The 115,063-nt window shown below is 42.6% G+C and carries 123 protein-coding genes, 1 pseudogene and 3 riboswitches (2 of these 127 running past the window's edge); of the genes and pseudogenes, 96 read left to right on the top strand and 28 right to left on the bottom strand.

The window, feature by feature from the left end:
• The 3 genes from HUS26_RS09255 to HUS26_RS09245 form a co-directional block, all read left to right on the top strand.
• Positions 1-1,311 carry the 3' portion of a heavy metal translocating P-type ATPase gene (locus HUS26_RS09255; protein WP_173916889.1) on the top strand. The gene continues 1,089 nt to the left of window position 1, outside the view, so the window shows 1,311 of its 2,400 coding nt (coding positions 1,090-2,400); the start codon falls outside the window, past its left edge; it ends in the stop codon at positions 1,309-1,311.
• A gap of 21 nt (positions 1,312-1,332) precedes the next feature.
• Positions 1,333-1,536, top strand: a complete 204-nt coding sequence (locus HUS26_RS09250; protein WP_173916888.1) for a copper ion binding protein — start codon at positions 1,333-1,335, stop codon at positions 1,534-1,536.
• Positions 1,537-1,739: 203 nt separating this feature from the next.
• On the top strand, positions 1,740-2,867 hold the full coding sequence (locus HUS26_RS09245; protein WP_173916887.1) for a D-alanyl-D-alanine carboxypeptidase family protein: 1,128 nt from the start codon (positions 1,740-1,742) through the stop codon (positions 2,865-2,867).
• A 60-nt stretch (positions 2,868-2,927) separates the two neighbouring features.
• Here HUS26_RS09245 and HUS26_RS09240 read toward each other — a convergent pair whose 3' ends face one another.
• Positions 2,928-3,791, bottom strand: coding sequence for an SDR family oxidoreductase (locus tag HUS26_RS09240; RefSeq protein WP_173916886.1), 864 nt, complete (start codon positions 3,789-3,791; stop codon positions 2,928-2,930).
• A gap of 362 nt (positions 3,792-4,153) precedes the next feature.
• On the opposite strand from HUS26_RS09240, the gene HUS26_RS09235 reads away from it, so the two are divergent.
• From HUS26_RS09235 to HUS26_RS09190, 10 genes are all read left to right on the top strand, one after another.
• Positions 4,154-5,458 carry a hemolysin family protein gene (locus HUS26_RS09235; protein WP_173916885.1) on the top strand — a complete coding sequence of 435 codons (1,305 nt, stop codon included), beginning with the start codon at positions 4,154-4,156 and terminating at the stop codon, positions 5,456-5,458.
• Between the two features lie 294 nt (positions 5,459-5,752).
• On the top strand, positions 5,753-6,343 hold the full coding sequence (locus HUS26_RS09230) for a YitT family protein (protein ID WP_254434162.1): 591 nt from the start codon (positions 5,753-5,755) through the stop codon (positions 6,341-6,343).
• A gap of 119 nt (positions 6,344-6,462) precedes the next feature.
• On the top strand, positions 6,463-6,963 hold the full coding sequence (locus tag HUS26_RS09225; protein WP_173916884.1) for a hypothetical protein: 501 nt from the start codon (positions 6,463-6,465) through the stop codon (positions 6,961-6,963).
• Between the two features lie 178 nt (positions 6,964-7,141).
• Positions 7,142-8,134 carry an ATP-binding cassette domain-containing protein gene (locus tag HUS26_RS09220; protein WP_254434161.1) on the top strand — a complete coding sequence of 331 codons (993 nt, stop codon included), beginning with the start codon at positions 7,142-7,144 and terminating at the stop codon, positions 8,132-8,134.
• Positions 8,124-8,903, top strand: a complete 780-nt coding sequence (locus tag HUS26_RS09215; protein ID WP_173916883.1) for an ABC transporter permease — start codon at positions 8,124-8,126, stop codon at positions 8,901-8,903. The genes HUS26_RS09220 and HUS26_RS09215 overlap by 11 nt, the downstream gene beginning before the upstream one ends.
• Positions 8,904-9,065: 162 nt before the next feature.
• Entirely contained in the window at positions 9,066-10,223 is a 1,158-nt protein-coding gene (locus tag HUS26_RS09210) for a LysM peptidoglycan-binding domain-containing protein (protein WP_173916882.1), read from the top strand.
• Between the two features lie 180 nt (positions 10,224-10,403).
• Positions 10,404-10,952 (top strand): DinB family protein, encoded by a 549-nt coding sequence (locus HUS26_RS09205; protein ID WP_254434160.1) that lies wholly within the window; start codon positions 10,404-10,406, stop codon positions 10,950-10,952.
• Positions 10,953-11,005: 53 nt separating this feature from the next.
• Positions 11,006-11,236: a DUF3953 domain-containing protein gene (locus HUS26_RS09200; protein WP_173916881.1), complete on the top strand. Its 231-nt coding sequence runs from the start codon at positions 11,006-11,008 to the stop codon at positions 11,234-11,236.
• Between the two features lie 286 nt (positions 11,237-11,522).
• Positions 11,523-11,921 (top strand): HIT family protein, encoded by a 399-nt coding sequence (locus HUS26_RS09195; protein WP_173916880.1) that lies wholly within the window; start codon positions 11,523-11,525, stop codon positions 11,919-11,921.
• 30 nt (positions 11,922-11,951) lie between these two features.
• Positions 11,952-12,755 carry a helix-turn-helix transcriptional regulator gene (locus HUS26_RS09190; RefSeq protein ID WP_173916879.1) on the top strand — a complete coding sequence of 268 codons (804 nt, stop codon included), beginning with the start codon at positions 11,952-11,954 and terminating at the stop codon, positions 12,753-12,755.
• Here HUS26_RS09190 and HUS26_RS09185 read toward each other — a convergent pair.
• Positions 12,699-13,928 (bottom strand): MFS transporter, encoded by a 1,230-nt coding sequence (locus HUS26_RS09185; protein ID WP_254434159.1) that lies wholly within the window; start codon positions 13,926-13,928, stop codon positions 12,699-12,701. The genes HUS26_RS09190 and HUS26_RS09185 overlap by 57 nt on opposite strands.
• A 96-nt stretch (positions 13,929-14,024) precedes the next feature.
• Here HUS26_RS09185 and HUS26_RS09180 point away from each other — a divergent pair, with 96 nt between their 5' ends.
• The 4 genes from HUS26_RS09180 (at position 14,025) to HUS26_RS09165 (ending at position 17,837) form a co-directional block, all read left to right on the top strand.
• Positions 14,025-14,552 carry a GrpB family protein gene (locus HUS26_RS09180; RefSeq protein WP_173916877.1) on the top strand — a complete coding sequence of 176 codons (528 nt, stop codon included), beginning with the start codon at positions 14,025-14,027 and terminating at the stop codon, positions 14,550-14,552.
• Between the two features lie 273 nt (positions 14,553-14,825).
• Positions 14,826-15,188 (top strand): metalloregulator ArsR/SmtB family transcription factor, encoded by a 363-nt coding sequence (locus HUS26_RS09175; protein ID WP_173916876.1) that lies wholly within the window; start codon positions 14,826-14,828, stop codon positions 15,186-15,188.
• 18 nt (positions 15,189-15,206) lie between these two features.
• Complete coding sequence (locus HUS26_RS09170) at positions 15,207-17,414, top strand: cation-translocating P-type ATPase (RefSeq protein ID WP_173916875.1); 2,208 nt, start codon at positions 15,207-15,209, stop codon at positions 17,412-17,414.
• Between the two features lie 102 nt (positions 17,415-17,516).
• A complete protein-coding gene (locus HUS26_RS09165; protein WP_254434158.1) occupies positions 17,517-17,837 on the top strand; it encodes a YnfA family protein in 321 nt (106 codons plus the stop codon).
• 295 nt (positions 17,838-18,132) lie between these two features.
• On the opposite strand, the gene HUS26_RS09160 is transcribed toward HUS26_RS09165, so the two are convergent.
• Together HUS26_RS09160 and HUS26_RS09155 are read right to left on the bottom strand one after the other, a co-directional pair.
• Entirely contained in the window at positions 18,133-18,288 is a 156-nt protein-coding gene (locus tag HUS26_RS09160) for a hypothetical protein (protein WP_173916873.1), read from the bottom strand.
• Positions 18,289-18,485: 197 nt separating this feature from the next.
• Positions 18,486-18,686 carry a hypothetical protein gene (locus tag HUS26_RS09155; RefSeq protein WP_173916872.1) on the bottom strand — a complete coding sequence of 67 codons (201 nt, stop codon included), beginning with the start codon at positions 18,684-18,686 and terminating at the stop codon, positions 18,486-18,488.
• A gap of 222 nt (positions 18,687-18,908) precedes the next feature.
• Between HUS26_RS09155 and HUS26_RS09150 the strand changes: the two genes are divergently transcribed.
• Positions 18,909-20,186, top strand: a complete 1,278-nt coding sequence (locus HUS26_RS09150) for a hypothetical protein (protein WP_173916871.1) — start codon at positions 18,909-18,911, stop codon at positions 20,184-20,186.
• A 153-nt stretch (positions 20,187-20,339) separates the two neighbouring features.
• Here HUS26_RS09150 and HUS26_RS09145 read toward each other — a convergent pair whose 3' ends face one another.
• Positions 20,340-21,293, bottom strand: coding sequence for a ribose-phosphate diphosphokinase (locus tag HUS26_RS09145; RefSeq protein WP_173916870.1), 954 nt, complete (start codon positions 21,291-21,293; stop codon positions 20,340-20,342).
• A gap of 164 nt (positions 21,294-21,457) precedes the next feature.
• Here HUS26_RS09145 and HUS26_RS09140 point away from each other — a divergent pair, with 164 nt between their 5' ends.
• From HUS26_RS09140 to HUS26_RS09130, 3 genes are all read left to right on the top strand, one after another.
• Positions 21,458-21,817, top strand: coding sequence for a hypothetical protein (locus HUS26_RS09140; protein WP_173916869.1), 360 nt, complete (start codon positions 21,458-21,460; stop codon positions 21,815-21,817).
• A 334-nt stretch (positions 21,818-22,151) separates the two neighbouring features.
• The gene (locus tag HUS26_RS09135; RefSeq protein WP_173916868.1) at positions 22,152-22,949 is read left to right on the top strand and encodes a helix-turn-helix domain-containing protein; all 798 of its coding nucleotides are present in this window, start codon (positions 22,152-22,154) and stop codon (positions 22,947-22,949) included.
• A gap of 216 nt (positions 22,950-23,165) precedes the next feature.
• On the top strand, positions 23,166-23,384 hold the full coding sequence (locus tag HUS26_RS09130) for a hypothetical protein (RefSeq protein ID WP_173916867.1): 219 nt from the start codon (positions 23,166-23,168) through the stop codon (positions 23,382-23,384).
• 153 nt (positions 23,385-23,537) lie between these two features.
• Here the strand turns inward: HUS26_RS09130 and HUS26_RS09125 are convergent, their stop codons facing one another.
• On the bottom strand, positions 23,538-23,987 hold the full coding sequence (locus HUS26_RS09125; RefSeq protein ID WP_173916866.1) for a YusW family protein: 450 nt from the start codon (positions 23,985-23,987) through the stop codon (positions 23,538-23,540).
• A 168-nt stretch (positions 23,988-24,155) separates the two neighbouring features.
• On the opposite strand from HUS26_RS09125, the gene HUS26_RS09120 reads away from it, so the two are divergent.
• The 14 genes from HUS26_RS09120 (at position 24,156) to HUS26_RS09060 (ending at position 38,848) form a co-directional block, all read left to right on the top strand.
• Complete coding sequence (locus HUS26_RS09120) at positions 24,156-24,947, top strand: SDR family oxidoreductase (protein WP_173916865.1); 792 nt, start codon at positions 24,156-24,158, stop codon at positions 24,945-24,947.
• 295 nt (positions 24,948-25,242) lie between these two features.
• Positions 25,243-26,352 (top strand): histidinol-phosphate transaminase, encoded by a 1,110-nt coding sequence (gene hisC / locus HUS26_RS09115; RefSeq protein ID WP_173916864.1) that lies wholly within the window; start codon positions 25,243-25,245, stop codon positions 26,350-26,352.
• A 13-nt stretch (positions 26,353-26,365) separates the two neighbouring features.
• Positions 26,366-27,427 carry a pyruvate dehydrogenase (acetyl-transferring) E1 component subunit alpha gene (gene pdhA, locus HUS26_RS09110; RefSeq protein ID WP_173916863.1) on the top strand — a complete coding sequence of 354 codons (1,062 nt, stop codon included), beginning with the start codon at positions 26,366-26,368 and terminating at the stop codon, positions 27,425-27,427.
• Positions 27,427-28,428, top strand: a complete 1,002-nt coding sequence (locus HUS26_RS09105; protein ID WP_173916862.1) for an alpha-ketoacid dehydrogenase subunit beta — start codon at positions 27,427-27,429, stop codon at positions 28,426-28,428. Before pdhA ends, HUS26_RS09105 begins: the two co-directional genes overlap by 1 nt.
• 17 nt (positions 28,429-28,445) lie before the next feature.
• Positions 28,446-29,657, top strand: a complete 1,212-nt coding sequence (locus HUS26_RS09100; protein WP_173916861.1) for a dihydrolipoamide acetyltransferase family protein — start codon at positions 28,446-28,448, stop codon at positions 29,655-29,657.
• A 13-nt stretch (positions 29,658-29,670) separates the two neighbouring features.
• Positions 29,671-31,089 (top strand): Na+/H+ antiporter NhaC, encoded by a 1,419-nt coding sequence (gene nhaC, locus HUS26_RS09095; protein WP_173916860.1) that lies wholly within the window; start codon positions 29,671-29,673, stop codon positions 31,087-31,089.
• Between the two features lie 15 nt (positions 31,090-31,104).
• On the top strand, positions 31,105-31,956 hold the full coding sequence (locus HUS26_RS09090; protein ID WP_173916859.1) for a PHB depolymerase family esterase: 852 nt from the start codon (positions 31,105-31,107) through the stop codon (positions 31,954-31,956).
• Positions 31,957-32,259: 303 nt separating this feature from the next.
• Positions 32,260-33,021 carry a fumarylacetoacetate hydrolase family protein gene (locus HUS26_RS09085; protein WP_173916858.1) on the top strand — a complete coding sequence of 254 codons (762 nt, stop codon included), beginning with the start codon at positions 32,260-32,262 and terminating at the stop codon, positions 33,019-33,021.
• Complete coding sequence (locus tag HUS26_RS09080; RefSeq protein ID WP_173916857.1) at positions 33,018-33,752, top strand: fumarylacetoacetate hydrolase family protein; 735 nt, start codon at positions 33,018-33,020, stop codon at positions 33,750-33,752. Before HUS26_RS09085 ends, HUS26_RS09080 begins: the two co-directional genes overlap by 4 nt.
• Positions 33,753-33,764: 12 nt before the next feature.
• Positions 33,765-34,145, top strand: a complete 381-nt coding sequence (locus HUS26_RS09075; RefSeq protein ID WP_173916856.1) for a 5-carboxymethyl-2-hydroxymuconate Delta-isomerase — start codon at positions 33,765-33,767, stop codon at positions 34,143-34,145.
• Positions 34,146-34,545: 400 nt separating this feature from the next.
• On the top strand, positions 34,546-34,662 hold the full coding sequence (locus HUS26_RS20210) for a symporter small accessory protein (RefSeq protein WP_371809573.1): 117 nt from the start codon (positions 34,546-34,548) through the stop codon (positions 34,660-34,662).
• A complete protein-coding gene (locus HUS26_RS09070; RefSeq protein ID WP_173916855.1) occupies positions 34,659-36,242 on the top strand; it encodes a sodium:solute symporter family protein in 1,584 nt (527 codons plus the stop codon). Before HUS26_RS20210 ends, HUS26_RS09070 begins: the two co-directional genes overlap by 4 nt.
• Positions 36,243-36,390: 148 nt before the next feature.
• The gene (gene uvsE, locus HUS26_RS09065) at positions 36,391-37,359 is read left to right on the top strand and encodes a UV DNA damage repair endonuclease UvsE (protein ID WP_173916854.1); all 969 of its coding nucleotides are present in this window, start codon (positions 36,391-36,393) and stop codon (positions 37,357-37,359) included.
• Positions 37,360-37,552: 193 nt separating this feature from the next.
• Entirely contained in the window at positions 37,553-38,848 is a 1,296-nt protein-coding gene (locus tag HUS26_RS09060) for a hypothetical protein (protein ID WP_173916853.1), read from the top strand.
• A gap of 37 nt (positions 38,849-38,885) precedes the next feature.
• Here the strand turns inward: HUS26_RS09060 and HUS26_RS09055 are convergent, their stop codons facing one another.
• Positions 38,886-39,785 carry a LysR family transcriptional regulator gene (locus HUS26_RS09055; protein WP_173916852.1) on the bottom strand — a complete coding sequence of 300 codons (900 nt, stop codon included), beginning with the start codon at positions 39,783-39,785 and terminating at the stop codon, positions 38,886-38,888.
• Positions 39,786-39,981: 196 nt separating this feature from the next.
• Between HUS26_RS09055 and hpaE the strand changes: the two genes are divergently transcribed.
• The 7 genes from hpaE to HUS26_RS09020 all read left to right on the top strand — a co-directional run bounded on the left by hpaE (position 39,982) and on the right by HUS26_RS09020 (position 47,310).
• Entirely contained in the window at positions 39,982-41,499 is a 1,518-nt protein-coding gene (gene hpaE, locus HUS26_RS09050) for a 5-carboxymethyl-2-hydroxymuconate semialdehyde dehydrogenase (protein WP_173916851.1), read from the top strand.
• A gap of 14 nt (positions 41,500-41,513) precedes the next feature.
• Positions 41,514-42,989: a 4-hydroxyphenylacetate 3-monooxygenase, oxygenase component gene (hpaB, locus tag HUS26_RS09045; RefSeq protein WP_173916850.1), complete on the top strand. Its 1,476-nt coding sequence runs from the start codon at positions 41,514-41,516 to the stop codon at positions 42,987-42,989.
• An 11-nt stretch (positions 42,990-43,000) separates the two neighbouring features.
• Entirely contained in the window at positions 43,001-43,975 is a 975-nt protein-coding gene (gene hpaD / locus HUS26_RS09040) for a 3,4-dihydroxyphenylacetate 2,3-dioxygenase (RefSeq protein WP_173916849.1), read from the top strand.
• Positions 43,976-43,998: 23 nt separating this feature from the next.
• Positions 43,999-44,457, top strand: coding sequence for a flavin reductase family protein (locus HUS26_RS09035; RefSeq protein ID WP_173916848.1), 459 nt, complete (start codon positions 43,999-44,001; stop codon positions 44,455-44,457).
• A gap of 19 nt (positions 44,458-44,476) precedes the next feature.
• Positions 44,477-45,346 carry an FAD synthetase family protein gene (locus tag HUS26_RS09030; protein ID WP_173916847.1) on the top strand — a complete coding sequence of 290 codons (870 nt, stop codon included), beginning with the start codon at positions 44,477-44,479 and terminating at the stop codon, positions 45,344-45,346.
• A 20-nt stretch (positions 45,347-45,366) separates the two neighbouring features.
• Positions 45,367-46,296 (top strand): 2,4-dihydroxyhept-2-ene-1,7-dioic acid aldolase, encoded by a 930-nt coding sequence (gene hpaI, locus HUS26_RS09025; RefSeq protein WP_173916846.1) that lies wholly within the window; start codon positions 45,367-45,369, stop codon positions 46,294-46,296.
• Positions 46,297-46,485: 189 nt separating this feature from the next.
• On the top strand, positions 46,486-47,310 hold the full coding sequence (locus HUS26_RS09020) for an STAS domain-containing protein (RefSeq protein ID WP_173916845.1): 825 nt from the start codon (positions 46,486-46,488) through the stop codon (positions 47,308-47,310).
• Positions 47,311-47,354: 44 nt separating this feature from the next.
• Here the strand turns inward: HUS26_RS09020 and HUS26_RS09015 are convergent, their stop codons facing one another.
• Entirely contained in the window at positions 47,355-47,540 is a 186-nt protein-coding gene (locus tag HUS26_RS09015; protein ID WP_173916844.1) for a hypothetical protein, read from the bottom strand.
• A 233-nt stretch (positions 47,541-47,773) separates the two neighbouring features.
• Between HUS26_RS09015 and HUS26_RS09010 the strand changes: the two genes are divergently transcribed.
• From HUS26_RS09010 to HUS26_RS08975, 8 genes are all read left to right on the top strand, one after another.
• On the top strand, positions 47,774-47,929 hold the full coding sequence (locus HUS26_RS09010) for a hypothetical protein (protein WP_173916843.1): 156 nt from the start codon (positions 47,774-47,776) through the stop codon (positions 47,927-47,929).
• Between the two features lie 78 nt (positions 47,930-48,007).
• Positions 48,008-48,205, top strand: a complete 198-nt coding sequence (locus HUS26_RS09005; RefSeq protein ID WP_173916842.1) for a hypothetical protein — start codon at positions 48,008-48,010, stop codon at positions 48,203-48,205.
• A gap of 422 nt (positions 48,206-48,627) precedes the next feature.
• Positions 48,628-48,885 (top strand): hypothetical protein, encoded by a 258-nt coding sequence (locus tag HUS26_RS09000; RefSeq protein WP_173916841.1) that lies wholly within the window; start codon positions 48,628-48,630, stop codon positions 48,883-48,885.
• Between the two features lie 133 nt (positions 48,886-49,018).
• A complete protein-coding gene (locus tag HUS26_RS08995; RefSeq protein ID WP_173916840.1) occupies positions 49,019-50,221 on the top strand; it encodes a S8 family peptidase in 1,203 nt (400 codons plus the stop codon).
• Between the two features lie 552 nt (positions 50,222-50,773).
• On the top strand, positions 50,774-51,673 hold the full coding sequence (thpD, locus tag HUS26_RS08990) for an ectoine hydroxylase (RefSeq protein ID WP_173916839.1): 900 nt from the start codon (positions 50,774-50,776) through the stop codon (positions 51,671-51,673).
• 342 nt (positions 51,674-52,015) lie between these two features.
• Complete coding sequence (locus HUS26_RS08985) at positions 52,016-52,231, top strand: hypothetical protein (protein ID WP_173916838.1); 216 nt, start codon at positions 52,016-52,018, stop codon at positions 52,229-52,231.
• A gap of 220 nt (positions 52,232-52,451) precedes the next feature.
• Positions 52,452-53,111: a lysozyme family protein gene (locus HUS26_RS08980; RefSeq protein WP_173916837.1), complete on the top strand. Its 660-nt coding sequence runs from the start codon at positions 52,452-52,454 to the stop codon at positions 53,109-53,111.
• 18 nt (positions 53,112-53,129) lie between these two features.
• Positions 53,130-53,651 carry a DinB family protein gene (locus HUS26_RS08975; RefSeq protein WP_173916836.1) on the top strand — a complete coding sequence of 174 codons (522 nt, stop codon included), beginning with the start codon at positions 53,130-53,132 and terminating at the stop codon, positions 53,649-53,651.
• Positions 53,652-53,907: 256 nt separating this feature from the next.
• On the opposite strand, the gene HUS26_RS08970 is transcribed toward HUS26_RS08975, so the two are convergent.
• Positions 53,908-54,630 (bottom strand): 3-ketoacyl-ACP reductase, encoded by a 723-nt coding sequence (locus HUS26_RS08970; protein ID WP_173916835.1) that lies wholly within the window; start codon positions 54,628-54,630, stop codon positions 53,908-53,910.
• A gap of 197 nt (positions 54,631-54,827) precedes the next feature.
• Here HUS26_RS08970 and HUS26_RS08965 point away from each other — a divergent pair, with 197 nt between their 5' ends.
• The 9 genes and pseudogenes from HUS26_RS08965 to HUS26_RS08925 all read left to right on the top strand — a co-directional run bounded on the left by HUS26_RS08965 (position 54,828) and on the right by HUS26_RS08925 (position 61,224).
• Complete coding sequence (locus tag HUS26_RS08965) at positions 54,828-56,273, top strand: MDR family MFS transporter (protein WP_173916834.1); 1,446 nt, start codon at positions 54,828-54,830, stop codon at positions 56,271-56,273.
• Positions 56,274-56,306: 33 nt separating this feature from the next.
• Positions 56,307-56,765, top strand: a pseudogene (locus HUS26_RS08960) (GyrI-like domain-containing protein); the annotation flags it as partial.
• A gap of 105 nt (positions 56,766-56,870) precedes the next feature.
• Entirely contained in the window at positions 56,871-57,233 is a 363-nt protein-coding gene (locus HUS26_RS08955) for a nuclear transport factor 2 family protein (RefSeq protein ID WP_173916833.1), read from the top strand.
• Positions 57,234-57,480: 247 nt separating this feature from the next.
• Positions 57,481-57,735, top strand: a complete 255-nt coding sequence (locus HUS26_RS08950; protein WP_173916832.1) for a hypothetical protein — start codon at positions 57,481-57,483, stop codon at positions 57,733-57,735.
• A 15-nt stretch (positions 57,736-57,750) separates the two neighbouring features.
• The gene (locus tag HUS26_RS08945) at positions 57,751-58,617 is read left to right on the top strand and encodes an alpha/beta hydrolase (protein ID WP_173916831.1); all 867 of its coding nucleotides are present in this window, start codon (positions 57,751-57,753) and stop codon (positions 58,615-58,617) included.
• A gap of 284 nt (positions 58,618-58,901) precedes the next feature.
• On the top strand, positions 58,902-59,177 hold the full coding sequence (locus HUS26_RS08940) for a hypothetical protein (RefSeq protein ID WP_173916830.1): 276 nt from the start codon (positions 58,902-58,904) through the stop codon (positions 59,175-59,177).
• Between the two features lie 85 nt (positions 59,178-59,262).
• Positions 59,263-59,958: a Na-translocating system protein MpsC family protein gene (locus HUS26_RS08935; RefSeq protein ID WP_173916829.1), complete on the top strand. Its 696-nt coding sequence runs from the start codon at positions 59,263-59,265 to the stop codon at positions 59,956-59,958.
• Between the two features lie 131 nt (positions 59,959-60,089).
• Entirely contained in the window at positions 60,090-60,272 is a 183-nt protein-coding gene (locus HUS26_RS08930) for a hypothetical protein (RefSeq protein ID WP_173916828.1), read from the top strand.
• A 181-nt stretch (positions 60,273-60,453) separates the two neighbouring features.
• Positions 60,454-61,224: a GNAT family N-acetyltransferase gene (locus tag HUS26_RS08925; RefSeq protein WP_173916827.1), complete on the top strand. Its 771-nt coding sequence runs from the start codon at positions 60,454-60,456 to the stop codon at positions 61,222-61,224.
• Between the two features lie 193 nt (positions 61,225-61,417).
• Here HUS26_RS08925 and HUS26_RS08920 read toward each other — a convergent pair whose 3' ends face one another.
• Positions 61,418-62,638, bottom strand: a complete 1,221-nt coding sequence (locus HUS26_RS08920) for a DUF819 domain-containing protein (RefSeq protein WP_173916826.1) — start codon at positions 62,636-62,638, stop codon at positions 61,418-61,420.
• A 180-nt stretch (positions 62,639-62,818) separates the two neighbouring features.
• On the opposite strand from HUS26_RS08920, the gene HUS26_RS08915 reads away from it, so the two are divergent.
• The 9 genes from HUS26_RS08915 (at position 62,819) to purT (ending at position 71,986) form a co-directional block, all read left to right on the top strand.
• Complete coding sequence (locus HUS26_RS08915) at positions 62,819-63,604, top strand: PAS domain S-box protein (RefSeq protein WP_173916825.1); 786 nt, start codon at positions 62,819-62,821, stop codon at positions 63,602-63,604.
• 116 nt (positions 63,605-63,720) lie between these two features.
• Entirely contained in the window at positions 63,721-64,194 is a 474-nt protein-coding gene (locus HUS26_RS08910; protein WP_173916824.1) for a hypothetical protein, read from the top strand.
• 191 nt (positions 64,195-64,385) lie between these two features.
• Positions 64,386-65,216, top strand: coding sequence for a 5'-methylthioadenosine/adenosylhomocysteine nucleosidase (locus tag HUS26_RS08905; RefSeq protein WP_254434157.1), 831 nt, complete (start codon positions 64,386-64,388; stop codon positions 65,214-65,216).
• A gap of 114 nt (positions 65,217-65,330) precedes the next feature.
• A riboswitch (TPP riboswitch) is annotated at positions 65,331-65,436 on the top strand.
• Positions 65,437-65,525: 89 nt separating this feature from the next.
• A complete protein-coding gene (locus HUS26_RS08900) occupies positions 65,526-66,806 on the top strand; it encodes an acetylornithine deacetylase (RefSeq protein ID WP_173916823.1) in 1,281 nt (426 codons plus the stop codon).
• Between the two features lie 6 nt (positions 66,807-66,812).
• Positions 66,813-67,499, top strand: a complete 687-nt coding sequence (gene tenA, locus HUS26_RS08895; protein ID WP_173916822.1) for a thiaminase II — start codon at positions 66,813-66,815, stop codon at positions 67,497-67,499.
• Between the two features lie 47 nt (positions 67,500-67,546).
• A riboswitch (TPP riboswitch) is annotated at positions 67,547-67,695 on the top strand.
• A gap of 105 nt (positions 67,696-67,800) precedes the next feature.
• Positions 67,801-68,379, top strand: a complete 579-nt coding sequence (locus HUS26_RS08890; protein WP_173916821.1) for an ECF transporter S component — start codon at positions 67,801-67,803, stop codon at positions 68,377-68,379.
• A gap of 13 nt (positions 68,380-68,392) precedes the next feature.
• Positions 68,393-69,859, top strand: a complete 1,467-nt coding sequence (locus HUS26_RS08885; RefSeq protein WP_173916820.1) for an ABC transporter ATP-binding protein — start codon at positions 68,393-68,395, stop codon at positions 69,857-69,859.
• A gap of 12 nt (positions 69,860-69,871) precedes the next feature.
• A complete protein-coding gene (locus HUS26_RS08880) occupies positions 69,872-70,678 on the top strand; it encodes an energy-coupling factor transporter transmembrane protein EcfT (RefSeq protein WP_173916819.1) in 807 nt (268 codons plus the stop codon).
• A 132-nt stretch (positions 70,679-70,810) separates the two neighbouring features.
• Entirely contained in the window at positions 70,811-71,986 is a 1,176-nt protein-coding gene (gene purT, locus HUS26_RS08875) for a formate-dependent phosphoribosylglycinamide formyltransferase (RefSeq protein WP_173916818.1), read from the top strand.
• 173 nt (positions 71,987-72,159) lie between these two features.
• Here purT and HUS26_RS08870 read toward each other — a convergent pair whose 3' ends face one another.
• Entirely contained in the window at positions 72,160-72,438 is a 279-nt protein-coding gene (locus tag HUS26_RS08870) for a CD3324 family protein (protein WP_173916817.1), read from the bottom strand.
• Positions 72,439-72,920: 482 nt separating this feature from the next.
• Here HUS26_RS08870 and HUS26_RS08865 point away from each other — a divergent pair, with 482 nt between their 5' ends.
• Positions 72,921-73,079, top strand: coding sequence for a hypothetical protein (locus tag HUS26_RS08865; protein ID WP_173916816.1), 159 nt, complete (start codon positions 72,921-72,923; stop codon positions 73,077-73,079).
• Positions 73,080-73,204: 125 nt separating this feature from the next.
• Here HUS26_RS08865 and HUS26_RS08860 read toward each other — a convergent pair whose 3' ends face one another.
• On the bottom strand, positions 73,205-74,404 hold the full coding sequence (locus HUS26_RS08860) for an iron-containing alcohol dehydrogenase (RefSeq protein ID WP_173916815.1): 1,200 nt from the start codon (positions 74,402-74,404) through the stop codon (positions 73,205-73,207).
• A gap of 158 nt (positions 74,405-74,562) precedes the next feature.
• Here HUS26_RS08860 and HUS26_RS08855 point away from each other — a divergent pair, with 158 nt between their 5' ends.
• The 4 genes from HUS26_RS08855 to HUS26_RS08840 all read left to right on the top strand — a co-directional run bounded on the left by HUS26_RS08855 (position 74,563) and on the right by HUS26_RS08840 (position 78,721).
• Positions 74,563-75,414 (top strand): VOC family protein, encoded by an 852-nt coding sequence (locus HUS26_RS08855; protein ID WP_173916814.1) that lies wholly within the window; start codon positions 74,563-74,565, stop codon positions 75,412-75,414.
• Between the two features lie 92 nt (positions 75,415-75,506).
• The gene (locus HUS26_RS08850; RefSeq protein ID WP_254434156.1) at positions 75,507-76,088 is read left to right on the top strand and encodes a cell wall hydrolase; all 582 of its coding nucleotides are present in this window, start codon (positions 75,507-75,509) and stop codon (positions 76,086-76,088) included.
• A gap of 103 nt (positions 76,089-76,191) precedes the next feature.
• Entirely contained in the window at positions 76,192-77,793 is a 1,602-nt protein-coding gene (locus HUS26_RS08845) for an amidohydrolase (RefSeq protein WP_173916813.1), read from the top strand.
• A gap of 106 nt (positions 77,794-77,899) precedes the next feature.
• Positions 77,900-78,721: a hypothetical protein gene (locus tag HUS26_RS08840; protein WP_173916812.1), complete on the top strand. Its 822-nt coding sequence runs from the start codon at positions 77,900-77,902 to the stop codon at positions 78,719-78,721.
• Between the two features lie 63 nt (positions 78,722-78,784).
• On the opposite strand, the gene HUS26_RS08835 is transcribed toward HUS26_RS08840, so the two are convergent.
• Complete coding sequence (locus HUS26_RS08835) at positions 78,785-78,970, bottom strand: H-type small acid-soluble spore protein (protein ID WP_173916811.1); 186 nt, start codon at positions 78,968-78,970, stop codon at positions 78,785-78,787.
• Positions 78,971-79,115: 145 nt separating this feature from the next.
• Between HUS26_RS08835 and HUS26_RS08830 the strand changes: the two genes are divergently transcribed.
• From HUS26_RS08830 to HUS26_RS08815, 4 genes are all read left to right on the top strand, one after another.
• Positions 79,116-79,364 (top strand): hypothetical protein, encoded by a 249-nt coding sequence (locus HUS26_RS08830; RefSeq protein WP_173916810.1) that lies wholly within the window; start codon positions 79,116-79,118, stop codon positions 79,362-79,364.
• Between the two features lie 50 nt (positions 79,365-79,414).
• A complete protein-coding gene (locus HUS26_RS08825; RefSeq protein ID WP_173916809.1) occupies positions 79,415-79,936 on the top strand; it encodes an RDD family protein in 522 nt (173 codons plus the stop codon).
• A 386-nt stretch (positions 79,937-80,322) separates the two neighbouring features.
• Positions 80,323-82,215, top strand: coding sequence for a Xaa-Pro dipeptidyl-peptidase (locus HUS26_RS08820; RefSeq protein WP_173916808.1), 1,893 nt, complete (start codon positions 80,323-80,325; stop codon positions 82,213-82,215).
• A 320-nt stretch (positions 82,216-82,535) separates the two neighbouring features.
• Positions 82,536-84,182, top strand: coding sequence for a DUF2207 domain-containing protein (locus tag HUS26_RS08815; RefSeq protein ID WP_173916807.1), 1,647 nt, complete (start codon positions 82,536-82,538; stop codon positions 84,180-84,182).
• Positions 84,183-84,378: 196 nt separating this feature from the next.
• Here the strand turns inward: HUS26_RS08815 and HUS26_RS08810 are convergent, their stop codons facing one another.
• Positions 84,379-84,678 carry a hypothetical protein gene (locus tag HUS26_RS08810; protein WP_173916806.1) on the bottom strand — a complete coding sequence of 100 codons (300 nt, stop codon included), beginning with the start codon at positions 84,676-84,678 and terminating at the stop codon, positions 84,379-84,381.
• A gap of 170 nt (positions 84,679-84,848) precedes the next feature.
• A complete protein-coding gene (locus tag HUS26_RS08805; RefSeq protein ID WP_173916805.1) occupies positions 84,849-86,015 on the bottom strand; it encodes a DUF4317 domain-containing protein in 1,167 nt (388 codons plus the stop codon).
• A 213-nt stretch (positions 86,016-86,228) separates the two neighbouring features.
• On the opposite strand from HUS26_RS08805, the gene HUS26_RS08800 reads away from it, so the two are divergent.
• Together HUS26_RS08800 and HUS26_RS08795 are read left to right on the top strand one after the other, a co-directional pair.
• On the top strand, positions 86,229-86,600 hold the full coding sequence (locus tag HUS26_RS08800) for a YbaN family protein (RefSeq protein WP_173916804.1): 372 nt from the start codon (positions 86,229-86,231) through the stop codon (positions 86,598-86,600).
• A gap of 157 nt (positions 86,601-86,757) precedes the next feature.
• Positions 86,758-87,684, top strand: coding sequence for a hypothetical protein (locus HUS26_RS08795; protein ID WP_173916803.1), 927 nt, complete (start codon positions 86,758-86,760; stop codon positions 87,682-87,684).
• A 47-nt stretch (positions 87,685-87,731) separates the two neighbouring features.
• Here HUS26_RS08795 and HUS26_RS08790 read toward each other — a convergent pair whose 3' ends face one another.
• From HUS26_RS08790 to dcuS, 6 genes are all read right to left on the bottom strand, one after another.
• Positions 87,732-89,201: a NarK family nitrate/nitrite MFS transporter gene (locus HUS26_RS08790; RefSeq protein ID WP_173916802.1), complete on the bottom strand. Its 1,470-nt coding sequence runs from the start codon at positions 89,199-89,201 to the stop codon at positions 87,732-87,734.
• A 203-nt stretch (positions 89,202-89,404) separates the two neighbouring features.
• Positions 89,405-90,556 (bottom strand): CaiB/BaiF CoA-transferase family protein, encoded by a 1,152-nt coding sequence (locus HUS26_RS08785; protein WP_173916801.1) that lies wholly within the window; start codon positions 90,554-90,556, stop codon positions 89,405-89,407.
• A 1-nt stretch (position 90,557) separates the two neighbouring features.
• Complete coding sequence (locus HUS26_RS08780; protein WP_173916800.1) at positions 90,558-91,415, bottom strand: CoA ester lyase; 858 nt, start codon at positions 91,413-91,415, stop codon at positions 90,558-90,560.
• Positions 91,416-91,448: 33 nt separating this feature from the next.
• Entirely contained in the window at positions 91,449-92,729 is a 1,281-nt protein-coding gene (locus HUS26_RS08775) for a 2-hydroxycarboxylate transporter family protein (protein WP_371809622.1), read from the bottom strand.
• A 184-nt stretch (positions 92,730-92,913) separates the two neighbouring features.
• Positions 92,914-93,639, bottom strand: coding sequence for a response regulator (locus tag HUS26_RS08770; protein ID WP_371809572.1), 726 nt, complete (start codon positions 93,637-93,639; stop codon positions 92,914-92,916).
• Positions 93,640-93,646: 7 nt separating this feature from the next.
• Positions 93,647-95,233 (bottom strand): DcuS/MalK family sensor histidine kinase, encoded by a 1,587-nt coding sequence (dcuS, locus tag HUS26_RS08765; protein ID WP_173916797.1) that lies wholly within the window; start codon positions 95,231-95,233, stop codon positions 93,647-93,649.
• 147 nt (positions 95,234-95,380) lie between these two features.
• Here dcuS and HUS26_RS08760 point away from each other — a divergent pair, with 147 nt between their 5' ends.
• The 9 genes from HUS26_RS08760 to HUS26_RS08720 all read left to right on the top strand — a co-directional run bounded on the left by HUS26_RS08760 (position 95,381) and on the right by HUS26_RS08720 (position 101,586).
• Entirely contained in the window at positions 95,381-95,710 is a 330-nt protein-coding gene (locus HUS26_RS08760; protein WP_173916796.1) for a helix-turn-helix transcriptional regulator, read from the top strand.
• Positions 95,711-95,746: 36 nt separating this feature from the next.
• Positions 95,747-96,271 (top strand): SRPBCC domain-containing protein, encoded by a 525-nt coding sequence (locus HUS26_RS08755; protein WP_173916795.1) that lies wholly within the window; start codon positions 95,747-95,749, stop codon positions 96,269-96,271.
• Positions 96,272-96,473: 202 nt separating this feature from the next.
• A riboswitch (TPP riboswitch) is annotated at positions 96,474-96,586 on the top strand.
• 92 nt (positions 96,587-96,678) lie between these two features.
• Positions 96,679-97,281, top strand: coding sequence for a thiamine phosphate synthase (locus tag HUS26_RS08750; protein WP_173916794.1), 603 nt, complete (start codon positions 96,679-96,681; stop codon positions 97,279-97,281).
• Positions 97,274-98,395 carry a glycine oxidase ThiO gene (gene thiO / locus HUS26_RS08745; RefSeq protein WP_173916793.1) on the top strand — a complete coding sequence of 374 codons (1,122 nt, stop codon included), beginning with the start codon at positions 97,274-97,276 and terminating at the stop codon, positions 98,393-98,395. Before HUS26_RS08750 ends, thiO begins: the two co-directional genes overlap by 8 nt.
• Entirely contained in the window at positions 98,379-98,582 is a 204-nt protein-coding gene (thiS, locus tag HUS26_RS08740; RefSeq protein ID WP_173916792.1) for a sulfur carrier protein ThiS, read from the top strand. The genes thiO and thiS overlap by 17 nt, the downstream gene beginning before the upstream one ends.
• 3 nt (positions 98,583-98,585) lie before the next feature.
• Complete coding sequence (locus tag HUS26_RS08735; RefSeq protein ID WP_173916791.1) at positions 98,586-99,350, top strand: thiazole synthase; 765 nt, start codon at positions 98,586-98,588, stop codon at positions 99,348-99,350.
• Positions 99,350-100,366: a ThiF family adenylyltransferase gene (locus HUS26_RS08730; RefSeq protein ID WP_173916790.1), complete on the top strand. Its 1,017-nt coding sequence runs from the start codon at positions 99,350-99,352 to the stop codon at positions 100,364-100,366. The genes HUS26_RS08735 and HUS26_RS08730 overlap by 1 nt, the downstream gene beginning before the upstream one ends.
• Positions 100,367-100,507: 141 nt before the next feature.
• On the top strand, positions 100,508-101,038 hold the full coding sequence (locus HUS26_RS08725) for a YcxB family protein (RefSeq protein WP_173916789.1): 531 nt from the start codon (positions 100,508-100,510) through the stop codon (positions 101,036-101,038).
• Between the two features lie 65 nt (positions 101,039-101,103).
• On the top strand, positions 101,104-101,586 hold the full coding sequence (locus tag HUS26_RS08720) for a VOC family protein (protein ID WP_173916788.1): 483 nt from the start codon (positions 101,104-101,106) through the stop codon (positions 101,584-101,586).
• 266 nt (positions 101,587-101,852) lie between these two features.
• Here HUS26_RS08720 and HUS26_RS20135 read toward each other — a convergent pair whose 3' ends face one another.
• Positions 101,853-101,981, bottom strand: coding sequence for a hypothetical protein (locus tag HUS26_RS20135; RefSeq protein ID WP_256371059.1), 129 nt, complete (start codon positions 101,979-101,981; stop codon positions 101,853-101,855).
• Between the two features lie 76 nt (positions 101,982-102,057).
• The gene (locus HUS26_RS08715) at positions 102,058-102,894 is read right to left on the bottom strand and encodes an SDR family NAD(P)-dependent oxidoreductase (RefSeq protein WP_173916787.1); all 837 of its coding nucleotides are present in this window, start codon (positions 102,892-102,894) and stop codon (positions 102,058-102,060) included.
• 109 nt (positions 102,895-103,003) lie between these two features.
• Between HUS26_RS08715 and HUS26_RS08710 the strand changes: the two genes are divergently transcribed.
• Positions 103,004-103,984, top strand: a complete 981-nt coding sequence (locus HUS26_RS08710; RefSeq protein WP_173916786.1) for a YafY family protein — start codon at positions 103,004-103,006, stop codon at positions 103,982-103,984.
• Positions 103,985-104,031: 47 nt separating this feature from the next.
• Here the strand turns inward: HUS26_RS08710 and HUS26_RS08705 are convergent, their stop codons facing one another.
• A complete protein-coding gene (locus tag HUS26_RS08705; protein WP_173916785.1) occupies positions 104,032-104,874 on the bottom strand; it encodes a protein-glutamine gamma-glutamyltransferase in 843 nt (280 codons plus the stop codon).
• A gap of 156 nt (positions 104,875-105,030) precedes the next feature.
• On the opposite strand from HUS26_RS08705, the gene HUS26_RS08700 reads away from it, so the two are divergent.
• The 4 genes from HUS26_RS08700 (at position 105,031) to HUS26_RS08685 (ending at position 108,155) form a co-directional block, all read left to right on the top strand.
• Positions 105,031-106,110, top strand: a complete 1,080-nt coding sequence (locus tag HUS26_RS08700; RefSeq protein WP_173916784.1) for an aromatic acid exporter family protein — start codon at positions 105,031-105,033, stop codon at positions 106,108-106,110.
• A 110-nt stretch (positions 106,111-106,220) separates the two neighbouring features.
• Entirely contained in the window at positions 106,221-106,568 is a 348-nt protein-coding gene (locus HUS26_RS08695) for a DUF4260 domain-containing protein (RefSeq protein ID WP_173916783.1), read from the top strand.
• A 121-nt stretch (positions 106,569-106,689) separates the two neighbouring features.
• Complete coding sequence (locus HUS26_RS08690) at positions 106,690-107,232, top strand: helix-turn-helix domain-containing protein (protein WP_173916782.1); 543 nt, start codon at positions 106,690-106,692, stop codon at positions 107,230-107,232.
• 2 nt (positions 107,233-107,234) lie between these two features.
• Positions 107,235-108,155: an alpha/beta fold hydrolase gene (locus HUS26_RS08685; protein ID WP_173916781.1), complete on the top strand. Its 921-nt coding sequence runs from the start codon at positions 107,235-107,237 to the stop codon at positions 108,153-108,155.
• Between the two features lie 30 nt (positions 108,156-108,185).
• Here HUS26_RS08685 and HUS26_RS08680 read toward each other — a convergent pair whose 3' ends face one another.
• Positions 108,186-108,575, bottom strand: coding sequence for a DUF1259 domain-containing protein (locus HUS26_RS08680; protein WP_173916780.1), 390 nt, complete (start codon positions 108,573-108,575; stop codon positions 108,186-108,188).
• Positions 108,576-108,713: 138 nt separating this feature from the next.
• Between HUS26_RS08680 and HUS26_RS08675 the strand changes: the two genes are divergently transcribed.
• Complete coding sequence (locus tag HUS26_RS08675; RefSeq protein WP_173916779.1) at positions 108,714-109,916, top strand: alpha/beta fold hydrolase; 1,203 nt, start codon at positions 108,714-108,716, stop codon at positions 109,914-109,916.
• A 41-nt stretch (positions 109,917-109,957) separates the two neighbouring features.
• Here the strand turns inward: HUS26_RS08675 and HUS26_RS20165 are convergent, their stop codons facing one another.
• On the bottom strand, positions 109,958-110,728 hold the full coding sequence (locus HUS26_RS20165; protein ID WP_173916778.1) for a C40 family peptidase: 771 nt from the start codon (positions 110,726-110,728) through the stop codon (positions 109,958-109,960).
• 331 nt (positions 110,729-111,059) lie between these two features.
• On the opposite strand from HUS26_RS20165, the gene HUS26_RS08665 reads away from it, so the two are divergent.
• Positions 111,060-111,629 (top strand): hypothetical protein, encoded by a 570-nt coding sequence (locus HUS26_RS08665; RefSeq protein WP_173916777.1) that lies wholly within the window; start codon positions 111,060-111,062, stop codon positions 111,627-111,629.
• A gap of 90 nt (positions 111,630-111,719) precedes the next feature.
• On the opposite strand, the gene HUS26_RS08660 is transcribed toward HUS26_RS08665, so the two are convergent.
• Entirely contained in the window at positions 111,720-112,904 is a 1,185-nt protein-coding gene (locus tag HUS26_RS08660) for an acyl-CoA dehydrogenase family protein (RefSeq protein ID WP_173916776.1), read from the bottom strand.
• Positions 112,905-112,915: 11 nt separating this feature from the next.
• Positions 112,916-114,109 carry a CaiB/BaiF CoA transferase family protein gene (locus HUS26_RS08655; RefSeq protein WP_371809571.1) on the bottom strand — a complete coding sequence of 398 codons (1,194 nt, stop codon included), beginning with the start codon at positions 114,107-114,109 and terminating at the stop codon, positions 112,916-112,918.
• A 230-nt stretch (positions 114,110-114,339) separates the two neighbouring features.
• Between HUS26_RS08655 and HUS26_RS08650 the strand changes: the two genes are divergently transcribed.
• A protein-coding gene (locus tag HUS26_RS08650) for an aminotransferase class I/II-fold pyridoxal phosphate-dependent enzyme (protein ID WP_173916775.1) crosses the window boundary here: on the top strand, positions 114,340-115,063 show its 5' portion. It continues 464 nt past the right edge of the window; the window shows 724 of its 1,188 coding nt (coding positions 1-724); its start codon is at positions 114,340-114,342; its stop codon lies beyond the right edge, outside the window.

The raw sequence follows: 115,063 nt of genomic DNA, 5'->3' as shown, positions 1-115,063 counted from the left end.
ATTGGCTCAACGATTAATAAAAATGGTACAGTCCAAATAAAAGCCGAAAGAGTAGGAAAAGATACAGCTCTATCAGGAATCGTAAAAATCGTGGAAGAAGCCCAAGGGTCAAAAGCACCCATTCAGCGGACCGCCGATGTGATTTCAGGCATTTTTGTTCCGATTGTTGTAGGGATTGCCGTTCTTACTTTTATTATCTGGTTTGCTTTCGTATCTCCAGGCGAGCTTCCTTCAGCACTTGAAGCCGCTATCGCAGTCCTCGTAATTGCGTGTCCTTGTGCGCTTGGACTTGCGACTCCAACGTCTATTATGGTAGGAACAGGGAAAGGCGCAGAGCAGGGTATCCTTTTTAAAGGCGGCGAGTATTTAGAAGGAACGCAAAGCTTAACGACTGTTTTATTAGATAAAACAGGTACGGTTACGAAAGGGAAGCCTGAAGTTACAGACTTCGCTGCATTTGATCATGACGAAGATGAACTGCTTTCGATATTAGTGGCTGCTGAAAAAGCCTCCGAGCACCCGCTGGCAGAAGCAATTGTTTCCTACGGACAGAATATGGAAGTTAAGGAAGCGGAGGACTTTGAAGCGATTCCGGGATACGGCATACAGGCGAAAGTAGATGGCCATCAGGTTTACGTAGGAACGAGAAAGTTGATGAGACGCGAAAACATCTTTTTTGAGCGATATGAAGAGACAATCTCAGATCTCGAAAGCAATGGAAAGACAGCCATGCTTATTGCCATCAACGGAGAAATGAAAGGTTACGTCTCTGTCGCTGATACGGTTAAAGAAACATCCAAGCAGGCGATTGCTGATTTAAAAGCACTTGGACTGAATGTTTACATGGTAACCGGCGATAATGAGCGAACAGCTCAGGCGATTGCCAAGCAGGTGGGAATTGATGGAGTTTTTGCAGAAGTACTGCCTGAAGAAAAAGCTGAAAAAGTAAAAGTGCTCCAGCAGCAAGGAGAGAAAGTCGCGATGGTGGGAGACGGTATCAATGATGCCCCATCACTCGCAACCGCCGATATTGGTATCGCGATTGGCACAGGGTCTGATGTCGCGATTGAGACTGCAGACGTGACGTTGATCGGCGGCGATCTTGAAAACTTAAGCAAAGCCATCATGTTAAGCCGTAAGACGATGAAAAATATCCGGCAGAACCTGTTCTGGGCCCTTGCTTATAACACAGCCGGCATTCCGGTAGCGGCAATTGGATTGTTAGCTCCATGGGTAGCAGGTGCGGCGATGGCCTTTAGTTCAGTAAGTGTTGTTAGTAACTCTCTTCGCTTAAAGAGAGCAAAAATATAAATTTGGAAAGGATGTAATAGTATGCAAACAACGTTAATGGTAGAAGGAATGACTTGTGGACACTGTGAAAAAGCAGTAAAAGGGGCTTTAAAAGAAATCGAAGGTGTTCAGGAAGTAAAAGTTCAATTGGAAACAGGAAAGGTTGAAGTTGAGGCCAGTGATGATGTAAGTAAAGAAGTTATGAAAGATGCGATTGAAGAACAGGGATATGACGTAGTTTCATAAGTAGAGGAGAAGCCCAACAGTATAGTCGGGCTTCTTTTTTTGTGAAATTTTAACGCTTATATATTTCAAATATATTAAAAATTTATTACAAACCGCAAAATTCGACAATTTTCTCATAATATTGTTTATAGGAACTCGAAAGAGGAATATTGTCAGATAAAAATGCGGCTAAGCAAGCCGAGAAGTTTAAGAGGTTGAAGTAAATGTTGAAAAAAATGAGCATTACCCTGATCATAATTATACTTAGCAGTCCGCCGGTCCTATTAGCTGCTGAAAAAAAAGACAAAACTTTGAATTTATTAAGCGAGGCAGCTATCGTGATCGACGAAACATCTGGAACTGTCCTTTATGAAAAAAATGCGGATCAACAGATGTACCCGGCGAGTCTTACTAAAATTGCCACAGCCATCTATGCTATAGAAACTGCCGATTTAGAGGATAAGGTGACTGTCAGCCAAAAAGCCAGAGAAGCAGACGGGACCAGGGTATACTTAGAAGCTGGGGAAGAAGTTACTCTTGATAAATTAGTAAAGGGCTTATTAGTAAACTCCGGGAATGACGCCGGTATTGCTATTGCTGAGCACATAAGCGGAGATGTTGAGCAGTTCTCAAAAGACTTGAATGATTATTTAAGAGAGGAAGTCGGGCTTAAGAATACACACTTTAAAAATCCGCATGGCTTGTATGACCCTGAACACAAAACCACAGCTGAAGACCTCGCCATCCTGACCAGATATGCACTTAAGAATCCGACCTTTTCCGAGTATTTCGGGATGAAAGAGCTCGACTGGAAGGGCAAAGCGTGGGAGACTAAGATTATTTCCCACCATAAGCTTCTCATTGACCCAAATCAGACGGATATTACGGGCGGGAAGACAGGCTATGTTAATCAATCAGGGACAACGCTGTCGACATCAGCAGAGAGAGACAACTTTAAAGTAATTGTCATTACACTAAAAAGCGAGTCACAGAGGATTGCCTATCAAGAAACTCAAAAGTTAATTAAATATGCTTTCGATAACTTTGAACCTTCCTCGATCGCTGGAAATAAAGTATACAAATTCGATGGGAAGGAATATGAAACACCTGAGGAACTTCACTTTGTAAAACCTAAAGAGCACAACATTGAAGAAGAAATAACGAATAATGGTATCCTTGAAATAAACAGTGATACAAGAGAAGATCCTCTTCTAACTTTTCAATTAGAAGAGGTACAATCAAATGGTGCTGATCGTGCTCAAGAGGCTTCTGTACAATCTTCAACATCCACAGCTTCTCCCAATCATTGGATATTCAGGCTGTTTTACTATTGGCAATTGGCTTTACTTTAAGCTCCAAAGCCGCAAATCGTGCTAAAAAGAGAAGCCGGGTACCGAGCTTCTCTTTTTAATTTAGCCGTTTATTATAACTCCACCATTTACGTGGATCATTTGCCCAGTCACGTAGCTTGAATCGTTTGAAGCCAAGTAAACATAGGCAGGCGCCAATTCTTTAGGCTGGCCTGGCCGGCTCATTGGGTTATCAGAACCGAACTCCGCTGTTTTCTTAGCATCAAAGCTGGCTGGAATCAGCGGCGTCCAGATCGGTCCGGGTGCCACGCCGTTAACTCGAATTCCTTTTCCGACAAGCGACTTTGCCAGAGAACGGGTAAACGTTGTTATCGCTCCTTTAGTAGCGGAATAGTCGATCAGCTGTTCATTGCCGCCATAAGCAGTGATGGATGAAGTATTAATAATCGAGCTTCCCTGCTTTAAGTGAGTCAGGACAGCTTTTGCCATATAGAAGTATGAAAAAATGTTGACCCGAAAAGTTTCCTCTAATTGCTCATTTGTAATGTTCAAAAAGTCTTCCTGTGGATACTGAATCGCCGCATTGTTGACTAATATATCAATCTGGGAGAATTCCTGAATGATCTGATTGACAGCATCTTCACAAAATCCGGCATTCCCTACATTGCCGCTGAGAAGCTTGCATTTTCGTCCTTCTTTTTCAACGAGAGATTTTGTGAAATTGGCGTCATCATGTTCATCTAGGTATAGGATGGCCACATCGGCGCCCTCTTTGGCAAAGTATAAGCTGACCGCTCGGCCGATTCCGCTGTCTCCTCCGGTAATAACGGCCACTTTCCCTGATAGTTTGCCGCTTCCCTTATAGTCAGGGTCTTCAAATTGGGGGAGGGGGTTCATTTCGTGTTCAAACCCCGGCTGACGGTCCTGGTGCTGTTTTGGCTGTATTTCTTTCTTTTGATTTGTCATGTATGATCCTCCTTTAGAAAAGTAAGCTAATAATAAGGATGCCCCTCACAGGAAAATTCACTCATAAAGATTGACTACAAGGTCTAGCTGAACAGATAATTTCATATAAAATAGTAAGATTAAAAAAATTCTAAAAATAACAGTGTTTGCTGCTAAATTCTTTATAGTATAATAAAGGAGTGTGTAAGCGCGTGTGCCCTATTTGAAAAGCTCATTTTATGACTTAAACTAAAGCTATTCAAAGGATTTCACAGGCACAGAGGGCTATCATAGGGAAAGTTAGGAATAATAGACAGTAGTCCGTAAAATCATGTAAAATAGTATTGTTATACCATTTGTTAAAAAAGAGGAGATACGCATTCATGGAAACGACGATTAAGCTTGCAGCGGTCGCGCTATTAATTATTTTGACAGCGTTTTTCGTTGCAAGCGAGTTTGCGATTGTAAAAGTAAGGAAGACCAAGATGGAAGCCCGGGCAAATGATGGTGACAAAAGAGCTAAAAGGGCACTCAAGCTTACCAATAATTTAGACTACTATCTTTCAGCATGTCAGTTAGGGATTACCATCACAGCCCTTGGATTGGGGTGGCTGGGTGAGCCGACGCTGGAAGTGTTACTCTATCCGTTGTTGGGAGAGCTGAATTTACCGTCTGGTTTGACCCATACGATTAGCTTCGCAATTGCGTTTTTTGTGATTACATTTTTACATGTAGTTTTAGGAGAGCTTGCTCCTAAAACGATGGCGATACAGAAAGCCGAAGCCATTACCCTGTTATTATCGAGACCTTTAATCATATATAGTAAAATAATGTATCCGTTAATTTGGGTATTAAATGGTTCAGCCAACGTCCTCATCAGGATGCTTGGTTACAAGACGGCCAAGGAATCCGATGAAGTTCATTCAGAGGATGAACTGCGTCATATACTGACGGAAAGTTATCAAAAGGGAGAAATCAACCAGTCAGAATATGAATATGTGGACCGTATTTTTGAATTTGACAACCGAACAGCTAAAGAAATTATGGTCCCCAGGATGGAAATAGCAGTTGTCGATATAAATGACCCTATCGATGAAACGCTGGACTTTTTGAAAAATGAGAGATATACAAGATATCCTGTCATTGACGAAGACAAGGACCATATCATTGGTGTCCTTCATATTAAGCAGCTGTTTAATACGGACTGGGATACGTTAGAAAGCCTTCACCCATTCGTTCACCCTGTCATCAAGGTTTTTGAAAATATCCCGATCCGCGATCTTCTTGTAAAGATGCAGGCCGAAAATACCCACCTTGTTGTTCTCATCGATGAGTATGGCGGGACCTCTGGTATTGTGACAGCGGAAGATATCATTGAAGAGATTGTCGGAGACATCCGTGATGAATTTGACAAAGAAGAAGAGCAGGATGTAGTGGAGAACGAAGATGGAACCTACATTGTCGATGGAAAAGCAGCGATCTCCTATATCAATGAATATTTTGACATAGAACTTGAAAGTGAAGATGTAGATACGATATCCGGCTGGATACTAAATCAGGATATCGATGCGACAGAAGGCACGGTAGCTGCCCATGACAGCTTTAACTTTAAAGTCGTTAAAATTGAAGATGACCATATTCAGAAAGTTAAAGTCTGGGTAGAAGACGAACAAAGCTACATTATTTAATTTCGGGCAACGTGGAATGGCACTTGTTGATTTTATACGGCAAAGCAAGGGGCTCTGTGAGAATCCTGCTTAAAATAAGGGCGGTTGAGACATCGCAGTGCGGTTTTCATGAGGAGGCTTGACCGTTCGTCTGAAGGAAAGTGAGCAGGCGCCCGCTTTTAAGAAAATTAACCTTAATCACTTTAATAAAGCGCAGTTTCCTATAAATAGGAACTGCGCTTTTTTGCTGATTCTTAATATGGACATGTCTTCATATATTTGAAGTAAAACTTGTCTTATATTGAGGGGATGCTCATGAATACTTTATTCAGGAAAGCAGCCGCAATTATTATGGGAAGCATACTTTTAGCGGTAGGAATCAACCTGTTTTTAATCCCGGATCAAGTACTTGACGGGGGGGTGATCGGCTTAGGTCTAATCGCCAATTATGTCTGGCACATTAAGGTCGGGTTTACGATCATCTGCATAAGCTTGCCCATTTTTACGATTGCATGGTTTTATTTCCGGTCTTATTTTTACAATAGCCTGCATGGACTGTTGATGTCTTCATTTCTTATCGACTTCTTTAGCGGAATCCGCGCCTTTCACCTGGATATCCCGCCTGTTTTCTGTTCGATCATTGGCGGGATTCTAGTCGGAAGCGGCATCGGGTATATGCTGCGCCATCAGACGAGCACGGGAGGGACGGATCTTCTCGCACAAATGATCGCTAACATTTTTAAAATAAATGTCGGGTTTGTCATTTTGTTCATTGATTTGGCCGTTATATTGTTAGGGGGTTATTTACTTTCCGCACAGACGTTACTGCTTTCGATTGTAACGATTATCAGCGTCGCTTTGGCAACGATGATGTTTACTGTAAGGTTGTCCTTATCTCCTGCTTAAGAAACCTGGGCGATTGGCTCAGTTTTTTGTGAGGTAAACCTTTATTCATGAGAACAGGTGATTTTGCATAAACATACGAATCAACTCCAGGTGAATCAACTAAACAGGAGGATCCTATTATGGACTGGTACCTAATCGTCATCCCTGTTGTCACGACCTTGTTTACCTACTTTTCCCTTTATTTAAAAGAGGCTTTGCAGCATAAAAAAGAAACCCAAAGGACGATAACAGAAAGTAAGCTGGTCGAGCTGTATAACCAGCTTTTTAGCTATAGCTTGAAATATACAGATCGACTGGATAAGAGCTTTTACACCGTACCTCAGAATTTATTTTATTTAGACGGAGAGTTCACTTCTGACGGGGATGTGCATGTCGTCAACGATCCCGAGTACTGGGACGGTGTGATTGATGAGATCCGCTGCAAAATTCATGAAAAGCTCCACTTATTAGATCATGACGATCTAGAAGTGTGGCACCAGCTTGAATTGTTGGAGCTTGAAGAGAAATGGACAAAAGAGTTGACGCTGAACGTGGAAAAATACAAGCTCCTGCTTGAGTTTTTTAAAATTATCCAGAGAAAATATGAGCGGTTATATAAGGAGTATCACGCTAAGGATTGAAGATTTAGCGCTGTTCGCGGCTAAATCTTTATTTTCGCGGCTAAAATGAAAAAGCCGCGGCGAAATTCTCAATATCACGGGTAAATCTAAAAAACACGGGCGAAACATCATCCGCCGACTAAGAAGTGCTTCTTACAATCACTTCATGTATTCTATAGAAAAGGAATTTCTGACACTAGTGCCGAAAAGAAAGGGGCTGCTTGCCATGCATGGAACGATAGAGGTCAATCATTTAGCTAAAACTTTTAAAAAAGGGAATGTGAAGGCTGTAAAAGATGTCAGCTTCACAGTAAATGAGGGAGAATTCTTCGCTTTTTTAGGCCCTAATGGTGCTGGGAAATCAACCGTTGTACAGATGCTGACTACTTTAATCAACCCAACTGGCGGGGAAGCTTTTGTGGCAGGTTACAATGTCAGCAAAGACCCGGGAAAAGTGAGGCGTCACATTGGAGTAGCCCTTCAGGAAACAGGGGTGGACCCTGACTTAACCGGCCGGGAAATGCTTGAGCTGCAGGCCCATATTTTTGGCTATCAGAAACAAGCGGCCAAACAGAGAGCGGATGAGCTGCTGGAAATTGTTCAGCTTAAAGGGGATGCATCAAGAAGGATCGGCAATTATTCCGGCGGGATGAGACGCAGGCTCGACCTCGCTTTAACGCTCGTGCACGAACCCAAAATCCTGTTTCTAGATGAGCCGACCACCGGTCTTGATCCTACCAATAGGATTGCGATTTGGAAGGAATTAGAGCGTCTCAATAAAGAAATGGGGACAACTATATTTTTAACGACTCAATACTTAGAAGAGGCCGATTCGCTGGCTGATCGAATCAGCATCATCAACCGCGGGCTGATCGTTGCTTCCGGAACACCGAAAGAACTAAAAGCGCAGATCGGGAGTGATCTGATTACGCTCACCTTTAAAAATGAAGCGGACTTACAGAAGTCAGAATCTGTATTGGAAGAAGAACTGGATACGGTTGACCTGATCGTGCGAAATGACAAGCTGAACGTGTATGTAAATGAAGGGAATAAGCAGCTGCTGCAGATTGTGAGGACCCTCGATCAGCACCAATTAGAGTTAGAGACTACCAATCTGTCATCACCAACTTTAGACGATATTTTTCTTAAAATCACGAACGAGCCGGCAGGAGGGGAAGAAGATGGGCAATAGTTTTCTAAAAGATACGTGGCTGATTACAAAAAGAAATATCGTAACAACATTGCGCAACCCATTTTCTTTTATCCCTAACTTAATGATTTCAGCCTTTTTCCTGCTTGTTTATGAAGGCGGGCTTAGCGGGATTTCCCAGCTACCGAACTTTGAAGGCGCAAATTACCTGGCGTTTATCCTGCCTGTGTCGATTGTATCTGCAGCTATTGGCGGAGCAGGGGGAGCCGGACAGGCCATCGTTAAAGATATTGAGAATGGATTTTTCTCAAGACTTCTGCTGACGCCCGCTTCCCGGCTTGCAATCGTACTCGGTCCGATTATCGCCGGCATGCTGCAGTTGTTTGTACAGACGCTGTTTATTTTAGCGATTGCTTATTTGCTGGGGCTTGAATCCGTGACAGGGTTTGGGGGTATTTTATTCGTCATTCTTATAACGATCGGATGGGGACTCGCGTTTGCGGGATATTCCGCCGGGGTTGCACTTCGCACGAAGAACGCTCAAGCCGCTCAAGCCGGAACGTTTATCTTTTTTCCGTTGATTTTCCTTAGTACGACGTTTGTGCCTTATGAACTGATTGAAGCCCAGTGGTTAAAAATTGCAGCGACGATCAATCCTACTACCTATATTTTTGAAAGTATGCGGACCGTGCTTATCGACGGCTGGCATTGGCGGGAGCTGATGCAGGGCGTAATTGCTATTGCCATCGCCTGCACGATCACAATTACGTTTGCTGCTGTTTCCGCTAAAAAAGCTGTATCTCGCGGTTAAAGACTCCCTCTCTGGGGAGTCTTTTTTTTATGGCCTTAAAAAGCTCATAGAGGAGATTATTCGACATAAATATTGTATAATAGACATAAAAAGACAGAATTTTCAGTATTAAAGGAGGGGTATTTTTAGCTTTTTTAAAAAAATGAATAGGGGGTTAATGTTATGAACAAGCTCCTGACTACTGCTCTCATCCTGTTTCTCGCCACTTTCCTTTCTTTCACTCCTCCTGTCGAAGCGGCTTCTTCCCAATTTGTGACCAAAGGAAATACCTCAAGCAAACTCGTTGCTCTGACATTTGATGATGGATCAGATGGTACCAATATCGCTAAAATCTTAAAAACGCTTTCAGATGAACGAGTCACATCGACCTTCTTCCTGACTGGATCGGGTACGAGCAATCACCCTCAGTCTATTAAAAACATTGCAGCCAAAGGCCACGAATTAGCCAACCACTCCTATTCCCACCCTGATTTTACTACATTATCCACTGCTAAAATAAAAAGTGAACTAGATCGGACCGAAGCGATTGTAAAAAGCACGACAGGCCTCTCCACTAAGCCTTTGTTTCGAGCGCCTTTTGGATCGGTGAATTCGCAAGTGCTGGCAGATGTCGGCAATGCCGGCTATAGCCATACGATTCACTGGAATATTGACACACTGGACTGGAAGGGACTTTCGAAAACGGAGGTCTATAATCGTGTCGTAAATAACATCGCTCCTGGTTCAATTGTTTTGATGCACACAGGCGCCGGGGCTTCTGGCACTCCTGGAGCTTTACCTGAAATAATTAGAGAGCTTAAATCCAGAGGCTATCATTTTGTGACTGTGTCTGAGCTTCTTAATCTCAGAGGTTCAATCAGTGGGACAACCTATACCGTGAAAGCAGGCGATACGCTTTATAGCATTGCCAGAAGCCTCGGGGTGACCGTCCAGGAACTCACAGCAGCAAACAACATCACCAACCCGAATTTAATTACAATCGGCCAGGTTTTAAAGATTCCTATAGAGAACCAGCCTCCATCTACCGGGGCCCTCTATACGGTTAAATCTGGTGATACGCTGTACAGTATCTCCAGAAATTTTAACGTAACCGTTAATGATATTGCCAAAGTGAATAACATTACAAATCCATCTTATATTCGAGTCGGGCAGCAGCTCAATATACCAGTGAACGAAATCTACTACACGGTAAAACCTGGTGACACATTGTACAGCATTGCCGTAAGACACGGGACGACTGTTTTGATGATCGCTGCAAACAATAACATTTCAAACCCAAGTTTAATTCATCCGGGTATGGTATTGAAGATACCAAAGTAACTATAAAGCCATCGAGGTACCAGCTCGATGGCTTTATCAGCAGGTATTTAAACCGCTCAGCACAAAAATAAATGGCAGCCTCAACAGCCTTTATAGAAGAACTCCATAGCCGCAAGCCGTAAAAATCACCCCATCATTAGAAAAAATTGGTATACTATCAGTAGAGAAAGGGGAGATTTTATGCAGTCTTTAGATGAAAAAAGATTTATCGTTGAGGAAAAAGAAGGCTATACCCCAGTTGTCGGAAGGCTGCTGTCCATGATGGAGTATGCAAGAAGGACGACTCTAGAGGAAATAGAGGACTTTACTGCAGAGGAACTCGACTATCGGATCGACGGCAAAGGAAATTCCATCGGCTGTCTGCTGTATCATATTGCGTGTGTGGAAGACGTCTATCAAATTATTACTTTCGAAGACAGGGATCCAAATGAAACAGATCTAGCACGGCTGGAAACGGGACTAGCTCTTGGAGAAAAGACCCATCAGGAGATCCATGGAAATGAGCCACCTTTTTACATAGATAAACTGAAGCGGGCTAGAAAGAAAACACTCGAGCTGTTTAAACAAAAAGACGATAGGTGGCTGGATGAAGTTTCTCCTTTTGGACCGGATTATAAGGCCAATCATTATTTTCGCTGGTTTCACGTATTTGAAGATGAGCTCAATCACCGCGGTCAAATCCGTCTCATCCGCCGTCATTTAAAAAGTGAGCAGGAGGAACAGTTTTAGAAGTGGAAGGAGAGTAGGACTTTTGATACGGTATCTGTAGAGGTGAGGCAAACATGCTGTTAAAAGGATTGATCGTTTTTTCGGCTGTTATTGTGGTTTTATTGTCGTTTATAGGTTTATTTACTGATACAGCAGCTTTAATGCCATATTTGATGCTGTCTTTAGGTATACTTATGGTTGTTTCAGGTATCAACGAAATTAAAAATAATAATAGAAAGTTCTATGGTTACTTCTATATGGCTGCTTCTATTATTGTATTTACAGCTTTTATTTATTCTTTTTAAAAAAACAGTAACTGTAAATGTTTCCTATTCTGGGGAAGATGAATTTGAGTAAGTCGGTGGTTTATTGAAGAATTGCTAGCAAAAAAAGGACGGGGGAACGACTCCTAATTATCGTAAAGAGGGCAGTAAAATTGCGAGACTCCTGCGGGAAGAAGAGGCAGGGCGAGATCCCGCAGCAAAGCGAGTGATTTCCTTGCCCTCGATAAAAAGTTTTCGATTAACAAACAGACACGTTTTTCATAGCTTTAGAAAAAATGATAGAAAACAATTAAAGAGGGGGAGAGAAATGTCCAACAAAGAAACATGTCCATTTTGTTATCCTAAGAAAGACCCCGAACAGCAGATTGTTTTTGAAAGTGAAACCTGTTATTTTCTCCAGCACAATAACGAACAAGATGTGTTAGTAGGCGCTGGTGTCATTGTTCCAAAAAAACATCGCATGAATACATTTGAGCTGACAAAAGAAGAGTGGGCCGAAACTTATGATCTGTTACATAAAGCAAAAGAGTATATTAATGATAAACAGTCACCCGACGGTTACACACTGGGATGGAATGTAGGAGAACCTTCCAATCAAACCATACCGCACAGCCACTTTCACGTCATTCCGAGGTATAATGATGAGCCTCTGGCAGGGAAAGGCTTACGCCACTGGCTGAAACAGCCGGAAAATAAACGAAAGTAATTTGAATGAAAAGAGAGGAGTCAGCTGTTTATGATAGTAACCAATGAAAATGGCCTGCTCCTTTTGCGAAATGACTACTTAGGCGAACGAGACTGGAGAAGGGATAACTGCTACAAAATTATATTCTCTCCGATCGGCAGGGGAGAATACCAGATAAGGCAGGGAGATCTCTCTATTGAAAGGGGTTCGTTTTTAGTTATGAACCCGAACGAAGATCATAAGCAGCTTAAAGCTGTTCAGGAAAAGCTCCTTGTTGAACTCCAGCCTTCGATAATACGGCAGGCGGCTGAGCAGCTTGAAATCTCACAGCGTGAGCCCGAGTTTTCCATGATTGCTTATAAACATCCACAAATCCAGCAGTGGATAGGTTTTGTGCGGGAATTTCTCCTGAATCATAAAGACAAGGAAATTAACATGAACTCCTTCTTTTTAGAAAACAGTCTGACCCAGCTTTCTATCCTGCTTTTGCAATATGGCGCAGGTACCCACCTTAACGATTTCCCAGGCCAGAGCTATAAAGGTAATATATCCATGGCTTTGAACGCACTTAAAGAAAGCTATAAGGAAGACTGGACATTGGATGAAATGGCAAAGGCTGCCCGGCTTACTAAGTTTCAGTTTGCCCGCCAATTTAAAGAAGAGCTTGGGCTTTCTCCTTATTCCTGGCTCCAGCTGTACCGGTTGTTCCGAAGCCATGAATCTCTTATTCACTCCAAAGATTCGGTATTAACTATAGCTCTATTTCACGGGTTTAAAAGCGTCAGTTCCTATAATTATTTATTTAAAAAGGTTTACCGGAGAACGCCGACCGAGTTTCGCAGCAGTTACCGATAGAATCACCATCCCTGTCACACTTATTATTACAATCACCAGCCCGCTCCCGATCATTAAATATTGAATAGGAATGAAAACAGCCAAAGTGCCGTAAAAAGCGAGTGATATTGTATTTGAGAAATATAAAAGCAACGCATTTGTACTAAATGCTCTTCCCATTTTAGCTTCCGGAACAAGGGTTTGAAGAAGGTAAACACGGGACAGCCCTGCAATCGGAAGCCCGACCCCCACAATTGAACAGCCGATAAAAAAGTGGGGCAGGTTATAAAGCAGCCCATAATAGGTAATCCCTACACCCCAAATGATTGTCCCCGTTACATACATTTTCAGTGTCATTTTTTTAATGAAATAGGGGAGAATGAGGTTGGTAAGAATGACGACGCCTCCAAACACACTTTGTAAAATACTGTAGATTTCTTCGCTATTCGAGCTCATCTCTGTAAGAGCAAGCAGAAGCCCTACCTCCCATACCCACGTATTAAAGAAGACCGTGAGAAAAGTAAAAAGGAACAATTTTCGAATGACTGACTCCCCTTTTAGCCACCTTAAGAATTCAGCAACCGCTCCAAATACGGCCTTAATGGACCTGCTCGCTGCGGTACGCGATTCATTAATATTCATCCACCAGATGCATAAGGCGCTGATGCCATAAGTTAAAGCGTCCACTGTAAAAAAGTGAATAGCACCGTGTGAGTTTAACAGCCAGACGGTTAAGAAGGGACTTATCACAGTTACCCCTCTAGTTAAACTATCATATAAGCTGTTTATTTTTGTCCGCTCATCCTCATTCGTAATAAGGGGAAGGACAGAGCGGTGAGCAGGGTTGAAAAAACAGCCAATGCTTTGAATGAGGAAGCTTACGATAATTAAATAGACAAATGTGAGGATATCCAAATAGTGAAAAACAACCACTGAAGAAATTAACGGAATTCTAATAATATCTAAGAAGAGGAGCAATTTCTTTTTAGGCAGCCAATCGGCAATCACTCCGCCTATGAGTCCAAAGAAGAGATAAGGCAGGGCTTCTGCCATAGCCATAGCTGTCGTATGAAGGGCAGACTGTGTTAAGTCATACGCCAGAAAGAGAAACGCCATCCCTGATAAAACATCACCCAGCCTGGAAACACTGCCAGCCATCAGGTAATATCGTATATTTACATTCTTCCTGCTCACTTTTATCACCTCTTTTTCTATCATAAGAGGGGGTCGCAGATAATGTCTGTCGGTTTATTGCTGTAAAAAGCGTCAATTTTTAAGGAGGAAAAATGAATGAGAAAAGTAGAAGTCGTGCCATATTCTATGGACTGGCCCATCTTGTTTAAGGAAGAAGCGGCAAAGATCGAGAAGATTTTGGGAAAAGAAATCGCTGACATCCATCATATTGGAAGTACGTCGATTCCTTCCATTTACGCAAAGCCGGTCATAGATATCATGGTTGAAGTTTATGAGATAAATAAAGTGGATCGTTACAACGAAGGCATGGAACAAATAGGTTATGAAGTAAAAGGCGAGCACGGCATCTCTGGGAGAAGGTTTTTTATGAAAGGCGGCGACGAACGCACGCATCATATTCACATCTTTGAAAAGGGGAGCCCCAACGTGGATCGACATTTGGCTTTTAGAGATTACATGATTGCCTATCCGGAAGAAGCGTCTGCCTACAGCCGGCTGAAACGGTCACTTGCAGAGAAGCACCCTTGGGATATGGACAGCTATATAAATGGAAAAGATGACTACATAATAGAAACCGAGCAAAAAGCACTGGAGTGGAAGAAATCTAAGGGGATAGGAGGTTAGTCTTAAAGCTTCTTATGCCCGACAGAAGGTAACAACGATCCTGGTCGTGAAGAAGAGCCGCGAATCCAATCCTTATTAATTTATCTATAAAACATATAGTAAGAAATTAAGAAGTCTGTCCAAAAGTCAGTGAAAGCTGATTGACTGGGCAGCCTTTTTATTTTTCCATAACATTCTAATACCCATTTGAATATAATACTTTGACATAACATGATCAGTGGCATACACTATAAACAAACAATCAAACGAATATTAGAATGAAGGTGAATACATTTGAGCAAAAATCCTGCAAAAGAAGCGCCGAAGTGTGAAACGTTTTGTTATGACGAACAGCTGGTCAATCGCATCCAGCCGCAAATCGAGGAAGTAAGCGGAGTTGAATTAATTTTTAAAGCTTTATCCGATGCCACAAGGCTGAAAATTGCCTACGCCTTAACTCTGGAATCAGAATTGTGTGTCTGCGATGTAGCAAATATTATCGGTTCAACAACCGCTACAGCGTCTCACCATTTAAGGCTTTTACGTAATATGAAGTTAGCTAAATATCGCAAAAAAGGGAAGCTCGTTTTCTATTCACTCGCTGACGATCATGTCCGTCAGCTTGTATCCATTGCCATGATCCATGCTAAAGAGTAATCAAACGGGGGAGTTTACATGAGTCAGTCTAATGAAACGGCAGAGAAAAGCTGCTGTACGAGCGGCACTGAGACAAACGCATGCTGTAACGGGGAGAAAACCCAAATCGCCGCAGGTTTAGAATCAGCAGAGGTTTTAGGACATATGCAGACATACAAAGTGGAAGGAATGGACTGCGGATCTTGTGCAGCCACCATTCAGAAGCATTTATCGAGGAATCCGAAAGTAAAAGAAGTTCGTGTTAATTTTTCTTCAGGAAAGATGCATATTGATCATACAGCGACTTCTGAGGAAATCATTAAAGAAGTGAAAAGGTCCGGATTTCAAGCTTCCTTAGAGACAAGAGGAAAGCAGAATGCGGCCTCCGTAAAAGCTAAAAAGAACTGGACGACTACGATTTCAGGTGTGCTGCTAGCGATCGGATTTTTATTATCTTTTACGAACCTATCGCCTGCTGTCGCAACGGCTTTTTATGCTTCAGTTATCGTTATTGGCGGAACTAAGCCGGCTAAAAGTGCTATTTATGCAATTAAAAGCCGGTCGCTGGATATGAATGTGCTGATGGCATCTGCAGCTATCGGAGCTGCATTAATTGGTGAATGGTTTGAAGGGGCAACAGTAGTCTGGCTGTTTGCACTCGGGAATACGCTGCAAAACCGCTCCATTGAACGAACGAGGGAATCGATTCGCGGCTTAATTAATCTCACTCCATCTGAAGCGGCTGTTAAAGTGCGAGATGAATGGGTTCGAAAGCCTGTCGAAGATCTTCAGGTGAATGATCTAATCTTAATTAAGCCTGGTGAAAAGGTTCCTCTTGATGGAAAAGTCGAAACAGGAATATCAAGCATAAATCAGGCTCCGATTACCGGCGAGTCCATGCCTGTTGATAAAGAACAGGGAGATACCGTCTATGCGGGAACAATTAATGAACAAGGTTCCCTTGAGGTCCGTGTAACCAAGCTGGTCGAGGATACAACAATTGCTAAAATCATTCATCTCGTGGAAGAAGCGCAGGAAAAGAAAGCTCCAACTGAGGCTTTCGTTGACCGTTTTGCCAAAGTATATACACCGATTGTCTTTATTTTAGCTTTATTCGTCATGACTGGTCCGCCTCTTCTTGGGTTTGGCACGTGGAGTGAATGGTTTTATAAAGGTCTGGCGTTACTTGTCGTCGCCTGTCCGTGCGCTTTAGTAATTTCTACGCCGGTAGCAATCGTTTCAGCGATAGGAAACGCAGCTCGAAATGGAATATTAATTAAAGGCGGCACATTTTTAGAAAAAGCCGGAACCATTCAAGCGATGGCTTTTGATAAAACAGGAACGTTGACAGAAGGAAAGCCGAAAGTTTCTCAGGTTATACCGGTAAATGGAGGCATCGATGAAGTGGTAAGGGTGGCAAGAACCATTGAAGAGCATTCCACTCATCCGATCGCACAGGCGATTACGGACTATGCAGAAGAGAGAAACATTCCTTCAGCAGAAGGCTCCCTTTTTAAAGCTATCGCAGGAAAAGGAGCTCAGGCCACGGTTGACGGAGTCGATTATTTTGCAGGGAATCCGAAGTTGTATCGCGATATGAATGTTGATCTATCAAGTATTGAAATCGAACTCGATTCTCTGCAAAAAGACGGTAATACTCTTGTAGTTGTAGGAACACGCAGTGAAATTCTTGGAATTATCGCTGTCGCTGATACCATCCGAGATATTACTGTGAATGCCATCCGGAAGTTGAAAGGGGTCGGCATGGGAGAGATCGTCATGCTGACAGGTGATAATGAAGGAACTGCAAGAAAAATTGCCGGTCAGACCGGTGTTGACCGCTATTTCGCTGAGCTGTTGCCAGAAGATAAAGTGACAGCCGTTAAGAAGCTTCAGGAAGAGGGTAAAAGTGTCGCGATGATCGGTGACGGCATAAATGATGCCCCTGCCCTGGCAACTGCTGATCTTGGAATTGCAATGGGCGGTGCCGGAACTGATACAGCGATGGAAACAGCTGATATCGTGCTGATGGCGGATAACTTGGAAAAACTGCCGCACACGATTAAGCTGAGCCGGAGAGCCCTGGCGATTATTAAACAAAATATATGGTTCTCGATCGTCACTAAATTAGCGGCCTTACTGTTGATCTTCCCAGGATTTTTAACATTATGGATGGCTGTATTAAGTGACACAGGAGCGGCCTTGATTGTTATACTCAATAGTATGAGGCTGTTAAAACAGAAGTAGAGAGAGGGGATGCCCTCTCTTTTTTTTATAATTTTATTGAATGATAGGGAGACCCGCGAAACTCCTGTTTCTTTAACATTACATAAGAAAGGAAGATTACATTTGGCGATCATATTGTTTCTTTTAGCGGGATTAGCTGAAATTGGCGGAGGTTATTTAATATGGCTCTGGCTGCGTGAAGGAAAGCCGTATTACTTGGGGATATCAGGTGCTTTATTCCTGGTGCTGTATGGGGTTATCGCCACTTTTCAGTCGTTTCCGTCGTTTGGAAGAGTCTACGCGGCTTATGGCGGGATTTTTATCATATTGTCGGTCCTCTGGGGGTGGGGCGTTGATAAAAAAGCGCCGGACACCTATGACTGGCTTGGGGCTGTGATTTGTATAGTCGGCGTAAGCGTGATGCTTTGGGGGCCTCGGCAGTAAGACATAGTTATCATCAATTGTGCGTTTCAAGAATGTTCATGGAAAAGCTGCTAGAGAAAAAGCTAATTGCTGACAGCACATCACGGATAAAAAAACGCTTCTCATCATAGAGAAGCGTTTCAGCTTGTGGAGAAACCCTTTGTTTTCCGCAAGCTTTTTTCTTGCCGTGAGGAGCGAAGGACCCTTCCCTTTCCGCGGACGAGTGCCCGAGCTTCCTCGCAAAGCCCACGCTCGACGATCTCGGCTCACTCGTTCTTCCGCAGGAGTGGAAGGGTCCTCGCTCCTTGGAAGTTTCTTAAGATAGAAAAAGCCTCTCCTCCACCCAGCTCACTCTAGATAGATGGGGGGCAATCTTTTTCATGTTCCGGCAGGCAGCCGTCATCAGCGCCTGTTCTTTCACTTTTTCTTTTCCACGCAAGCGACAATTACGCTCTACTTTCTCTTTTCTCATGCGATAAATCCACTTTCCTTCACTGGAAAGTCGGGGGTCCCACGATGAACGACCGTTGTCTTCTAAATAGGGACGGACTTTTATAGGAATAAAGGAGAAGTCTGTGTATCGGTCAATCTTACGAAGTTTAAAATCCAGGAGATAGGTAAAAAAACAGGCTGTCGAGAACTTTCTCGACAGCAAAAAAACGCTTCTCATCATAGAGAAGCGTTTTTTTGCTGTGCAGTTTTAATAAAATACGAGCCGATTCCGCGGGTTGCCGCCCCAATGAATACAGCAATTAAGATGCTCAATATCCCGCTGTTATTTGTAAGAGCAAGGCCGCCTTGAAATCCAAGGAAAATCATTACACCAGTGATGAATCCTAATAGCAGTCTTTTTAAGAATGGATGACTCATTGTGAATTGCTCCTTCATTCGTTTGCTGTTAATATTGACCAGATATCTCATATCTATACAACAGTGACTTCTCTATTAAGTCGTTCTGCTCTTATTTCATTACCTTATTCCCGCAATCACACGACAAACGGACTAATTTTTTTAAAATAATTCAAATTATTTGAAAAAGTTTCTATATTTTCCTTAAAATGAAACCATTCATTTTAAGGAGGAGAGTGAGACATGAGAACAAAGTATATAACAGCATGTATTTTTGCTTTAGCAATTCTGTTAGGAGGAGGACAGATGGTTTTTGCCGACGATTGTTTTAATAAAGAGGTGCCCTTAACTCCGGAAGAGCAGCGGATTGAAGACGGAAAACCAATCCCGCAGCAGATAATGGCCGATGCTGATTTCACACAGTATGCCGATCAGTTCGAAGAGAACTTATGCCAGGCGAAAGATATGAAGCAGGCTGAAAATATTATTAAGAAGCATGGTGAAAAGCTTTGGAAGACTGCGGTACAGAGAGCTCAAGGTGAGCGCTCAGAATTAGGAGAGCTGGATCGTTATGATGACCGTCCTCTGTACTGGACACGATTACATATGACAAGCGCTCTTAGAAAGTGGGAGCCGGAATTTGGACTGTCGGATGCCGACAGGGAGAGTTTAATGAAGAAGCTCGAGTACACTTCCCGTGGTATTACTTCAATCGATTTTCCTAAAGGTAAAGGGGTGAAGCGGATACTAATCAGCGGATTTGATCCTTACCGTCTCGAACAGGAGTTTAGAAGATCGAACCCCTCAGGAGCTGCCGCGTTGCAGCTAGATGGGAAAAAAGTAATGACAGAGGACGGACTCGCTATCATTCAGGCTGCCAATTTTCCTGTAAGGTGGGAAGATTTTGAGGAAGGCATTGTTGAGGATACGTTTGGGCCTTATTTAAAAGAGACGAAAGAACAGGTAGACCTGATGATGACGATTAGTCAAGGCGGCCCGCGAGTAATGGCAATTGAGGGATATGCTGGCCGCTGGCAGACGGGGATAGACAATAAGCTGGAAGAAAGATCAAATGTTATTCCAACGGTCGATCACTGGCCAATGCCTGAGGAACTGCCCGAGTTTATTGAAACTACTCTTCCTGTAAAAGCGATGACCAGTGCCGAAACTGGTCCTTGGCCGGTTGAGAGAAATAACGAAGTATGTGAGTGGCAGGCTCCTGATTATCGGGACGGTGATTATGTCTGCCAGGAAAATGGACCGACGGAGAATTCAAAAGCTCGTTCCGGTGGCGGTGGCAGCTACTTATCTAATGAAAGCCAATACCGATCCAATCGTGTAAGACTTGGGTTAGGCGCCTATGATATCCCGGGCGGACACCTTCATGTTGCTGCACAGGAAAATTATCCGGAAGACTCTGATGTTTATATTACCGAAGATTTCAGGGAATTCCGCCAGACCACTGTCGATCAAACGGTAGAGCTGGTCAAAGCTGCTGCGGGAGCTGTGGATCAGAAATAAGTTTATTAGATTAAAATCTGGACTCTTTAAGGGAGTCCAGATTTTTTAGGGTGAGTTACGGCCGGGTTTGATGGGGTTACCAGCGCTTCGAACGACGTCCCTCCCGCGCGCACCAAAAAAGCAGGACCCAGCCGGATCCTGCTTTCCTTACATTTAATTATCAAACAACGGACTGACTGGTTCTTCATCATGAACGCGTTTAATCGCTTCTCCGATGAGAGGTGCAATCGTCAGCTGTGTGATTTTATCGAGTCTTTTTTCATTTGAGAGTGGAATGCTATTTGTGACGATCAGCTCTTTGACGGGTGATTCTTTTACTTTATCGACAGCCGGACCAGAGAGAACCGGGTGAGTGCTGCAGGCATAGACTTCTTTCGCACCATGATCCAGCAGTGCTTTCGTTCCGCTCGTAATTCGGGTGGCTGTATCAACAATATCGTCCATTAAGATCGTGGTTTTTCCTTTAATGTCCCCTACGACATTCGTTTCTGCGGAAAAATCTGCTCTAGGTCCGCGCTTATCAATAATGGCAATATGGGTTTTTAGATGCTCCGCCATTTGTCGGGCCATTTTTACGCTGCCGTGGTCAGGGGCAACGACCACGACGTTATCGAGGTTCTTTTGAGTAAAGTACTCGGTGAAAATCGGCATGGCGAGCAGCATATCAACTGGAATATTGAAGAAGCCCTGTGCCTGCGGGGCGTGAATGTCAATGGACATTAGTCTTGTAGCTCCCGCTCTTTCGATCAGATCAGCCAGCAGTTTTGCGGTAATCGGTTCGCGCGGCTGCGCTTTTCGGTCTTGGCGCCCATATCCATAATATGGAACGACGACGTTAATGGATTCGGCAGATGCGCGCTTTAAGGCATCAATCATAATCAGCAGCTCCATAATATGCTGGTTCACCGGCTCGCTCGTTGATTGGATGACAAAAACGTCAGCACCGCGGACACTTTCTTCTATATTAATTTGTAATTCTCCATCACTGAACTCCTTAACCGAACAATCTCCTAACGGTATTCCCACATTTTCCGCTATTTCTTCCGCAAGCTCTCGATTAGACCTCAAGGAAAAAATCTTTAAATTAGAATCTGGACCTTTGGACATTTCTGGCTCCTCCTTGTGTATGTACGCTCTTCGTTTACCCTTTACATTATCCCAAAAATTAAAGGGATGCACAAGAAGAGATAAGCAGCTTATAGAATCTCAGACAAACTACGTACCGCATCCTTTTACATATACTAATTTGTATGTAGATGTAGGAGGGAAGTATGATCGTGTATTATGTCTATTACTACCCTAATTATTATTACCCGATGTATTGGCCGGTACGTTATTATCGCCAGGTGGACGCCGAACTGCTTCATGGATCAGCTGTCGAGTCCAAAAAATTGATGAAGGACGCCAGTTTGGTACTTGATATGCTGGCAGACTCAAAGGAGTTTGATGAACAGCTGATGCAGGCTGCCGAGCAGTCCAATGAGCAGGAAGTTAAGCGGCTTATTGATTCTATTGGTGTGAGTTCCAAAGTAGAAGTTCATTATAATCCCGATGGTCTTCGGCTTGAGTTTTCTTCACAGCTTCATGGTGTGGACTGCTGTAAATTACTTATAGCTTTACGCTGGAGATAATTTATTAAAAGCCATGTTAATTATTAATGTAGATTATCACAAAAAGGGGAACCTGCTTGCTTTAAAGCGGCCCCACATGATGTGTGATGTGGGGTGGTTCAATGTTGCCACATGACTTAATCGGACTTGCAACTTTTATAAGAGCCTCCACACTCGTTATCTCATTAAGGGGCCGGCCGTTTATTAAATAGGAGTCACGCAGAACCCTTTGCCTTTTGGGTGACTATCAACAATGTCGTTTAACAGAATAATTTAAAAAAATATATATAAAGAGACACCTGAGTATGCCCTCGTTTCGATTGTAGAAGTAAATAGCCGAAATGAGGGAATTTTAATGAATATTGAACAGATCCGTGAAATGCAGCCTTTTAAAAGTGTAAAAGAAATGGATAAGCATGTGAGGGCATTCTTATTTAGAATGAAACCTGCTTTATCAGAAGGAACCTTAAAGGTATTAAGCTTTATTTGGAGACACTCCGTTAAATACCGGGGTGTTTCCTTTGCGAAGATCGCAACGATTGAAAAAAATACTACGCTCAGCCGCCGAACCGTGATTCGGGCGATTAACCGGCTAGTTGAGGAAAAGCTTTTAAAACGAGTGGAAACAACGAAAGCCAATGGAAAGCGCGGCGTTAATCTTCTTATCATTCTCCAGCAGGAGGATCTTTTTTTACCAGACGATGTCACCCCAAATGACACCCCAAGTGACACGGCATCCATCTCCTTAAATCCCCCTTGTGACAAGCTTCAACAGATCAAAAAGCAGGTCGAAGCTAAGAGAAAGCAATATAAAAACTCTTCTTGTAATCCTGTACTGATCGACCACTCCTTTATTCCGTCTTTTATCCCTAAACCTTTTATAGACACTGCGAAACCTTTCTTAAGTCCGCGGGACGTTCTTGAAGCCTGGCGTACAGTTGAAACGGCCTGTAAAAATGTTACGCTTCGTTATCCCGCTTCTGAATATCTCCCCACTGTACAGGAAGTTTTTAAACAAGCAGTATTTGCCAAAAAGCATAACATGATTCGTACTTCCTTTATGGGTTACTTTTATGGAGGATTAAAAAACAGGCTGACGGAAGTGGTAAGAAAAGAAGTGGTAAATAATCCGACTTCGGTTTATTTTAACTAGCTTGAGGACGAACTTCCCTAAAAAATAGAGCATTTACATTTATATGGTAATAAGATATGGTGAATGTATAGATAATTCTGAAAATATTAACAGGAAGCAGCTCGATTACTAAAAACAAGGGAGCTAAAGAATTTTTACAAAAAGCAGAAGTTCGTAAACCGGTAGGAGGCTGTATTTAAGCAGCTGTAGGAAAGAAACCGCAAAAGGAGATTTTTTATGATTAATGGATTCATAGTTTTGGCAGTCATAATAGGACTGCCCTGGCTGATTGTTTTTATTCGTGACAAGACAGGCTGGAGCAGAAGCAGGTTTTATGGTGATGACATTAATAAAGGGGCAAAACCTTTAAACGAAACGAGAGCACAAAAAGAAGCAAAACGTGCAGTTGACTTAGAGAATACAAGGGGAAACAATTATTTCGGCGGCGGGTGGTAGCTCAAGCCATAGGGGAGGAGTAATTATATGTTATATGAATTTAGCATCCCGGGTATGATATTCTTGTTCATCGTTGTTACTGTCATCATCTTTATGATTACCTTTTTATACAAAAATCCGCAGTAAAAAACATGCGGGTTTAGTCCCCGCATGTTATTTGTATTCTTTATCCGTACCGTCTTCAAACTCAATCTCCAATTCGAATTTCTCGTAATCATCGTTAATCGAGAAAGCCTTCTTCACTTCGGCGATTACATCTTTGTCAAGTGTATTCTGGTCGAAGGTGAAATCTTCAAAAATAGGTGAAAGCTTATCTAAAGCTTCATCACTTTTTAAATCCATGTCCTGCGTTTCATCAAAGTATTTCGCTTCCATACTTTCTTTCTCATTTTCATACTCGACATCGACTAACTTATCATCAGGATATTCTACATCCAGTTCAAAACCTGTAAAATTAAAGCCTGTTTCAGTTTGACCCGCCACTTGTTCCTCATTTTCAGAGGGCGCATTCTCCGGCGGGTTGCTGACTTCTTCATTGGAATCATTGTTGCAGGCAGCCAGAAAAAATAGCGGAATTAGTAAGAAAGCCAAAGATCTTTTCAACTGAGATCATTCCTTTTTACATTTAGTACAGGTAGCATGTGCGTATTAGGGAAAATTATACTTTTTATCCATTTCATTTGGAAAACTTTGCAGGAATCTTCTGCAAAGTTTTTATTTTGTATCTTAGGTATACTGATGGTAATAACTTACTGAAAGAGGAGAGATAGCATGGATTTACATTTAAAAGGAAAATCGGTGATCGTAACCGCGGCAAGTAAAGGATTAGGAAAAGCCTCTGCCCTGGAGTTTGCAAAAGAAGGGGCTCATGTGTTGATATCCAGTCGAAATGAAGAAGACCTAAAAATAACGAAAGAAGAAATTATCGAGATTTCCGGAAATGAAAATGTGAAATACGCCGTCTGTGATGTCACCTCAGCAGATCAGATTAAGGAAATGGCGGCAAGAGCCTTAGAGTGGAACGGAAAAATTGATGTGCTGATTAATAACGCCGGTGGTCCGCCTGCTGGCGACTTTAACGATTTTGCGGATGCAGACTGGCAGTACGCGTTTGAATTAAACCTGCTCAGCTTTATTCGTACGATCCGTGAAGTTCTTCCTTCCATGAGAAAGCAGCAAAGCGGAAGGATTATAAACATTGCATCATCCTCTATTAAGCAGCCGATCGATCATCTCATTTTATCGAATACATTTCGAGCGGGGGTCGCAGGCTTGGCAAAAAGCCTGTCTCAGGAGCTTGCACCGGATAATATTTTGATCAACACGGTCGGGCCGGGCCGAATTGCGACAGGCCGGGTTGCCTCTTTAGATGAAGGGAATGCCAGCCGGCAGGGAAGGTCTGTTGAAGAAGTTAGAAAAGAAAACGAGCAGGCACTCCCGATCAAGCGCTACGGCGAACCAGAAGAATTCGCTAAATCTATCGTTTTTTTAGCGTCCGAAGGAAATACCTATATGACCGGCCAGTCCCTGCTGATTGACGGCGGACTCGTTAAAGCCCTATAGCATACCAGGCCGTTACTAGATAACCAGAGAAAAAAACAACCTCAACTAATGAAAGCTGGACTTCGGTCCGGCTTTTTTTATGCGAAAGGATACTTATTTTGTATTATTTTCATATGCTCCAGCTATAAAAGTATTCTAAAACCTCGCTGAATAGAGGTTCAGGTTCGACAATGACTAATGATTTAGCGCGTGAAAGCAACATCACTTTAAATAACGTTCTTGAGAGAAAATTTAGATAATTCTAAACTAACTTTGATACCTGTTTTTTACAATACTGCCTGAAGGAGGTTTTTGCATGATTTCACCTCGTCCTCAGCTAAATGGAATTTCGATGTATTCACCGGGTAAACCGATTGAGGAATTAAAGCGTGAAAAAGGTCTTACGAAAATATTAAAAATGGCATCCAATGAGAATCCATTTGGTTATTCTTCATTAGTGGACCAAGCTGTTCAGAAGGAAATGACAGAACTTACGAGATATCCTGAGACAACGTCACCGGCTTTAGGTGTAAAACTTGCAAATCGGCTGGATGTAAAGCCTGACCAGCTTATTTTTGGCAATGGGTCGGATGAAATCATTCGGCTGCTTACAAGATCATACATAAATGAAGGGGACGAGGTCGTGATGGCCAGTGTAACGTTTCCCCGCTACAAAACGAATGTGCTAATTGAAGGCGGAGAACCGGTAGAGGTTGAAATGGTGGATGGAACCCATGATCTCACATCCATGTTAAGGGAAATAACTCACAAAACGAAATTGGTATTTGTTTGTAACCCTAACAACCCTACAGGAACAATTGTGAAAGAAGAGCAGCTTGAGCGGTTTATCGAGCAGGTGCCGCCCCATGTACTGCTCGTTATAGATGAAGCGTATTATGAATATGTCGACAGTGACGAATACTTAGAGACGCTGCCCTTGCTTGAGAAATATCCAAACATGATCATCCTGAGAACTTTTTCAAAAATATACGGCCTGGCTGCTTTACGAATTGGTTATGGTTTGATGGCTCCTGAAATCGTTCAGGAACTTCTGAAAGTAAAAGATCCGTTTAACGTCAACCGACTAGCGGCAGCAGCGGCTTCTGCTTCTCTTGATGATGATGAGTTTCTTCATAACACCATTCTCAAAAATCAAGAAGGACGCACCCAGTTAATCAAGGGCTTTAAAGAAATGGGATTATCTTATTTTCCGACACAGACGAATTTTATCATGGTGGACGTCGGACGGCCTGCCGATGAAGTGTTTGAAGGTCTATTAGACAAAGGGGTCATCGTCAGACCGGGTCACTTAATGGGATATCACAGTATGCTTCGGGTGACGATCGGGCTGAAAGAAGAAAATGAAGTATTTCTTGATGGGCTAAAAGCAATTCTTCACCCGCGGGTTTCTCAATCAACCGAGTAAAGGAGTGATGGGGTTGGAAAAGCAATTTCCGATCATCCAGTATGTCAATGAAAATGGAGATCTGATCGAAAATGGAATCGATGTAAGGGAAGAAGAGATTAAAGTGTTTTACCGCCATATGCTTCGCACGCGCATGATGGATAAAAAATGCTTAAATCTTCAGCGCCAGGGGAGAATCGGCACTTACGTACAGTATGAAGGACAGGAAGCCGCTCAGGTCGGCAGTGCATTAGCGGTCGGTGACGGAGACTGGATGTTCCCTACGTATCGTGATCATGCGGCAACGATGACGTTTGGGCACTCTTTAAGAAATCAGTTTCTTTATTGGAAAGGCCGCGTTGAAGGCGGTATTCCGCCAGAAGGTAAAAATATTTTTCCACCGGCTGTTCCCATAGCTTCTCAGCTGCTTCATGCCGTCGGAGCCGCCTGGGCGGAAAAGAAGAAAAAGTCAGATCGTGTATCTATCGTTTATTTCGGGGATGGAGCGACGTCAGAAGGAGATTTTCATGAAGGCTTGAATTTTGCAAGTGTATTCCAGGTGCCAGCTGTATTTTTTAATCAGAATAACGGGTTTGCCATTAGCGTGCCAATGGAAAAACAGATGAATTCTAAAACAATCGCGCAAAAAGGGCTCGCTTATGATATTTTCAGCCTGCGTGTGGATGGCAATGATGTGATAGCCGTCTATCATGAAACGAAAAAAGCTGTGGAACGTGCCCGAAATGGCGGGGGACCGACGTTAATTGAAGCGGTAACGTGGAGGGATGGTGCTCATACAACCGCCGATGATCCTTCCAAATACCGCGATCAGCAGGAGAGCGAACATAGAAGAGCCACAACAGATCCGCTTTTACGAATGGAGAGGCTCCTTAAGAACAAGGGCTGGTGGGATGAACAGTGGAAAGTCAGCCTGGAGGAAGAATTTACTGAGGAGATCAATACAGCGCTTAAAGAAGCGGAAGCCTACAAGCCCGCTCATGTGGATCAGATTTTTGACTATGTGTTTGAAAAGCCAACCTGGACAATTGAAAAACAGCGTGAGAAACATAACCGAGTCATGAAGGAGGTTCGTTGATGACGACTGTAGCGGCAGATGTAAAAAAGTTGACGATGGTGCAGGCGATTACTGACGGAATGCGGACCATGATGAAAGAAGACGACTCTGTCCTTGTGTTAGGAGAAGATGTTGGAGTTAACGGCGGTGTTTTTCGGGCAACGGATGGGCTTTTTCATGAATTTGGAGAAGAGCGGGTGATTGATACTCCGCTTGCTGAATCAGGAATTGTCGGGACATCGATCGGACTTGCGGTTAACGGCTTTAAGCCGATTTGTGAGATGCAGTTTTTCGGCTTTATTTATCCTGCTTTTAATCAGATTATGACCCATGCAGCGAGACTGCGTCAGCGCTCATTAGGCCGATATACGGTGCCGATGGTAATCCGCGCGCCTTATGGGGCTGGGGTAAAAGCTCCGGAAATTCATTCAGACAGTGTGGAAGCACTGTTTACACACATGCCGGGTCTGAAAGTTGTCGTACCTTCGAATAGCTTTGACGCGAAGGGCCTGTTGATTGCGAGTATTGAAGATCCTGATCCTGTTTTATTTTTAGAGCCGATGCGCTGTTATCGAACCGGACGGTTAGAGGTACCTGAACATAAATATACGGTTGAACTTGGAAAGGCAGCGACTGTAAAGGAAGGAAGAGATGTAACGATTTTTACGTGGGGAGCGATGGTGCAGGATACAGTTAAAGCTGTAGAGAAATGGGAAGCAGCTAACCAGCAAACCTGTGAAATTATCGATCTTAGAACCCTTTATCCGCTGGATAAAGAGACGATCAAAGCCTCTGTAGAGAAAACAGGGCGAGTCGTAGTCGTGCAGGAAGCTCCGGAAACCGGCGGGGTTTGCGGTGATATTATTTCAGTGATGAATGACGTCTGCTTTTATTATTTGAAGGCGCCTGTGCAGAAAGTAGCAGGTTTTGATACGCCTGTTCCGGTATATTCATTGGAACAAGAGTACTTGCCGGGCGAGAAGAAAATATTAGCAGGCATTCAGGAAGCAATGCGGGACTAAAGGAGGTTTTTAAGCTTATGGAAGTGAAGTTACATGATATCGGTGAGGGTATGCATGAGGCAGAAATACTGCATTACTTTGTGAAAGCCGGGCAAAGAGTGAAGAACGATGAGCCGCTTGTTGAGATTCAGACAGATAAGATGACGGCTGAGCTCACGGCGCCTTCAGATGGAGTGATTGAGGAAATCTGTGCAAGTATCGGAGACGTCGTGGAAGTCGGATCAACTATTTTATCGATCCGTACGCATGATTACGATGAAACAAAAACGATGCTCATCAGCCGGGATTCGAGGCCGCAGGTGAGTGCATCCAGTAATGACAGCACGAAACCGTATAAAACAGAAAATCCGAACAAGAGGGTCCAGGCCTCTCCGCATACACGGCGTGTGGCAAGGGAAAATGGTGTAAACCTTGAGGAAGTGCAGGGCACAGGGCCGTCGGGGAGAATTAGGGATCATGATATTTTCAATTTCATGAAAGCGCATACACAAATTAAGGGGCAGCAGTTAGAGCCGGCAGTGACAACCGAACCCGCTAAAGAAGAGGACTACGTCCCATTTCGCGGGAGAAGAAAGCAGATTGCTAAGAAAATGACGCAGTCACTTTTTACGGCACCCCATGTGACTCATTTCGACGAAGTGATGATGACGGACCTGCTTGCACTAAAACAAAGCTTAAAGCAGCAGGGGATTTCCATTTCGGTCGCCGCTTTCTTTATTAAAGCCCTGCAGCTTTCGTTAAAAGTCCACCGAATTTTCAATGCCAAGCTTGAGGAAGAGAAGGGGCGGATTAAGCTTGAGTCAGTTTATAACATTGGATTAGCAACTGATACGGAAGAAGGATTAATTGTTCCTGTTATAAAAAATGTGGAGCAAAAGTCCTTAGAAACGATTCAAGCTGAAATGAAAGAGCTGACAAGAAAAGCGAAAGATAACGAGCTCACATCCAAGGACATTACAGGCGGCACGTTTACAATGAGTAACGTAGGTCCGCTTGGCAGCACAGGGGCTACACCGATTTTAAATTACCCTGAAACGGGGCTGATCGCTTTTCACAAAACAAAACGGACACCTTTCGTCATAGATGAGGAAATTGTGATTCGTGATGTTATGAATCTATCCTTTACGTTTGATCACCGCGTGGCAGACGGAGCTCAGGCTGCTGCTTTTGTAAACCGTTTTATCGATTACATTCAGAATCCTAGTCTGATGCTTTTAAAACTCGTATAAAAGGAGGCTAACTGTGGAACAAAGAATTCCGTCCTTTGCCATGTCGCTCGTCATGTTTTCATTTATAGTCGCTATTCTCGGTGTCAGTATTCTTGCTTTTGGGACGGCTCCGCACATCCCTATTGTGATCGCTGCTATCATTGTTGCACTATATGGGTTAAAGCTCGGCTATACATGGAAAGAGTTAGAGAAAGCTGTTACGAAGGGTGTTTCACATGGTGTGCCGGCCATCTTAATCTTGAGTCTGATCGGGATTTTGATTGGTATCTGGGTATTAAATGGCACGGTGCAGACCATTACATTTTACGGTCTTCACATTTTATCTCCGTCTATTTTTCTCGTTTCGGCAGTCATTATTACCGCTGTGATCGCTACAATGACAGGGAGTTCCTGGAGTGCGATCAGCACGATCGGTATCGCATTAATGGGTGTAGCGTATGGAATGGGCATTTCGGCTGCAATGACTGCAGGGGCTATCGTCTGCGGCGCTCTGTTTGGGGATAAAATGTCTCCATTATCGGATACAACGAATCTAGCATCCGCTACGGCTAAGGTTGATATTTTCGATCATATTAAGCACATGCTTTGGACAACAATTCCAAGCCTTGTGATCACCTTAATAATTTTTGGTGTGATCAGCTTTATGACAACACAGGAGTCTGCCAACACGAGTAATGTAGAGGCGATGATAGCAACGCTCGAAAGCGAATTTCCGATTACTCCTGCTACACTGATTTCTCCGCTCCTCATTATTATTCTGGCATTTAAGCGGGTCAGATCGATTCCTGCTTTAGTGATTGGTATCGCTGCTGCAGCAGCAACTGCCTTTTACACAGTTCCTGGTGTAACTCTGCGAGAAATTATGAATACCGCTCATTTCGGTTACACAGCCGAGACGGGGGAGGAAGCGATTGACAGCCTTTTATCGATTGGCGGTTTAGACAGCATGCTGTTTGGAGTTTCCCTTATTTTGATTGCACTTTCGTTTGGCGGTATTATTAAAGAGATCGGCATTGCCTACGCCGCTATTAACGGGATAAGGAATTTCCTGCAAAGCCGGGGCAACGTTGTGCTCGCTACTGTTCTCTCGTGTCTTGGAGTCAACGTTAGTGTGGGAGAGCAGTATTTATCTATTATTCTGCCGGGGCAGATGCTTGAAGACAGCTACAAGAATGCTAATCTGCATCCGAAAAACTTATCCAGGACCCTTGAGGACGCAGGTACAATTATTCACCCGCTGATCCCATGGGGCGTTACCGGTGTGTTCATTATGTCGACACTAAATATTGGCATGGGGTATATTCCTTACGCTTTCCTTTGTTTTATCAGTCCGATTATTGCCATCATTTATGGATACACCGGATTTTCTCTGACTCCATTAAATGAAAAAGTAGTAGACTATGAGGAAAAATTAATTGAAAAAGATGCTTAATAAGAAAGGAACATTATGAAATCACATATTCCAATAACGAAAGAGGTCATTCCGTCTAAGGATGGGGAGAGAGTTTTTTACTATACCCTACCGGAGCAATACGATGAGGCACTGCCCATTGTCTTCAGCTTTCACGGTGCAGGAAGCAGTGCGAAGCATCACATTTCACTTACTACATTTCATGAACGGCCAATGAAGGAAGAAGCCTGCTTTGTTTTCCCTGAAGCATTGATGCTCGATCCTGCAAAACCGATGACCCAGCAGTGGAATGAAGGAAGAAGTAAAAATCTATCGTGCCAGCAGCAAGTGGATGATACGGGATTCGTAATGAACATGCTTGATTATTTCCGTGAAAAGAACATCATTGATGAAGAAAGGATCTATTTGACAGGCTTTTCTAATGGCTCGGCTTTTTCCCTAAAGCTGGCCATCGAATATCCCGAGCTTTTTGCGGGAGTTGGAGGTGTCGGAGGGCCTGTCGTTAAAGAAATTGCAGAAAAAGCAAGCTGGACTCGAGCCATGCCGCTGATTTTTTTTATGGGAGAAAAAGATCCGGTGGTCCCTTATGACGGAAACTATACATCAAATTACATGATCGATCAGCTGCTGTCAGCAAAGGAGACCGTCTACGAATTTGCCAAATCACTGCCTTTCCCTGTGGAAGAACAAATAGATAAGCAGGGGGAAGTTTCTAAATTGACCTATCTGTCCAAGAGTAATAGTGCGCAAGTGGTTCTATATTCCATGAGAGACTCTGGGCACACGTGGCCGGGAGGACCGGCGTTTCAGAAGAAACTAGGAACAGGCAAAGTTTGTGAGCAGCTGGACGCGACGGATATGATCTGGAAGTTTTTAAAAGTTCGATAGAGAAAGACCGTTTAACACGGCTTTCTTTTTTTTGGTGTTATTAAGTTGAGTTTATCCAATCAGGCAAGACTCCTGCTTAAAAAACGGGCGATCCCAGATCCTAAGCGTTGTTAATGCGAGGAGGCTCCCCCCTTTTTAGTGAAAATCAACATTATTGATTAAGATATTTTTTAAGAATACTTTTTTGATATGTAAAACCGATATAATGCATATTTTTAATATAGAAAGACGAATGGTATTTTATAATTATTGAATATTTACAAAATTAAATCTAATCATTTAAAAATAAGGAGACGTGTAAAGATGACGAAAGTAAAAGCGCGAATCAATGGGCGCCAAATCTTAGAAGAGCTGAAGATCACTTCTCAAAATAATCCGCTTCCCCAGTTAGATCATCCCGGCATTAAGTCATGGGCCGCCCCTGTGGATGGAACAGTTTATGGAACGCTGCTTAATGACCAATTGGAAGTAGAAGAAATGAAGGAGAAATTCAAGGAAGCTCCTTATAAACAGCCGCCGAAGGCACCTGTTTTATACATAAAACCTATTAATACCCTAACAGGCCACGAGTCAGAAGTGCCGCTTCCTTATGATACAGAGACACTCCAGATCGGGGCTAGTCTCGGAGTTGTCATCGGAAAACAGGCAGCAAAAATATCTGAAAGTGAAGCATTTAGCTATATCGACGGCTATACAATAATTAACGATGTGAGCATTCCCCTCGATAGTGTGTTCCGTCCCGCGGTAAAAGAGAAAGCCAGAGATGGATTTTGTCCTGTGGGACCATGGATTATTCCTAAAGAAGCGGTCAGCGATCCTCATGACCTGATGATAAAAGTTTTTATCAATAGTGAACTTCAGCAGCAGTTTCATACTGGCCGGCTCGTCAGGAAGATTCCCGAGCTGCTGTGCGATGTGACTGAGTATATGACGCTGAATGAAGGTGATCTTCTTATGGTTGGCACAGGGATCAACCGTCCTTTCGCAAGAGAAGGAGATCGTATAAGAATTGAAGTGGATGAGATCGGTAGTTTGGAAAACACGGTAAGGAGGTCCCAGCAATGAAAATGGCCCGAGTTGCCTATGAAGGAAGGATCTATCAGGCGTTCGATACTGAAGAAGGGATTAAATTTGCAAATGGGCAGATCGTCAGCGAACAAGATGTCGTCTGGCTTCCGCCTGTTGAAGTGAAAACATGCTTTGCTTTAGGACTCAATTACTTTGACCATGCAAGTGAGCTTGACTTTCAGGCCCCAAAAGAGCCGCTCGTCTTTTTAAAAGGACCGAACACGTTTATCGGGCACCGAGGTTTTACCAAGCGGCCGGAAGATGTCACAAATATGCACTATGAATGTGAGCTTGCTGTCGTAATCGGGCGTCAGGCAAAAGAGGTAAGCGAAGCAGATGCCTATGACTATATTTTAGGTTACACGATTGCCAATGACTATGCGTTCCGCGACTATTTGGAGAATTATTACCGGCCGAATCTGCGTGTAAAAAACAGGGATGACAGTACGCCGATTGGTCCGTGGCTGGTAAGTGCCGAAGATATCGAAGACCCGATGAACCTTCCATTAAGGACATATGTGAATGGGGAAAAGGTGCAGGAAGGATCGACTAAGGATATGATCTTCAGCATTCCTAAGCTTATCGAATACTTAAGCAGTTTTATGACGCTTAATCCTGGAGATATGATTTTAACGGGGACTCCAAAAGGGACCGTCGATACGAAAGCAGGGGATGAAGTCATTACAGAGATTGAAGGAATCGGCCGGTTAAAAAATACTGTCTATTAAAGGAGGGAGCCTGTGCCGCACGTTATTTTGGAGTACACGGATAACCTTTCGGAACATGTAGAGATGCAGGGGCTTTTAAAAAGTATTAATGATGTATTAATTGAGCGGAATGATATTTTTCCGACCGGAGGGATTAGAAGCCGGGCCCATGAAGTCAAATACTATCAAGTAGCGGATGGAAAAGAAAATGATGCGTTTATACATGCCGTTTTAAAGATTGGCAAAGGCCGCAGCGAAGAGGAAAAGCAAGCTGTCTGCAATCGTATTTTTTCGGTCATCAAAGACTATTTAGAACCTTATGCCAAGGATCATTACTTAGCTTTATCTTTAGAACTTGTCGAGTTCCAGCATGCTGCCTTAAAAAAGAATAATATTCACCAGAGATTTATATAGAGAAACCAGACTGTCGAGATTTACTTGACAGTTTTTTTTATTAAGTGGATGTGACGGATGAGCTTTAGTTAACAAGAAAGTAAATACCTTGAGAGCTTGTTTGCTCTCTGCCAATGCAAGTATACGAAATTCGTCACTTTAAGCTATTATTTTTATATTTATCAAAAAAATGGTTCAGTGATAATCTAAAGTTGTTTCATATTTCAGAATAATTTTGAAAGCGCTTGCTTAGATAAACTTTGAATCCATACAGGGGGAGGAATGTGTGACAAAAACACGTGCAATAAAAAAGGAGAAGTTTTTTATAAACGGGATGTTTTAGTGCTCTTTTAGGAAGACCGGCTTTCTCTATCGTCATCAATGATGCTACATAAATCCACTAATACAAGGGAGGAATTACATGTTAGGCTTCGATGATTTCTGGATTGGATTTGTTTGGTTTGGAACGATATTAGCTCCCATCGCCTGTGTACTTTACGGCGCCATCATGTGGAATAAAGGAGGAGAAAAGGAATGAATTTATCCATCCTGATTCCACTGTTCATCACCTATATAGCCGTCATGTCATATCTCGCTTATTATGGCTGCAAGAAGACGGTTACGAAAGAAGATTATCTTGTTGGCGGCCGAAACACCAACTCGATTATTATGGCACTTTCTTATGGCGCTACTTTTATCAGCACCTCAGCCATGGTTGGTTTTGGCGGCATATCTTCCGTCTACGGGATGGGACTTTTATGGCTTGCTTTTTTAAACATTGTTTTAGGGATTTTTGTAGCGTTTGCCGTCTTTGGAAAAAGAATTCGCCGGATGTCCCTGAAGATAAAGGCTGCGACATTTCCGACTTTCTTAGGGAAGCACTATGATTCGAAATTTATAACGATCTTTGCCGGTGCGATGATTTTCATCTTTATGCCAGCGTATACGAGTATTGTTCTGATCGGCGGGGGAAGATTCCTGCAGGAGTCACTCGCCATGAATTTTAATGCCGCTCTTGTCCTGCTTGCATTGATCGTAGCGGTTTATGTAGTAACAGGCGGAATCAAAGCAGTAATGTACACAGATGCATTTGGTGCTGTGATCATGCTTGCTGGAATGGCTGTTTTTTTATTCGTCACATATCAAGCAGTCGGCGGACTGTTTAATGGGCACCAGGCATTGAATGCGTTAACGAGCATGGTGCCGGAAGACTTGACAGCTGACGGACACAACGGATGGATGAGCATGCCGGATTTTGGTTCACCGATGTGGTGGACACTTGTCAGTACGATGATATTGGGGGTCGGAATCGGAGTGCTGGCCCAGCCCCAGCTTGCGATGAGAAGCATGACGGTATCGAGTGACCGATCTCTTTACCGTTCAGTAATTGTTGGTGGTATTTTTATCTTCTTCATGGCTGGTGCGTCTTACATTATCGGCCCGTTGAGTAATGTATACTTCATGGAAACTACCGGACAGCTTGCTATTCAAGCCGCAGAAGGAAACACTGATCTCGTTATTCCAAGGTTGATCAGTGACTTAATGCCTGAATGGTTTGTTTACTTATTTACACTGACCCTTATATCAGCGACATTATCCACTGTAAGCTCACTCATTCATGTTCAGGCTTCGGCATTTGGTGAGGATATCCTCAGGACGCTTGGTGTGAAATCAGTGTTTGGAGTCAGCCCAAACCGCCTCGGCGTTATTGTTGGTGTTATTCTCGCTGTAGTTTTGGCTTACTTGCTGCCGGGAGGAATTATCGCCCAGGCGACAGCCTTCTGGTTCGGCATTTGTGCCGCAGGATTTTTGCCGGCATTAACAGGGGCATTATTCTGGAAAGGGGCTACAAAGCAAGGGGCTTCTGCCAGTATAATTACCGGATTTGTCATCAGTGTGTTCGGGTTTTTATTTTTAAAAAGCTCTCAGTCTACGGCATTCGGTCTCTCACAAGCCTTGTTTGGCAGCGACTTTTTACTTCCATATCCGTGGACACATATCGACCCACTGATCTATTCCCTGCCGCTTTCTACAATTGTTTTTGTAGGGATTAGTTTAATGACGCGTGAAAAGCAGAAAACCGAGTGGGAGAAAGAAGAAGTCAACGCTGTTCAATAATTATAATGAAAGCAGTCTAAAACGGACTGCTTTTATTTTTTTGTTATATTAGCCGGAAAGCTTCGGACTCATCATTTAATCTGAAAAAACACGGTTCATAACCCCGCAGAAGAGAATACTAAGATAAAAACGAACGGGGTGATGAAATATGACATTATTCAGGCTTGGCTACGTGGCGATGAGCGTAAATGTGCAAAATGCGTCACCTTCTCAAACGATGACATACCAACGGTTTAAGCTGCTACGGGATCGAGAAGCTGCGATAAGGAAGCTTGAAAGAATTGCTCAGTCCAACATTCAAAATTGTCTGCGGCTGCTAAAACATAATAAAGCCCACGATATAAAGTTCTTCAGGCTGAGTTCAAGGCTTGTTCCGCTTGCGGGGCACGATGAATTAGAAGAGTGGAATTACTTATCGGCTATCAAAGAGGATCTTAGGGAGCTGGGAGCTTTCTCGAACAGTGAGGGGATGCGGCTTGATTTCCACCCTGACCATTTTGTCGTCCTTAACTCAAGTGATAAGAAAATCCTGAAAAACTCTTTAAAAGTATTGAAGTATCATTATTTGCTGCTGCATTATATGGGATTCGATCCGACTCATCGCTGCGTGTTTCACTTAGGAGGCCGCTATAAGGATAAGGAGAAATCGCTGGAACGATTCATTGATAATTGGGGGCTCGTCCCTGAAGGAATACAAAAGATGGTGATGATTGAAAATGACGACACCTCTTATACGCTGAAAGACTGCCTGTACATTTGCGAAAAATTAAGTATTCCTCACGTGTTTGATATTCATCATCATCTGGCGAATCATGATGGGGAGAGGTGGGAGGAGCATTGGGAGCGCGTTGTTAATACTTGGTCTCATTCACCGCTGCCTGTAAAGATGCATATTTCCAGTCCAAAAAGTCAGAAGGAGTTCAAAAGCCATGCTGACTTTGTAGACTTAGGTCTGCTCCTTGAGTTTGTGAGTAAAGCGAACGGGTCCACAGAACAGATTGACTGTATGATTGAAGCGAAGCAAAAAGATAATGCCTTATTTAAGCTAGCAGTCGAATTAAAAGAGCATCCTAATATAGAAATGCTTTCCGACAGCTCTTTTATATGGAAAGATTAATATATTTATTAAAAAACACTTGGATGATTGTTCCAAGTGTTTTTTTGTACCTCATTTAAAGCCCCTGACCTGTTAAGGAACATTATCAAAGAGAAATATAATGGAAAATTATTCTAAATTAGTATAAAATTAAACTTATGTTAGAAAATTCTGTAATTTTTATCGAATCATTTAATAAGAGGAGGGATTAAAGGTGCGCCAACGTTTAGGAGTCTGTTCACTAATCTGCTTATTGGCGGTTTTTTGTATGACTGGTACAGTTTTCGCAGAAATTGAGAAGGATGAGTATTTCGTTGATGAGTCAAAGCTGCCTTTTGAAGCGATCGAGGGAAATGAATCTGAGCGTCTTTGGGGAATACATAATGGAGCCGGGTATCGTATTGAAGTTCCCCAAAACTGGAAAGGCGATCTGGTTCTTTATGCACACGGATATCGAAATGAAGCGGTAAAGGAATTAACGGTTGATAATCCGGCAAACCTCAGGAAATTTCTTCTTGAGAACGGTTATGCCTGGGCGGCTTCCAGCTACAGTAAAAACGGATATGATGTAAAGCAAGGAGTTAAAGATACCCATGCCCTTGAAAACTTTTTTCATGGGAAAGTAGGCAGGCCGGAAAATACTTATGTTGTCGGACACTCGATGGGTGGCCACATCACCGGTGCAATGATAGAACAGTACCAGAATTCTTATGATGGAGCTTTACCAATGTGCGGGGTAATGGGCGATGCTGAGCTATTTGATTTTTTCGCTGATTATAACCTTGCTTCACAGGTGCTTGCGGGAGTAGAGGTTCAGTTCCCTGCTCCTTTGGACTATCAGACGGCTGTAGTGCCTAAGATTAAGGAAGAACTTGGGTTGAACACAGGAATGCTGACGGAGGAAGGAGAAATGCTGAGTAACCTCACCGAGAATCTGTCTGGCGGAGAACGTCCACTGTTTGATGCCGCCTTTAGCCGCTGGAAGGATTTTCTTTTCACGCTTTATCGTGATAACTCTTCTTATGGCACGCCGGGTAACATTATTGATAATACAGATTCGGTCTATCAACTGGATTCTGATCCAGAGCTATCTGAGCTGGAGCGGGAAATTGCTCAATTAATTCCTGACATTTCAGCGGATCCCCAGGGTAGAAATAAGAATGGTTTGTCAAAAATTCCTCATATCTCAGGCCAGTTCGATGTACCTGTTATTACCCTTCATACCCTTGGAGATCTTTTTGTACCATTCTCAATGGAACAAATTTATGCCCAAAGAGCAGCAGTCAATGGAAATTCTGACTTACTGGTCAGCCGTGCTGTAAGAGCAGTGGGGCATTGTGAGTTTACACCTGAAGAGGAAACCAAAGCATTTGCAGACCTTACGGATTGGGCAGAAGGTGGAGAAAAACCAAATGGTGATGATATATTAAATCCAGAGGCAGTCAGAAAAAATGATTTTGGCAGTGAATTCACCTTACCGCTCCGCTCTTATGATCCATTAAGACAATAGAAAAAAAGCTGTCTCCAAAATAAGGAGGCAGCTTTTTTTAATTTCTTACACAGTTCGCCTGGTCTTCGAGCACTTGAATCAGCCGCTGTGAAGCTTTCGTTAAATAGCGTTCTTTGTGCCATATGACTGCAGCCTCTGACTTAATATTCGCTCCCGCCAGCTGATAGCTCTTTACATTATAAAAAGCAAAAGCATTCAGTGTCGATTCAGGCACGATGGTGGCACCGACTCCGTTTGCGACCAGCGACAGCAGCATCGCCGCATCAGGGCATTCACAAATAATGTTCGGTTCTATTCCGTGGGCGCGGCACTCCTCTACGATCAATTCAAATTGACCTTTTCCACTGATCCGATGGAGGAGCATAAGAGGAATATCACGAAGCTCCTCAAAGTCGATGAATTCGTTGTGGCTGGATATATTCCACGTATCGGGGGCTGCAAGTATGTATCGTTCTGAGGGGATGTTAAGAATGTTGAACTCATCGGACTGCATAGGAAGCCGGACAATCGCAAGTTCAATTTCGCGTTTTTTAATACACTCTTCAAGGAAATAAGTATCTCCTTCCCTGAGCTGGTAAGTAATATTGGGGTGCTGCGCTTTAAAAAGCTTAAAGGCGCTGCTCAAATAGGAAAAACACGATTTGGTTGATCCAATATGCATTTTTCCTCGCATGCCTTCGCTAGTTTCCTTTACTTCCACAATCGTTTCACTAAACTCATGAAGGATTTTTCCCGCTTTTTCAAAAAGAATTTCTCCGGCTTTTGTCAGCTCAAGCTTTCTTCCTTGGCGGTCGAACAGCTTTAAATTTAATTCTTCTTCCATTAATTTAATTTGCTGGCTGAGCGGAGGCTGGGCCATATGAAGTCTTTTGGCTGCCTTTGTTACTTGCTGTTCTTCAGCAACAGCCCGGAAATAACGCAATTGTTTTAAGTCCATCATTTAACTCCCTTCGAATGCTTATGAATACTTTTTTAGTATGAAAAGTAGATATTATACATATTTTTAATATACTTTTCGATATGATAACTTGAATATACAAAGTTTATCGAATATTTGCAAATCTTTATTTGTAAGGGTTTGCGATTTTACATGAGTAAAAAGTAAGCGCTGTCAAAAATCGAGGAGGATGGGAATGACCAATAGTCAAACAGCAGCAGAGCTGAAAAGAAAAACAATAGCTGGGGTACAGGACGTGCAGCTCTATATCGATGGACAGTTTGTAGATGCAGCATCACATCAGCAGTTTGATAACATCAGCCCTTTTACAAACGAAAAAATTAATAGTGTCGCTTCCGGAGGGGCAGAAGACATCCATAAAGCAGCATTGGCGGCGAAGAAGGCGTTTAAAGGCGAGTGGGGAAAAATGAAGCAGAGCGACCGCCTCAAATACGTCAATAAAATCGCTGATCTTATTGATGAATACACGGAAGAACTGGCACCGCTCGAGTCTTATGACACAGGTCTTCCGTTAAGCCTTACGAAAAAAATGGTCAGCCGCGCTTCGCATAACTTTCGTTTTTATGCGGAAATGGTCTCAAGCCGGATGGTCGGTGATGCCTATCAGGTCGATGACGAATTTTTAAATTATACAATTCACAAGCCGGTCGGTGTTGCGGGGTTAATTACGCCGTGGAATGCCCCGTTCATGCTGGAAACGTGGAAAATCGCTCCTGCCCTTGCAACAGGTAACACGGTGATTTTAAAACCGGCCGAGTGGTCTCCGCTGACGGCCAACAAATTAGCTGAAATTATTGATCAGGCAGGCTTGCCTGACGGAGTGTTTAATGTCGTTCACGGTTTTGGTGAGACAGCAGGTGCATCTCTTGTCGCACATAAAGATGTCGAGCTGATTTCTTTTACAGGTGAGACGACGACAGGTTCTGAGATTATGAAAAATGGAGCAGATGCATTGAAGCGTTTCTCCATGGAGCTTGGGGGCAAATCACCAATCATCGTTTTTGATGATGCCGACCTGGATCGTGCCCTTGATGCCTGTACATGGGGGATTTTCTCCTTTAACGGCGAGCGCTGTACTGCGAACTCCCGCTTGTATATTCACGAAGATGTGGCCGGACAATTCATTACAGCATTAAAAGAGCGAGTCGATAATATTCGTGTCGGTGACCCGCTTGATGATACGACTCAAGTTGGACCGTTAATCCATAGAAAACATTATAAGAAGGTAGCGTCATATTTGGAACTCGCGAAGGAAGAAGGATGTGAGGTCTACCAGGGAAATGTTCCAGAAGAGTATGAGCTTGGCAATTACATTCCGCCTACCATTTTACTTAATGCAGATAACTCAATGCGCGTCGTTCAGGAAGAGATCTTTGGACCTGTACTAGCCGTAATGACGTTCCGTGATGAGGAAGAAGTGATCGAGCTTGCGAATGACGTCCGTTACGGTTTAGCCGGATATGTCTGGACAAAAGACATCCAGCGCGGTCACAGGGTGGCACAGGCCGTGGATGCCGGAATGCTCTGGATCAACTCGCAGAATGTACGTGATTTAAGAACACCGTTTGGCGGCTCAAAACACAGTGGAATCGGGCGTGAAGGCGGATATTATGCTTTTGAATTTTATACAGAAATGCAAGTGGTCCACGTCGCCCTTGGCGATCACAAAATTCCGCAGTTTGGTAAAAAATAAGGAGGTTGTATACGATGCCAGCGAAAACAGGGGCTCAATATATTGAACGAATCAAGAAGGCGAAAAACAATGTATACATCGGGGGAGAAAGAGTCGAGGATCCAACCACACATCCTGCTTTTAAAAATGTGATCCAATCGATGGCGAAACTTTATGACCTTCAGTATGAAAAGCCGGACAAAATGCTTTATACCTCAAAACAGTCCGGCGATAAAGTAGGAATGACCTTTTACCGTCCGGAAACAATTGAAGACCTCATTAAAAGAAGAGAAGCGATTCAGGAATGGGCACGCTTATCCGGCGGCATGATGGGCCGATCCCCGGATTACTTAAATGCTGAAGTGATGGCGATGGGTGTGGCGAATGATTTATTCGCCGAAGATGATCCGATGTTTGCCGAGAACTCGAAAAACTATTATGACTATGCCCGTGAAAATGACATCAGCTTAACGCACACGTTAATTCACCCGCAAGTCAACCGCCAGAAAGCCCAGCATGAACAGAAAGATGCCAATGTAGCTCTTCATCTAGTAGAGAAACGCAGCGACGGCATTATTGTTGACGGTGTGCGCCTGCTGGCAACGCAGGGCGGCATCACCGATGAAATTCTCGTCTTCCCATCAACCGTGAAAAAAGCCGGCGAGCTTGATGATCCATATTCTTTAGCATTTGTTGTTCCTAACAACACACCTGGCTTAAAATTCATGAGCCGTGAATCCTTTGATTACGGTAAGTCCGAGTGGGATCACCCGCTGAGCAGCCGTTTTGAAGAAGGAGATGCGATCGTTTACTTTGATAACGTTTTTGTACCATGGGAGAAAGTGTTTGTCTGCGGCAATTCGTCTATCTGTAACCGTACATTCCTTGAAACAAATGCCGTTGTTCACATGTCACACCAGGTCGTAGCCAAGAATATCGTCAAAACAGAGTTTGTGCTGGGCGTTATTTTAAGCATTATGGACTCAATCGGTATTGATAAGTTCCAGCACGTTATGGACAAAGGAACCGAAGTTATGCTGATCTTGGAGAATATGAAATCTCACCTGTATAAAGCAGAGCATAACGCAAAGCTTGATAAGTGGGGAACGATGACGCCAGACTTTGAAGCTCTCAATGCAGCCCGCAACTGGTTCCCGCGCGTGTATCCGAGAATCACGGAAATCCTGCGCATCCTTGGAGCATCCGGTCTTATGGGAATACCTTCAGAAGCTGACTTTCATCATGAAGAAATCGGGCCGCTGCTTGATCGTGCCATGCAATCTAAGAATCTGCAAGGCTATGATCGCGTGAAGCTTTTCCGTCTCGCCTGGGATGTAACGATGAGTGCTTTTGGAAGCAGGCAGACTCACTATGAGTACTACTTCTTCGGAGATCCCGTCAAAATGGGCATGACGTATTTTGAACAGTTCGATAAAGAACCATATAAAGCTTACATTCAGGATTTCTTAAAAAACGTTAAATCATCAAAACCGGATTTTACAAACGTGTGAGGAGTGAGTATATGAGTTTCGATATTATCCGATCAGGCCGGGCCGTTTTACATGTGACAGACCTGGAAAAGTCTAGAAAATTCTACGATGCTCTTGGTTTTATTGAAACCGAGGCCAATAATGAAGAGATTTACTTCAGAGGGTTAGAAGAGCATAATCACCACAGCCTTTTACTTAAGAAGAAATCTGTACCTGCTCTTGAAGTCATAAGCTATAAAGTGCGCTCAGAAGAGGATTTAGATAAACTTGGAGCAAAACTTGAGCAGGATGGCAGCGAAGTGAAATGGATCGATAAACAAAAATCGGTCGGTCGTGCGTTACGCTATCAGGATGTGTCCGGTCTTCCTATAGAGTTTTATGCTCAAATGGATACAGTGGAAAGAAAGCTGCAGCAATACGATCTCTATAAAGGTGCAAAAGTCCAGCGGATTGATCACTTTAACTGCATGGTATCTGATGTAGAAGCGGCACAGGACTTTTATATGAAGGAACTCGGTTTTGCCTGTTCCGAATATACCGCCGGGGAAGAGAATAAAGTATGGGCTTCCTGGCTTCACCGAAAACCTAGTGTTCATGACGTCGCCTTTATGAATGGCGAGGGGCCGCGCCTTCACCACGTCGGTTTCTGGCTGAAGGATCCGATGAGTTTAATTGACGGCTGTGATGTACTCGCTTCCATGGGATATGGGCCAAACATAGAACGTGGACCGGGACGTCACGGTTTATCCAATGCTTTCTTCCTTTATTTACGCGACCCTGACGGCCATCGCATTGAATTGTACAATGGAGATTATTTAACGAGCGACCCGGACTTTAAGCCGATACGCTGGGATTTAGATGATCCGATGCGCCAGACATTCTGGGGCCATGAAGCTCCTGACTGCTGGTTTGAAGAAGCAACTGAAGTCCTTGATGTTCACAATGGAGAAAAGGTGGAAACGAAACCTGCGAAGCTGAAAAAACGCAAACCGACATTTGTGATTTAAAAATCTTTGGTGAGGTGATCAATATGGATGATCGTATGTTCAGGACAGCTATGGGGAAATTTGCAACAGGGGTTACCGTCATCGCATCAGAAGCAGACGGCGAGGTTCATGGCATGACAGCCAACGCCTTTATGTCGGTTTCTCTTGAGCCAAAGCTTATTCTCATTTCTGTCGGAAAAAACGCAAAGATGAATCAAACGATAGAAAAAGCCCAGAAGTTTACGGTGAACATTCTTTCAGAAGCCCAACAGGAAATGTCGATGATTTTCGCCGGACAGCTGAAAGATCGGCATGTCGTGTTTGATACTTTTGAAGGCATGCCTGTGTTGGAAAACTCGTTAGTAAGCTTAGCATGTAAAGTATACAATACCCATGAAGCCGGCGATCATGTTTTATATGTTGGAGAAGTGATTAACTTAACTCTTCAGGATGGAGAGCCTTTGACTTTCTTCGAAGGGAAATACAACCTGGTCAATTCATAAATAAGGAGGGGGTGGGAATATGAAACTGATTCAAATCAATTTTCCAATTAAACGAGAGGTTCAACAGGAGAGCGAAGCATGCGTTATGGCTCTGGGTTTCTTTGACGGTGTCCATCTCGGGCACAGGGAGATTATAAAGCAGGCAAGTAAGGTCGCAGACAGAAAGAAATTGAAGCTTGCTGTTATGACGTTTTTTCCCCACCCTTCTTCTGTTATTCCTAAAGGGCCGAAGGTGACGCACTATTTAACACCGCTGAATGTTAAAGCAGAAATATTCGAGAGGCTCGGAGTCGATCTTTTATATGTCGTTGAGTTCAATCAGCAGGTGGCTGCGATTCCTCACCGTCAATTCGTCGATGACTATCTATGCGGCTTACGTGTGAAGCACGCAGTAGCAGGATTTGACTACAAATATGGATTTAAAGGAAAAGGAAATATGGAGCAGCTCGTTACTGACAGTAACGGACGATTTGAGGTTACGAAGGTTTCCGAACTGTCTCAAAACAGTCATAAAGTCGGCTCCACACTGCTTAGAGACCTTCTCTCAACAGGGAAAGTTGAAAAAGTGAGTGATTACTTAGGAAGGAACTACGAAATGAAAGGCTTCATGAACGGGCATGGAAAAGCAGTGGAGATCACAATTGATTCGAGCTATTTTTTGCCTTGTTCCGGATCATACGAAGTGACGGTTTTATATCAAGGACTGCGGGCAAAAGGGATTTGTGAAATAAACTCCCGCAATGAAAAGGGACAGCTCAACATTCAGCTGTTTCACGATTCGCTTATTGGACAGGGCGAACTCGTCACGCTGGAATGGAACAATTTTATTGCTGATTTCGACGCCTGGGATTTTCACGCACAGGAGAATATGCTTGAGGCTAGGCTATAAATGGTAAAGGAGGAATTACTATGACAGTAGATTATAGTGAAATTAAATCAAGATTGAAAGGGTCCATCACGCCGGTCATTACCCCCTTTCGAGCAGATGGATCGATTGATTTGGATAAAATGAGCGAACTGATTGAATTTCAATTATCCAATGGCACCCACGGTATTTCAGTAACGGGAACATCTGGTGAACCGAGCTCTCTAACACTGGAGGAACGCGAGCAAGTGATGGAGAATGCACTGAAAACTATTAACGGCCGTGTTCCATTTGTTCCTGGAACAGGTTCTACTAACCACGATGAAACGATGCGGCTGACGAAAAAAGCGGAAGCGATCGGTGCTGATGCCGCAATGGTCATCGTCCCATATTACAACAAGCCGAATCAGCAGGCGCTTTACAAACATTTTAAAACCGTAGCGGACTCAGTTGAAATTCCAATCATCATTTATAACATTCCGGGGCGTACAGCTCAGAATCTTCATGTAGACACACTTGCTCAATTGAGTAACGATTGTCCGAACATTATCGGTGTCAAAGAATCGAATAAAGATTTTGAACACGTCAATCGTGTTCTTGAGCGCTGCGGTCGAGACTTTTTACTCTTCTCTGGTATAGAGCTTCTCTGCTATCCAATGCTTGCAATTGGCGGGGCTGGTTCTGTTAGTGCCACGGCTAATGTACTGCCCGGCAAAGTAGCTCAAATGCATGATGCCTGGTTTGACGGTGACGTAAAAAGAGCACAACAGCTTCACTATGAGCTGATGGAATTAAATGATGTTCTATTCAAAGACACGAATCCGGCACCAGTTAAAGCAGCACTTGGGATGATGGGTAAAATTGAACCGCATTTACGACTTCCAATGGACGTTCCGTCTGAAGAACTGCAGGAAGAAATACGCCAGACATTAGACAAATACGGAATTGGAGTAGAAACCTTATCAAGAACATAGAGTGAGAAAAACGCCCGGAGACGGGTGTTTTTTTGTGTGGTTAAGTAACTGATACCTTGAGACAAGAGAAGAAAGCAGTTGCTTTTGAACTGGATTTTTTATCCAGCGTTAGAGGCTGGGGTTTCTGTGTTACTATAGGTGAGAGAATAAAGACCGTAAAATATATAAATTACTATAAAGGAGATCATTATGGAAACGACTTATCAATCGTCAATGAGTCTTAAAGAATTTATCCAGGAAAATAAGCATATTTTTGAAAGCACTTTATTATCGGAAGCTGTAACGGTAAAAGATAAAATTGAAGAGATACTGCATATCGGGAATATTGATCTCGTGAATAATGCCAATAACCTTGTTGTTTACATTATTGACGGGGAAGATGAATCGCTTAAGAATTTTGCTAAGCATGAAGGAATAGCCTGGGCTACTCATTCTATTTCCCTCACCTTTAAATTAGAGTGGATTCATGCGGTCCGTCGATCAATATGGAAGTTTATTCAAAAATATTATGAATACACGGAACCCAAGGGTTTGTCGTTCTTTTTTCAAATGGAGAGGAAAATCAACAGCCGTGTGGATGACTTTTTAAATACTTTCTTCATAAGCTACTCCACTTACAAGGATTCGCTAATAGAGAGTCAGGAAAAGCTCGTAGAAAACCTGTCTGTCCCAATCATTCCTATTAACTCCTCGATTTGCATTTTACCATTAATAGGTGCAATAGATTCCCGCAGAGCGGAAATTTTGAAGGAAAAAGTATTAACTGAGGTTGGTAATTTGCGGATTCAGACATTACTTGTGGATTTATCAGGAATTGCTGATATGGAGAGAGAGGTTATAGTTGATTTAATGAACATTATAGATGGTACTTCTTTAATGGGGTGTACAACGGTAATTACAGGACTGAGAAAAGAAATTGTAACCAAGATGACCAGATCCGGAATCCCGTTTAATCAGCAGACCAAGACATTAGGCACACTGCAGCAGGCCTTAAGCGAGTATTTTTTAGAGTAACGACTCAAAAAGCGAAGAGCTGAACCCATTTGGTTCAGCTCTTTTTATTGTTCTCTTTTCATGAGAATCATAATTTTCTTTATATAGTGAAAGGTCAGGTATGCAATTCCGATGACCAGCACTGCTGCTAACGCTACCCATAGATAGCCTAGAAAATCTGCAAGGAAAAGAGAAAATAACGTAAATAAGACAAGTCCTATTAGGAAAAATGTAAGTAAACGAATGACCATGGTGATGCCCTCCATATTCTTTCAATAATTTAAGTATAGAATCAGAGTGAAAATACGGCAACCCGGTTTGCGGAATATTACGATATCGTAAAGTTTTCTTAAAATAACGTAGGGCAATGGGCATGGGAGGAAATATTTCCTGGGCAATGATATGAGGGGAGGGGAAAATAAGTATAAGTCCACCATTTTGACAAAAACTAGCTTTATTAAAACAGGAAAGGAAGCGAAAAGAAATGACTCAGGATAAAGGAAACAAAAAGAATAATCAGTTTAAGGAAAATAAAAATCACGGCGAGCATCACAATGGACGTCTCAGCCAAATGAAAAACCATAATAGCACAGGCGGAGAGGACCTTAACGAGTTTATCAATAATAAAGACAATGAGTAAATAAAAAAGTACGTATAATTTCACTTGTCGTCTCCTATACTGTCAAATAGACTTAGTTTGAAAAGGAGAGGGCATGACTTGGAAAGAGAATGGATTCATGATCAAGTGAAGAATGTAAAAGGAAGGATCTGTTCGGGGACGCTTAAGTTTAAATGCAGAGATGATTATTTTTTGCAGCAGCTTGATAAAGTAAAAGAGTGTGATGATGGTCTCATTGACATGAATACTGTATCACCTGCGCTGCTTACATTAATAAGAGAGATTAATAAACCATAAGGCACCCATATGGGTGTCTTGTTTTTTATGGAATGGGGGTAAGGTCCTGATTTTTTTTAATAAAATTTTCATCTAGAGGAAGGATTATGTATTAATTTGTCGAAATAATTCGATATAGGACATAGGAACGGGGGTTCTGATGACAAAAGGAGGGCAGGGAATGAATCTTTTGCATTCGATTTCCATACAGATAACCTATAAAGTATGTTTGGGAAAGCTGCAAAAATCATTCTAAGGGTCCAAGACATATGGTCTTAAAAAAGAGGACCTGGCGGAGGTACTGATTCAATGCAAAAGGTACAAGGCAGCAGAGTACATAAAAATATAATAGTAAAAGCTGCCTAAAAGGTTATTGGAAATTAAGGAGTTAGAAAATAAGATAACTTATAATTGGTAAAGATTGCAGAAGAAAGGGTATTTGTATGATCGAACCGATTAAGGAGCTTTATTTCGGTAAAAAAAAGTTAAAAGTTACTGGAAATTATAGTGTAAGAATAGATCAGACGGTTGTGATTGAACCATGCAGTATACCAGAAGCTAAAATCAATCAATTTGTTTCAGAGCAAAAAAAGGCGGATAAAGTTGCTGTGAAATCCTACTATGGCGTACCGCCAAAGGAATTGGACGGTCCATATGTTATGAAAAGAATGCATGGACTTCTGATCTTAGGGAAAGAGTAAGCTTTCCCAATGTTATAATGAAAAACCTTTGTAAAGCCCGTTTTTACGGACTTCATTTCCCAAGTTGAAAGGGAAGGGATTCCTCCTGGTTTTGGTGAATTGATAATTATACCAAAATAAGGAGGGATTTTTTATGAGATTTAAAGGATTGGCCGTACTATCGATGGCAGTTACTTTGACGCTGCTTCCAAACGCTGCAGAGATATCGGCCGCAGACAAAAAAGCGGATCTGCCTAAAGTGGAGATGGATCAACAGTCTAAAAAAGGTGGGTATGTCAAAGATGAGGTAGTTGTTAAGTTTAAAGAAGGAAAAGGAAAATCGGCACAGGCTTCACCAGTAAAAGGTTTAGAAGCAAGAGAGGTGCCTGATAAAGATGCTGTAGATTCTGAGTTTAAGGTTTTTAAGGTTGAAAATGTGGAGAAAGCTGTCAAAGCTTTGAACAAAAATCCAAACATAGAGTATGCGGAACCGAACTATGAATTTTCCGCAGACTGGACTCCAAATGATACTTATTACAGCAGTGCTCAATACGGACCTCAGTTAACGAAAACACCGGCTGCCTGGAATACGGCAAGAGGCAGCAGCAGTCAGATGATTGCAATCATTGATTCAGGGGTTGATTATAACCACCCGGATTTGAATGATAAAACAGTTCGCGGGTATGACTTTGTTGATTATGATTATTATCCAATGGACTTAAATGGCCACGGAACCCACGTTGCTGGAACGGCCGCTGCTGAAACGAACAATGCTCAAGGGATAGCGGGAATGGCGCCAAATTCCCGCATTTTAGCTGTGCGCGCTTTAGACGCAAATGGAAGCGGTTCAATGACAGCTATCTCTGACGCCATTCGTTACTCAGCTGATCAAGGGGCTAAGGTCATTAATCTTTCTTTAGGATGTAACTGTGATACACAGACTTTGGAAAATGCAGTGAACTATGCATGGAGTAAGGGATCTGTTGTCATTGCCGCCGCAGGAAATGATGGAGTTTCTACAACGTTTGAACCGGCGTCTTATGCGAATGTTATTGCGGTTGGCGCGGTTGACCGTTACGACCGCAGAGCTTCTTTCTCTAACTATGGAACTTGGGTCGACGTTACAGCTCCAGGTGTTGATATCGCCTCAACAGTTCCAAATGGTGGATATGCGTACATGTCCGGCACTTCAATGGCTTCTCCGCATGTCGCTGGTTTAGCCGGTCTGCTTGCAGGTCAGGGCCGAAGCAATTCACAAATCCGTACCGCTATTGAAAATTCGGCTGATCGGATTAGCGGAACAGGCAGCTACTTTGAGCACGGAAGAATTAACTCTCAGGCAGCTGTAAACTATTAATCTATCATTAAAGAAAAAACTCAGGGCCCCGGCTCTGAGTTTTTTGTATATAGCAGAAAAACACCTTACATTTATAGAAATAGACTGTCGCGATTTCTCAACTGCCTAGAAAACTCAGTGTAAGAGACTGTTAGTGATTTTGTTATTTTAATATACTTTTCTGGATGAGGAGCAATAGATTATAAAGACAAAAGTAAACAATTAACTAAGAAGGAAGGCAAACTAATTAGAAATGTATATACCATAATGGATTGCGGCGCTTTTATTTACTATGAAATTCCTTAAAAGTAATTAAGAAACAAAGAGATGTAAAGGGATGTAGTCCAATATTAGCTTTTTGAGAGAATTTACGGGGGGATATCTTCTTATTTTGCGTTTTTTCGGACTATTTCTGCTTTTATCTATATTTTTTTAAAATAGTAGTTTAATTCGTTTTGTAATGGGAATCTGTCCCGTACGAGGGAGAGGTTCTCTCTATATGTCAGCCTTTTTAGCACCGAGGAATTCGGCTTCAAAAGTGCAAAATCTTTAGCGAAATAGGAGTGTGTAGTCATGAAAGATCTTTATCCTTCAAGACAGAATAACAAGCCAGAGATTTTAGAAAGAAAGGATCCGGTCATTCATACGGATCGTTCAAAAGACCACGAGGCCCCGCTTACGAAAGAGCAGCTAGATTTCTACGAGAAGAATGGTTTCCTTCAGATTGAAAACCTCTTTTCCGATCAAGAAGTTTCGGATATGCAGAAAGGGATTTTCGAATTAAAGGATGACAGTCGTGATGTTCAATCCGACAAAGTAATCCGGGAACCAGAAAGTGATGAAATCCGCTCAATTTTTCATGTCCATAAAGATGATAACTACTTTAAAGATGTAACGAACGACCAGCGTTTATTAGACATAGTAAACTATCTGCTTGGAAGCGATGTTTATATCCACCAGTCCAGAATTAATTACAAGCCTGGGTTTACTGGAAAGGAATTCGACTGGCATTCAGACTTTGAAACTTGGCACGTAGAGGATGGAATGCCTCGCATGAGAGCGTTAAGTGTATCCATCGCTCTGTCGGATAACTATACTTTTAACGGGCCGTTGATGCTTATACCAGGGTCCCATAACTATTATGTCAGCTGTATAGGTGAAACGCCGGATGACAACTATAAAGAATCTCTGCAAAAGCAGAAGCTTGGAGTGCCGGATCACGAAAGCCTGAGATGGCTGACTGAGAAAGGCGGCGGCATTTCTGTTCCTACAGGAAAAGCAGGTTCTATTACCATTTTCGAAAGTAACACAATGCATGGATCAAACGGAAACATTACCCCGTATGACCGCAACAATCTATTTATGGTATTTAACAGTGTGGAAAACCAGCTCGTACAGCCATTCTCTGGTGGTAAAGAACGCCCGGATTTTATCGCTGTGCGTGACGGAGTCCGCCCGTTAAGCTATAACTAATTACCTCTGAAGAAGCTCTCCCAAAAATGCTGGCATATAGTAAAAGAAAGCTCAAGACTGTCTTTTAGTCTTGAGCTTTTTTATGGATGATATGAAACGAGAAGAAGTGATTCGTAATGGAAAGGGGGGCCTTTTCTCGTATTGTTACAAAAAATTTACTTGTGATGAAACTTTGTCGAAAGATAATGAAATAAGAGAGAATTCTTCCTGTGTGGGGGCGACTTTCTCGTATAAGAACTGAAGTCGATACAGACAACATTAAATGAAATTATCAATGGAAGATGATTAGTTCATTTTCTGATGGGTAAACATAAGTATCAATACTTTTAGGAGGTATATACTATGACCCCACATCAGCAGGTAGAGCAATGCATGGAACGAACGTGTGACCTCCAAGAAGTTACTGTTTATTCACAATCCCATTATCCTTATGGAAAACAAGTGGTTGATGAAAGCGGCGATTATATCGTTTTTTTTTACATGAAAGCAGTAAATGAAGTTCTTTACTTTTTTAAAGATGCGGAGAATATGTGGTTTTGCGATCCACGCTGCCCTTGAATTTTGGGAGAATGGTAAAAAATAGAGGTTTAATAAAAAAATCGGTCCAACTGGACATTATTAAAATCATAGAGTTTCTATGGTTTTTTTGTTTTGTAAGGAAAATTCCTATTCGGCATGAAACCTTGGAATCTGGCAATCTAGAACAAAAATAGAGCAATACCGAAACCAGCATGTTAAAATATGCTATATATATATTGACGGTTAAGGAGGGGAGAACATGCCTAAGAAAAAGGCTAAAACTAAATTTAAACAGGCTTTGGCCGGCAGCTTCTTAAAGTATGGTCTCCCTATAATTCTATTTATTGCTCTTATGCATATTATTACGATCAGCAATATTGGCGAGGGTCTTTCAAGCTTTACCAACAGCACTGAAGGAAATATTTCTCCGCAGGTTCTGCAATATGAAGAGGAAGTCAGGAAGTATGCAGAAGAAGAGGGGATCGGGGAGTATACAAACCTTATTCTCGCTTTAATGATGCAGGAATCCGGAGGACGCGGAAACGATCCTATGCAGGCATCGGAGTCATTATGCGGGTCTGTAGGCTGCATTGATGACCCAGAGCTTTCGATCAAGCACGGAGTTTCCTATTTTGCTAATACGCTTAAGAAGGCTGACGAAGATATAAAACTCGCTCTGCAGTCCTATAATTTTGGTGCTGGTTTCATAGATTATGTGAGGAACCATGGAGGAGAATATACTCAGGAGTTAGCGATTCAATTTTCCGCGAAAATGTATGAGGAGTTAGCGCATACTGGGGAATACAGCTGTATACGGGAAGAAGCCGTCCAGTATGATGCTTGTTATGGAGACATTTATTATGTGGATGCTGTCTTAGGTTATTATGAAGATGGCGACGAAGAGCTTTTAAACACTTAGCCTTGGAGGAGTAGCTACATGAACTTTTCTTTGAAGGAATCTGTAGAAATCCTGGAACGCACACCGCAGACGCTGGATCAATTTCTTTCAGGATTGTCGGATGGCTGGCTTACCTGTAATGAAGGGGAAGGAACTTGGAATGCTTCTGAAGTAATTGAACATTTGATAGAAGGGGAAAAGTACAACTGGATCTCCCGTTTGGTCCATATTTTGCATGAAGGGGAAGCTGAGCCATTTCCGGAATTTGACCGCTTCTCTCATTTGAATTCTGAGGACATGCAAACGATCGGCGGGAAAATCGATGAATTTAAAAAGCTTCGTTCAGAAAATATACGCAGGCTTTATGAGCTCATCGGGTCTGAGGAACAGCTTGAAGAAAAAGGTTCTCACCCGGCATTTGGTACAGTTAAAGTGAGGGAACTGCTGCCGACCTGGGTGGTTCATGATTTCACTCACATTTCACAGATCGTTAGAGTGATGGCTGAAAGGTACAGCGAAGATGTAGGCCCATGGAGCGCTTATCTTGGCATTTTGAAATAATAAAAAAAGCTCAGAGCTTCTGGTCTCTGAGCTTTTTTATTTCCTTTACCCTAGGGCTAACAACTCTCGCTTTTTCGCGGCCCCACATGATGTGGGGTCGTTCAATGATGGCACATGACGTGCCGAACTTAATCGAACTTCTTATTAATAAAGCCTTCTTGCTAAACCTCTTTAGCGAAACAGGAAACCCTGCTAAATCTTCCAAAGGTGTGCCGCGATTTCCCTTCACTATCAACTCATCCTTCAGCCACTCTCATTAAAACGGATTGGTTGCCCACTGCAGAGACGTTTTTATAAAAATACGTGGGTGGAGCTTCAGCTGGGCCGCTATATACTCCGCGATATCTTCCGGCTGCATATATTTTTCCTTATCCTGTTCGTCCAGCTTGTCTCCAAAGGCCAGTTCAGTGGCGACAAGGCTGGGGTTTAAGGTGCTGACGCGGATATTGTTTCGGCGCACTTCCTGCATTAAGGCTTCGGTCATTCCCTGAACGGCGAACTTAGACGCACTGTAAGCCGTAGATCCGGCTGTTCCTTTGAGCCCGTTGCTTGAAGAAATATTGATAATGTCGCCCTGGTCCTTCTCAATCATTTGCGGGAGCACCGCTTTTGTCACATGATATGTGCCAAATACGTTAACTTCAATTGTCTTCTTCCAGTCTTGCGGATCAATTTCTAAGAATGATCCGCGGGAGCTGATCGCTGCGTTATTGATTAAAATATCAGCGGCTCCTAACTCCTCTTTTAATTTTGAAACAGCTTGATCGACTTCTTCTTCCTGTGAGATGTCGACTACAGCATAGCTCGCTTCTGCACCGAGTGCTCTTACGTTTTCAGCCGTTTTCTCAAGCCTGCTTTCTGTTCTCGCCATAAGTCCTACGTTAACTCCCTCGCGTGCCAGTTCAAGAGCTGTGGCCCGACCGATGCCGCGGCCTGCACCTGTTATGTAAGCGACTTTTCCTTGTAATGATTGTCCCATTTTCATCTTCCTTCCTATTTATAAGCTTATTAAGACAAGTGTAATCGTAATCAGCCATCAATCCTAATATTCTGCTTTACCAAAAAATTAGGTGCCTAATCTTTTTTCTTTCGAATCCCTCCTCAATATGTTACTATATTTCGGTAGACGAAATATTAAATAACTAAACTATTTAAATAAAAGAAAGAAGGAGTAACATGGCTGACGACCAAGAAACTTCAAGCCCTCAACTCAAGATTAATCGAGGACCGTTAATGCTTGTCTTGATTTCAGGGGCTTTTGCGGCCATTTTAAACCAGACGCTTTTAGCTACAGCGCTGCCGCATATAATGAGGGATTTAAACTTAGATGCGAGTACGGCGCAGTGGCTGACGTCGATTTTTATGCTGGTGAACGGGATTATGATTCCGATTACCGCTTTTTTAATTGAACGGTTTACGACCCGGGCGTTATTTTTGACCGCAATGGGATTATTTGCAGCGGGGACGGTGATTTGTGCCATCGCTCCTAATTTCGGCATTCTAATGGTAGGAAGGATCATTCAGGCTTCTGGGGCAGGAATTATCATGCCTCTTATGCAGACGATTTTGATGATGGTCTATCCGATTGAAAAAAGGGGAGCTGCGATGGGAATGTTTGGACTCGTCATATCCTTTGCGCCGGCGATTGGTCCGACGCTTTCTGGATGGCTTGTTGAGCAGTTTCCGTGGCGAAGTCTCTTTTACGTCATTTTACCTGTTGTCATCATCGACTTTATTGTCGCTTACTTCATCTTAAAAAATGTTACGAAGCAGACGTTTCCAAAAGTCGATATCCTTTCGATCGTTTTATCATCCATCGGATTTGGCGGTATTCTGTATGGATTCAGTACGGCTGGCAACACCGGCTGGGGCGATGAGCAGGTGATCTTCTCGATGTTAGCAGGAGCCATTGCTTTAACGGCTTTCATCTTAAGACAGTTCAAGTTAAAACAGCCGATTCTTGAATTCAGGGTATTTAAAAATAAAGTCTTCACTCTAACGACCGTTCTAGGTATGGTTGTATTTATTGCTTTAATTGGCGGGGCAACTGTTCTGCCGTTGTTTATGCAGAATATGCTCGGGTTTACAGCCTTTGAATCTGGTCTGATGCTTCTGCCGGGAGCATTGTTGATGGGCTTTATGAACCCGATTACCGGCCGATTATTTGATAAGTTTGGGGCGAGGTGGCTTGCGATCATCGGGCTGATCATTGTGAGTGTAACGACGTTTATGTTTACAAACCTGGACAGCGAAACAACCTTTGCTTATCTCGCTATTGTTAACGCTGTGCGTATGCTTGGTGTTGCGATGGTCATGATGCCTGTAACAACGGCTGGTCTGAATACATTGACCGAGCGTCATATTCCACACGGAACCGCGATGAACAATACGATGCGCCAAGTATCTGGTGCCGTAGGAACAGCGCTGCTCGTTACAGTAATGACAAACAGTGCCAGACCTTCACATGGGGTTAATGGCCTGATTCACGGGGTTAATGTATCCTTTATCGTAGCGGGAATCTCGGCTGTTATCGCTCTTATTCTGGCCTTTTTCATTAAGCCAAAAAAAGAAAGAGAAAACACGGCAGTATCACGAAATAAACATGCGGCAGCCTCACGATAAATGGTAAGCTCGGACTAAAGGGTCCGGGCTTTTTTTAAAATTGCCGGGCTGAAAAAAAGAGTGCCCCTTATTTATGAAGGAGAAAACCCGGAAATCGCTGGCCTGTGGAAGGAAGCCGGGATCGACACGATCAAAGAAATTACGGCATTGTCCAATGTGGAGCCAAAAGGATTATTGAGCGTCTGCACCAATTTTTCCGAAGACCGTTCTCAAAAAGGCGAGCTTGATTACTATTTGGCTGCTGCCACAACGAATGAAACACCGGAAAAATTTGAAGATTTGGAAGTGCCCGCTTTGACATGGGCCGTTTTTGAATCGATTGGACCGTATCCGGAAACTCTGCAGAATGTGTGGGGCCGGATTTACTCAGAATGGTTTCCAACATCGAGCTATGAGCATGTGAAAGGACCGGAAATTCTCTGGAATGCAGATGATGACATAAAATCCGATAAGTTCCATAGTGAAATCTGGATTCCTGTACAAGCGAAATAAAAATGTACTGTCTTCTCTAAAAGAAGGCAGCTTTTTTTCGGGGATAGGAAGATTGAATTATGCTAAAATTAATATAAACCAGCCATGAGAGGGGACGATCGACAAATGAGCCAAAAAGAAGATCTTTTGAAAAGGTTTAATGAAGCGTTTGGCACAGGTGATACGGATTTTATTTTAGAAAATGTAACCGATAACATCGTATGGAGGATGGCAGGAGAGACAACGATTGAAGGTAAAGATAACGTAAAAGAAGCTCTTGAGTCGATGAATAGCGATCTTCATCATGAACTCTCTTTCTCCAATATCATCACTCATGGTGTAACAGCAGCGGTAAATGGAACGATTCATTTGACGAAAGAAGACGGTGAACGGACGGCCTTTGAATTTTGTGATGTCTATAAATTTAACAAGTTTAAGGATGGCAAAATAAAAGAACTCACCTCGTATGTGGTAGAAATGAAGGATTGAGGTGTTGAGCGTGCTGCCTGGTTCGCCAGTAAATGCGGCAGTTTGGCTGGTAAACAATGTAACAGAGGGGGAGGTAAATCGTGGTCTCAGTAACAAAAGCAGCCCCTCGTCATGTTGAGGGAAGCCAGTGATGTTGCGTTTGTAAAAGAAGAGAAGGTAACCGCACTAAGGAAAAAGAGGATTATCCTTCCCTTCGGTACAAACAATTAATCAAATAAGAATTAAAAGGTAAGGAAGAGAAAAGCTCATGATACTTCGCATATTATTTAATCAGACGATTGCTATTATATTATTCATCAGCGGGATAGTTCTCGGGGCTGCTGCCCACATATTGTTTGGCCTCCTGACAATATTAGGCGGACTTCTTCTCGGTTTTTCTCACTATGTTCAGGATTTAACACCTCAAGATCCAAAACCCACGCTCTTATTTTATGCTGCCTTTTCTTCGCTTCTTATCTTATTTACGATTGCATATGTGATCTTTTCCTCAGTTTTATTTTAATGCGGAGGTGGTTTAATGTCCGAGGAGATACTCTACGACTATTATGTAGATAAAATAGGAACAGGTCCGCCCGTTTTGTTTCTCCCTGCTGCCGGTTTTACCGGAAGTGAAGGCTTAAATATTGCAAAATATCTTGAAGACCGATTGGAAACGCACTTGCTCGATCTCCCGGGATATGGACGAAGTGCGGGAATTGATAAACGCTGGACGGATCAGAGGCTGGCTGAGTGGGTCAATGAGTATGTCGAGCAGCAGCAGCTTGAGAAAACAGACGTCATCGGCCACTCTCTTGGTGGGGCTGTCGCCTTGTCTTTCACAGCTCATTTTCCGGAAAAAGTAAACAGGCTCGTTCTCCTCGATCAGGGCCATAAACCGTTCCCGCGTATCCCGACCACCGAGTTTGAAGGCTTCGCGTATGCATTCCCTTTTCTAAATATAGGAGCCCGGCTTTTAGGACAGTCATCTCTTAAGTGGGCTGCGCCTCTTTTTGAGAATCAGGAGCGTCCTGGAGACGTGGACGAGAAACTGTCAGCTTTTTGTGAAAAAGTCGGGATTAAAGAAGACCCGTTTGTTCGCCATGCCTATGAGCATCAGGCAGATTTTTCGGTGTCTGCTTTAAATTTAATGTTTGGTTTCTATAATTTAAAAATGAGGCCGCTCATTCGAAAGCTTCAAGTTCCAACATTACTCGCTTACGGAACTTTTGAAGGAATGGAAGAGGAGGAACAAAAGAGAACAGCGATTCACATCAATCAGCTTAAGAAAGAAAACCTCCCTATAACTTACAGACCCGTACGCGGCGGCCATTATGTGCACTGGAGTGACTGGGGGTTATTAATGGATATCAGAAAGTTTCTCCTCACGAAAGAAAGCGTGCGATAGTTTTGCATTAAAGGGATTTCCCGGCTTTCCACCGATATTCCTTAAATCATTTTTAAAAATAACAAAAAAGCCTTTAAATTATGAAAGATAAACGTTAAAATACTATATAGGAAAAAGGCGAAAGTACTTTTTCCCTTATCGATTTTAACCCGGAATGATTATAATTTAATAGATATTGGTGGAAGTGGACTGGACAAATAGAGCTGGACATAAGCCAAAAAAGGTTAAGAATTTACCCTTTTTTGGCTTTTTTTATTGGGAAAATATAGGAGGATCTCTGAACGATGGATCAAAATATTAAACTTACTTATATCGAGTCTCTACACTTATTATCCAGTATGCAATTAACGAAGAAAAGCATGGCCGCATATCAACACGCTAAAGAAACTATAGATCAAGGCTCACCGATTGAGGAGGAGATATGCCAGGCTTGTGCGGATGTGTGCCGTCAGTGTGCGAAAGCTTTACGCAATATGAAAACAGAGGGGATCGAAGAGATGGTTTCCATCTGCATCGCTCACGCTATAATGTGTGAGGATTTATGTAAAGCCCGCGTATAAGCAGGGTTACTGTTTAAAATCGACGGATTAGTGGAATCTAAAGAAGACGTTAGATTTAAATACGGATTCTTAAAGGATGTATGTTATGGAGAATAAATCCATTCAAGCGGAAATAGCGAGTTATATAGGCAAACTATTTCGTGATAACTTTGGCAAAGGGCCCTCCTCTGTCTATGTGTCCCTGCGACAGCCTTATTTCACTATTTATCTGAGTGATTTCTTAGCTCCCATGGAACGTGTGCTGGTAGGTCAGAAAAATTATATGAAGGTGGAAGAAACCCGTGATCTCTTAATGAGAGAGCTGCTGCCTGATATAAAAGCGGCCTTTAGTATCAAAACCGATATGGAAGTTCAAAATCTCTATTATGACTGGTCACTTCCTAATCGTTCCGGGATTATTATCGGTAAGTTTAAAAGTGAGAATACGGATTCTCACGAAGTGTTAGCTTCAGCCGATGCCCCTAATAAAGAGGCGGTTCTTAAGGAAGTCGTTCGAGTTAGCGAAATTGCGGAGAAGGTTCCCGAATTTGTGGATTCCATTTATTTAAATGAGCGTACATTATTAATCGTTCGCGAAGGCATTCTCGTTCGTATTGAAAAAGAGCTGATTAAATCCGGGTTTGCCGAGCAGTTAAGGCTGACAAAAAGGAATCTTGAGAAAAGTCTGCTGAACCAGGAAATATTCGGGGAGATTCTAGGAATCCACGTTCAGGATGTGTTCGTAGATTGGGATTTTGAGCTCGACAAAAGCTATATTGTTCTCATCTTAAAACCAAAATAAAGCAAAATGCCGGTCTAAAAAGAAGACGGCTGGAAGGCGTAAGCTTAAAAAGGATCTTTCCTTTTTGAGCTTTTCATTTTAATCGTCTTCAAGCGGGGGTGTTGAACAACAATAAAGGACGGGTCGATAAAGTGTGCTATAAAATTATTGCGATGAACAGCAGTAATGTTCCTATAGAGTTTGCGGTAGATAAGAAAGAGGTAACTTTTCCAACGTTTGAAGAAGCAGAGCAGTTTGCACACCATATCAAAAAAATGAATCACTGGTTTGAGGATTACAAATTCTCTGTTGTTAAAGAAGATAATGAAAACTGACCGGCACCGGTCAGTTTTTTTTATGGTGAGTTTTATGATAAAAAAATTGGGATGATAAAAATTAAATTGTAAAATCAGGTTTAGCTGGTAGTAATTAAGGTTATTAAGAATGTCGTGGATACAATTATAATGAATGAAACCGAATAAAAGCGGTTTTCTATATAAAGAGGAGAGAAGAAAAGTGAAGAGGGAAGAAATATTACAGCTTTACAATGAAGAACTGAGAGTAAATGCTCAAACGAATGGATACAGAAGGGAACTGACCGACTATGTCGTCAGGCACGTCTCACTGATGAATGACGAAGGATTTATTCTGTTTTCTAATTTTACACCTGAGAATGCCAAGGAAATTATTGAAGGAGAAGTCCGCTATTTTGAAAAGCTTGGTCAGCGTTTTGAGTGGAAGGTACATAGCTATGACCAGCCGGACAATTTAGTCGATTTGTTAGTTGAAGAAGGTTTTGAGCGTGGAGAAGAAGAAGCGCTGATGATACATGAGTTAAAGGAAGACAGTGAACTGCTTCAAAAAGAAATGTCAGGAAAACTTGTTGAAATCACAACTGAGAAAGAAATCGCGGATGTTGTCAGCCTGCTAAATGATACGTGGGGGAATTCTCACGCTGAACTAGGGAAGCGGCTGTGGAGTGATAAGCGAAACAACCCGGAATGCCTTCATATCTACGGCATCTATGAAGATGATAAGCTTGTAAGCGCCGCATGGATGTACTTTGAAGCGAACTCTTCATTTGCCAGCCTATGGGGAGGAGCGACTCGCCCGGATTATCGCAGGAAAGGGTACTATACGTCCCTGCTGGCCGCCAGGGCTCAAAAAGCAAATGAAGAAGGATATCGTTTCCTTACCGTGGACTCTCTAGAAATGAGCCGTCCGATTTTAGAGAAATCCGGTTTTGAATGTCTGGCTTATACGTATGGCTGTTTATCCCCAAAATAAACTAGGTGGAAAAAATTAAATAAGTATTTTTAAAAAAGCTCAGAGGTTGCCTCTGAGCTTTTTTTACAGCTTGCAGAGAAACCTTATGCAGCAGTCGGCCAACGGTTTCGAAGGGTTGTGCAAAGGGCGTCGGGGGGAACGCTTTTAAGTAGGCGACCAGTTTTCCCCTTCTTTATCGAAAGGGATCGAACCGTTAAAACCTGCTAAACCAGACGCCTATACCTGTTCCTATATAGTTGCCGATTATATAGCCGAGAGTACCGACTAATAATATTGGCACAATCAGCTTTGTCCAGCCTCGGGCAATCGCCATAGCTGCAGCTGTCGTCGGCCCTCCGATGTTTGCATTAGACGCAAGGATCACTTCTTCTAAGCTGAAGTTGAAGATCTTTCCTAAGATAAAGGAAACGAGCATATTAGCTGCGACAATCAAGAAGACGAAGACCAGCAGTAAGGGAGCATTCTGCAGGATTAACGGAATTGAAGCAGGGATACCGATTACTACAAAAAAGATATAGATTAAGTACGTCCCGATTTCCTGAGAACCGCGGATGCTTTCAAAATATTTAGGGAACACCGTAACAGCCGTCATCGTCAATGTGGTCAGCATTAAATAATTATCACCGAAGATGCCGTGTAAGACGTTAAACAGCACAGAAACGCCGTCTCCTGAAGGAAGCCATTCGTTAAGCCATCCCGCTAACTGAAACGATACAGCGACTAAAGCAAACGCCGTTCCAACGGCAAGTGCAATATCCTGCAGTGACATTTCTTTTCTTCCCCAGTAGCAAGCCGCTTCAGTTTCACTCGTATTTTCTTTATTCTGCAGTCTTTCATCTATGTACGGTGTTCTAAAGCGGCTTGTAATAAAATTAATCGCAGGTATAGCAATGAGGACGAAAAAGTAAAGAGCCATCATTAAGTTATCTGCCACCACCGCTGAAGAAACGAGCTCGCCAGGTGCCTCAAACTTGGTAGATAAAGCAGCGAAGTTTACGCCGCCCCCAATATAAGATCCTGTCATCATCGCCCCCACTTTCTCTAAGCCCGGAACATAATCTTTTAATAAAAAGAAGCCGATGATCGCCCCCGCCACGGTCCCGGCTGCACTTAATAAGAACAGAATCAGCAGACGTCCGCTTTCATTCCAGATCTTTTTAATATTGGCTTGGAATAAGAGCAGGGGAATTGCTAAAGGAACGACATAATTCCAGACCGCATCATAAGCGGCGGATTGCAAAGGAATGATGTTCAGATTTGACAGCAGCATCGCTCCGACAAGGGCAATAATAGCTCCAGAAACTTTCGACGCCCACTTGTAATGCTGCTCTAAATAAATGCTGAAAGCTGCCCATCCGGCAAGAAATGCCCATAGTAACCATAAGTCATCTGATTGAATTAAACTGCTTTCCATTTTATCCCTCCTAATTTGGTATAATATTCTATCTCTTTGCCTCCGATTGTTCAATCCGCCAAATGAACGGAAAAAACGATTTGGAAAAATTTAAAAAATAAAAGAAGGAAAAGGAACAGCTGCAGCGAATAATTAACATGATAATGAATTTACAGCTGCCTTCACTGAGGAGAGATACAGATGGAAGGATTAGACAACACCCTTACAGTTAGTGCAAGAAAGGAGATGTATAAGCAGGTTATTGAATATTCATTTGATGCTACCATTATCCATTCAGATCACGCCATTTTATATGTCAACCAGGCTGGAGAAGAATTCTTAGGGGCAAAGAAGGAAATGCTGATCGGTCAAAATGTTTGTTCTATGATCAAAGAAGAGGATGTTACTTTAGTAACAAACCGAATCAGCGAAATTATGTCCCAGGGCCGGATGGCTGAGAGGGTTGAGCTGACACTGATTCGCGTGGATGGACATTTAGTGGACGTTGAACTAACCTGTATTCCTGTCTTATTCGGAAATCAGCCTGCTATTCAGACGGTGATAAGAGACATTACCGAAAATAAGATGCGGGCGAGTGAATTGCTGGAAATCCGCAATGAAATTTACGAAATCTCTACAGCGATCGTACCAGTTTCAGATGGAGTCTCAATTATTCCGCTGGGCGGCAGGTTAAGCGATGACCGCGTCGATCAGCTGTTAGACACGATTCCTTTGAAGTTAAAAGATGAGGACCTGGACTACCTAATCATTGATTTCTCGGGAGTATATAAATTAGACGAACTAATGGTCAGCTTTTTGTTTAACATTCATGACATCATTAGGCTGCTTGGCATTCATCCGATTTTTACAGGAATCCGCCCTGAACTCGCCAGAAAAGCTGTCCAAATTGGGAAAGACCTTTCCGATATGCACACACTCGGCACCGTAAAACAGGCAATTCAATACATTAATAAGAGAAAGAAATAGAGGGAAGCTCTATCTGCAAATTAGCAGATGGAGCTTTTATTATGGCGTTGATTGTTATAGTAAAAATAGATTATGATAAAACTACCTGATTTTGTGTAATGGAGGCATGAGATGTCATGAAAATAACATACTCTCCAGCCAAACTGGGACACATCACCGATGGGATTGCGATACATAAAGGAAAGTACGTTATTGGCTGGATGAACCGATTTTTTCAAACCCTTCCTGATTTAAATGATGAACAGGAGGTCAGTCTTGAGGTAGTAAGTGAAGTAACGAAACAAACATATACGATTCAGCAAAAAACGGACCTGCAGAAAAAGTGGACAGTTTTTCAAAAAGACATGCCGATCGGTTCAGTTGAAATGCAGGCAGGAAAGAAGCATAAACTGCTCGTGCACCTGTCTGACCATTCACCGCTTCTTATAGAAAGTACTTGGAAAAAGACAGGCCTGATCAATAAAAAAGGGACAACAATAATAAAGGGCCTATGGTTTCATAAAATCCATATCGACATCAACCATGAGATGGACGCTGCATTGCTTGCCGGCTTCGTCCATATTTTTTGGAGCACTCAGCCCCAAAACTAAAATCCCGGGATTCTCTGATAAGAGGCCCGGGATTTTTGCGTTTTTTGATATTGGAACGTTCGTATAAAACAAATTTAAAATCTATGGTTGCATATATTACTGAGTTGTGTAAAATGAAAAACGTACATTATTTATAAAATATATAAAAATGTTCGTTATTTACTATTTATTACAACAGAGGAGTGGAACAAATGGACGTTCGTAACTTTATGAAAAACATCGCATTCTTACTTTTGACAGCTTTCATCATTACAGGATGCAGCCAGCAATCCTCAGAAAGTTCTGCAGAAGAATCAAAAGAATCCAAGGCAAAAGAAGAAGAAACTGAAACCGTCGGGATTATCGGTCCAATGGAAGTGGAAATTGATATTCTGCGAGAGGCTATGGATATTGAAGAAACTACAGAAAAAGGCGAGCTGACCTTTTACGAGGGGAAACTCCACGGACAGTCGATTGTCCTCGTTCAATCCGGTATCGGAAAAGTTAATGCGACAGTAGCAGCTCAAATGCTGATCAGTGACTTTGGAGCCGATTTATTAATTAACTCTGGAGTAGCCGGAGGCATTCATCCTGATCTAGGGCTGGGCGATATCGTCGTTTCCACAGAAACCGTTCACCACGATATGGATGAAACCGCAAAAGGCTATAAGCCAGGCCAGATTCCATATATGGATGTAAGATTTTTTAAAGCAGATGAAGAGCTTGCCGATTTAGCATTAGAAGGCACGAAAGGACTGCCTGATTATGTCGATGTATTCGAAGGACGTATTGCTACGGGTGATCAGTTTATCGCAAGTGAAGAAAAAACCGAATGGATCTACGACACATTTGACGCTTATGTGGTAGAAATGGAAGGCGCGGCTGTAGGCCAGACCGCTTACTTAAACCAAATTCCTTACGTCGTGATCCGCTCGGCATCAGATGACGCAGGAGAAGAAGCTTCAGAAATTCAGGAAAACTTCGTCGAAGAAGCCGCTAAAAACTCCAGCCACGTGATTGAAAAAATGCTTGAAAATATGTAGTGGGTGTAAAGGGTACCAGGTACACAGAGAAAAAAGAAAAAAAGTATTGAGTACCAGGTACACTTGTTATTTCCAAGTTATTGTGTTCTAATTATGATTAACAAAAATATATGTGTACTTCACTAGGGGAGCCGTGAATCGGCTGAGAGAAGCATCGAAGCTTTGACCCTTATAACCTGATCTAGGTCATACTAGCGTAGGGAAGTGAAGCGAGTGGTCTCATTTCGAATAATCTTTATTTTCACATAAAAACTCGCTCCTTTTCTATAGGGGCGAGTTTTTTTGCTGTGGAGAGGAGCAGGTAATCAAATGGATATAAAGTTATCCCAATTACTGAATGAAGTGGAAGAAAGGGAACATGAAATTCTAACGCTATTGACAGATTTAGTAGCCCATCCAACAGCAAGTCCGCCGGCTCGAAATTCAAAGAAAGTTCAAAAATATGTTGCCCATCAACTGAAAGAACTAGATTTTACTATTGATTCCTGGGATCTGTATCCAGGAGACCCTGTGGTGGTTGGTACGAGGAAGGGGCAGCAAGAGAATCAATCAAGTCTTATCATTAACGGCCATTTAGATGTAGCAGCTATAGGGGAGAATGAAAGTTGGGATTATGATCCATTTGTATGTACAGTAACGGAAGATAAAGTATTCGGGCGTGGGGTAGCTGATATGAAAGGCGGAATAGCGGGGGTCCTGTTTGCCATGAAAGTGCTGTATGAAGCTGGGATAGAACCTAGTGGAAATCTATATTTCCAATCAGTGGTCGGTGAGGAGGTTGGAGAAGCGGGTACGAAGTCCTGCTGTGAAAAAGGGTATCGTGCTGACTTAGCTTTAGTAGTGGATACAAGTGATTGTAAGATTCAAGGTCAGGGTGGTGTGATTACCGGCTGGATAACGATCGAGAGTCCTCAAACCTTCCATGATGCCTGCAGACGTTCCATGATACACGCTGGCGGCGGTCTGCATGGTGCCAGCGCGATAGAGAAAATGATGAAAATCATAAATGCCTTACAAGAACTGGAACGGCAATGGGCCATAACTAAATCGAGTCCTGGCTTTCCCCCTGGCTCAAATACGATCAATCCAGCTGTCATTGAAGGCGGCAGGCATGCGGCTTTCATAGCAGATCGCTGCAAGTTGTGGATTACGGTGCATTACTATCCTGAAGAACATTATGAGGATGTAATCAATGACATCGAAGAACATATCAATTATGCAGCAAAGGCTGATCCTTGGTTAAAGGTTTACCCTCCTCAATTTTCGTGGGGCGGGAAATCCATGATTGAAGACCAAGGGGAAATATTCCCCGCCTTTTCCGTGGACCCCAGTCACTCAGGGGTTCAAAAGTTAGCTGGTGCGCATCAACTTGTTCACGACACACCAGTAGACTATTCGATGTCTCCTACCGTTACAGATGGGGGATGGTTAGCAGAGGCCGACATCCCGACTGTCTTATATGGCCCTGGCACACTTGAACAAGCTCATGCTGTGAATGAGTCGCTTGATAGAGAGCAGCTTCTACAGTTCACAAAAACGATGACTGCTTTTTTATATGACTGGTTTTTAGAATTCAAAAAGGAAGGATGATGTGTAATGTTTACAGATCGGCTCTATGAAAGGGCTAAGCCTATATGGGATCAGTACCTCGAACACCCTTTTGTCAAAGGGATTGGTGATGGAAGCTTAGAGATTGATAAATTTAAGTTTTTTATGGAACAAGATTATTTATATTTAATCGACTATTGTCGTGTGTTTGCAATAGGATGCGTGAAAGCGTCTCGTTTAGAAACGATGACTCTGTTCGCGGATTTGATGCATTCTACCTTAAACGAAGAAATGGAGCTTCACCGAAAATATGCAGAAAGAATAGGGATCAGAAGAGAAGAACTAGAAAATACAAAACCTTCGGCAACGCTTCTTGCTTATACAAGCTACATGCTGAATAAGTCCCAGCAGGGATCGGAAGCTGAGGTTGTCGCCTGTGTACTTGCCTGTGCATGGAGCTACAGTGAAATAGGCTTAGCATTGAATCAAAAAGAGGGAGCAAGTGAACATGAATTCTACGGGGATTGGATCAAGATGTACGCATCAGATGAATTTACGACTCTAGCTGAAGATATGAAAAACCTTATGAACCAACTTGCCGACGATAAACCAGAACGAGAAAAAGCACATTTAGAGGAGATCTTCCTTCATACAGGTAAACTGGAATATTTGTTTTGGGAGATGGCTGACAAGAAGAAAATGTGGATGGAAGGATCGGACGTATTAAACAGCTGAAATCTATCGGTCTATTACAGGGGGCGGGTCTAGATTGATAATTTAAAAAGTTTTTCCAGGGGTACCTTTATGTAAATGGATGAGCGGTACTGTGCTTTTTTATTTACTGACGAAAGGTCGAGGTTAAAGGTAGGCTTTAAGACCCTTAGAACCTGATTTGGCTCATACCATCGCAGGGAAGTGGAGTTGCGAAAAAGATACGTTTCCAATATCAGCCGCTTTTCTTACGGGAGGAGGGAAAGTTGTTTTTTTAAAAGCGTTTTTAGTTTAAGTCATTCAATGGAAAGGGAGACCTGAGAAAATGAAAAAGGGATTGAAGTTAACAGATATTTTAGTAACCATCATTGTTGCATTGATATTTGGTGTGATCTATAAACTATGGGGACCGCTATATGGAGTGGTTTCCACATTAGGATTACAATTGGAGCAGCTCATTTATGGAATGTGGTTCATTGCAGCAGTGGTTGCTTATTTGATCATACGAAAGCCCGGGGTTGCTTTATTGGCGGAAGTTGCTGCCGCGCAAGGTGAATTTATTTTTGGCGGTGAATGGGGTATATCGACGCTTATATTCGGGTTAGGACAAGGTCTGGCTGCTGAACTGATTTTCGCAGCTTTCCGCTATAAGAGATACGATATGTTCACTGCGTCCTTAGCAGGTGTAGCAGCTGCGTTTGCGTCTATTGGTATTGATTTCTACTACGGTTATATAGGTGACTTGGCACTTTGGAATCTGCTCATCCTGGTTGGAGCTAGAATAGTAGGAGCCATCATCATTTCGGGTATTTTCGCTTTTCTCATCGTTCAATCATTAGAAAAAACAGGAGTCACAAATCTTGTGAGGCCGGCTTCTAAAGAAGACTATAAGGCTTTGGGATAGCAGGAGGTTTTGTATGAAGAGTATTGCTGGTATGACAAACATGCGGTTGAAATTTCCAGGAGTGGAACCCTTGTTATTTGAGGATTTTTCTCTTTCTTTGAATAAAGGAGAAAAGGTATTACTACTTGGACCATCAGGATCAGGGAAGTCAACACTTTTACAAGTCTTGACGGGACTCATCCCTCATAGTGTAGAAGTACCTATGAAAGCAGACGACCTTATCATTCCAGATTCCTGGGGATTTTTATTTCAAGATCCTGATTCACAGTTTTGTATGCCCTATGTAGATGAGGAAATTGCGTTTGTTCTTGAGAATCTTCAGGTCCCTCGAGGAGAAATGGAAATTTACATTGAGCATTATTTACGGAAAGTTGGATTAGAATTTGATGATATCCACACGAAGATACAAACACTATCCGGGGGAATGAAGCAGAGATTGGCAATCGCTTCAGTTCTTGCTCTAGAACCTGAGGTGTTATTTTTAGACGAGCCTACTGCGATGCTTGATCCACATGGTACTAAGCATGTTTGGGACACGATTAAGAAAGTTGGAGAAGATAAAACCGTCGTGATTGTGGAACATAAAATTGAACAGATTGTCGACTTTGTTGATCGTGTGATTCTTCTGGGTGAGAGTGGGAACATCATTGCCGACGGATCGAAACAAGAGGTTTTTGACAAGCATAAAAACACTCTTATCGAACAAGGGATCTGGTACCCTGATGTTTGGGGTGAATACATTCAAGCAAAACGTATGGATATTCCGCCAGTAAATATAAACAGAGAAAAATCATCTGTTCATTTGTCCGACTTTTCAGCGTATAGGGGAAAAGTTGAAACACTCCGGGTGAAACAGGCAAATGCTCATCCGGGGGAATGGATAACAGTACTTGGTGAGAACGGAGCAGGTAAAAGTACGCTGCTGCTTGCTCTCATGAACTTGATTAAAGTTAAAGGATCTTATCGTGTTCTTGAACAAGAGTATGAGCAGATCAAAAATTTAGCTGATTATATAACTTTAGTATTTCAAAATCCCGAATTTCAATTTGTTACTAACTCTGTGTATGAGGAAGCAGCCTTCACGCTTCATTTAGAAAATTGGGGAGAAGAACAAATTTTTCTGCGAGTGAATCATCTGCTTGAAATCTATCATTTGCATAAGCATAGACATACGCATCCTTATCAATTATCTATCGGACAAAAACGAAGACTGAGTGTCGCTGCTTCGATTGTGAAAGAGCAGCCGATCATACTTTTGGATGAACCCACCTTTGGACAAGATGCGAAAAACACATTTGCAATTTTAGAGCAGCTTGAAAAGTTGAGGGCTCTGGGAGCAACGATCATTATGGTTACGCATGACTTGAATATTGCGAAACACTTCGCAACCAAAGTCTGGGAAGTAGAAGGAGGGAGACTCGTAAAGGAATCTCCTTCATCTGATTATATGGAACAACGTTCACCAGCTTTTATTTTATAGGGGAGATAAGATATGCCAATTGACTTTTCTTACAAAGAAACATGGCTTCACAAAATAAATCCGAGCCTGAAATTAATCATCATTGTACTCTTGTTTATTCATCTGTTGATGATTCATAATCCAAACTTCCTCATCAATTATATGATAGGAACGCTTCTCCTCTATACGTTTTTTACGGGTCATCCATGGAAACGTCTAGCAGTTATTTCGATCCCATTTGTCTTAATATTTCTTACATCTTGTACATCTATGATTTTCTTTGGAAAAGGGGAAATCACATGGTTCAAATGGGGATTGGTGCATATTACCGAAGAGAGTTTTTTTAGAGGGTTACATTTAGGCTTTCGTGGGATAGTTTTTGCTGCTTTAGGAGTTATTTTTGCATTAACCACTAGACCTGTATATCTATTTTATTCCTTAATGCAGCAATTAAAGTTGAAGCCGAAATATGCCTATAGCTTCATGGCAGCCATTAGGCTGATTCCTTTGATGATTGAGGAGATGCAAACATTGCATTATGCATTAAAAGTACGAGGTGTTCAAGCTGAAAAAGGCGTAAAAGGATTTTACAAAAAACTTAAAACCTATTCCATTCCCCTTCTTTCGCAGAGTATAAGAAGAGCTTATCGAATTGCAGTAGCCATGGAAGCTAAGGGTTTTTCTAATGATGTAAACCGGACCTATTTCTATCGATTAGGTTTATCTAAGTTTGATATGGTCTTTATATGCTGCCTCATGATAATGATTTCCTTATCTTATGTGACAGCTGTACAATACCCTTACTTTTCGATAACTGACGTTCGTTATTACAATGGATAATGAAGATGAGTAAACATGAATATTATTTTGAATTTAATCAAGAATGTTCGTTAATTAACCCAAAAACCCTTGATACAAACTGGTAAATAACGTTAGAATAGCTGTAAATCAAAACATTCTGGGGGATTTTACATGTATGGAGCACCGAACCAAAACGATGCAAAGAAATTGATGCTGTTAGGATCCGGAGAGTTAGGGAAAGAAGTAGTGATTGAGGCGCAGCGGCTAGGTATAGAAACAATTGCAGTCGATCGATATGAAGGTGCACCAGCTATGCAGGTGGCTCATCGTTTTCGTGTGATTGACATGCTTGACGGCAAACAACTGCGTACGGTGATCGAACAGGAGAAACCTGATTTTATTGTCCCTGAAATAGAAGCCATTGCGACAGCAACGCTTCTGGAGCTGGAACAGGAGGGCTATAATGTCATACCCACAGCTTACGCAACCCAGTTGACGATGGATCGCGAAGGTATACGACGGCTGGCAAGTGAAAAACTACAACTTCCAACAGCCAAATATGAGTTTGCCAACTCTTTAGAGGAGTTAAAAGAAGCGGTTATCGCCATTGGTACTCCATGTGTCATCAAACCGATTATGAGTTCCTCTGGAAAAGGACAAAGCGTATGTCGTACAGAAGCGGATATCGAGGATTCCTGGCAGGAAGCCATCAACAGTGGACGAGGTAAAAGCACTCGAGTGATTGTTGAGGAATTTATTCATTTTGATTCGGAAATCACACTATTAACGGTCCGCTCTTCTACAGGGACGTTTTACTGTCCTCCGATCGGCCATCTTCAGCAGGACGGTGATTACATTCAATCTTGGCAGCCGCATGCGATGAGTGAGGAACAGATAAGAGAGGCGGAGGAAATTGCAAAAAAAGTTACCGATGAGATCGGCGGTTATGGTGTTTTCGGAGTAGAACTTTTCATTACTTCAGAAGGAGTCTATTTTAGCGAAGTGTCTCCGCGGCCGCATGATACGGGGATGGTTACACTGGTCACACAAGACCTATCGGAATTTGCCCTTCATGTGCGGGCGATTTTAGGCCTTCCGTTAGAAGATGTCCAGCTTGTTTCACCAGGAGCAAGTCACGCGGTTAAAGCAACGATTGAATGCAAGGAATATCAAATTTCCGGAGTTGAAGATGCTTTGACTGTCCTCGACACTCAAGTGCGCCTGTTTGGGAAGCCTTCTGCAACAATAGGTCGACGTATGGCTGTTGTGCTTAGTAAAGGAGAAAGTGTGGATGCTGCAAGCGAACAGGTGAAGCAGGCAGCTTCTAAAATCAGTGTGTTGAACTAATAATAAGGTAATTTAAGGTATAGTAAAAACGTCCAAAGAGGGGTTCTTTGGACGTTTTTTTGAGTTCCGCATTTTTTTCGTTCGGTTTAAGTTATAGAGCCTTGGAAAGGCTGTGTGATTACGAAGCTCGTCCAGTGAGGTGTATTAAGGCGAATCAATTATAAGGCATTTCTTCAGGTTTTTCTTTCGCGTGTTTTATATATAATTTTGCGGATGCTTTCAACAGATAAATTGTACTTTTGCTCTAACTCATCAAAGGACCAGCCTTCCTGATAATTTTGGAAGATTTCCTCATTCCTTTGTGATAGTAACTGGCGGGATCCGTTCATTTCTCCCCAGCCTGCTCGCTGATCACCTTTTTTGGGAATATAAATGAGCTCGCCTTGAATATAGTTTTGCAGCTCATTCAGCAAACGAGGGGGGAACACCTCTTTTCCGTTTTTATATTGCAATGGACGTCCTCCTTCATAGGGTATACGAGTCCTTGTAAATGTCTTTTTGTGTTTTTCATTATTAAAAACTCCTTTCATTTGGTTTATTAACTTTTACTTGCAAGCTCGTTTTTTGTGCAGAAGTCTTGCAAATTAGGAGGTGTTTACATAATTTTTTGACAATTACGCTTATTTAATAGTATAAGCGAACAATTCAATTATAGACAATTCCCAATAGTTAAAAGAGGCCGCACAATTGCGGCCTCCTGTTTTTGTGATTTCCGCTTTACGCAGAAACCACCTCATATGCTTTGATCAAAAGAATCAGCCTCCTTTCGCATAATTCTATCGGTCCGACACCTTTATTAACTCATGGTTTGGCACCTCAAACAAGTGAAAGAACAATTATATAAATTCTTTACCAGCAAAAGAGAAAGATCTACATGGGAACTGAGTATTTGGAGAAACTAACATTTATTCCATTTAGTCAGGAGGGAAGGAAAATGCCAGCAAATGAAGAGTTTCAGCGAAGCGGCAGAGCAGAAGAAAAGTCAGTGAACCAACAGAACGAGAAAACGAGAAGAGTAAATAAACACGAGGACAACGGAAAAATTCAGTCAGAAAAAATGAGATATGAGCACGCAGACGATATTTACGAATGAAAAAAGGTTCCGAAATGGAACCTTTTTTCATCGAGGGGGAGGCCGGTACCTGGTACGCATAATGAGAAAACCGGTACCTGGTACTAAAAACTTTTTTTCTTTTTTCTCTGGGTACCTGGTACCAACTATTCTTTAATCATATGATAGAGCATTTTGAGGTCTTGTTTGGATAAGATCTTCGGCACGGGATATAGCGGGTTGGCTTCTTTGAATGCCCTTTCTACCATTAAAGGAATATCCCTATCCTGTATTTCACTTACCTTCCTTGCAATATTCATATTTTCGTTCAGCTCTTCAATAGCTCTAATGAACTTTACAGCTTTTTGTTTCATTGTTTCCTCAGGTTCACTAATTCCTGCTGCATCAGCCAGGTCAGCGAGCGGCTGGTGAATGGCTTCACCGTAATATCTTAGAACATAAGGTAATATGATGGCATTGGCTAATCCATGGGGCACGGAGTAAAAACCTCCAAGCGTGTGGGCGATTGCATGAACATATCCTACATACGCTCTAGTAAAAGCCATTCCGGCCAGGTGTGAGGCTCTATGCATATTCTCCCGTGCTTTCAAATTTGAGCCGTTTGAGTAAGCTTCATAAAGGTTTTCAAAAATAAGTTTGACTGCTTCCCTGCTGTATTGCTCTGTCTCTTTCGTGTTGCTTCTGCCTATGTAAGCTTCGACAGCATGGGTAAGTGCATCCATCCCCGTTGAAGCTGTATACTGAGGGGGAAGGTTAACCGTAAGCAAGGGGTCAAGGACGGCATAGTCGGGAACAAGAACGGGATCATTAATCGCATATTTTTCGTGCGTTTCGCTGTTTGTAATAACAGCAGCAAGGGTCGCTTCGCTTCCTGTACCTGATGTAGTCGGGACAGCTGCCAGAAAAGGAATCTTTTTTCTAATTTTGAGTTCGCCTCTCAATTGGGGAATGCTTTTATCGGGACGGGCGACGCGGGCACCTACCGCTTTAGCGCAATCAATTGAAGACCCGCCGCCAAAAGCAATAATTCCCTTGCAATGATGGGCATGATAGACCATCAGCGCTTCTTCAATATTTTCAATTGTAGGATTTGCCACTGTTTTATCATAAATGACACAGCTTATTTGTTCGGTTTCCAAGCCTTTAATAAAGTCATCCATCAACCCAAGGGCACGGATACCCTTATCCGTAACGATGAGAATGCTCTCGATTCCCTTGTCTTTCATCACCTTTGGAAGTTCTTTTAAGCTGTTATTTCCTTCTAATAGTGCCGGCGCTCGTAGCGGCGACAACTGAGAAGCTATTTTAAAAGTGAACTGATACGTTCTGCAATATAACTTATACATGGTTTCCCCTCGCTTTATTACTAGTTCATAACACCTCGTATAGTAATTTTATTAGGTTAGTAGCTTTATAGAACACAATGATTGACATTTAGAAGTTACAAATATATAGTTACTTACATAAAGTAACTATATATTTCCTTTTATAGGAGGAATAAGCTATGGAAAAGCAGTTTTTTCAGGCGCCAACCACATTCGTCGGCCATGTTGAATTGAAAGTACAGGATCTTTCACGCTCGCTTACGTTTTATAAAGAAGTCATCGGCTTTCAGGTTATCCAGCAGTCTGAAAGGAAAGCAGTGCTTTCATCAGACGGTAAAACAGCGCTTTTAACTATTGTACAGCCTGTTCGTATAAAACCAAAACAGGACCGTACGACAGGACTTTATCATTTCGCCATTTTACTTCCTGATCGTTTCGAGTTAGCAAAAATTCTTAAACATCTTATTCAGCTCAATATTCGACTGGGCTCTTCCGACCACTTAGTGAGTGAAGCCCTCTATTTGGAAGATCCCGATGGAAATGGAATAGAGGTATATGCGGACAGGCGATCAAGTGAATGGAACTGGATAAAATCCGAAGTGAAAATGGCGGTTGATCCATTAAATACTAAGGAACTGCTCAGTCTTGCCGGCGATACAGCTTGGGAAGGTCTGCCTGAAACAACGGTTATCGGTCATATTCACCTCCATGTATCGGAATTTACAGATACAGAAGGCTTTTACAGAGCACTCGGTTTTCAAGTCGTCAGCCGACTCGGCGATCAGGCGCTGTTTATATCGACTGGGAATTATCATCACCATATCGGATTAAATACGTGGGCAGGGAAAGGGGCACCGGCTCCGTCCGAAGACAGCGCAGGTTTAAAATCTTTCTCTCTCGTATTCCCTGATGAAAAGGCGAGAAACACTGCGATGAAGCAGCTGTATGACTTGGGGTACCAGGCAGAAGAGGAAGACGGAGGCTTTTTAATAAATGATCCTTCAGGAAATTCGATAACTCTGATGTTATGAAACGTTGGAAACACTGGAAATAATTAATTTTGAAAAAAATTTGCCTCCTATGTTAGTTTATAATAGATCAAAATCTAGGAGGTAGATTAAAAGTGTTTAAGAAAGTATGGATGGCTGGAATGGCAGCTTTCTGCGCTCTTGCTTTTTCATTTCCAATGCAGAGCTCTGCCCATGCGAACACGCATACCGTCCAAGAAGGCGAATCCATTTATAATATTGCTATGAAATATGGCTTACCTGCAAAGCAAGTACAGGCCATGAATGATAAAACTGACGCTATGATTTACCCAGGGGAGCAGTTGAAACTTCCAGCAGTTTTAAGCGAATCGGAAAAAGATCTCCTCGCTCGTCTTGTTGAAGCTGAGGCTAAAGGAGAAAGCTATGCTGGTAAAGTCGCAGTAGCTACGGTTGTTCTTAACCGTGTAGAAAGCGATATTTACCCTGATACTGTTAAAGGAGTTATCTATGATGGTATTCAATTCTCACCGGTCCTAAATGGATCAATTAATAATCCAGCTGGTGATGAATCGAAGCGTGCCGTAAATGAAGCCCTTGCTTACCAGGGGTATGACAATGAATCTCTTTATTTCTATAATCCAGACAAAGCGCAAAGCAGCTATCTGGAGAATAAAGAAGTAACAACGGTAATCGGAGACCACGTATTCTTAAGATAAATAATTTAGAGCAAGCCCCCTTATAAGGGGGCTTGCTCTTTTTGTTTATTGAAAGATAATAAGGGAATGATTTTACCAGGAGAAATGATCGAGGAGGTAAAGGATGAAAGTAATCAATAATGTAAAGCTGTTCCGCCCTTTTGATAAGCAGGATCAGGGGGATATTTATCATGTCATTGTGGAAAATGGAAAGTTTAAAGAAATCAACCAAGGTCTTTATCAAGGAAATGATGGCGAAGTAATCGATTCAAGAGAAGCTGCGCTCGCCCCTTCGTTTAATGACTCCCACATGCATCTCCTCAGGTTCGGATTAATGGATAAGGAGCTGGATTTACGAGAAGTTACATCCTGGAAAGAAATGAAGGAAGTTGTTAAAGATCACTATAACCAAAAAGTAATGGAAGAAAATGAATGGATCGTCGGCCGAGGCTTATCCGATGACGGCTTTGACGATATCGATCACTTATTAAATGCGAAAGATATCGAAGAACTTAATTATAAAAAGCCTGCTTTTTTCCTTCATGAAGACGGTCATGAATGCGTCGTTAACGAAGAAGCGATGAAAATCATCAGAGAGAAGGATGATTTAAGCCAGTTTCCGGAAGAATTTATTGAAAGAGACGAGGATGGCAACTGGTCAGGACGCTTTAAAGATACGATCGTCCATTTTATAAAGTTTCATTTCAGGCAAAAGTCGAAAGAAGAAGTAAAAGAGGCAGTTAAAGAAGGAGTCCGTGATTTAGCAGAAAACGGGATCACTTCTGCCCACACAGATGACTTAAACTACGTCGGTTCATTTGAAACGCTTTGGAATGCTTATATTGAACTTGAAGAAGAAGGGAAAATGGATGCAGACGTCCACCTGCATCATTACATTTTTAATATTGAAGATTTAAAAAATTTTATAAGCAGATATAATAAACAAACAGGAGATGGAACAGACCGTGTGAAAATGGGAGCGATTAAGATCTTTCTTGATGGAACCCAGCGACTTCACACGTCAGCGCTAAGAGCCCCTTATCACGATCGGCCAAAGACGGATGGGGTGTTAAACTATTCACAGGAAGAGCTGGATGAAATTATCGCACTCGCAGATAACCATAACTTGCAGGCAGCCATGCACGCGATTGGCGACAGAGCTGTTGAAACAGCGATCAGCGCCATTGAAAAAGCAGGTTCTAACAAACTGCGCCACCGCATTATCCATGCCCAGGTGCTCGCTCCTGATTTACTGGAAAAACTGGCTGAAGTTAAACCATATTTAGAAATTCAGCCCGGATTTATGATGGGAGAATATCCGCAGACAGCAGAGTGGGTAGGGGAAGAACGTGAGAAATACTGCAATCCATGGAACACAGTGTATAAAATGGGAATTCCTTTTACCTGCAGCTCGGACTGCCCGATAGGACAGCTGTCGCCGATTACTGAAATGTTTGCTGCCGTTAATCGGACAGATTTTAATGGAGAGCCTAAAGGCGGATGGATTCCAGAGGAAAAACTAAGTATTGATGCTATATACCAGGCCTATACAGAAACACCGGCCCAGCTCGAGTTTCAGGAGGCTGAGAAAGGGAAGCTCGAGGAAGGCTATCAGGCTGATTTTGTCTTACTGTCAGACCACCCGCGGCAGGTAGAAGGTTATCAGCTGAAAGATATACGCATCCAAGAAACGTGGTCCTGCGGCGAAAAAGTATATAGCAAGTAGGAAGAAAACAAGCGATTACCCAAGCTGGTAATCGCTTGTTTAATTATTGGAAACAATTTACTGATATAATAGAATCGAAAATTCTAAAATAGAGGGGATTTTTAAGTTGAAGCGTTATATTTGTGAAACATGCGGAGTTCAATATGAAGAAACTATTAACGAACCACAGTATTGCTTCGTTTGTTCTGAGGAAAGACAGTACGTCAGCCCGACGGGACAAACATGGACGACGCTGGATATAATGAAAAATGAGGACTATAAAAATGTTATGTCTTTAGAAGAAGACGGCCTCTACAGCTTAAAAACGATCCCAAGTTTTGGGATAGGGCAAACCGCTTACATCATTCAATCAGATGGCTTTAATGTTTTATGGGATTGTATTAGTTATATTGATGAAGAAACCATGAGAGAAATCGAAGCACTTGGCGGGCTCAATGCCATTGCTTTATCACACCCTCATTATTATTCGACTCAAGTCGAATGGGCGGAAACATTTCATGTGCCAATTTATGTCCATGAAGATGATCAAGAATGGGTGATGAGACCGAGCGACAAAATTATATTCTGGTCTGGTGAATCTAAGGCATTACATAACGGTATTACGTTACATCGCTTAGGCGGTCATTTTAAAGGCGGGTCCGTTCTGGAATGGACCTTAGGAAATGACGGCAAGGGAATACTTTTGACAGGGGATATCATTCAAGTTGTGGCTGACCGTCAATGGATGAGTTTTATGTACAGCTATCCTAATCTTATCCCTCTGCCTGCTTCAAAGGTTCAAGAGATTGCTGATAAAGTAAAAGAGCTGAATTTTGATCGGCTGTACAACGCTTTTCACCGTATTGTAAAAGAAAATGCACAGCAGTCGGTGCAAAAGTCAGCGGCGAGATATGTGAAAGCTCTAAATGGGACGCTTTTTACTACTTAGTTAACTCAGGAAAAAAGTGGGCCAAAAGAAAAAGCCCATTGGTACATTCAATGGGCTTGAGGCTTATTTTTGAGGCTCCTTTAATTCATGCAGGGGCACTTCCTGGTAAACATTCGGCTGATCTACCGGGTGAATGCGTGCCGTTTCATTTCTTTCAATAACTTCCTCAATATATACGGGCCGGTCCTCATGAGTAACATCAATCATTTCCTCCGAGTGGAATATTTCTTTCGCGCGTTCTTTGTTCATAGTTTAGCTCCTCCTTTTACGATGTAGTTTCTGCGAAAAAGAGTTTTTATATTCGAAAGGAAATTTATGGATTTTTTCCTACAAATGGAAACATAAACGTAAATTCTTTCTAAATTCCAATATAATAAAGGAAAGAAGGGGTGTCATGATAGCTTCTTTTGCACTCGCCTGGAAATGCAGTTTTATTCTTTCTTTTCCTCATTATTCTCCCTTATTATCTCGTCATTGGATGGCCCGATTAGAAATCCGCCAGATGTTTGGTTCAATTTATGTGAAAATGGATGAAGCAGAAAAGTTCACGCAAAACCGTTCGATCTTATTTGGAAAATCAGAAATGATCATCCACGTGGTAGGACAGAAAAAAGGAGTTCTGCGAGAAACCTTTTTGTCATGAGAAACTAACTTAATAGCCAAAAAATAAAGAATCAAGAAGGGGTTGCGGCTATGGAGACAGCACCATTTAAACTCCGGGTATATGCATTTTTATTAGATTATCTGCTGATCGCAATGTATGGAATTTTCATCGTAGGGTCGATCTCCTTTTTGTTTCAGTCATTTATCGACCCGCTATTTAGCGGTTCTCCTGTCATTGCTGAGCTTACCGGCTTTCTCTTATTGACCCTGCCTGTCGTTCTGTATTTTATAATCAGTGAGCAATCGAAATGGCAGGGTACGTGGGGGAAAAAGAAAATGGGACTTCTCGTTGTGAATGAGACGGGCCAGCGGATAAGTTTAGGGCGTTCTGTCATCCGTTCGTTTATTAAATTTCTTCCATGGGAAATGGCTCACTTTGGAATCTGGCGCCTGATGCTGCCGACGAATTTTTCAGAAACAACCCTCTTTATTATTTTAAATGCCGTCAATTTATGTATACTAGCCTTCTTAATCGTTCCGCTGACCAATAAGAAAAGGAAAAATATTTATGACTGGGGAGCCGGAACATTTGTTGCTCGAGCCCCTCGGTGAAAAAAAGCCTGTCTACGTCAGGCTTTTTAAGGGAGTGGAGAACCATCGGATAAGCGGAATACCCGTGACCCCTTCAAATATTTCTCTCTCTGAAAAGCAGCAAAATGGAGTGTGCGATCACTCCGATTGAAAATAATGCCTCCTGCCAAAAACGCGACGAACAGAGAGAATACATATTCGTTGATTTTTAGTCACTAGGTAGCGGCTGAGCGGAAATGTCGGTAAAGAACGTCATATCTTTAGAGAAATTGTAATTTCCTATTGCCTATAAAAAACCGCTGAAAACTAACTTCCTTCGATTCCATGACGATATGGTGCATAAGCCCTGCGTACTTTCGACCGTTTTCTCCTTTTTACCCAAAATAAAGAGGGCTGGGCAGGTTTTCATGGAATGTAAATATTATGAAAATAAGGAGGGGTTGTTTTTGAAAAAGAGGTTTGTGTTACATACAGCGGCTTTATCGGTGTTGTTATCGATGGGGATTTCTGCTCAAGTCTCTGCTGAAGAGGGGAAAACTGTACCAGCAGATGTTCAGCAGATTGAAGTGAAAGATGGAAAGACTCAGCCGGTTTTTTCGCATGAAGAAGCGATTCGAGAAACAGTCTTCATTGAAACGTCGATCGACAGTGATGGAGACGGAGAGCTGGACCGGGTGCATGCTGATATTATCCGTCCGAAGGAGACGGCAGAAGGGCTGAAGGTGCCCGTTATCTATGAGATGAGTCCATACCGTGCAGGGCTTAATCCGATTGAATTTTATGATGTCGATGTGCCTTTACACCCTGTTGATCACAGAAAATCAGCTAATCAAAATGAAGCAAGTCTGGCAGAAAATCAGGGCACAGCCACCGCTAAACGAAGCGGGCCAAGTGAACCATCGTTCCCTGGCTATTATGATGATTATTTCGTTCCGCGTGGATATGCCGTAGTCCTTGCGGAGAGTTTGGGCAGCGGACTTTCCAATGGATGCGCGACATCTGGTGGAGAGAATGAAACGCTTGGAACTAAAGCTGTCATCGACTGGCTGAATGGACGGACGCAGGCCTTTGACAGCGAAGGAAATCTCGTAGAAGCTGACTGGTCGACAGGAAACACAGGCATGATGGGGGTATCCTATAATGGTACGCTCCCGAACGCTGCGGCCACGACGGGTGTTGAAGGATTGGAAACGATCGTTCCGATTGCCGCGATCAGCAGCTGGTATGACTACTATCGCGCGAATGGAGCAGTTGTTGCTCCGGGCGGATATCAGGGGGAAGACACGGACGTCCTTGCTAAGGCTGTGACAACGCGTGACAATTCCCGAATTTGTGACGATACTCTTAAACAGCTCGAACTTTTACAGGATCGAAAAACCGGTGACTATAACGAATACTGGAATGAACGAAACTACGTAAAAGATGCAAACAACGTAAAAGCGAGTGTTTTTGCCGTTCACGGCTTAAACGACTGGAATGTAAAAACGCAGCATCTTTCCCAGTGGTGGGAAGCACTAGGTCAAAATAATGTGGATCGTAAGCTGTGGCTGCATCAGCGTGGACATAGCAACCCGTACTATCTCCGTAATGCTGAATGGCTCGACACACTAAATAAGTGGTTTGACCACGAGCTGTATGATATTGATAACAACATCATGGACGAGCCGATGGTGGATATAGAGCGTGAAGACGGCAGCTGGAAGACATATGACTCCTGGCCGGCCAAAGAGGCTAAAAACATATCGTTTTATTTCCAAAACGGCAATTCGTCTCTTCATGTAAACCCAATGTCAGGGAAAAATAAGAATACTGCAGCGTTTACTGATGCCCCGTCCATAACGGCGGAAGAACTTGCGAAAAACCCGGCAAGTGAACATGAAAATAGACTCGCTTATCAAACTCCGGAGCTTGAGGAGTCATTGCGAATGAGCGGTACTCCGGAAATGTCGATTCGGGCAAGCATTGATGAGCAGGCAGCTAATTTAACCGCTCTGCTGGTGGACTATGCGCCGGATGGTTCCTTCGAGATTGTTACTAGAGGATGGATGGACCCGCAAAACCGTCATTCAATCTCTAAATCTCACATGCTGGTGCCAGGAAAAGAGTATAAGCTTGACTGGGGCATGCAGCCGGATGATTATATCTTTGAAAAAGGCCATCGAATCGGAGTCGTTTTGCTGGCTTCGGATCATAACTATACGATTCGTCCGGAAGCGGGGACAAAAATTAACGTAGATCTTAAGCGAAGCGAAATTATGCTGCCAATCGTAGGCGGGAAGAAAAACATAGACTTTAACTAAATTACGAGAATACGAGCCTTCTGGTTAACCCCAGAAGGTTTTTTTATTTAAGGAAAGGTGGCCTTGTTCAAACTTAGTAGCAACTCCAAAATTTATAATGAAATCTTGATATACAGGGTAGGTCGCAAGTCAAATAGAGCTTTTCGAGAGTAAAAAGCTATGTTTCGAAAGTGATTTGAATATGGGCATGTATTTTTAAAAGGTCGCTTGTATTTCATCCAGTTTCGCTCGTATAAAAGCCCAAGCTGGGTAGCCCCTTAGAAAAGTGAATCTTTATCCCTTCTTTAAACGTAAATAAAGAAAGAAAGCGAGGGACGATTATGAAAAAATTGATGAGCGGATTATTTCTGGTTTTTTTGCTGACCTTATCACCGATATATGCTCTGGCGGTTGACTTTGAGATTGATCAAACAGAAATCAATGCCTCTTTACAGAAGGATGGGGAGGTGGAGGTGAAGGAAACCCATACGTACAGTTTCGAAGGGGAGTTTAACGGCATCGCGCGGAGCCTCATTCCTAAAGAAGGATCGGCTATTACCCATTTCCGTGCTTCTGAAGGAGAGAGTGAACTAAAAGTCGAGCAGGAGGATGAGCTTTACAAGGTTCATCGCAGCGGCTCAGATGAAACGGTAACGATCGAGCTTTTTTATAAGATTGAAAACGGAATGGAAGTCTATGAAGATGTCGCCCAGTTTTACTGGCCGTTTTTTGATGAAAGCAATGAGTCCACTTATGAAAATTTATCAATAACTGTGGAGCCGCCCCAGTCCACGGAAGTTAAAGAGGCTTATGGATATGATGAAGCTTATGATACACCAGTGATAAATAAAGAGGGCAGTGTCACTTTTAATCTTGGAGAAGTGCCAAGTGATAAAAATGGAGATATCCGTGTGGCTTATAATGCCGGTCTTTTCTCGGGAGCTTCATTGACTCGAAACGAAGCAATGCTTGCATCTATTCAAGCGGAGAAAGCTGAATTAGATGAACAAATGATAGCAAGAGCTGAGCAGCAGGAACGATGGGGGGATTTCGCTCCGTACATCTTGGGATTTTTTATCGTAGTGGCCCTTGCGCTGCTGGCCGCTGGTTATAGAAAAAGACAGGAAACGACTCGCGAAGCAGAGCGGCAGCATAGCGGAGGCGGACGCTTCCCGAAAGATAAGATGAGTCTGCCTGCAATGCTTACATTTATGAAACATGGCTACTTGTCCACTGATTCGTTAACGTCTGCACTGCTTGACCTATATCGAAAAGGGAATATTGAAAAGGTATCAGATCAGGAGTTTAAAGTGGTTAATCGAAACACCGAATATAGACACGAGAGGCTGTTAATACAATGGCTTTTTGATGAAGTGGGAGATGGCCAAAGCTTCCGGGTTGAGGATATAGAGGCATATGTAGAAGAGAAGGATAACCAGGAAAAATACCAAAAGCAATTCAAAGGCTGGCGGGAGGCTGTTAAGCAGGAGTATAAGCAGTATGACTTGTACGAAAAGTCCACAAAAACACGATGGGCGTCTTTGATTGCAGCCGTGGCCATTCTTCCATTTCTTGTCGTGTTTCCAATATACGGATTGCTTCCGTGGATGTTCTTTGGTTTGATGCTATTCATCTTTTTCATTGGATTTGCAATTGCCTATCAGCCTTTGACCGTGCTCGGGCAGCGGATTAAGTATGAACTCGAACCTCTAAAAAAGGGTGAGGAGTGGAAAGATTGGGATAAGGAAGACCAGGTTCCAGCACTTCTTTACCAGATAGGGTTTGGGAGGCGTGACCTTACATCGTCACCCAATACACTGAGTACAGGTTCAAATAACGATTGGCTCATTTTCCTCCTACTTGCCGGCACTATAAACAGCAGCTTTACAACGGCCGAAGAGCATGTGTCTGCTGCCAGCACAACTGGCGGAATGCCCGGAGGGGGAGCTGGTGTTGGAGGCGGAGGAGGAGGATCAGGAGCTTTTTAACCAAAGAACCTCCCCTTTAAATTAAGGGGAGGCTGAGGTTTTATTTTTTATTAAAGAATTCTAGAAACGCATGGTAAATCTCTATTCCTTGAAAAGAGAACAGAGAAAGTGCCGTCAGTGAAAACGAGGCAATCATAATCAATCGAAACCACATCATTTGTAATCTCCTCCTTTGATTCATAGTTTCGTTTTTGAATCAAAGGAGATGCAGCACATAATTCGATTGATAGAATACGGGGTTCATATATTGTATTCTTCGGTAGATGGGGACCCGCGTTCTACTTATGCTCGTTACAAACGCCAGGATAAGAGCCAGGAAAAGGCCTGAGCCTATGATCGAGTTTTTCTCAGGGTAATCATCAAGCGGAAATGATGAATCCAGCGTGAGGCTTTCCTGAATTTCCACCGCATAATGGTTGGGAAGTTCATGAGCCATAATGGATGAATAATATCCAAGTACAGCAAAAAGCATGATTAAAATACCGGCTTTTCTCATCATTCACTCTCCTTTGACGTCATCGTAACATAATTATACTTTAACTTGCTGTGTTTTAAAACCAAATAGTTTAGCTGGACAACCCTTAAATACGTGATTGGGAATAACAAAAATCTGATAGAGGAAGGTTCCCTATCAGATTGTTTACTTACTTTCCCCTCATTGAGGTTTTACTCACCGAAAGCTTCAGGGAGCATCTTAAAGCCGTCAACCTCAGCATCTTCTTCCACTTCAATCATAATACAGCGTTTCCCCTTATAGTTAACCTGTCTCACGTATTGAAGGTCCTGGGGGCTGATCGAGATATTGGCGATTTTCGTGTTAATCTTGATCGACTTTGATTTGTATTTGGGTACGATGCTACTTGCTTTGAGCTCATAGGTTTCGTTATCGGTAACTCGCTGAAAAGCGGTTTTTACTTTTTCAGAATCGACTTGTTCACCGCTTTGAGTCAGCACACGCTCAACGTCTTTGTAATCAAGCATTGGCGCTTCATCTTCTTCATTTTCTTCGACAACACGGTTGATTTCTCCGTAGACGCTCGCGAGGGTGGAGGGGTTAAGCTGGTCTCCGACAACATCTTTGATGACTTCCTCAAATACCGCTTTGTCTTCCTTCGCTGTCATGATTTCTTCTCCGTTTAATACGTCTTCGATAAATCGGTAGTCGGGCTCATTGGCTTTGCCTGCCGCATAAAGAACGTGGTTTACATCAGAGGCACCCTCGGTGATGCTCGGAAAAAGAAATCCTGTCATCGGGTTTTTTAAGTCAATGACTGGGTCTACCTCGATTTTGTATTTAAATTCCTTCTCAATATAGTCGAACTGTATTTCTTTTTTAGGCTCTTCAGTTTTGTTGATGCTGCAAAGAATAAAGGGGTTCGAGTAAACGGCATCGCGTTCACTTTCTTCCGCTTCTTCATTCCTTCTTTTCATTGGTTTTTGATATTCGGCGCGGATGAAGGTGATAACGACATCCTTTTCATATGGGTGATCATGAAGGATCTTTTCTGTCATCTGCAGCATTTGTTCCTTCCAGTCCTCAACCTCACTGCTTAGTAACCCTTTATGTAGAATGAGCTGACTGTGATTTTCTGCATCTCGCATAAATTTTAGTTCAAATAATTTCTCGTCCAGCTGGCCTGTGAGGACTTTCTTGAAATTATTCATGAAAAGCTCCTGCTGGTCACGGTCGAGCATTTCAAACGGCTGGCTTTGATGATGATAAATGTCTGTCGTTTCCTTCATAATATATACGTTAAAAATGTCAGAGATCTTCAATGAGTCATTATCCACTTTAAGGTGTCGGCGTATGCCGGATATGTCTTTTTTGTCCATTAATCTTCCACTCCTAAGCTTTCTTGGTTGTGCTGAATGCTATTTTCATTCTAACATACGGGTATTCTTGTTCCCTTTAAGAAAGAGGGGATTTTGTCAGTGAAAATGGTAGTATCGAGTGTGGAGTGAGCGGACCGATCAGGAGCTATTCTTATCGTTTAAACGCCTATTATGATAAGGTAGAAGATGATTTCATTGTAGTGAGGTATTTCTATGCGAAACGTAAAAAAAGTTCTCCTTCTTATATTTGGCTGGATGTCATTAGGAATTGGCATCCTTGGAATCGTGCTGCCGTTAATTCCAACCACTCCTTTACTGCTTTTAGCTGCTGCATGCTTTTTTCGCAGTTCAGACCGGATGTATTGGTGGCTGTTGGATAATAAATATTTTGGTCACTATATTAAAAATTATCGGGAACACCGGGGCATCCCTCTTAAAGCAAAGATAATTGGGATCACTGTATTATGGGTTTCGATTCTTTATTCCGCGCTGTTTGTTGTTCCTTTATTTTTTGTGAAGGTCCTTTTGCTTGGTGTTGCCGCTTATTTTACCTGGTTTATTTTATCGTTGAATACGATCCGTTAAGGAATAATAGTTTTAACCTTATGAGGGACAGTCGAAAAAGGCTGTTCTTTTTATATTAGATGAAAACATGTGGCTGCCAAAATTACATAGCCAAAAGGAAAAATAAACTTTCCTGTCGAATGAATGAGTAACCCGGTTCTTATAAAGGAGGAAAAAAATGGATAAACTTATCTTCAGCAGGAAAGGATTTGACTCTTCGGCTGGATACGGTTATTCCCCATACGATCCGAAAAGTGGAAAATATATTGTTCTGCCTATACCCGGAGATGTCTATCATAAACAAGGTTATAAATATGAAGATTTATTACTTAAAGAAAACTTTTTAGAAGGCATGAATGCTGAAAATTTACGTGATCTCATAAATGATCCTAAGATGGGATACAGCAAAAAGAGTAAGGAGATCATCAAGAATTCTTATGTCCATTATGATCCGGTGTTAGGGGAAAGTCCATGGCTGAGTAATGGACCGAGATGTGGGGCGTTTGGGCAGGCTGGTTCAGCAGCAGGGCATCTTAGAAATCACAATGTTAAAGAAGGAACCATTTTCTTGTTTTTCAGCAGGTTCAAACCGATGAAAGCCTCCGTTCATCCATTAGATCCTAGAGGAGCCTGGACAGAGGGAGCCTATTATATCTATGGCTGGCTGAAAGTAGGGAAAGTCATTGATGTAAATAATAAAGAGGAGTTACCTGGGTCTGTTAAAGAGCAGCATCCTCATGGCTCAGATGCAGACTTTCAGAAACGTAAATACAATACAATTTACTTAGCTTCAAAAAAGCTGTTTGATGATATGGACATCCCAGGTTGTGGGTATTTCCCTAAACTGACAGACGAGCTGCTGCTGTCTTCAAAACAACATAAAAATAAGCCGAGTATATGGAAACTGCCTTCTTTTTTTCATGAAGAAAAGTACCGGCCTACTTATTTAAATGTAGAAAATAAATTAGAGGAACGCTGGTTTATGTGTCCTGAAGATGAAGGGTATTGTTATGTGCAATCAACCGGCCGGGGACAAGAGTATATATCTAGATTAGAAGATCAATCTTTAAAGTGGTTACGCACCTTATTTTCAAAAGCTTATTAAAAAGGAGTTCTCCTTCGTAAGAAAGGAGAACTCCTTAAATGTTAGAGCTAAATGGCCACTTCTTTTCCAGACTTCCTCGCTTTTTCTTCTTTTACTGGCTCCCGCACGGCTGCTTGCTCTTTTGCAGGTTCTTGTAAGAAGAAGCAAGTAACAAAACAGAAGAAAGCCATAATAGAGATTCCCATGAAAAACAGGGACGGATTTAGAATACCCAGCACGGCCAAAAATAAGACTGAACCTACATTCCCATAAGCTCCGACCATTCCGGCGACTTGTCCTGTCATACGCTTCTTAACGAGAGGTACCATAGAAAAGACGGCCCCTTCACCAGCCTGTACAAAGAAGGAACATGTCATGGTAAGCATGACCGCTGCAATAATCGACCAGTCAGAACCGATCTGAGCCATGCCTAAGTAAGAAACAGACGTTGCCCCAAGCAGGATAATAAGGGTTTTCTTACGGCCAAACTTGTCACTCAGCCATCCCCCGCCTGGACGGGCGACAAGGTTCATGAAGGCGAACGAGCTGGCGATGATACCTGCGGCAGCAACCCCCATATTAAAAGTCGCTTCGAAAAACATCGGCAGCATAGAAATAACGGCTAACTCAGAACCAAAGGTGATAAAATAGGCAAAGTCTAAAATAGCAACTTGTTTAAAGGAATATTGTTCTTCTTTAGGAACTCCTTCGCGCAGATGATCGCGGTTTACTACCCAGATTTTATAAACGTTATACAAATAAACAGTCAAGAGTACAGCATAAATTACAAGAGCCGCCTGGTTAGAAATAAGAGAAGTATTGCTCAGCTGCCACGTGATTAACGCAAGGGCCGCATACAATGGAATCGACATAACGATAAGCCCGGCCATGCTCTTATAGCTGGTGACTTCCATCGCCCCGCTTCGCTTCGGTTTTATAAACTCTTTCCCTGAAGGCGTATTTTCAACGGATCGGAAGTAAATAACTGCATAAACAATACATAACACACCGGTTAGGGCAATCGCATAACGCCAGCCGTTTTCTCCGCCAAACAATAATGCGAGCAGCGGAAGGGAAAACGCAGCTGCAGAAGAACCGAAATTCCCCCAGCCTCCATAAATGCCTTCAGCCAGCCCAAGCTGTTTCGACGGAAACCACTCAGACACCATACGGATTCCAATTACAAAGCCTGCGCCAACTACCGACAATAAAGCGCGCGCCATAAACAACTGCCAGAACGAATTAGCAAATGCAAACCAAAAACAAGGAATGCTGACAGCAATGAGAAGTGTCGCATATACGTGTTTTGGCCCAAAGCGGTCGACAAGCATTCCAATAATAATCCTTGCCGGAATCGTAAGCGCCACATTAATAGATAACAGAACAGCAATTTCTTCATTTGATAATTGAAGCGTCTTTTGAATAGTGGACGCAAAGGGCGCCATATTGAACCAGACTACAAAACTTAAGAAAAAGGCAAAGGTTGTCATTAATAATATCTTTTTGTTGCCTTTATACAAATTCTCTTCCTTATTCATAATCAAGCCTCCCGTGGTTGGTAATAGACTGATTATTTCAAAAATATAAAGCTGTGTCTCCATTCATGTGAGGTTTTCTTACATGGTTTTTGCGAGGCTGTAAAGAGGGGAGGTATAGAAGATTCAGGGGTGACAAGTGGTAAAGCGATTACATCAATAAAGAAAACAAGCGTTGGATTTCCAACGCTTGTTTAGCAGATTAATCAAATTAAGGCATCCATTTTACAGTTGAATTCCTGAAGAATTTTTTCGCTGTGTTCACCGATCTCTGGGATCGGATTCATGACCGGGTTCATATTTTCAAAGGTAACGGGTGGAATCAATGCTCTAAGCTTCCCTGCAGGGGACTCAACCTCGGACCAACGGTTTCTGGCATTCAACTGAGGGTGGCTCATAATATCATGTACTGTATTTAAGCGGGCATTCGCGATTTTAGATTCCTCTAATCGATCGATTAATTGGTCTGAAGACAGGTTTTTAAAATATTCCTCAAGGATCCATTGTAATTCATCTTTGTTTTTTACACGCTTAGAATTGTTGTGAAAACGGTCGTCCTCCGACAATTCGGGCTGTCCCAAAACTTTATCTGTGAACAGTTTCCATTCCCGTTCATTCTGGATCGCTAAGAAGACCAAATGATCATCGTTAGCTGCAAATGGCCCATAAGGATAAATGGTGGCATGGCGAGCGCCCGTACGCTCAGGGTCTTTTCCGCCATATCCTGAAAAGTACATAGGATATCCCATCCACTCACATAAAGCCTCCAGCATAGAAACCTCAAGAACCGTTCCTTCGTTAGTTTGATACCTTGAAATAATAGAAGTTAAAATTCCAGTGTATGCATACATTCCTGCTGCAATATCAGCTACGGATATGCCGCTTTTTGACGGTTCTTCCTCTGTACCTGTAATGGAAACCAGTCCAGCCTCACATTGGATCAGTAAGTCATACGCCTTTTTGTTCATATAGGGGCCGTCAGTTCCATAACCTGAGATCCCGCAAATAATGAGCTGAGGGTATTTCTTTCTAAGCTCTTTAGATGAAAAGCCAAGCCGGTCCACTGCTCCAGGAGCCAAATTATGAAGAAAGACATCGGCACGTGACAGGATTTTGTCTAATGCAGATTTTCCTTCTTCAGATTTAAGGTCGAGGGCGAGAGACTCTTTAGAACGATTTAACCAGACGAAGTGGCTCGACATACCATTTACCGTTTGATCATATCCCCGGGCAAAGTCGCCTTCTTTCCTTTCTACTTTAATCACGCGCGCTCCTAAATCAGCGAGCTGTCTTGCAGCAAAGGGGGCAGCTACCGCTTGTTCTAATGATACGACCGTAATTCCTTCTAGTGGTAACATGTTACAACCTCCTAGCTGTAGCAGCTTTTAATTCCTGATGATTTTCTATCATTTTTTTAGCTCGTAAATAAACAGGATAATCTATGAGCGAACCATTTTGAGAGATAGAGGCAATTCCCTGCTTTTCCGCTTTTTCAAATGCATGAACAATTCCCTTATAATAATGGATTTCCTCAGCTGACAGCGAAAAGATACGGTGGACGGCGTTGATTTGCTTAGGGTGAATAATCAGTTTCCCTTTAAAACCGAGCTGTCTCGCAAGTTCTGCTTCTTTCGTTAAGCCTTCTTCATTATTTAAATGGGGGTATACAGCATCAATGGGTGCCTCAATTTCTGCTGCTCTTGAAGCATTTACAATTTGAGAGCGGGCAAACAGCAGTTCAAGTCCGTCTGAGGTTAACTGGCAGTCAATATCTAAGGAATAGTCGATAGAACCAAAGGCCAGCCGTTCTACTTTTGGGCTGGCCCCGGCAATCGTATTCACATTTTGAATTCCTTTTGCAGTTTCAATCAAAGGGATAACTGTTATGTCCGTTAAAATCCTGCTGGTTACTTTATTAATATCTTCCGCACGCTCTGCCTTAGGGAGAATGATGCCTGCTGGCTGAATGTGATTCACGCAGGCAGTATCTTCTTCCCAAAAAGGTGAATGGAGATCATTGACTCGAATAAAAACACGTGATAAGTCATCGATTTCTCTAAAGGAGACTTTTACATTTTCACGGGCGATATTTTTTTCATTTACAGCCACGGAGTCTTCTAAGTCGATAATGATACGATCTGCACTCGAGGCTATAGCCTTTTTAATCATAGATTGTTTCAGAGCAGGAACAAACAGATAAGATCTGTAAAGAGACATTTCTTGTACCCTCCTAACTTGCTGGTAAAGTTACTACATTAAAAACGGTATGATCAATCCGGCCAGCAGAAGAATTAATGCACCGCCTAAGCGGGAAGAGATTTGGGCAAAAGGCATAAGCTCCATTCTTCTAGAAGCAGACAGAACAGCAACGTCACCCGTACCCCCCATGTTCGCCATACATAATCCAGCCGTAATGGCCGCTTCAATTGGATAGAACCCAACCAGCTTACCAAGCAAGCCTGCACCGAGAATAGCGCCAAGTACAACGCCAAATACAGTCAGGATGTATTGAAGAGTTAATGCTTCAATTACAGTTCCAAGGTCCGTATAGGCAATTCCAATTCCAAATAGCAGAGCCAATGTCCAGTTGCTGGCTACAAATTTGTACCACTGGCTTGCTCCATCTAATACACTTTTTGGTATAACGTCAGCAATCTTAGCAACAGCGACAGCGATAATCATTAAGGCATAAGGGTGTAGTGGAATGAAGTCACCAAGCAGAGATCCTAAAGAAAAGAAAGTAACCGCAGCTAGAAGCCCTATCCCCATTTTCTGAATATCATAGGTTTGTTTTTCTTCTTTATAGCTAAATCCACGGATAAGTTGTCCGTTTCCTGTTAGAGATGGGAACTTGTTGCCGAGCATATTGAGCATACTTGCGAGAACTATAGCAAATACGTTCCCTAAAGCTAGAGCAGGGACGAGCATGGAGATATAGTAGCCAGGGTCATTGCCCATCATTTCAGAATAAATCTGGCTCATAGGCACAGCACCTGCCCCCATACCGCCTCCCATAATTGGCATGGTTATTACAAGAACCGCGTCTCTAATTGAAAAGCCAACCAGAGCACCTAGAAGTCCTGCTATGGCAGCAGCTCCAATCACCGCACCGAAGATAGGGATGAAATAACGCAAACCTACTTTAATTAGAATATCTTTGTTCATTCCAAGAATACTGCCAGTGATAAGTGCAGCTATATAAAAGTTTAAGAATCCGCCGTCTTTCATAAACTCAGTCATAGAAGTAACAGATGATTCCGGCAGCCAGCCAACATACACCATAGTAGCGGCACCAAAAATCGCAATAATCGCACCGCCGCCTAAGAACGTTTTAACAATTGGTGTACGATCGCCAATCCAGCCTAACAATTCACCAAGCACAATCATGACGAGCAGGCTTCCGATCATACCGCCAGGCAGGTTTCCGGTATATAAACAGATTATCGTGATGGCCGCAAAAATACTAAACCAGAGAACGGGTAATTCAAAAATGGTTACTCCTTTTTTATCGGGGGGAGTTATTTCTTTAATCTTTTTTTCCTGATGATGTTCATAACTTAAATCTTTTGCTGTTTTAGCCAAGGTTTATTCACTCCTTTTTAAATATAAAGCGCTTTCAATTTATCTAATTAAATCATAATGAAGTTCACAGAATATTCACACGTTGTGAAACTATTGACAGTATTGTAATTAAAAAAAGCAGCCGGGGCTGCTTTTATAAATAGGGGGCTATTTTATTTTGATTGGACTTGCGGATGCGATATTGATAGATGGGACGTCCGACTCCGTAATCGAGAGTTTCCTCTAAATAGTCAATGCTGCTTAAAAATTTAAGATACTTACGGACAGAGACTCGGGAAATATTTGAAGCAGCAGCGATTTCCTCTGTGGAAAAAGCTTCAGAGTCCCTGGACTGTATGACTTCATGGATCGTAAGCAGTGTGTTTTTTGTAAGACCTTTCGGCAGTTCGTTAAGTTTCTCCTGTTCTTTTTCACGGTCGTTATTTTTTCGAAGGAGCTGGTCTAGCTGCTTTTGGTTTACTTGAGTTTTATCGTTTAATTGATAATGGTTGTTTTTGTATTGGTGGAGGGCGCCTTGGAATCTGTCAAATTCAAAGGGTTTAATTAAGTAATCGACAGCCCCAAATCTTAAGGACTGCTGGACTTGGGCAATTTCAGAGGCAGCGGTAATTAAAATAACGTCTACATCTTTATTTTGTTCGCGGATTTGTTTAAGAAAATCCAGTCCATTTCCTCCAGGCATATAGACATCCAGAAGCATCAAATCAATGTCCTCGTTCAGTAGATGTGCCATTGCTTCGTCTGTGTTTTTGGCCATGCCTGCGATAATGAAATCATCCATATGCTCGACATAGCGTTTGTTTAACGCGGCAACCATAGGATCATCTTCTACTATTAATACTTTGATCAAAATTTTCACCTCCAGCTTAGTATGGAACGATGATAGAAAACGTGGTCCCCTCTTCAGGATGGGAATCAACTTCAATCGATCCTTCTAATTTTTCTACACTATTTTTCACAAGATACAAGCCGAACCCGCGGTGTTCTCCTTGTTTACTGGAAACACCTTTTTGGAAAATGAATGGCAGCTTTTCTTTAGAGATTCCTGGACCCGTATCTGAGACTGTCATCGTCAGAAGATCGTCAATATAAGAGAGTTGAACATGGATAGATTTATTATTTGTGTTCATGACACTTTCTATCGCGTTATCTATAACATTTCCTAAAATAGTAATCAATTCGTGAGTAAGAGAGGGGTCTTTTGGCTTAGGAAGGCGGGTTTCGCATTCGACTGTTAAGTTGACGTGCGATTCCCGGGCATAGCTTATTTTTCCGATAATAAATCCTGCGAGGGCAGGGTCTTTTATGTGATTTGTAATATTTCCAACTTCATGCGCCTGATGATCAACAAGCTTGCTTATAAACTTTTTCACCTGCTCGTAATCTTCCATCGTGACCATGCCAAGCAGTACATGCAGCTGGTTCATAAATTCGTGGGACTGAGCCCTAAGGGTATCTGCGTACATTTGGACCCCTGTCAGCTGTTCAGCCAGCTGGTTTATTTCGGTTTTATCGCGAAACGTAGCTATTGCCCCGACTACTTGATCGTTTACGATAATTGGTACACGGTTCGTTATGATAGAGATTCCGTTGATGACTTTTTCTTCATCTAGTTCAGAGCTTTGCTGCTCTAATACAGAATCAAGCGTACTGCCAGGCAGGAATTCATTTATTTTCATTCCAATTGGATCTTTATCCATAAGACCGGCTTTTTGAAAAATCCTTTTTGCGGATCGATTAACTAGAACAATCGTTGCATCCTTGTCGATAGCTATAATTCCTTCATACACGGAATGAAGCATCTGATTTCGTTCCTCATGGATCCGGCCGATTGTATAAGGCTCTAATCCAAATAGGCTTTTTTTAATGTATTTAGCCAAAAGATAAGCCCCGATAATCCCCACTACAACCCCAGCAATGGAAACAAAAGCGATTCTCCACTGACTTTCCCTTACCGAGGCTTCCACTGCATCGAGCGAAATACCAACAGATACAGCACCTATTTGGTTATCCTGTTCATCATACACAGGAGTGAAGGCCCGTACGGATTGACCCAGGGTCCCAGTGGACGTTGAAATGTATTCTTCTCCTGAAAGTGCCCGTTTTTCATCCCCGCCGACGAATTCATTTCCGATCCGTGAAGGCTCAGGGTGGGATTTTCGAATGCCATTCATGTCCATCACAACGACAAACAAAACTTCCGAGTCCTCTTGAACGGACATCGCATATTCCTGAATGCGGGGCTCATTCTCTTCATTTTGCAATCCGTTTTTAACGATCGTCGACTCGGCTGCAATACGGGAGACAATAAGAGCTTTTTCCTCCAGCTGGTTTTCTATATTGCTGCTGGTAGACTCTGTGATTAAGAGATCCGTAATTAATAAGGAGACTAACACTACAAGGCAGACAAAAATCATAATGATTGTACTAAGCTTAAAACGTGGTTTCGGCATTGAGCCGGGAGCCTCCCCTCACTGGTGTATTATTCTCATTGTAGTCAAAATCAGGCAAGATTCCTAGAGCTGCTTTGTAACGTGGAATTTATTAATTTTATCATATATTCCTTGACGGGAATATTCCTTATAGGGTATATTTAGAGTATGGAAAAGAAATTGAGTGCACTTGCCGAACCCAATCGTTTAAACATCATTGAGCTCCTGCGTGAAGGTCCGCTGACTGTAGGGGAAATAGCTGAAAAGCTTCGGCTCCGTCAGCCTCAAGTTTCTAAACATCTGCGTGTACTGCTTGAAGCCGGTCTTGTGGAAGTAGAACCTCTGGCCAATCGACGTTTTTACAAACTTTCCGCTGAGTCCTTAAAGGAGGTGCACGACTGGACAGAGTCGTTTCGAAGTGTTTGGGAAGGAAGATTTGACCGCTTGGATGATTATTTACTTGAGATGGAAAGAAAAGATGAGGAAAAAGAAGATTAATAAAATCGCTTTAGAAAATGATGAGGAGGAACTTGGATGTCCCAAGAGAAAAGCAAGATGATCTTTAGAGTCGAAGGCCGCGAAATAGTAGTGGAAAGAACTTTTAAAGCGCCGCGTAATCTTGTTTTTAAAGCATATTCCGACCCGGAACACTTGGCCAATTGGTGGGGGCCAGAAGGTTGGAATACAGAGATTCGGACATTTGATTTTGAACCTGGCGGAGTATGGCATTACTGTATGACGTGTGTAGATAAGAGTCAGGGAGACTTTTATGGACAGGAGTCCTGGGGCAAAGCAGTTTTTAAAGAAATCCAAGATAATGAGAAGATCGTCTACCTCGATTTCTTCTCAGACGAAGAAGGTAACACTTCTGAAACTATGCCGGAAATGAAAATCACAGTAACCTTTATAGAAATGAACGGTCATACCAAAGTCGAAGTACGCTCTGAATTTGCAACAGAGGAAGAACTTGAAGCTGTTAAAAATATGGGAGCTGTTGAAGGGTTTGGGTCATCGTTCGATCGTTTAGATGAATATTTACAAAAAGTACAGCAGGGATGAATGAAAAAGGAGCCTTGTAGGTGAGGCTGCTGGGTGGAAAAGATCTGCTGGTGAGTATCTTAAGAAATACGGTGAAACTGACCAAGAACAGCCGAAAAACTAGATCAAAAGAACTAATAAGTAAATTTAGAAAGTTTTGAATAGACGAAAAGTAGATTATCGTGTAAAGTGTTAACTACAATTTATTACAACTAATTAAATATCGAATCACTAGGGGTGCCATATGTATAATGGCTGAGATTAAGGTGAAGCCTTGAGACTCTTTGAACCTGAACTGGCTTAAAAACCAGCGGAGGAAAGTGACGGTCCTAAACGTGTAATCCCATACGTATATACATGAGGATTCTATAGATCAAAGCCACTTTCTTTCGTGAAAGTGGCTTTTTTATGTGTAAGGAAGTGGATGGATGAAATTAATTGCTGTAACGACCGGCCAACAAAGTGAAAAGGAATTGATCAAAGCCATTCAGGATGTGGCTCTCTTTGTAGACTTAGTTATTTTGCGGGAGAAGCAGAAGACTCCAGAAGAATACCGATTATTTTTTCAAAGCTTAAAAGGAGTCGGAGTCGATGTTGAAAAGCTTGCTGTACATAATGCGGCTGAGCTGGCTTGCGCCTCAGGGATTCCAAACCTTCACCTCCCGGAAAAAGGCCCCTCTGTTCAAGTGATAAAGCAGAAATGCCCGTACCTTAAAACAGGGGTGTCCGTTCATTCATTGGAATCCGCCAGGCAGGCTGAAGAGCAAGGGGCTGATTATGTGATATTTGGCCATATCTACCAAACGAAGAGTAAAGAGGGAGTAAGTCCTCGAGGTCTGCATCAATTAGAAAAAATCGCTTCTTCTCTCGATATCCCTGTTTTCGGTATAGGGGGCATCACTCCAGAAAGTATCAGAGATTTATATGAATCAGGAGCACAAGGAGCGGCCGTTATGTCAGGCATTTTTAGTAAAAGAGATCCTCTTCGTGCAGCAAAGGCTTATAAAAAGGAGGCAGCACGGTATGTATGATGTTGTCATTGTGGGAGGCGGAATTATTGGTCAGTCGATTTCTTATTACTTAAATAAAAACGGGGTTCGGGCGGTAGTCATTGAATCAGGAAGAAGCGGAGGAAAAGCAACGAGGGCTGCGGCCGGTATGCTTGGGGTCCATACAGAAAATGAAGCCCCACACTTATTCCATCAATTTTGTGCCGAAAGCAGAGACTTATATCCTTCTTTAAGTGGAGAATTACGTGAACTCACGGCGATCGATATCGGCCTGTCGTCTTTTGGGATGTACGAAGCAGCTGTGAACGAAGCTCACCGGGAGAAATTACAGGCTAAGAAACATTCGTTTTCTAATCTAGAATGGCTCGAAGCAGATAAGGCCGGTGAAAAAATCCCCTTACTCTACAATCGAACGATGGGCGTATTGTACATGAAAGAAGACGGTCATGTAGAACCAGCCAGAGTATGTGAAGCATTTAAAAGAGGGGCTCTATTACATGGGGGAGAGCTGCTCGAAGATACACAAGTGGTGGAGATTGAAAAGGAAGGTGGAAGTTTTAAGGTTCAGACGGAGAGACAGTTAATCTATGGCGAAAAAGTTATTTTAGCTTCTGGAGCAGAAAGTGGAAGATGGTTTGAGAAAACCGGTCAGAAGAATCCGATGATTCCTACAAAAGGTGAATGCTTTTCGATCCGATCAAGCAGAAGCCATTTAAAGGAAACGTTATTTTTTGAGGATTTCTATCTGGTTCCAAAACCAGACGGGAGAATGATTATCGGTGCCACCTCGAAACCGAAAGACTCAAGTGCCACAGTTACTGGCGGAGGGTTATCCAGTCTGATGAATAAAGTGTTTGCCATACTGCCAGAATTGAAGGAAGCACCATTGGTGGATTACTGGTCAGGAGTGAGACCCGGAACTGTCGATGGCCGGCCGATCATTGGAGAACATCCACATTTACACGGCTTCTTTTTTGCAACGGGTCATTACCGAAACGGGATCCTCCTGGCTCCGGCGACAGGCCAGTTGATTACAGCGCTCATCCTAGATGGGGGCAGCCGTCCTTACCAAGGGATGTTATCTCCAAAGCGCTTTATAAAGGAGGGTGAGATTCCGTATGAAAATTCAAATTAACGGAAGACAGGTGAAAATGGAAATAGAGGAAGTATCAGTGGCTGACGTTCTCAAATTTTATCAAGTTCAGGAAAAGCTTTCTGTTGTCGAACACAATAAAGAAATTGTTAAAAAAGATGCTTATGAAAAGAGAGCAGTACACGAGGGAGATTCACTAGAGATTATTCATTTTGTAGGAGGAGGATGAATCATGTTAAAAATCGGAGATAAAACTTTTAATTCGCGACTAATGCTGGGTACAGGAAAATATCCAAACTTTGATGTGCAAAAAGAAGCGGTCCGAGTATCAGATACGGAAATTCTAACGTTTGCCGTACGCCGCATGGATATTTTTGACGAGTCAGAACCCAATTTACTCGAGGAGCTCAATTTGGAGAGCTATTCGCTGCTTCCAAATACGGCTGGCGCCAAAGATGCTGACGAAGCTGTAAGGATTGCCCGCCTTGCCCATGCCTCCGGTTTATGTGACATGGTGAAAGTCGAAGTAATCGGCTGTCAAAAGACGCTGCTGCCGGACCCCTTTGAAACAATGAAAGCCTCTGTCAGATTGTTAGAAGAAGGCTTTACCGTACTGACTTATACTTCTGATGACGTCGTGTTAGCGAAACGACTGGAGCAGGAAGGTGTTCATGCAATTATGCCGGGCGCTTCCCCGATAGGATCCGGACAGGGAATCGTAAATCAGCTGAACCTGCAGTTTATCATCGATCAGTCGAGTGTCCCTGTTATTGTAGATGCCGGAATTGGGTCAGCGAAGGACGCGGCTTACGCGATGGAACTCGGGGCGGATGGAATTTTATTAAACACGGCTGTATCAGGAGCAGGCGATCCGGTAAAAATGGCCGAAGCTATGAAGTTAGCTGTTCAATCGGGAAGACTAAGCTTTGAAGCAGGCAGAATTCCTAAAAAAGAATATGCCGTAAGCAGCAGTCCAGAGAGCGGGATGATCGGTTAATGGAAAGCCGTTATTCCCGACAGGAACTTTTCAGCCCGATTGGACAAGCCGGACAGGAATTTTTAGCAGAAAAGCATGTGCTTATTGTCGGAGCCGGGGCCTTGGGAAGTGCTAACGCGGAAATGCTTGCCCGCGCCGGAGTAAGTGAAATCTCAATTATTGACCGCGATTATATTGAAATGAGTAATCTAAACAGGCAGCAGCTTTATACTGAAGAAGATGCTTATTTCAGCTTAGCGAAAGCGGAAGCGGCAAAACAGCGGCTAAGAAATATAAATTCAGAAATTAAGGTGAACGGGATCGTCGCAGAGTTTGACTCAGAAAATGCGGAAAGTGTACTCGAAGGAGCAGACCTTGTGATCGATGGCACCGATAATTTCTCTACACGATTTTTAATTAACGATGCGGCAGCCAAACGGAAAATGCCGTGGATCTATGGAGGATGTGTAAAAAGTCATGGAGTCTGCCTTGCAATTCTGCCTGGAGAAACGCCGTGCCTGCAATGCTTAATGGATGTCATTCCTCAGGAAGGAGAAACGTGTGACAGCGTTGGGATTATTGGACCCGCTGTTCAGATGACCGCAGCGCACCAAACAACAGAAGCCTTAAAAATCCTTACAAACCAGGAGCCATCGAAGGAAATGCTCTATTTTGATGTATGGGGGCGCGAGTATTCTTCCATGATTGTATCGGGATTACTGAATCCGGATTGTGCCTCGTGTTCCCCTCAAGCCAACTACCCATATTTGCGAAAACAAAAAGGCTTACGAACGGCCGTGCTTTGCGGCCGGGATACTGTACAAGTGAGACCAGACGCCTCTAAGCCGATTTCTTTAAAAGACCTCGCCCATCGGCTGAAACCAGTCGCTCAAAAGGTAAGAGAAAACAAAGAATTGATCGTCTGCTATATAGAGGGGGTCCGGTTTGTCGTTTTCAAAGATGGGAGAACATTAATTCATGGAGCTGCTGATGTGGCAGAAGCGAGAAAGATGTACCAGCGTTTTATTGGAGCGTAAAAGGCGCGTCAGAGACTTACTTGCGGGGTATTAACCCAGCAGAAATACTATTGAAATCGATCTGCAAAGCAGCAAATCTTCCCCCAAAACCAATCCCTTCATGATAAGCTGTTACTGTAAAGTGTTTCTAGGAGTGATGTCATGAAGGGGAATCAGAAATTAGAAGTGAGAGGCACGTTAACCGCCAGTGATTATCGAAGGCACAGCAACTATAATCGCAAAAAAATGAAAAACATATATTTTATTGCTTCCCTCTTAATGTTTTTCTTTGTCATTTTTCAGTCATTAGAAGGCCCGCTGCTCTTTGTGATGGGACTGACAATGATTATTGCACTGCTGCTTGCGATAGCAATGTCTTTTTTCCTCTCAGGAATGATCAGCATTCGAGCGACGAGGGATTATAAAAATGATCCGGTTTCGCAGCATGAAATTCAGTATACTTTCCGGGCCGGCAACATTAAGCAGAAGCTGAAGAACTCAACGAATGATTACCAATGGACGGATATTATTGCAGCGTTTGAACAGGAAGAGCTCTTTCAGTTATATGTGGCACGCAACCATGCGATGATTTTACCAAAAAGGTTTTTTAAATCAGAAGAGGAAGTAGAACAGCTGCGTGAACTGATTGAGAAAAATGCAAAGTCAGCAAAAGTGGATCTATTGAAGAGCTAAGAGCAGGATATTTCCTGCAGAAGTCGAACTTAATGAATGATAACTAAAAATGGGAGTGAAAAAGTATGAGTTTGTCTCTCTCCAAAATCAGTCCTAGTTTATGGTTCGACCAACAAGCCGAAGACGCCGCCTGTTTTTACTGCTCGGTATTTGAAAATTCCAAGATACTAGAGACGACGCGCTATGGAGAAGCTGGTAACGGCCCAGCAGGAAGCGTAGTAACTGTCTCCTTTGAATTGGAAGGCCAGACGTTTGTTGCCATTAATGGGGGGCCTCATTTCTCATTTACGCCTGCGATTTCTTTTTCCGTCGATTGTGAATCTCAGAAGGAAGTCGATAACCTCTGGGAAAAGCTTTCAAAAAATGGAGAAATTGAGCAATGTGGCTGGCTGAGAGATAGGTACGGAGTTTCCTGGCAAATCGTTCCGAAGGTGCTGCGGGAATATCTGAATGACTCAGATCCCAAAAAAGTGAAAAACGTGACAGAGGCTATGCTGCAAATGAAGAAGTTAAATATTGATGAACTTAATAGAGCTTATGACCAATAAATGAGGGAGGTTTTTGAACTTTCCTTTTTTATTGTCTAGGAAATTATAAAATTCCAAGCTGTGGATATATATGTTTAAAAGAGCGACATCCAGCTCCAGCGCCCAGACACTCGCGTCATAAGCCATCCGGCCTGCTAAAAGGGAAGGCCACCTTCCTCCGGCCGTTTTGCTTATGCGTTTCGTGTCTACCAGGGCGCTTTAAGCCTTTGTTCTTTGAAAAGGAAAACAGCCTGACCTCGAGAGATAACGGGGCCAAGCTGTATTGATTACTTTTGGTCAGCTGCTCTTTCGTCTTCCCACGCAATCAAAACTTTTCCAAACTCGTTTTCGAGATTCGTCAGTTTTTCGCGCTCTTCATCCGTAAGCTGAGCGAGATGGTATTGTTCGTTAGTCATGATGATAACCTCCTTAAATACGATTAATTTAAGTATTTGTTAAAAAGGAAGGTCTATTCAGCATCTCCCTCAAGTGTCACAGTTTGAAAGGGGGAATCACCCGCCCGTCTATATCCGTAAACCTATACTCTTTTGCAAGGTCTCCGGCAGTAATAATTTGTCCGCTTTTCTTCATTACTTCAGGGTCACGGGCTAATGCTTGAATACCGCGTCCGATGTAATAAGGTGTTTCTGTATGTTTTAAATCTTCATCCTCCTGCCAATGGTCTTCATCCGTTTGGTGATAGTTTAATACAAGCTCAGTTCGCATAAAACCCGGAGAGACGGCTATAACGGCAATGTTGTCTTGTTTTAATTCAATTGACACCCCATAAGACATACGGGTCAGAGCGTTTTTCGCCAAATCATAATAAAAATGGCCGGTGTATTTATATTCGTCCCAGAACGTCGTATGAATGATAAGTGCTTGAGAATTTTCGCGAAGGAGCGGGATTGCAAAGTGGTTTGTGGCTAATTGAGCCCGCACTCCTGCTGTAAACATCGTATCCCAGTTTTTTAACGACAATTCCCAAAAAGGTTTATCATCAATGGAATGATCATGGGCCCCCCAGATGTTATTCACTAATATATCTAACTTTCCATGTTCTCTTCGTATTTGCTCGATGACCCCCGCTGTTTCCGAGTCATTCGTGTGATCACATCGAACGGCAATCCCCTTGCCCCCGGCAGCTTCAATTTGCTCTGCTGTATCATCAATTGTTCCGGGCCAGCCGTTAGTCGATTTCCCTCTTGTACTGCGGCCTGTCACGTATACCGTGGCTCCAGCTTTGCCGAGTTCAACAGCTATCCCTCGTCCGGCTCCCCGGCTTGCTCCAGTTACGAGAGCGATTTTTCCTTTTAGTGATGCTTCCATATCTCACAGTCCCTCCATATGTTCTGTTTCTATTTTACACCCGTATTCTTGACATCCTTTGTCATATTTTATTTAATAAAAATAATCTAAACTTAAGCAGGTGAGAGTTATGAGAGGAGATCGTCTAGTTTCAATATTAATGCTGCTTCAGTCTCATGGACGGATGACGGCTAAAGAACTTTCAGAGAAGCTGGAGGTTTCAGAGCGGACGATTCATCGGGATATGGAAGCCTTAAGCGGAAGCGGCATTCCGGTTTTTGCCGAGCGTGGAAAGAATGGGGGATGGGCGCTACTTGAGAATTATGAGACTAACTTAACAGGGTTAAAAGAATCGGAAATTAGAGCATTATTTGTTTCTCCATCAGAACAATTACTCGAGGATTTAGGACTGGCCCGCACCTCAGAAGAAGCCAGAAATAAACTGGCGGCGTCGCTGCCTTCGATTTACCGCTCCAATGCCAAGAGTGTGTGGGATAGAATTTATGTGGACACAAGTACTTGGAAAATGAGAAAAGAGAAAGTTGAGACATTCGAAACTTTAAAAAATGCCATCTGGAAAGACAGTAAGCTTGCTGTTATATACGAGCGAGTGGATGGTGAGACGACGAATCGACTCTTAAACCCATTAGGGCTTGTAGCAAAAGGAAGCCGTTGGTATTTTGTAGCGGAGAAAGAAAACGGAGAAATTCGCACATTCAGAGCTTCACGTATCCAATCAGCAGTTGAACAGAAGGAGACTTTTGAGAGGCCAAAGAATTTCAGCCTTGCTGAATACTGGAAATCATCGACAAAAGCTTTCGTTGAAAACCTTCCGACCTATGAAGTGCTTGCGGACGTGCGCCCGGGTATTTTACCGAGAATGAGATTTACTGACCGATTCGTTGAAGTAGAAGAAGCCACTGATCAAAGCGGGAATGTCTGGATTCCTGTGAAACTTACCTTTAATACCGAAGCGGAAGCCTTAGGTTATATCCTTGGATTTGCAGACCAGATAAAAGTAAGAAAGCCAGTGGGTTTACCTGAAAAAATTATGAAGATGGCGGAAGATGCCGTGTCGCTCTATAAACAAAAAGGTCAGTCTAATGCTTAATAAAAGCAGAAGACTGACCTTAGCTTTCTACTATTCTAACAAGCTTTTTATAAGTAAAGAGGGAACCCTCCAAATAAAAGGCCATGATAACGGTTGAATGGAATAGAACTTTCATTATGCAGAATAACAGGAAGCTGGATTTTTTGGAAATTGTGAACCCGTACAGCAAACCTGGCTAGGTGGCTGAAGGAAGGCCGTACGACTAATTCGGTTAAGTACGCTGATTGAAAAGCACCTGGTGCTCTTAAATCATTGAGAATATCAATGATTCCCTTAGATGATAAAACTCCTAGGCCATGGCCGAAGTATGAATCATTGCCGAGAAATACGGCGTTCTCCCCTCTCCAGTAGGGAGCCGCTGGGTCGAATTGCGGGTTGTCAAAATAGACAACATCTCCTGGGATAAGGTGTCTTGTGTTCACGGGATTTAAGCCGAGGTCGGAATCGGCATGCCAGGAATATATATAAAGACCTTGAAAGAGCCGGTTAAAGTTTCGTTCACCGATGGATAATAGAGCTGCCCGGTAAAAAATCATGAGCATGGCTCCTGCACATTCGAAGGCATAACGCGAACCATTGTTGAAAATATCGAGAATAGCAGCAGACGGGCTGACACCGGGCAGAAGCTGAAATCCTCCAAATGGTGTAACACTCCAATATTGAGGATTCGCAACTGAATTAGCAAAGTCGGTAAAACTGGCTTTGCTCTGATTCATTGCATCAGCACTCAGCATTATATTTTTTCTCATTTTGACTTCGAAATTAAACTCATTGCGCGAAGGATATGAAAAAACAGCAGGAGAATCATGCATCGCTTGAATAATCATTTTCTCATCACTATTTGTATCATTATCATTTAGCTGAAAGGGTGACCCGGAAATATATATCATACTGAACCCCTTTCTGTAGTTATGTCCATAAACCGTATAGTAGATGTTTATTCAAAACATGGAGGAATACCCATGATAATTTTTTTCCAATCGTTTTCAGAAAGATGATACGATAAGAGTAATTGTTATTCTTACACTACTTGGAAGTGATTGTCCGTGATAAAGCTAATTGATTTACTTAAAAAATTTAATATTTTAGGCAGCCGTACGCTTAAAACTGGAATCTCAGTCTTTTTGACCGCACTCGTATGCGGGCTTTTTAATTGGCCGGTCGTTTTTGCAGTGATTACGGCGATTGTCACGATCGAACATACAGCGGCAGATTCAATAAAAAAAGCAGCCGTTCGATTTCCGGCTTCGGCCATCGGTGCTCTGCTGGCGACAACCTGCTATGCGGTTTTTGGGAAAAGTGCGATTACGTTTGCTCTAGCAGCTATGCTGACGATTGCGATCTGTCATAAATTAAGGTTAGATGCTGGTATCTTAGTTGCGACGATAACGGCCGTTGCGATGATCCCTGATTTTCAGGACCATTATATCCTTTCGTTTCTTACAAGGCTTGGGACAACTTCGATAGGAATTGTAGTGTCTACCGGAGTCAACTTTTTTCTTCTGCCGCCCAACTACACACCGAGGATTTTTCGAAGTATCAATGATTTATTTGGACATGCTGCCCAACTGCTTGAGCGAATCGTATTAAATGCGGACAGTCAAGACAAAGAAGGCAGCCGCAGTATCGGACGCTCCTATCGTCTATTGACCGCCCATTTGGAACGAACGTATCAACTGTCACAGTTCCAGCGGGCAGAATGGAAATATCACCGCCATACGAACGAAGAAATGAGATTCTTTCAATTTGCCCAAAAGAAATTAGGGGCACTGCAGCAAATCGCCTATCATTTAGGGAATTTACAGTATGTGCAGACAACGCTGGCAGATTTTAAAAAATCCGAACGGGAATTGATGGAAGAGATTACGCATTCCTATATTCAAATATTAAAAGATCCGGCTCATCAAATTAGTGAAAACCACTTCGACAAAGTGAAGAAGCTCGATCAATTGTTTTGGAAATGGAAAGAGGATCATGTAGTGCAGGAGAATCATTTTAGACAGCACCTGCCGCCCCAGACGATCCTCATTTATGAGCTGCTCAGCTTTCATGACGTATTGGAGGAATTAGAAGAGATGTGCAAGTCGCGCCATCAAATGGTGGAAAAATGTTATGTGAATAATTAACGGGAAGGTGCAATCATTATGATCGCACCTTTTTTAAGTGACAAAAGAGAAACTTTTTCTAATGGCAGACGTATAATAGCGATGGCAGTATCTAAAGGGGGAGTGATTATATGAATAAGCTGATATTGCAGCTGGAAGGGTTAATCGTGCTTCTTATAGCTGTTTATTTTTATACTCAAACAGGGGGAAGCTGGGTGTTGTTTTTCCTTTGTTTACTAGTCCCGGATTTAAGCATGTTAGGTTATTTAAAAAATAAAAGATGGGGAGCCGGCATTTACAATATTGGACATACTTACATAATTCCATTATTGCTAAGTGTATTTGCCTTCATAGCCTCTCATGATTTGTTATTGGCTTTAAGTCTGATTTGGATAGCTCATATTGGGATGGACCGGACGATAGGCTATGGATTAAAGTATCCGAGCGATTTTAAAGATACTCATTTGCAGAAGGTATAAATATTTAAAGGGGCTCCGGTTTTAAAGCCGGTATTTTTTATCCTCATGATTCAATCGTGACATTTTTTTGTTTTATTGTTATTATTATTGATAATGATAATAATATATAAAGGAGGCTGCGATGAAAAAATCAAAAGCAGATTTAATTATGCACCCAGTACGAATGCGGATTATTCAGTGTTTAGCGAAGGATTCAGCCACCGTCTATGAGCTCCTTGAGATGATAGAAGATGTGCCCCAGGCGACGTTATACCGGCATTTGAATGAACTCAAAAAGGGAAAAGTGATAAAAGTAGATACAGAGCGAAAGGTTCGGGGAACAGTTGAGCGTACGTACATGCTCGAAAAAGATGGAGCATGGATCACTGCAGATGAAGCTGTGCAAATGAGCAATGATGAGCACCTTCAAATGTTTATGACTTTCTTTGTGAACCTGCTTCGTGAGACTGAAAACTACTTTGACGGAGAGGTCGACTTAACGAAGGATATCTACGGATTCAGTCAAGTTGATCTTCACCTTACTTCTGACGAATGGACAGAAATGCGACAGGACATAAAAACTTTGATGATCAAATACGGATCGAAAAAGAAAAGAGAGAATACACGAAGAGTTACAATGGCGCAAGTGTTTATTCCTGAAGCTCGTACTAAAGGAGAGGATTAATTATGACTAAAAAGCAATACGTTAAAATCGAATCAGCAGGCATTCAGCTTGCCGGTACCTATTCTGTACCCGAGCAGCCGTCGGGAGATGCAGTATTAATCGTGGCGGGTTCAGGAGAAGTGGACCGTGATGGGAATGCTAAAAAATTTAAAGCCGACCTTTATAAAGACCTTGCCGAATTTTTTAATGAACAAGGAGCAGCCGTACTTCGTTACGATAAGCGAGGAGTAAAGGAAAGTAAAGGTTCATACGCCGAAGCAGGATTATCAGATTTTATCGAAGATGCAGCAAGCGCCCTGAGATTTTTAAAACAGCAGGAAGGAATAGAACGTGTTTATCTGCTTGGACACAGCGAAGGTGCGATCATGGGACCTGCTATTTTTGAAAAAGAGCCCGCAGACGGATTTGTGTTTCTCTGCGGTTCGATCGGTACGGGTGAAGAACTGATTGCCTACCAAAATGAAAGGATACGTAAAGAAGTAAGGGAAACGAAAGGATTTAAAGGGTGGCTGTTTCGCACGCTTAAAGTGGAAAACAAGATTAAAAAACAATCTGCCCAAGTTGAAAGTAAAATTAATGCTACGACAGAACCGGTCGTACGTTACCGGGGAATCCGCCTGAACGCCAAATGGATGAGGGAAATTAAAGCGTATGACATGAGATCTTATTTCAGCTGTATTCCTGAGAAAACGATCGCGATCGAAGGAGGAATGGATGTCCAGGTTGAACTTGGTTCCGCTCGTCAGCTATCCGAGCAGACAGGAGCCGAGCTAAAGGAAATTCCCGATATGAATCACGTCCTCCGCAAACAGACAGAACAAGGGTCGCTGCTTAATCTGAAGAAGATTTATAAGAAGAGTTTGGCAGAGGAAAAACTACATCCTGAGCTGCTTCATTCCTTAAAAACTTGGCTGGAAAAATAATAGTGCACATCGCCTCAAGGGCGGTGTTTTTTATTTCAGTCCTTTAAAAGCTTCGGCCACTTTGTGGGCAAAACTTAAAGGAGGTTCTACCGATTGGAAATGGATATATAAGATCGTCGGGTTTGTATACAGCCAGTGATTATGGAGGGCGCTGATGATAATCCCGTTTTTTATAAGAATATTTGCAAAGTAAGGAACCTCTTCTTCCAAAAGTACGGTTTCTCCAAGGTTTAGAGCATAGCCCTTCTGATCGAGTGATTCAAACATAAGCTCGGCATGAAGCTCACCTTTACTTGGCCGGCCTTGAATTGTCACGTCAAGCTCACGATCGAGCTCTACTGAGCATACGCCGTGTTTAATGCTTGGTGTTCCATTTAGAATTTGAGCAAATAGATAACATAATGTCTGAAAATTATGCATAGCTGCCACCTCTTCCATTTTTCTAAAACATATGACAGCGGCAGGATGAAGTTGCCTTGATATAAAAATTCCGTTAGCTTGGAGGAATAAATTAGGATAAACTAAAAATAAATATTTTGCCTAAAGGACCTTAAAGCGATGATTAAAAAAATATTTATTAACAGTGTTGCATTAATCGCGGCGCTTTTATCCCTATTAGCAGGAATAGGAATGAGTTTGTATTTTTCTACACTAACAGCTCGTCCGTATTTATTTTTAGCATCGGGTGCTTTAGTATATATTGTCTGCTACATCGGTTTCCTGCTTCTATTAAGATTGAGAAACAGAGCGAACTTTTACAAGCCGTTAATTATAGGGGGGATAGTGTTTGCTGGTTATGGAGCTGTCTTACTCACTCCTGCCTCTGAACAATCGATTCCTTCGGAAGTAGAGGGAATGAATGATTGGGATTTGCCAAATGGAGATATTATCGCATATGTCCATAAGAAAGCAAAGGAAAATAGTGAAGACAAACAAGTAATTATATTTTTACATGGAGGACCGGGTACCCCTGATATGAAGCGGGATTCAGAATATTTCGGTCAGCTGTCAGAAGATGGTTATGATGTGTATGTTTATGATCAAATTGGTTCGGGTCATTCTATACGTTTAGAGAGCCCGGCTGATTATTCGATAGCAAGAGATGTACATGATCTAGAAAGCATACGACAGATATTAGGCGAGGAGAAAATTATTTTAATCGGCCATTCGTACGGCAGTGAAATTGCAGCCAGCTATATCGCTTCTTATGGCAGGCATGTCTCTCAGGCAGTTTTTCTATCACCAGGGGCTATCAATCCCAAGGATACGAGTGATGCCACATTGCAAAATAAGCTCACCATCTCAAGAAAAATCGCTTTGTATAAAGAATTGCTTCAGCCCCGGGTATTATTTACTTATATGCTGCTGCAAATGAATCCGGAAGCTGCACATAATTTTGCTGGAGATGAAGAGACGGATTCAAGGTTTGATGACGTCTATCGTCTTACCCAGCCAGCTTTGCACGCAGAAGGAAAAGACTTTGATTATCCTATCTTCGGTTTAGGTTTCTATGCTAATCAGACCCCTCAATCCCGGCTGTATCCGCATTCTGAAGATCCGAGGGAAGAATTAAAAAGCTGGAATGGAGAAGGTCTGATTATTAAAGGAACTGAAGATTATCTATCTAAAGAGTCCGCTGAGGATTACGAAGAATCTATAGCAAAATCGGAGCTCATCTATTTGTACAACTCGGGTCACAACGTCTATCAGGACAGCCCGGAGAGAACTTTAGAACTAATCAGGGGATTTTTAAACAAATAAAAAGCCGGTGCTTAATGGTAAGCACTGGCTTTGTTTAGTCCTTATTGAAAGGATTTAACTCCTAAATAATGATCCTGCCAATAGTCAATTGTAATGTCAGCAACTTCTATACCGTCACTTCCCGCATGAATCATCTTATTATCGCCAATATAGATTCCACTGTGAGAAGCGCCTTCTGTATCATACGTTCCTTCGAAGAAAATAACGTCGCCAACTTCTGGTGAATCAACTTGTTCACCATTATTTAACCACATATCACTTTCTTTTCTGTCAAGTTCAACCCCAACCTGCTCAAATACATACTGGATGAACCCACTGCTGTCAAAACCATCAGGAGTGGTTCCGCCCCATACATATGGAGTTCCAATTAGATCTTCTGCAATAGAAACAACATCAGATTGAGATGCCGCTTCATCTGCCGCATCTTCACCAGAAGAAGCTTCATCTTCGGTTTCTACTGGGGCAGCGGATAAAGCATTTTTTGTATTAGGACCTACAATACCATCAACCGTAAGACCGTGATCGGCCTGGAAGTCTTTAACCGCTTCTTCTGTAATAGGACCAAAAATACCATCAAGATTATATGTATAATAACCTTGCGTTTCTAGATCCTCCTGTAAAGTTTCCACGGCTGGACCTTTATCTCCGTTAATTAACAGACTGCTGTCCTGAACGGAAACACTTGGTGAAGTGGAATCCGCTGAATCAGGATCCGCATTCGCAGACACTTTGTCATTTAATAACGGTGTAAGCGCAAGTGAGGTAACTAAAGCTGAAGAGACTACATACTTTCTCATTGGTGACTTTCTCATAAAAAAATCCTCCTATGTTAAATAACCCGATTATCGGATTTCTGTAGATTCAGCTTGAAAATTGTCAGGTTATGTCGTCTGAATTTCAAGCTAATGCCAAGTCTAACAGAGAAGAACTTACAGCAGGTTGCAATCGTATTAAGCTGAATTAATAATCTCTTTACGGCCATGTAATATTTGTGGAAAGCGAACATTTACCGACGAACCTCTCGTTTCCAAAACAATTTCCACCAGCAAAATTACTTCCCGGCGGAATTGTAAGAAAGTTGAAACTCGGGAGCATCTCAACACGTAAAGATAGGTAACAGATCTTTTGTGGTGGAGGGGTTTTATGAGAAAAATCACGCCGGCCAGTCTTCTGTTCATGTGTTTTGCTTTTTTGGTGGCTGGCTGTTCTTCTTCACAGCCTGCTGAGTCTGCCGACCGTGAGGCAGAAACGAATATAAAAAAGGTATTAGAACATCAATTTACAGGACCTGACCAAGAGCTGCTTAAACACTTAAAGGATCCGGGCATCGCCACCGTTATTGGAATTGATGGAGAAACGAAGCCTCCGAAAAAATCTACGCCATTAGATCAATACTTGCAAGATACCTATGGAGAGTATTTTACGGAAAATATGTATGAAAAGTTTGTTCTACTCCACGCTATGAGCTACTATTTCGAGGTTGAGGACAGCAGCTATACGATAAATTTAGTAGAGGCGGATATAAGAGAAGATGTGGATACGGAAGATGCCTACTTCTTCACGGCACGTGTGCTTTTTGAAAATGAGAACGATGCTTATACGGCGGAGGTAACCGGAAAAGCTAACGTGAATGAGGATAAGAAAATTGAGAGAATGCTCTACTTTGATGACGATAGATTAATTGAAAAAATAAATGCTGAGAGAAGTAAATAGACGAAAAAGAAGGAATTCTCCACGTGCAGAATTCCTTTAAATTTTAAAAAGAACAATTCTGCCCAAAGTAGAATTGCCCCTTGAAAATTACTACTCCCAGGCCGGCAGCATTTTATTTAATGGTTTATCTTTACGGTAGCCGAGCACGTACTCCGCCTGCATGATCGTATGGATTTCCCGTGTTCCTTCATAAATCACCGGGGCTTTTGAGTTGCGCAAATAGCGCTCCACCGGATACTCATTGGAATAGCCATAGGCGCCGTGGATTTGGACAGCGTCATCAGCGGCCTGGTTAGCGAAATCACAGGCCTGCCATTTCGCCAAAGAAGTTTCCCGAGTATTGCGCACCCCTTTATTTTTCAGCTCACCGGCCCGGAAAACGAGCAGTCGGCTCATCTGCAGCCCGGCTTCCATTTTGGCAATCATCTGCTGGACGAGCTGGTGGCGGCCGATTTCTTTTCCAAACGTCTGGCGCTCATGGCAGTATTCGACACTTGCTTCAAGACAGGCCATAATCTGCCCGCACGCTCCTGCAGCTACGGTAAAGCGGCCGTTATCGAGGGCGGCCATCGCAATTTTAAATCCTTCGCCTTCTTTTCCGACAAGGTTTTCTTTGGGTACCTTCACCTGGTCAAAAAACAGCTCTCCTGTATTACCGGCTCGAATGCCGAGCTTTCCTTTTGTTGCTTTTGATGAGAAACCTTCCATCGCTCGTTCTACAATAAAAGCTGAGATGCCGTGGTGCTTTTTTGATTTATCGGTGTAAGCGAAAACGAGGAAGTGATCGGCTGTGTCACATAGCGAAATCCACGTTTTTTGTCCATTTAAAATATAATAATCGTCTTCTCGTTTGGCGGTTGACTGCAGAGCCGCTACATCAGAACCGGCTCCCGGCTCGGTTAACCCAAAGGCTCCGATTTTTTCGCCTTTTGCCTGCGGTACAAGATATTTCTGTTTCTGTTCCTCTGTTCCCCATTGCAGAAGGGACATGCTGTTTAAGCCGGTGTGTACAGAAACCGCTGTTCGAAAAGCGGTATCGCCACGCTCTAATTCCTCACAAACGATAGCCAGCGAATTATAATCCATCCCGCTTCCTCCGTATTTTTCCGGAATGCAGACTCCCATCACCCCTAAATCCGCCAGCTTTTTCATCAGATCTTTATTAAAGTAACCTTTAGCGTCCCACTCGCCGATATATGGCATAATCTCTTTATCGGTAAAGTCGCGGACCGTTTTACGCAGCAGCGCTTGTTCATCGTTATATTCAAAGTTCATAAAACCACTCCTTATATCGTGTTCGTTTTTCTCAGATCTTTAATCTCGGCGCTGGAATAACCTATCGACTGTAAAATTTGTTCGGTGTGCTCCCCGGGTTCAGGAGGATGGCTGCTGACAGATGGAGGGGTGCGCACCAGCTTTAAAGGGCTGCCGATCATCTTGACCTCGCCGGCTTTTGGATGCTTCGCAGAAACAAACATATCGCGAGCGTTGAGCTGTTCATCTTTAACGAGATCTTCGACTGTCTGAATCGCTCCAAACGGAATGCCGGCTTCCTGACATTTTTCCTTCCAATAAGCGGTCGGATTTTTCAAAAGAGCTCGCTGCAAAATCGGAATAAGCTCATTTCGGCAGGCAACCCGGTCAGGGTTAGTCTTAAATCGTTCATCTAACGCTAAGGCCCGCTGTTGGATGATTCCACACAGTGCGGCAAACTGCTTATCATTGCCGACAGCTATGACCATTTCACCGTCGCTTGCACAAAAGGTCTGGTAAGGAACGATGTTGGCATGATGATTTCCAAGTCTCTTTGGAAGCTGCCCTGACAATAAATAATTGCTGCCAATATTAACGAGCGAGCTGACCGCAGAATCATAGAGGGATAGGTCGATTTTCTGCCCGAGACCGGATTGATTTCTTTCAAGCAGGGCAGCCTCTATTCCAATACACGCATATAATCCCGTTAAAATATCGGTAATCGCAACGCCAAGTTTTTGCGGACCCGATTGTTCATCGCCTGTAATGCTCATCAGCCCGCTCATCGCCTGGATAATAAAATCGTAGCCCGGCAGGTTTTTATAAGGTCCGGTCTCCCCAAATCCCGTGATCGAACAGTAGACAATCCGGGGATTAATCTCTTTTAATGACGAATAATCAAGGCCGAGCCGCTCCATCGTGCCGGTTTTGAAATTATGAAGAACGACGTCACTATTAGCTGTGAGTTTTTCTATAATTTGCCTGCCCTCATTTGTTTTTAAGTTTACGGTGAGGCTTTTTTTGCTGCGGTTCGCGCATAAATAATAAGCACTTACGCCTTCCTGAAAGGGTGGTCCCCATTTTCTCGTATCATCGCTTCCGCCGGGAGCCTCCACTTTAATTACTTCCGCCCCAAGATCACCAAGGATCATCGAACAATAGGGTCCGGCCAGCACGCGTGTTAAGTCGAGCACGCGGATTCCTTTTAGTGCTGTCAGTTCAATCACTTCCTTTCACTATAGGAAAAAGCCAGCCGAACCCATACGATGTATGAATCCAACTGGCTTGGGATCTGCTTCGTAGGTTTGTCCTACACTACAAGTTATTCCAGATGCTTTGAAAATATGAATATCTTTGCGCTATTTAAAAGACTATCATGAATTGGATTTTGCCTTAATAGGATAGAACAATGGGACAAACCCGTTATTAGGTACCATCTGATTTGGGGGTTGTTTAAATGAAATATGGTTCAAAACAGGTGAATAGTCTGCCTCCTTATCTGTTTTCTGTTTTTCATCAAAAGAAGAAGAAACTTCAGGAAAAGGGAGTCGACGTCATTGATTTAGGGATTGGGGCACCGGATCTGCCAACCCCGTCTTTTATTATTCAACGCCTTAGTGAGGAAGCCCGAAAGCCGTCCAACCACAAATACTCGCCTTATGGAGGCTGTTCTGAATTTAGACAAGCTGTGGCCTCTTTTTATAAAAGGCATTACGACGTTTCTTTAGATCCAGATACAGAGGTGCTCGCCTTGATTGGTTCTAAAGAAGGGATTGCCCATATGATCAGCGCGGTTCTTGATCCCGGGGATGGTGTACTCGTGCCGGACCCTGGCTATCCCGTTTATCAGTCTGCCATTCACTTAGCGTATGGATCCATGATCCCGCTTCCGCTTGATGAAGCTAAAGGATATGTTCCTCAGTTTGATGAACTCTCAGATTTTGAGCTTGCAGATGCGAAACTGATGCTGCTGAATTATCCGAGTAATCCAACAGGAGGCACAGTTGATCTTAATGCTTTTAAAGAAGCGGTCGAGTTTGCAAGACGGCACCAGCTGTTGGTCGTACAGGATGCGGCATATGATTTAGTCACGTTTGGCGGCTATAAAGCTCCAAGTATTTTGCAGGTTCCAGGAGCGAAGGACATAAGCGTCGAATTCGGCTCGCTGTCGAAAAGTTTTA

The organism is Halobacillus sp. Marseille-Q1614, assembly GCF_902809865.1.
GTDB lineage: Bacteria > Bacillota > Bacilli > Bacillales > Halobacillaceae > Halobacillus_A.
The sequence above is the reverse complement of the archived record's forward strand: the minus strand, read 5'-3'. Positions and strand labels throughout refer to the sequence as shown.

Bases quoted from the DNA above. Each gene is read 5' to 3' on its own strand.
- HUS26_RS08820 (WP_173916808.1), top strand. From the start codon at position 80,323: ATGGAATGTAAATATTATGAAAATAAGGAGGGGTTGTTTTTGAAAAAG.
- HUS26_RS08675 (WP_173916779.1), top strand. From the start codon at position 108,714: ATGATTAAAAAAATATTTATTAACAGTGTTGCATTAATCGCGGCGCTT.
- HUS26_RS08950 (WP_173916832.1), top strand. From the start codon at position 57,481: ATGATACTTCGCATATTATTTAATCAGACGATTGCTATTATATTATTC.
- HUS26_RS08885 (WP_173916820.1), top strand. From the start codon at position 68,393: ATGAAGAGTATTGCTGGTATGACAAACATGCGGTTGAAATTTCCAGGA.
- HUS26_RS09200 (WP_173916881.1), top strand. From the start codon at position 11,006: ATGCTGTTAAAAGGATTGATCGTTTTTTCGGCTGTTATTGTGGTTTTA.
- HUS26_RS09000 (WP_173916841.1), top strand. From the start codon at position 48,628: ATGATCGAACCGATTAAGGAGCTTTATTTCGGTAAAAAAAAGTTAAAA.
- HUS26_RS08975 (WP_173916836.1), top strand. From the start codon at position 53,130: ATGAACTTTTCTTTGAAGGAATCTGTAGAAATCCTGGAACGCACACCG.
- HUS26_RS09180 (WP_173916877.1), top strand. From the start codon at position 14,025: ATGAGAAAAGTAGAAGTCGTGCCATATTCTATGGACTGGCCCATCTTG.
- HUS26_RS08845 (WP_173916813.1), top strand. From the start codon at position 76,192: ATGAAAGTAATCAATAATGTAAAGCTGTTCCGCCCTTTTGATAAGCAG.
- HUS26_RS09070 (WP_173916855.1), top strand. From the start codon at position 34,659: ATGAATTTATCCATCCTGATTCCACTGTTCATCACCTATATAGCCGTC.
- HUS26_RS08860 (WP_173916815.1), bottom strand. From the start codon at position 74,404: ATGTATAAGTTATATTGCAGAACGTATCAGTTCACTTTTAAAATAGCT.
- hpaI (WP_173916846.1), top strand. From the start codon at position 45,367: ATGACAGTAGATTATAGTGAAATTAAATCAAGATTGAAAGGGTCCATC.
- HUS26_RS08800 (WP_173916804.1), top strand. From the start codon at position 86,229: ATGCGAAACGTAAAAAAAGTTCTCCTTCTTATATTTGGCTGGATGTCA.
- HUS26_RS08935 (WP_173916829.1), top strand. From the start codon at position 59,263: ATGGAGAATAAATCCATTCAAGCGGAAATAGCGAGTTATATAGGCAAA.
- HUS26_RS20135 (WP_256371059.1), bottom strand. From the start codon at position 101,981: ATGACTAACGAACAATACCATCTCGCTCAGCTTACGGATGAAGAGCGC.
- thpD (WP_173916839.1), top strand. From the start codon at position 50,774: ATGAAAGATCTTTATCCTTCAAGACAGAATAACAAGCCAGAGATTTTA.
- HUS26_RS09240 (WP_173916886.1), bottom strand. From the start codon at position 3,791: ATGACAAATCAAAAGAAAGAAATACAGCCAAAACAGCACCAGGACCGT.
- HUS26_RS08855 (WP_173916814.1), top strand. From the start codon at position 74,563: ATGGAAAAGCAGTTTTTTCAGGCGCCAACCACATTCGTCGGCCATGTT.
- HUS26_RS08910 (WP_173916824.1), top strand. From the start codon at position 63,721: ATGAAAATAACATACTCTCCAGCCAAACTGGGACACATCACCGATGGG.
- HUS26_RS09080 (WP_173916857.1), top strand. From the start codon at position 33,018: ATGAAAATGGCCCGAGTTGCCTATGAAGGAAGGATCTATCAGGCGTTC.
- HUS26_RS09120 (WP_173916865.1), top strand. From the start codon at position 24,156: ATGGATTTACATTTAAAAGGAAAATCGGTGATCGTAACCGCGGCAAGT.
- HUS26_RS08835 (WP_173916811.1), bottom strand. From the start codon at position 78,970: ATGAACAAAGAACGCGCGAAAGAAATATTCCACTCGGAGGAAATGATT.
- HUS26_RS08890 (WP_173916821.1), top strand. From the start codon at position 67,801: ATGAAAAAGGGATTGAAGTTAACAGATATTTTAGTAACCATCATTGTT.
- tenA (WP_173916822.1), top strand. From the start codon at position 66,813: ATGTTTACAGATCGGCTCTATGAAAGGGCTAAGCCTATATGGGATCAG.
- thiO (WP_173916793.1), top strand. From the start codon at position 97,274: ATGTATGATGTTGTCATTGTGGGAGGCGGAATTATTGGTCAGTCGATT.
- HUS26_RS08735 (WP_173916791.1), top strand. From the start codon at position 98,586: ATGTTAAAAATCGGAGATAAAACTTTTAATTCGCGACTAATGCTGGGT.
- HUS26_RS08955 (WP_173916833.1), top strand. From the start codon at position 56,871: ATGAGCCAAAAAGAAGATCTTTTGAAAAGGTTTAATGAAGCGTTTGGC.
- HUS26_RS08755 (WP_173916795.1), top strand. From the start codon at position 95,747: ATGTCCCAAGAGAAAAGCAAGATGATCTTTAGAGTCGAAGGCCGCGAA.
- HUS26_RS08705 (WP_173916785.1), bottom strand. From the start codon at position 104,874: ATGATATATATTTCCGGGTCACCCTTTCAGCTAAATGATAATGATACA.
- HUS26_RS09190 (WP_173916879.1), top strand. From the start codon at position 11,952: ATGATAGTAACCAATGAAAATGGCCTGCTCCTTTTGCGAAATGACTAC.
- HUS26_RS08720 (WP_173916788.1), top strand. From the start codon at position 101,104: ATGAGTTTGTCTCTCTCCAAAATCAGTCCTAGTTTATGGTTCGACCAA.
- HUS26_RS09235 (WP_173916885.1), top strand. From the start codon at position 4,154: ATGGAAACGACGATTAAGCTTGCAGCGGTCGCGCTATTAATTATTTTG.
- HUS26_RS09100 (WP_173916861.1), top strand. From the start codon at position 28,446: ATGGAAGTGAAGTTACATGATATCGGTGAGGGTATGCATGAGGCAGAA.
- uvsE (WP_173916854.1), top strand. From the start codon at position 36,391: ATGACATTATTCAGGCTTGGCTACGTGGCGATGAGCGTAAATGTGCAA.
- HUS26_RS08900 (WP_173916823.1), top strand. From the start codon at position 65,526: ATGGATATAAAGTTATCCCAATTACTGAATGAAGTGGAAGAAAGGGAA.
- HUS26_RS08805 (WP_173916805.1), bottom strand. From the start codon at position 86,015: ATGGACAAAAAAGACATATCCGGCATACGCCGACACCTTAAAGTGGAT.
- HUS26_RS09015 (WP_173916844.1), bottom strand. From the start codon at position 47,540: ATGGTCATTCGTTTACTTACATTTTTCCTAATAGGACTTGTCTTATTT.
- HUS26_RS09085 (WP_173916858.1), top strand. From the start codon at position 32,260: ATGACGAAAGTAAAAGCGCGAATCAATGGGCGCCAAATCTTAGAAGAG.
- HUS26_RS09130 (WP_173916867.1), top strand. From the start codon at position 23,166: ATGATTAATGGATTCATAGTTTTGGCAGTCATAATAGGACTGCCCTGG.
- HUS26_RS08665 (WP_173916777.1), top strand. From the start codon at position 111,060: ATGAGAAAAATCACGCCGGCCAGTCTTCTGTTCATGTGTTTTGCTTTT.
- HUS26_RS08915 (WP_173916825.1), top strand. From the start codon at position 62,819: ATGGAAGGATTAGACAACACCCTTACAGTTAGTGCAAGAAAGGAGATG.
- HUS26_RS09090 (WP_173916859.1), top strand. From the start codon at position 31,105: ATGAAATCACATATTCCAATAACGAAAGAGGTCATTCCGTCTAAGGAT.
- purT (WP_173916818.1), top strand. From the start codon at position 70,811: ATGTATGGAGCACCGAACCAAAACGATGCAAAGAAATTGATGCTGTTA.
- HUS26_RS09250 (WP_173916888.1), top strand. From the start codon at position 1,333: ATGCAAACAACGTTAATGGTAGAAGGAATGACTTGTGGACACTGTGAA.
- HUS26_RS09030 (WP_173916847.1), top strand. From the start codon at position 44,477: ATGAAACTGATTCAAATCAATTTTCCAATTAAACGAGAGGTTCAACAG.
- HUS26_RS09135 (WP_173916868.1), top strand. From the start codon at position 22,152: ATGAATATTGAACAGATCCGTGAAATGCAGCCTTTTAAAAGTGTAAAA.
- HUS26_RS08725 (WP_173916789.1), top strand. From the start codon at position 100,508: ATGAAGGGGAATCAGAAATTAGAAGTGAGAGGCACGTTAACCGCCAGT.
- HUS26_RS08710 (WP_173916786.1), top strand. From the start codon at position 103,004: ATGAGAGGAGATCGTCTAGTTTCAATATTAATGCTGCTTCAGTCTCAT.
- HUS26_RS08970 (WP_173916835.1), bottom strand. From the start codon at position 54,630: ATGGGACAATCATTACAAGGAAAAGTCGCTTACATAACAGGTGCAGGC.
- hpaB (WP_173916850.1), top strand. From the start codon at position 41,514: ATGCCAGCGAAAACAGGGGCTCAATATATTGAACGAATCAAGAAGGCG.
- HUS26_RS08815 (WP_173916807.1), top strand. From the start codon at position 82,536: ATGAAAAAATTGATGAGCGGATTATTTCTGGTTTTTTTGCTGACCTTA.
- HUS26_RS08830 (WP_173916810.1), top strand. From the start codon at position 79,116: ATGATAGCTTCTTTTGCACTCGCCTGGAAATGCAGTTTTATTCTTTCT.
- HUS26_RS08940 (WP_173916830.1), top strand. From the start codon at position 58,902: ATGGATCAAAATATTAAACTTACTTATATCGAGTCTCTACACTTATTA.
- HUS26_RS09055 (WP_173916852.1), bottom strand. From the start codon at position 39,785: ATGGACTTAAAACAATTGCGTTATTTCCGGGCTGTTGCTGAAGAACAG.
- HUS26_RS09150 (WP_173916871.1), top strand. From the start codon at position 18,909: ATGAGAACAAAGTATATAACAGCATGTATTTTTGCTTTAGCAATTCTG.
- HUS26_RS09105 (WP_173916862.1), top strand. From the start codon at position 27,427: ATGACGACTGTAGCGGCAGATGTAAAAAAGTTGACGATGGTGCAGGCG.
- HUS26_RS08780 (WP_173916800.1), bottom strand. From the start codon at position 91,415: ATGTCTCTTTACAGATCTTATCTGTTTGTTCCTGCTCTGAAACAATCT.
- HUS26_RS09020 (WP_173916845.1), top strand. From the start codon at position 46,486: ATGGAAACGACTTATCAATCGTCAATGAGTCTTAAAGAATTTATCCAG.
- thiS (WP_173916792.1), top strand. From the start codon at position 98,379: ATGAAAATTCAAATTAACGGAAGACAGGTGAAAATGGAAATAGAGGAA.
- HUS26_RS09145 (WP_173916870.1), bottom strand. From the start codon at position 21,293: ATGTCCAAAGGTCCAGATTCTAATTTAAAGATTTTTTCCTTGAGGTCT.
- HUS26_RS08985 (WP_173916838.1), top strand. From the start codon at position 52,016: ATGACCCCACATCAGCAGGTAGAGCAATGCATGGAACGAACGTGTGAC.
- HUS26_RS08715 (WP_173916787.1), bottom strand. From the start codon at position 102,894: ATGGAAGCATCACTAAAAGGAAAAATCGCTCTCGTAACTGGAGCAAGC.
- HUS26_RS09215 (WP_173916883.1), top strand. From the start codon at position 8,124: ATGGGCAATAGTTTTCTAAAAGATACGTGGCTGATTACAAAAAGAAAT.
- HUS26_RS09035 (WP_173916848.1), top strand. From the start codon at position 43,999: ATGGATGATCGTATGTTCAGGACAGCTATGGGGAAATTTGCAACAGGG.
- HUS26_RS08695 (WP_173916783.1), top strand. From the start codon at position 106,221: ATGAATAAGCTGATATTGCAGCTGGAAGGGTTAATCGTGCTTCTTATA.
- HUS26_RS08750 (WP_173916794.1), top strand. From the start codon at position 96,679: ATGAAATTAATTGCTGTAACGACCGGCCAACAAAGTGAAAAGGAATTG.
- HUS26_RS08945 (WP_173916831.1), top strand. From the start codon at position 57,751: ATGTCCGAGGAGATACTCTACGACTATTATGTAGATAAAATAGGAACA.
- HUS26_RS08905 (WP_254434157.1), top strand. From the start codon at position 64,386: ATGGACGTTCGTAACTTTATGAAAAACATCGCATTCTTACTTTTGACA.
- dcuS (WP_173916797.1), bottom strand. From the start codon at position 95,233: ATGCCGAAACCACGTTTTAAGCTTAGTACAATCATTATGATTTTTGTC.
- HUS26_RS08760 (WP_173916796.1), top strand. From the start codon at position 95,381: ATGGAAAAGAAATTGAGTGCACTTGCCGAACCCAATCGTTTAAACATC.
- HUS26_RS20165 (WP_173916778.1), bottom strand. From the start codon at position 110,728: ATGAGAAAGTCACCAATGAGAAAGTATGTAGTCTCTTCAGCTTTAGTT.
- HUS26_RS08685 (WP_173916781.1), top strand. From the start codon at position 107,235: ATGACTAAAAAGCAATACGTTAAAATCGAATCAGCAGGCATTCAGCTT.
- HUS26_RS09210 (WP_173916882.1), top strand. From the start codon at position 9,066: ATGAACAAGCTCCTGACTACTGCTCTCATCCTGTTTCTCGCCACTTTC.
- HUS26_RS09205 (WP_254434160.1), top strand. From the start codon at position 10,404: ATGCAGTCTTTAGATGAAAAAAGATTTATCGTTGAGGAAAAAGAAGGC.
- hisC (WP_173916864.1), top strand. From the start codon at position 25,243: ATGATTTCACCTCGTCCTCAGCTAAATGGAATTTCGATGTATTCACCG.
- HUS26_RS08660 (WP_173916776.1), bottom strand. From the start codon at position 112,904: ATGAACTTTGAATATAACGATGAACAAGCGCTGCTGCGTAAAACGGTC.
- HUS26_RS08795 (WP_173916803.1), top strand. From the start codon at position 86,758: ATGGATAAACTTATCTTCAGCAGGAAAGGATTTGACTCTTCGGCTGGA.
- HUS26_RS08995 (WP_173916840.1), top strand. From the start codon at position 49,019: ATGAGATTTAAAGGATTGGCCGTACTATCGATGGCAGTTACTTTGACG.
- HUS26_RS08965 (WP_173916834.1), top strand. From the start codon at position 54,828: ATGGCTGACGACCAAGAAACTTCAAGCCCTCAACTCAAGATTAATCGA.
- HUS26_RS09195 (WP_173916880.1), top strand. From the start codon at position 11,523: ATGTCCAACAAAGAAACATGTCCATTTTGTTATCCTAAGAAAGACCCC.
- HUS26_RS08730 (WP_173916790.1), top strand. From the start codon at position 99,350: ATGGAAAGCCGTTATTCCCGACAGGAACTTTTCAGCCCGATTGGACAA.
- HUS26_RS08865 (WP_173916816.1), top strand. From the start codon at position 72,921: ATGCCAGCAAATGAAGAGTTTCAGCGAAGCGGCAGAGCAGAAGAAAAG.
- HUS26_RS09140 (WP_173916869.1), top strand. From the start codon at position 21,458: ATGATCGTGTATTATGTCTATTACTACCCTAATTATTATTACCCGATG.
- HUS26_RS08810 (WP_173916806.1), bottom strand. From the start codon at position 84,678: ATGAGAAAAGCCGGTATTTTAATCATGCTTTTTGCTGTACTTGGATAT.
- HUS26_RS08920 (WP_173916826.1), bottom strand. From the start codon at position 62,638: ATGGAAAGCAGTTTAATTCAATCAGATGACTTATGGTTACTATGGGCA.
- HUS26_RS09225 (WP_173916884.1), top strand. From the start codon at position 6,463: ATGGACTGGTACCTAATCGTCATCCCTGTTGTCACGACCTTGTTTACC.
- HUS26_RS08785 (WP_173916801.1), bottom strand. From the start codon at position 90,556: ATGTTACCACTAGAAGGAATTACGGTCGTATCATTAGAACAAGCGGTA.
- HUS26_RS09245 (WP_173916887.1), top strand. From the start codon at position 1,740: ATGTTGAAAAAAATGAGCATTACCCTGATCATAATTATACTTAGCAGT.
- hpaD (WP_173916849.1), top strand. From the start codon at position 43,001: ATGAGTTTCGATATTATCCGATCAGGCCGGGCCGTTTTACATGTGACA.
- HUS26_RS09010 (WP_173916843.1), top strand. From the start codon at position 47,774: ATGACTCAGGATAAAGGAAACAAAAAGAATAATCAGTTTAAGGAAAAT.
- HUS26_RS09170 (WP_173916875.1), top strand. From the start codon at position 15,207: ATGAGTCAGTCTAATGAAACGGCAGAGAAAAGCTGCTGTACGAGCGGC.
- HUS26_RS08880 (WP_173916819.1), top strand. From the start codon at position 69,872: ATGCCAATTGACTTTTCTTACAAAGAAACATGGCTTCACAAAATAAAT.
- HUS26_RS09230 (WP_254434162.1), top strand. From the start codon at position 5,753: ATGAATACTTTATTCAGGAAAGCAGCCGCAATTATTATGGGAAGCATA.
- HUS26_RS08980 (WP_173916837.1), top strand. From the start codon at position 52,452: ATGCCTAAGAAAAAGGCTAAAACTAAATTTAAACAGGCTTTGGCCGGC.
- HUS26_RS08825 (WP_173916809.1), top strand. From the start codon at position 79,415: ATGGAGACAGCACCATTTAAACTCCGGGTATATGCATTTTTATTAGAT.
- HUS26_RS08690 (WP_173916782.1), top strand. From the start codon at position 106,690: ATGAAAAAATCAAAAGCAGATTTAATTATGCACCCAGTACGAATGCGG.
- hpaE (WP_173916851.1), top strand. From the start codon at position 39,982: ATGACCAATAGTCAAACAGCAGCAGAGCTGAAAAGAAAAACAATAGCT.
- HUS26_RS08790 (WP_173916802.1), bottom strand. From the start codon at position 89,201: ATGAATAAGGAAGAGAATTTGTATAAAGGCAACAAAAAGATATTATTA.
- HUS26_RS09160 (WP_173916873.1), bottom strand. From the start codon at position 18,288: ATGAGAAAAGAGAAAGTAGAGCGTAATTGTCGCTTGCGTGGAAAAGAA.
- HUS26_RS08680 (WP_173916780.1), bottom strand. From the start codon at position 108,575: ATGCATAATTTTCAGACATTATGTTATCTATTTGCTCAAATTCTAAAT.
- HUS26_RS09155 (WP_173916872.1), bottom strand. From the start codon at position 18,686: ATGAGTCATCCATTCTTAAAAAGACTGCTATTAGGATTCATCACTGGT.
- HUS26_RS20210 (WP_371809573.1), top strand. From the start codon at position 34,546: ATGTTAGGCTTCGATGATTTCTGGATTGGATTTGTTTGGTTTGGAACG.